This window comes from Methylibium rhizosphaerae, assembly GCF_006386545.1.
Classification (GTDB): Bacteria; Pseudomonadota; Gammaproteobacteria; order Burkholderiales; family Burkholderiaceae_C; genus Pseudorivibacter; species Pseudorivibacter rhizosphaerae.
The window spans coordinates 115344-229953 of sequence record NZ_SWAR01000001.1; the positions used below are offsets into that span (position 1 = coordinate 115344).

Here is a 114610-nt window from a genome sequence, read left to right on the forward strand (position 1 = left end):
GCACGCACCGGCGCCGGCTATCGCGAGCTGCCCAACCACACGCCCACCGCGGTGGCGAGCTTCCCTGAGGATTTCCGCTCGGTCCGCAAGTTCGCGGCCCGCTCCAACCATCGGTTGGTACAGTGGACCGAGATGCCGCGCGGCGGCCATTTCGCCAACGAAACGGAGCCCGGTCTGGTGATCGACGACCTGCGCCGCTTCTTCGGCGGCCTGCAGGGAAGCGATGGAGCAGACCAACCGGCCCGACATTCCACCGGTCGTTGAAGCACGCGAGCGCATGGCGGACTCGCTGCTGGCGACCCGCATCCGCCATGCCCGCTACCTGGGCGCGGCTCGCGAAGTGGCGCTGCCCGACGGCTCCTGGGACCTGCTCTTCGTGCGCAAGTCGGGCGGTCCCTGGACAGTGATCCAGACCGGGCAGATCGCCGCGCCGGTGGAGGTGCACAGCGATGCCGGCGACGAGATGCTCACCATCGCCTTGCGCCCCGAGGTCTACATGCCGCGCCTGCCGGGTCGGCTGACGCTGAACCAGGGCGTGCTGCGGCCGGTCGAGGGCGACCGGCGGTTCTGGATCGAGGGAGAACGCTTCGAGATCCCGGACTTCGAGAACGCCGAGCAACTGGTGGCGGCGCTCACGCGCAAGGGGCTGCTCGAGCGCGACCCGGTGGTGGCGCTGGCCCTGCGCGGCGCACGCCAGCGCCTCGACGAGCGCAGCGTGCAGCGCCACTTCGCCGACGTGACCGGACTGGGCCTCAAGGCCTTCCAGCAGATCGAACGTGCCCACGAGGCCGCCGGGCTGCTGCGCGCGGGGCAGACCCCGTCACAGGTGGCCGCCGCACTCGGCTTCACCGACCAGGCGCACCTCACTCACTCGCTCAAGCGCATCCTGGGGCAGACGCCGGGCCGGATGGCCAAGGCGGCGGGCTGAGCGGAGCGCAGGCCGCAGCGCCAGGACTCAAGTGGCCGGCAGACCGCCCTCCATGTCGCCCGGGATGAACGGGTTCTCGGCCTCGTACTCGGCCCGGGTCTTGCGCCGGTGATCGCCGGCGAGCTGGATCGAAGCCATGGCCCGGTCCACGTAGATCTCGGAGCGCAGCGGCCAGCCGCGGGCCGCGTCGAACAGGCCGGGCATCAGCTCATACCTCCGAGGCTCGCCCCCCTCCTCGACATCGTTGAACCACAGATGGGAGCCGCATCGAGGGCAGAAGGCCCGCTCGGCGAACGAAGAGGATCGGTAGCGCGCGACCTCGCCCGTCACGGTGACAGCAGAGGCTTCGGCAGTGAAGCACAGGAAGAGTCCGCCGGTCCATCGCTGGCACATGCGGCAGTGGCAGGCGCCCACGCGAGGGTCGTGGTCGCCTGCCACCGTGATGCTCACGGCGCCGCACAGGCAGCGGCCGGTGATCCCCTTGTTTCCGGACATGGCGGTTCTCGTGGATGAAGCGGTGTTTGCTCCGGCGGTCTTTGGCTGCATGTTCGAGTCTCCTGCGTTGGCCTCAGCCAAAGGGCAACCAGCGGTCCCGGCCGGGCTGCCGGGCGGCCATCGCATGCGGCACGCTATCCACACAAGCTGTGGACAAACCTGTGAAGCGTCCGTGCATCGCGTTCGGCAGCCCCCGCCGGCTATGGCATCTCGTTCGACCGCCCCAATTTGTGGCAGGCCCGACGGTTGAGGGCGATGGAGGCGCCAGCTGTCGGCCGGGCAGAGACAGACAGCCCCTCCAATGCGCTGGCTCACCATTCCGCTGCCGTTGCGAAGCGGCAAGAACCCCTGCCTGGCATGCGGGAAATTTCATGCAACTCATAATGTTGCATGAAGAAAGACAGCCGACTCTCCGACGTCTTGCACGTGCTCATGCATATGGCCGAGGGCGATGGCCCGGCCACGTCCGAATCCCTGGCCACGGCCATGCACACGAATCCGGTTGTGCTGCGCCGGCTGATGTCGGGCCTGCGCGAGTCGGGCTTCGTCGCGTCCGCCAGAGGTCACGGAGGCGGCTGGGTGCTCAGCTGCGCACTCGACCGCATCACGCTGCGTGACGTGCACGAGGCGCTTGGGGCGCCGGCCTTCGTGTCGCTCGGCTTCCGCGAGGACCGGCCCGAATGCCTGGTCGCGCAGGCCGTCAACGATGCCCTTGGCGCGGCGGTGCGCGACGCAGAGTCCTTGCTGCTCGAACGCCTGGGCGCAGTGACGCTGGCCACGTTGTCGCAGGACTTCCACCGCCGACTGGCCCGCCGACCGGGGGCCACCACACATCGACTGGAGACGCACCGCCATGCAGATGCAGATTGACTTCGCCGTCATCGGCGGCAGCTTTGCCGGCCTCTCGGCCGCGCTTCAGCTGGCGCGCGCCCGCCGCCAGGTGCTGGTGGTGGACGGCGGTCAGCGCCGCAACCGCTTCGTCGACGCCGCAGGGCTTCAGTCCCACGGCTTCCTGACGCAGGACGGCCGGGCGCCCGCGGACATCGCGGCCGACGGCCGGGCGCAGCTGCTGCGCTACCCCAACGTGCAGTGGCTGGACGGCACGGCGGATGACGCACGCATCGAGGCCAACGGGCGGCTGGCGTTCCGCGTCGGCGACCGGGCCGTCAGCGCCGGCCGGCTCATCCTCGCCACCGGCGTGCGCGACGAACTGCCCCCCGTGCCCGGCCTGGCCGAACGCTGGGGCAGCAGCATCTTCCACTGCCCCTACTGCCACGGCTACGAACTCGAGGCGGGCGACATCGGCATCATCGCCGCCACACCGATGGCGCACCATCATGCCGTCATGCTGCCGGACTGGGGCCGAGTGACGCTGTTCCTGAACGGCGTCTACGCACCAGGCGACGCGGAACTTGCCGAACTGGCCAAGCGCGGCACGCGGGTCGAGGCCACGCCGGTGGTGCGCATCGAGGGAAAGGCCGATGTCGTGCTGGCGGACGGCCGCGTGTTGCGCATGGCCGGCCTGTTCACGCAGCCGTCCACGTCACCGGCCAGCCCTGTCGCCGAGCAGCTCGGCTGCGCGATGGTGGAAGGGCCGATGGGCCCCTTCATCCAGGTCGGCCCCACGCAGGAGACCAGCGTTCCTCACGTCTTTGCCTGCGGCGACGCCGCCCGCGCGGCGGGGAACGTGGCGCTGGCGGTGGGCGACGGTGTCATGGCGGGCTTCGGCGCCCACCGATCGACGATGTTCTAGGGAAGGAGTGCCAGCCGCTGCTCGACGCTGGAAGTCAGCGCTTTGCGCGCAACTTCACCGCGGCATCCAACTCGGCCAGCACACGCGCATCGGGCCGGCGCATGTCCGCCGTCAGCCCCTGCTGATGCTGCAGCGCCATCGTGTCCGGTCGCTCCTTCAGGTCGAGGTCGAGCGTGCTGTTGACCGTCATCAGGGCCGACAGCGGCTGCGAACGAGCCTGCGGTGGCTCCTGCGTTTCGACATGGTGCGCCGCGTCCGGGTGCGGCACGGCAGCAGCGGGAGCCTGCGCCGCCCGTCGCGCCGATGACAACGCATTGAGCGGCTGACGTGGCGTGATGGCGCCGGGCCGGTGAGCGGGGGCGCGCCTGGCGGGCGGCAGCCGCTCCGCGGCCTGCGTCGCGGGAAGCTTCTGCCGCGCGTCGGTGGCTGCGTCGGCCTTTTCTTCGCGGATCGTGGCCGGCGACGTCTCATGGGCGTCGGGCAAGGCCGCTGGTTGGGTGCAGAGTTTCAGCGCTGACATCGTGGTTCTCTTTCCGCGAGCATCGGGCGCGCCCGGCAACCGGACACCGGACACCGCGAAGCAAGGCTTCACCGCGCGAAGGAGGATGGCTCATGCATTGGTTGGGACCGTCTGTGCTTCACGCGCGCGACCAACCCAGCCCGCCAGGGCGCCGCCGAACAGCAGCAGAGGCACCAGCGACCACCGCCTCCCTGAGGCAGGTATACGACAACCCTTCAACAAGACGCGACTTTGCCAGCGATTCAGCACCTCAAGGCTGTGGTCGAGACTCCGAACTGCGACGCCGTCTTGTCGGTTGGGCGAACCACTTTCCCAACCCTAGCGCTTCCCCTTCGTCATGTCGTTCAACTCTGCGGCGCCACTTGCACTTACCAGATCACGAACGAGCTGCCGAAACTGCGGTGATGCGCGCAGCGCCTCGCGCCCGGCTTGCTGCAGGCGACGCACATCCGACGGGTCGATCGTGAACGCAGTGGGCACCTGCAGCAGGCTGCGGCGCAAGCGGTGGTCCCCGACGTCGCGCAGGCTGACGCTCACGACCTGGATCTGCGCATCAGCGGCGAACGGGCTGCCCGGCGTGCCGCGCTGCTGTGCCAGCTCGCGGCTCCAGCGCTGCACGTCGTCGTTGAGGATTGCCAGCGTCACCTGCGTCTCGCGGGAGCCGGCCCCGAAGACCAGCGCGTCCAGCACCTGCCCCGTGGTGGGCACGTGGTCGCTGTGGTCGATGCGTTCGGTGATGTCGCGCTCGGAGTTCACGACGATGAGGACCAGCCTGCGAATGGATCCCGGCGCGGCATCCGGAAAGCTCTCCTTCATGGAGCCGCCGGCGATCAGGTGGTCCAGCAGCGTGCGCACGCCGAGGTTGTCGGAAAGCCCGCCGTCCACGAGGTGCACGAAGGGCCGCTCCTTCGTGTCGAGATAGCTTTGCGCATTGGCGTTGAGCAGGCGGGCGCGGAAGTTGTCCGCCATGCCGACTGCCTGCGGCGACGGCAGTGCACACTGGCCCGCAAAGTTGCGCAGCGTCATCGGCGTCAGCAGCAGCGGCACGGCCGACGACGAAGCGACCGCGAACGACAGCGGCACGCTGCCGAGATCGGAGCAGATCAGCTGAAACTGCTCGAGCGTGAACTCGAAAGGCGCACCGGTGGTCAGGTCGGTGGCCGTGACCAGCAGCTCCGGACCGCGCGGCCGTGCCAGCAGGTCGCCAAAGGTGCGGCCGCGGTAGAGCGCATCGAGCCGCTGCGCCAGCACATTGCTGCGGCCGAACCAGGGCGATGTCAGTTCGTGCATCGTCGCCGGCGCGAGTGCCTTGCCGATCAACCCGCCCTCGAAATCATCGAGCAGGAAGTCCTGTTCGAAGCGATCCAGCCCCTCGGCGCCGAACGCGGCGTAGTAGGTGGCGAGCACGCTGCCCCCTGACACGCCGCTGATCAGCCCCACTTCGTCGAGCAGCGTGGTCTCGCGGCCTTCCCAGATGAAGTTCGTGGCCTTCAGCTCCTGCAGCACGCCAAGGCCGAAAGCCGCCGCGCGCGCTCCGCCGCCAGACAGCGTCACCGCAGCCACGATGGAAGAACCGCCTGGGTTGCGCGGTTGTTGCGGGCGGGCCGCTGCCGACGTTGCGGCGTCTTCGCGCATGGGCACGTTCTGCCACGGGCGCATGGACGAGCACGCCGACAGCGCGAACGCGACCAGCACGACGGCCGTCGCGCGGAGCCAGCGGTGAACAGCGGGATCCAGCATGACGGGCCGTCCTCAGAACCGATACGCGGCTGCAAGCAGCGCGGAGCTGCGGCCCTTCTGGCTCACCAACGGGCTGTCGGCAATTGCTTCGTCCACGACCGTGTGGCGCACGTAGAGGTGCGCGTACCAGCGCTCCGTGATGCGGGTTTCGATCAACGCGCCGGCGAACAGGTTGACGGCCGAGCCAGGCCGGTAGCTGCGCCCCAGGCGCGCCGCTTCAGTCTGGGTGGGCGCGAAGTAGTAGCGTGTGTAGTCACTGGTCTGGTACTCGACGCCCACCTCGGGATAGACGGGCATGAGACGTTTCATTGGAAGGGAGGAGGAGTCCATGAGAAGAGTGAAAGAGCAGCCCGCGCTCATGCGGCGGACACGGCCACGTGTGCCCCGCGCTTGTTGGCAAGCCACCGCGCCAGCGCACCGCTGAACAGCAGCTCGTAAAGCACCGGCACCAGGCCCAGCGTGACCAAGGTGCCCAGCAGCAGGCCGCCGATGATCGTGACGGCCATGCCCGACCAGAGCGGCCCGCCGAACAGCAGCAGCGGCACCAGGCCGGCCACGCAGGTGAGCTTGGTCATCACGATGGGTCGCAGGCGTTGCACGGCAGAAGCGACCACCGCCTCCCGCGTGCTCTTGCCGGAGTGCAGCTCGGCCTCGATGCGCTCGAGCAGCAGCACGGCGTTGTTGACGATGATCCCCGCCAGCGACAGCAGCCCGAAGTTCGCCATGAAGCCCAGCGGCTCGCCGGCCAGCTTGAGCGCCGGTGCCACGCCGATGAGTGCGAAAGGGATGATCCCGAGGATCAGTGCCAGCTTGCGGAACGAGCCGAACTGCCAGACGAAGAGCACGAGCATCGCGATGCAGGCATGCGGCAGGTACTGCCCGAGCGCCTCGTTGGCTTCGGCCGCCTCCTCGATCTCGGCGCCGAGCTCGATTCGATAGCCGGGCGGCAAGTCGAGCTTCGCGACGGCAGGTGCCAGCCTGTCGACCACCTGCTGTGCCGTCTCGTTCTCGCTGCGGCCGCTGACCGTGAGCGTGCGTACCAGGTCGCGACGGCGGATCACCGACGGCTCGGAGCCGAGCGACACCGTGGCCACGGCCGACAGCGGCACCGGCGTTGCGCCGTTGGCCGGGTGGATGAGCGAGTTGCCCAGGTCTTCGGGGTGCTGGCGTTCGGACTCGGTGCCTCGCACGATCAGCGGTACGAGGGTGTCGCCGTCGTGCAGCGCCGAGACAGCAAGGCCGGTGTAGCGCGCGCCCAGCGAGGCGGCGATGTCCTCGCTGGTCACGCCAAGCCGACGCGCCTTGCGCTGGTCGACCTGCACGTCGATGCGCGGCACACGGTTGGCCCAGTCGTCGCGCACGTCCGCCACACCGCGCACCTCGTTGAGCGAGGACTTGATCTGCTCGCCGAGCTTCTTGAGCACGGCCTCATCAGGCCCGCTGATGCGGTAGGCCACTGCACCGGAGTCGCTGGAACCGAGCGAGAAGCGCTTGGCCTCCGCGCGCAGCTCGGGGTGTGCAGAAGCGAGCCATGCGCGGGTGCGCGCGATCACCGGGTCCAGGTCGTTCTTGCCTTTCACGCCGACAGTGAAGTAGCCGATGTGCGAAGCCGGCAGCGGCGGATTGAGCCCCAGGATGATGCGCGGCCCGCCGTCGGCCACGTAGCCGATGCTGGTCGTGACCTCGGGGTTGACCTGCGGGTCGCTGAGCCAGCGGCTGATCTTGCGCACCTTGTCCAAGGTCATGCGCGAGTCGCTGCCGGGCTGCAGTTCGATCGAGATCTGGTATTGCGGCCGGTCGGACTGGGGCAGGAAGCCGGCAGGCACCGAGGCAAGCATCACCATCGCGCCGGCGAACAACGCGGCCATCGCGCCCAGGAATGGCAGCTTGTGGTCGAGCACCGTGCGGATCGCACGGCGGTAGCCGCGGTAGAAGCCGCTTTCCTTGGGCGGTTCATCGTCCTGGTGTGCGGCATGAGAGGGCTTCAGGAAGTGGAAGCACAACAGCGGCGTCACCGTCAGGCAGAACAGCCACGACCCCAGCAGCGACAGCGCCAGCACGACGACCAGCGGCCGCAGGTATTCGTTGATCGAGGTGTGCCCGAAGAAGAACGGCGAGAACGCGAAGATGATGACCAGCGACGAGGTCAGCAACGGGATGGCGAGCGTCTTGCCTGCATTGATGCAGGCCTCGCGCCGGGCCTCGCCCGCGGCCAGCCGCCGCTCGACGTCTTCGGCGATCACGATGCCGTTGTCCACCAGCAGGCCCAGCGCGATGATGATCGCCGCCATCGACACGTTGTGCAGCTCGATGCCGAGCGCCTGCATCGCGATCAGCGTGCCCAGGATGGTGAGCGGCACGATGCTGCCGACGATGAGGCCGGCGCGCCAGCCGAGGAAGAGCACCACCACCGCCATCACGATGACGATGGTCTCGCCCATCACCCGGTTCATCTTGCCCATCTCCTGCTGCACGACGTCGGCCTGGAAGGTCACGTAGTCGAGCGTGAAGCCGGCGGGCAACAGCTCCTGCAGCTCGGCCATGCGGTCCTTCAGCGCGTGCCCGAACTCCTGCACGTTGCGCCCGGCGCGCATCGACACGCCCAGCACCACCGCAGGTTCGGCCTTGTAGACCGCAGCGGCCTCTGGCGGGTCGGCCGGCAGCACCCGGATGCGGGCGATGTCGCCCAGGCGCACCGCGTGATCGTTGCGGCCATCGGCGCCAGGCAGGCTGAGCACAAAATCGCGCAGGGCGTCGAGGGAGGTGATCTCGCCCGACGCCACCAGCGCACTGCTGAGGCCGCTCATCACCGCCTGGCCGCCGGAGAGCACCACATTCTGTTGCTGCAGCTGCTGCAGCACGGCGGGGGCGCCGAGCCCGAGGCCGGCCAGGCGCGCCCGGTCGAACTCGATGTAGACGCGCTCTTCCTGCAGCCCATGGAAGCTCACACCCTGCACCCCCGGCAGTTCGTAGAGCCGGTCGCGCAAGCGCTTGAGCGGCTCGCGCATCTCGCTCATCGAGAAACCGGGCGCGGTGACGGCGATCGACGCGACCGCGACGCGGCCGAAGTCGTCGTTGATCGACACGGGCAGCGTGCCGCCGGGGAACTGCGGCGACACCTCGGCCACCTTGGTGCGCACTTTCTGCCAGATGGCCGGCAGGTCGGCATAGTTCTCGTGGATCGAGACCTGCAAGATCACGTTGCCGGTGCGCACCGTGCTCACCACATGCTTGAGCTCGGGCAGCTCCCGCAAGCGCTCTTCGAGAGGGCGCGCGACGAGCTGCTCCATGCGCTCGACCGGCAGGCCGGGGTTGGCGACGAAGATCATCGCGTCGCGAATCGTCGTCGAAGGCTCCTCCTGCGACGGAAACTTCAGGAAGCTGAAGAGTCCGGCCACCAGCACCAGGGCGGCAACGAAGAAGGTCAGGCGGCTCGAGCCGAGCGCGGATTCGGTGAGCCTCACGAACGGCCCCCGTTCAGCAGCGTCTGCGCTTCGTGCTTCACGGCACGCTGGCCTTCCGTGAGGAAAGCGGTTCCGGCCACGACCACCTGATCGCCACTCGCCAGCCCCTCGGTGATCTGCACGCGGCCGTCGGGGAGCAACGCGTCGCCCAGCACGACGGTACGGCGAGAGAGCTGCTGCTTGTTCGTGTCGAGCACGAACACGCTGGCGCTGCGCCGGCCATCGCCTGCGTAAACCACGGCGGAGGCGGGTACCGAGAGGGCAATCGCGCCGCGGCGGGGCAGCGCGACCGACACCACACCACCGCTGCGCAAGCCTTCCGCAGGCCCCTCCACGCGGAAGATGGCCTGCACCAGCGAGCCGCTTTCACTGCGCGCCGACATGCGTTCCAGCTTCAGCGGCATGGGACGCTGCCCCTGGCTGGCGCTGGCGGCGTCGCCGGGCGACAGCCGGGCCGCCACCGAGTCGGGCAGCATGGCCACCACCTCCAGCGCGCGGCCCGCTTCGATCTGCAGCACGGGTTGCCCGGCGCCGATGTCGCCGTGCGGCTGGGCCGAACGCGCGACGATCTCGCCGTCGAACGGCGCCGTGATGCGAGCCAGGGACAGGTCGCGGCGGGCGAGCGCCAGTGCCGCGTCGGCAGCCTGCAGCTGGCTCATGGCCTGGCGGTGTTGCACCTGCACCGACTCGAGCGCGGTGGCCGAGACGATGCGCTCCTTCGCGAGCGCTTCGTGCTGCTGCAACTGTGTGGCGCGCTCCGCGAGCGCGGCCACGGCGGCAGCATGATCGGCCTGCGCCTTCTCCAGCCGCCATTTCGCCGGCGCTTCTTCGAGACGGGCCAGAAGTTGTCCGGCCCGCACCCGGTCACCCACCTCGACGGCAATGGCGGCGATGCGCCCGGGCGTTTCGAAGCTGAGATCGGCGCGCTGGCGGGCGCGCAGCGTACCGACGAAGGATTCGTGGGTGGCGACCGAGCCGGTCCCGACGACCTCGACCTTGACCGGGCGAGGGGCCTGGTCAGCAACAGTGGGCGGCTGTTCGCAACCGCCGAGGAGGGACAGCAGCACGACGGCGGCAGCAAGAGCTTGGATGCGTGGCATGGGAGTTCTTTCGGCGAAGGTTCAGGCCAGTTTGGCAATCAGTTCATGCAACGCATTGCGCATCGCCTCGCGCTGCCCTTTGGTGAACTGATGGAAGTCCAGCAGTTCGAGCAACGAGATGCCGTCCAGCGCGGCCGCAATGGCGAGCGCCAGGCCGGCTTCTGCGCCGCCTTCCGCAAGTTCGCCGTACGTCTCCTTGAACAGCTTGCGCACCGGCCCCAGGAGATGTGGGTGGGCAGAGGCCGCGGCCAGCAGGTTCGTCAGCAACTGCTTCTCGCTGCGTGACATGTCGAATGTCTCCTCGACGAGAGCCAACAACAGCGCGCTCTTTGCGGTGCCCCGCTTGGCTGCCTTGGCACGCTGGCGCTGGTCGAGCTGCTCGATCATCCGCTCGACCAATGCGCCCAGCAGTTCGTCCTTCGTCTTGAAGTGATAGATCAGCCCACCCTTGGTCACGCCAGCGGCCGCAGCCACGGCATCCAGCGTGAGCTCCTGAACGCCAAGCCGCGTGATCAGGTCAGCCGCGGCGTCGAGCAGCTTCTCGCGTGAACTGCCGCGCGGCGAGGGGGGGTTGGGGGTTGCAGGCATGTGACTCTCCGTGGCGTTGATACTGTACTGTACGCATAGTACAGTTCGAGGACACGATTGGTCAATCCCGGGATCACACATGCCTCATCTCGAACCCATGGTCTTCGCGCGTACCGCCGCAACGGCGGCCGCCTTGTGCGCGGTGCTTGGTTGCGCGACGCCGCCCTTGCCTTCCGTTCCGTCAGTTGTCGCTCCTCATCATTGGAGCGTCGCGGCGCCGGTCGCCGGGGCGACCGCGTCGAGGCGAACCGCCACGTGGTGGCAGGACTTCGGCAGTACCGAACTTGACACGCTGGTCGACGCTGCGCTCGAGCACAACCCTGATCTGCGCGTTGTCGCGGCCCGTGTGGCGCAAGCCCGCGCGCTGACCGACGGTGCGCACGCCGAACGCCTGCCACGACTCGATCTGGTGGCAAGTTCGCAGCGCGGTCGCGACTCGAGCCCGGACCCCAAGGCCACCAGCGCCTCCGTAGGCTTGCGTGCCGGCTGGGAACTCGATTTGTTTTCCGGCAAGGCACTCGCTGCGTCAGCGGCCGAGCGCGATGCGCAGAGTGCCGAGCTGATGCAACAGGCCGCACGGGTCGCGTTGACCGCAGAGGTGGCGACAGCCTACTTCGACATCCAGGCGCTGCTACGGCGAGAAGCGGTGGCGCTCGAGGCCGTTGCGACTCTGGAGCGGCAGATCGCGGTGGCACTCCGCCGTTTCGAAGCTGGCCATGTTGGTTCGCTCGACATCGACCGGCTTCAAAGCGAACTGAGGCAGGAAAGGAGCAGCGCGCAACAGCTGCAGGGTGCCTTGCAGGTGCGGCAGAGGCAACTCGCCGTGCTGCTGGGAATGACACAGATGCCGCCCTCCACCTCCTGGACACGCTGGGACAGTGATGACATTGCCATGCCCGCCACCCTCTTGCCCGCCGATCTGCTGGAGCGCCGGCCCGACGTGCAACGCCATGTCCGGGCGCTGGACGCTGCGGCGGCTCGCGTAGGCGTGGCTAGAAGTGATCTCTATCCCCGCATCCAGCTGGACTGGGCCGGCCGCAAGGAGCGGCTGAGCGTCAATGGAGGTAGTGCCGGCACCACGATCGTGGTCGGCTACGGCGTGTCACTGTCGCTGCCGATCTTTGACGGGGGGCGCATCCGCGCCAACATCGCCATTCACGAGGCGCGTGCGCAGGAGGCCATGGCGGAATACGAGAAGGCGATGCTTGGAGCGCTGGCCGACGTGGAGATTGCCTTCGCACAACTGAGGGCAGCGCAAATCAGTGTGAGCGAACTCGAGCAGGCAGAAAAGGCAGGTGCGGACGCAGCTCGCAAGAGTGAGCGCTTGTTCGAAGCAGGCCTCAATGACCTGAACACCGTACTCGACGTGCGGCGAAACCTGCTGCGTACGCGAGATGCGTTGCTGCAGGCGCGCAGCGCGCGCTGGACTGCGGCAGTCGCCGTACACAGGGCGTTCGCTGGGGCGGTGTGATTGCTCATCGCAAGACGGATCGCAACCACCACCACGCCCACGCTCGCCGGCATGGCCTGGGGCGATGCCCCACCGTTCAGGCCGGCGCGCCGGCGCCGGGCTCGTCCGGACGCCGGGCGCGTGCGATCACGTGCATGGCGCCGTTGTCGTCCTCGAACATCTCACCCCCGCGGCTCAGCCGGAGCCGGTCGGCCGCCTGGCGCAGGCGCTGTGCAAGGTGGTCGACCAGGGGCTGCCCGCCATCCGCACCGCGCGGGCGTTGCAGCTTGAGCTGGGCCAGTGAGTCGAACCAGTAGGCCGGCCATGGCAGCAGCACCATATTTGTTGTTCTCCCTTGAATCGCTGTCAGCCTATTGAGGCGGTGACAGCAGGCGGATGACTTCGTCGTGGCCTCTCATTGCGGCGAGGCCCAACGCTGTGTCGCCAGCCTGCGTGGTGGCGTGCCGGTCGGCGCCTGCGTCGAGCAGCCACCGCACAGCCGCTGCATTGCCGGCGCGCGCGGCCATCATCAGCGGCGTGTGGCCGGTGGATGACCTGGCGTTGACGTGGCCGCCCCAGGCCAGGAGCTTGCGGCCCAGCTCGACTGCCCGTACAGGGTCACGCTCGGTGGCCAGCAGGACCATCAACGGCGTGGCAGCGACGAGCGTGTCGCCCACGTCGGGGTCCGCGCCGTGCGCGAGCAAGGGCTCGACCAGGGCATGGCGTCCGACAGCGATGGCCGTCAGCAGCGGTGCATCGTCGTCTACGGACTTTGCCGCGACGTCAGCGCCCAGCGCGACCAAGCACAAGGCTACAGCGTCATCCACCGGTGCACCAAGCGCCAAGTTCAACGCGGTCACGTGCACAGTGGTGCCCTGCACCTCGATGGGAAGCACCAGGTTCGGGTCGAGCCCTGCGCGAATGGCCGCCGTCAGGCCGTCGACATTTCCCGTGGCTACCAACGCAGCCATCAACTCGGCACGGGCAGGCTCTTGCATGCCGGCGAACGCGGCAGGGGTCAGCCACGCTTGAAGCGCGCGGTTGTCCGCCTTCAGCGCGGCACGCTGGAGTGCGGGATGAAGAAGGCTCGCCTGGTGGCCAACGGTGTTGTCCATGCCGTGGTGGGTGGCCCCCCCTGCCTCCCGCAGATAAGCAGCGACGTCCTGCTGCCCCAGGCTCACGGCGAGGTCGAGCGGATGCTGCCCCTCGACGCGCAGGCCCGGCTTTGCCCCACCTCGGACCAGCGTCTTCACAACGGGCAGGCCGGCGCCGGTGGCGATGGCGTACAGCAGCGGGCTCGGAGCAGAACACCCGTCTGGCCCTTGCCCGCCAGGCAGCACGTGATTGGCGTCGATACCCCATTCCAGTAGCACCGCGACCGCGTCCGCCTTGCCTTCCGCAATGGCGATACGCATCAGCGCCGCACGGCCGCCGACGTTGATGTCCCGACGTGTCTTGGTCGACAGCGCCTGCCTCAGTTGCGCGGCCTGGCCGGATTTGATGAAGGCGGTGAGCTCCCGGTAGTCGGGCGGCTGCGCCTGAAGGAAGCTCGTCTGCCAGGCAAGGGCCAGAGCCAGCAAGGTCGAGCGACTGCGCCGCATCATCGCCCCTTGCCTGAGGCGAAGAACTTGACGATGGCCGAATCTCCGTTGGCCTTGGGGCCGTCCTTGTGAGGAAACTCCAGCACCAGCAGGCGGGCGTTCTGCGGCCCCGTCAGCAGGGGCTGTATCGCTGCGAGCAGCGTCGTTCAGGTTGGTCATTTGTTGTTCTCCCTGGTTGTATTGGTTCAGTGAAGCCGCTCAGACTCTCATGGCTCGGCTCCTGAAGCTTGCAGCACGGGTTCGATGCATCATCGACGGGCCCCTCCGGACTGCCCCTTGGCATCGGCCGCATTGGCGGCGGCGCCCCTTCTTGATGAGGTCCTCGGCCATGAGGACGGGGAGCGCGTCGGCATAGGGACCGAAGCGGTCACGCTTCATCAGGTCCTTCAACGTCGACGCCATCCACTTCTCGACGCTGCCGGTGAACTTGCCGGTCGCGAGGCCCACACCGGCGCCGAGCAGGTTGCTGCCGGCCTTCAGGCCGAGGGCGGTCTCGCGCAATGGGCGGAACTGCGGGTACTTCTTGGCGTCTTCGCGACGCCGAGCTTCGTCGTCAGCCCTTGTCGAGCCCGGGCGTACGGCTTCCATCTGGCCGGAGCCAGACGGCACGTCGGCGTATTCGACGCGGCCGTCTTCTCGGACGACTCTGTAGAGACCCATGGCCGCTCAGCTTGCCTTCCGACGTGCGCCGGAGAAATGACAAGCGCCCATGACGCCCCGTCGTAGCAACGGGGCCGGTGAATCTTTGCTGACCATGGAACTCCCTGTGTCCCTGCGCTCTTTGGCGCAATTTGGAGCGCGAGTTTATCGGTCGCGTGACAGAACCCGCATGGGGCCTCCCTCTCCGGAGGGAGCCGGAGTTGTTTCGCTTTGTTTGACCTGCCGGTGGCGCAAGAAGCTCGTCGTGGCTTGGTCAAAACATGCGCTTCGCCTCTTGTACTCTCCGCACAAAGGACCACTCGAGCCCGACGCAGCCCTCAAAGGGCTTCACCGAGTTCAACCACATCCATGGCGAAAGAAGAGAAGAAGGACTCCATCACCCACGACGGACTGAGGTATCGCACCAAGACCGCCGGCTCTCCGTTTGGGAGCGTCGGCCCTCACGTCAGCGCCACGAAATCCTGCTACTTCTGCGGCAAGCATCGGCCCGTTTCATCGTTGCTATTTCGGCGTTTGCTCGGCAAGAGCCAGGCCGTTTGCGCCCCGTCCTGCAAGGAGCTTGAGGCACTACTGGACGGAAGCGGCAGCACCGAGTCGGCCGACGCATAGGCGGCCACGACGCGCCGGCGCCCGGCACTGCTGCGGCTTGCCGGCCAGCAGGGCTTCGCACGCGAACGTGGTGGATCCGTAGTTGACGACCGCATCTGCTGAGCGCAGCACTTCGCCCATGGGCACCGGGCGTTCCATCACATGCACGGCGAGGCCGAGATGCCCGCTCAGTTCGTCAAGCGGGGAGGTCGAACCTCCGGCCCGCGCCGAAGATGCCCGGCGAAGAAGCGCGCCACGACGTCTCGGCCCTTGAGATCGGCGGACTCGTACGCGCTGACAAACTTCGCCACGATCGCATCCTCGGAGGGTGAGTCGCAGGCGGGAGGTGTGGCTCGCCGCTCCCGTGCAAGCGGGTCACCCCGCTTGCAATTGCGCGTCGCAGTAGCAAAATTCCGCGCAGGGATTAGTCCTGCCCGACAACAACGACCTTGGAACGGCAGTTGACCGCTTGCTGCGCTGGAGACACCGCATGACGTCAACGGCTTGCGCCGACGAGTGGCATCACCATGGTGGCAGCGCTACGCACCCGACTGAGCCGCGCCGCGGCACGCTGGCGGCGTTGCTCCTCCTCGCGGGCATGAGCACAGCGTCGTCGCGCCTTGCCAGCGCACCGCATCGCGGCCGACTCGGACGCGTCCAACTGCCGTTTCCAGGGTGATCCGGGATGGAGGTGGTGCCATGGACCTGCGTCGATGGGTGGTTATTGGCCTGCTGGTCTGGGCGGGCAGCGGCGCCGGACCGGTGCTCGCGCAGGGCAGCGAGGCACCCCCGCGGCTGAAGGGCTCGGACTCGGTCATCGTGCGGCCCGGCGAAATCCTGCCGCCTCGGGTGGCGGCTCCCTGTGCCCCCGGCGCCTGTCCCTTCGCCGGCCAGCGGGTCACGGTGCTGGTGGTCGACGACGTGGCCATCGGCTCACCCTTCCTGGAGCTAAAGGCCGAGTTCGAGGCAGCGACCGGCGGCACGCTGGACGTCGTGCGGCGGCCCTTCGGCGAGCTGTTCAGCACCCTGATGGCCGACCTGACCTCCGGCACCGGCAAGTTCGACGCTTGCGTCGCCGGCGCCTGGTGGCTGGGCGAGCTGGTGGAGAGCAACTACCTGCTGCCCTACGACGCGTTCCACAAGAACCCGCGTTTCCCTGCGTGGGACATCGGGCAGGTGCTGCCGGGCCCGCGCAGCCTGCTGCAGTACGGCGGCCACAAGTACATGGTCGCCAACGACCACGACGGCCAGGTGATGTACTACCGCCGCGACCTGCTCATCGACCCGAAGCACCGTGCCGCCTTCCAGAAGAAATACGACTACCCGCTGCGGGTGCCAGCCACCTGGGACGAGTTCCGCGACGTCGCGGCCTACTTCAACGGCCAGGACCTGAACGGTGACGGGGAACCCGACCACGGCGTGGTGCTGCCGCTGCGGGCCGACGCGCAGGCCATGTTCAACTACATGTCGCTGTCGGCCCCCTTCGTGATCGGGCCGTCCAACCCGCGGCTGTACTGGTTCGATCCGGCCACGATGAAGCCGCTGATCGACAGCCCCGGCCACGTGCGCGCGCTGACTGTGCTGACCGGACTGGTCAAGCACGGTCCGAAGGAGATGCTGCAGTGGGACCTCGGACGCAGCTGGGACCATTTCCTCGCCGGGCGCGCCGCGCTGGCAGTGACCTGGGGCGACCTCGGCGCGCTCGCGCAGCAGCCCGGCAGCCGCGTGCGCGGCAAGGTCGGCGTGGCTCAGCTGCCCGGCGTGCGCGAGTACTACGACATCGGGCAGCACCGCTGGGTGAAGACGAGCGCGCCGCACCGCGTCGGCAACACGACCGGCGGCTCCTGGGCGGGCGTGATTTCACGCTTCTCGAAGGCGCCGGAAGCCACCTACTACCTGCTCGCGCTGATGGCCTCGCAGCCCAAGTCCGAGGTCTACGCGACACGCGGCTGGGACGGCATCGACCCCGGGCGGCGCTATCACTTCCTGCCGCCCAACGGCACGGCCAAGCTCGAAAACTACGTGCGCGCCGGCTGGGATGCCGACGACGTGCGCGCCTTCCTGCAGGCCTACCACGACACCTACACCAACCCGCTGCAGCTGCCCTACCTGCGCATCCCGGGCGCCTACAGCTACTGGCTGGCGCTGGATCTGCGCCTGGCCGAGGCCACCTCGGGGCAGCTGAGCGCGGAAGCGGCGCTGAAGGCGGCCGCTGTCGACTTCGAGGACATCACGATCCGGCTGGGCCGCGAGCGCCAGCGGCGTTCCTATCGCGCGTCGCTTGGGTTCGAGTCGGCGGCAGATGGGAAAGGACCATGATGGCCCCGTCGGGCAGCCTGGCGGCAGCGCTGGCGGCGCTCGCGTTCGCCGCATCGGCTCAGCACAGTCAACCCGCCCAGGATGAGGAGTACAAGTCCTCCATCGTCACGGCGGGCGATATCGCGCCGCCGCGGGTCGTGCCGCCCTGCCCGCCCGGCAAATGCCGCTTTGCGGGGCAGACCGTGACGGTGCTGATGGCCAAGGAGGACCAGGCCGGCGCGCTGCGTGAGATCAAGGCCGAGTTCGAGGCAGCCACCGGTGCGAAGCTGAACCTCGACGAGGTGCCGCTCCAAGCGTTGTTCGCGAGCTTCATGTCGGACCTGACCAACCGGCTCGGCAAGTACGACGCGGCCTACGCCGGCGCATGGTGGCTGGGCGAACTCGTCGCCGGCGACTATCTGGTGTCGTACGACCGGTACTACAACGACCCGCGCTTCCCGAAGTGGGACATCAACCGCGTGCTGCCGGCGCCGCGCCGGCTGCTCAGCTACGCCGGCCGCAAGTACATGGTGGCCAATGACCACGACGGCCAGGTGATGTACTACCGCCGCGACCTGCTCGAGGACCCGCAGCACCGTGCCGCCTTCGCGGCGAGGTACGGCTACCCGCTCGGCGTGCCGGCGACCTGGAAGCAGTTCCGCGACGTCGCCGAGCACTTCAACGGCAAGGACCTGAACGGTGACGGCGCGCCCGACCACGGCCTGACGATGCACCTGAAGGTCGGCGGGCAGGGTATGTTCCACTTCATGTCGTTCTCGGCCCCCTTCGTCATCGGCCCCCACAACCCGAACCTGTACTGGTTCGACCCGCGCACGATGAAGCCGCTGATCGAAAGCCCGGGCCACGTGCGCGCGCTCGAGGCGCTGGTCGACCTCGTGCAGTTCGGCCCCAAGGACATGCTGAGATGGGACCTCCACCAGAGTTGGGACCTGTTCCTGTCCGGACGCGCAGCGCTCGCCTTCACCTGGGGCGACCTGGGCGGGCTCGCGCAGGACCGGGGCAGCAAGGTGCGCGGCCGCACCGGCGCCGCGCCGATGCCCGGTACCACCGCCTACTACAGCGTGCCGGAGCAGCGCTGGGTGAACACCGCAGCGCCCAATAGCGTCGGCAACACCACCGGCGGATCCTGGGCGGCGGTGATCTCGAAGTACTCGAAGGCGCCGGAGGCCACCTACTACCTGTTCGCGCTGATGGCCACGCGCGAGAAATCGGAGGTCTACGCAGTGCGCGGCTGGGACGGCATCGATCCCGGGCGGACCTTTCACTTCCTGCCGCCGGAGGGCACCGCCAACATCGACGTCTACCTCAAGGCCGGCTGGAACGAGACCGACGTGCGCGACTACCTGCGCGCCTACTTCCACAACTTCAACAACCCGCTGCAGTTCCCCTACCTGCGCATTCCCGGGGCCTACAGCTACTGGCAGGCGCTGGACGTGCACCTGGCCGAAGCCGTGGCCGGCCAGCTCAGCCCGCAGGCGGCGCTGCAGGCGGCCGCCGTCGACTTCGAGGAGATCACCATCCGCCTCGGACGCGACAACCAGCGCCGGGCCTACCAGGGCTCGCTGGGCCTGCCGCGATGACGCAGCGCGCCGCCGCCGCGTGGCGCGAGCGTCTGGCGGCGCTCGGCATCGGCGGCCGCTTGACGATCGCCTTCGGCGCGCTGGCCGGCGTGACACTGCTGGTGGTGGCGCTGAACTGGATCGGCGGGCAGCGCGTGTCCGACGACATCGGGCAGGCGGAGAACCTGCGCCGGCCCGCGCAGCAGGCCGCGGCGCAGGCGCAGGCGAGCCTGCTGCGCATGCAGCTGCACCTGCGCGGCTATCTGGTGCTGGGCGACCCGCAGGACGTGCAGCAGTACGACGCGGCGCGGCGCGCCTTCGAGGCCGAGCTGGCGTCGCTGCAGGCGCTGTCGCGCAGTTGGCCCGAAGCCACGGCGGCGCGCTCGGTGGACGAGCTGACCGAGGAGTACCGGCGCTGGGCGCGCCTGCCGCCGGAGCTGTTCGCGCTGCATGAGGACCCGATGAAGAACCGCCCGGCGCTGCGCCTGTCGCGCCTGGACGTGCAGGCGCACCGCGTGCAGGTGATGGACGCGCTCGGCCGCATCCTCGAGCGCCAACGCCCTGAGGCCACAGCCGCGCAGCGCGAGCTGCGCGCCGACCTGCTGCGCTTCCAGACCTCGTTCGATGCGATGGTCACCAACCTGATCGCCTTCGGCTCGTCGGGCGACCTGAATTTCAAGCTCGCCTACGGCCCGCAGCTGTCGACCAACGCGGCCGCGTGGACCGCGGTGACGGCACGGCGCGCACTGCTGGACGCCGAGCAGCGCGCGCTGCTCGACGAGATCGCCCGGCGACGCTCGGAGCTCGCCGGGCTGGCGCTGCAGATCATCGCCATCGTCAACGGCGAGCACGCCTACGAGGACCTCTACCTGTACCGCACGCAGGTGGCACCACAGGCCGCCGCGCTGGTCGATCGCCTGGCCCGGCTGAACGAGGCGCAGCAGCGGCAGCTCGGCAGCGCGTTGACCGGCGCCGTGGAGGGTATCAGGCGCGCGCAGCTTGCCGCCGGCGCCGGCGGGCTGCTGGCGCTGGGCGTGGCCGTCACGCTCGCCTACCGCTTCCGCCGCAGCATCGTCGGCCCGGTGCGCCAGCTCACCGGCGTCGCCGAGCGGGTGGCCGGCGGCGATCTGTCCGCGCGTGCCGCGCCCGAATCGCGCGACGAGGTCGGCGTGCTGGGCACCAGCATCAACACGATGACGCAGCGCCTGGCGGACTCGATCGCGCACCTCGAGTCGGCTTACGCCGAGGCGCAGCGCGCACGCGATGCTGCCGAGGTTGCCAACCGCGCGAAGGGCGAGTTCCTCGCCAACATGAGCCACGAGATCCGCACGCCGATGAACGCGATACTGGGCATGTCGCACCTCGCGCTGCAGAGCGGGCTGAACGCGAAGCAGCGCAACTACGTCGAGAAGGTGCACCGGGCTGCCGAATCGCTGCTGGGCATCATCAACGACATCCTCGACTTCTCGAAGATCGAGGCCGGCCACCTCGACATGGAGCGCGTGCCTTTCGAGCTCGGCACCGTGCTGGACGACCTGGCCACGCAGGTGGGCATGAAGGCGGAGGAGAAGGGCCTGGAGCTCGTGTTCTCGCTGCCGCCCGACCTGCCAGCCGCGCTCGAGGGCGACCCGATGCGCCTGGGCCAGGTGCTGCTGAACCTGGGCAACAACGCGGTCAAGTTCACCGAGCGCGGCGAGATCGTCGTCACGGTGGAGCAGGCGGCGCGCCACGAGGACGGCGTGCTGCTGCGCTTCGAGGTGCGCGACAGCGGCATCGGCATCAGCCCCGAGCAGCAGCAGCGGCTCTTCCAGCCCTTCACGCAGGCCGACACCTCGACCAGCCGGCGGTTCGGCGGCACGGGGCTCGGCCTGGCGATCTCCAGCCACCTGGTGCGCATGATGGGCGGCGAGATCGGCCTGGAGAGCGTGCCGGGCCGCGGCAGCCGCTTCCACTTCACGGCGCGCTTCGGGCTGGCGCCGCAGCCGGCCACCGCGGGACCGCCCGTGGCGCAGCTGCAGGGCCTGCGCGTGCTGATCGCCGACGACAACGAGGTCGCGCGCGAGCTGCTGCTCGAGATGACGCGCGCCTTCGGACTCGCGCCCGCCGCGGTGGCCGACGGCGCTGCGGCGCTGCAGGCCGTCGAGCAGGCCGACGCCTCGGATCGGCCGATCCAACTGCTGCTGCTGGACTGGAAGATGCCGGTGGCCGACGGCATCGAGTGCCTGGCCGCGCTGGCACGCACGCGGCTGCGCCACCCGCCGCCGGCCGTGCTGATGTTGACCGCCTTCTGCCGCGACGAGGTGGGGCGCCGCCTCGCCGGGCAGCAACTGGACGCCGCCGCGACGCTGATGAAGCCGGTAACGCCCTCCACGCTGCTCGATGCCTGTCTCGCCGCGCTGCGCCTGCCCGGGCATGCGCAGCGCGGCGAGCGGCGCGACGAGGCGCTGCAGCAGCACCGCGCCAGCCTGGCAGGCGCGCGCATCCTGCTCGTCGAGGACAACCCGATCAACCAGGAACTCGCGCACGACCTGCTGGGCCGCGCCGGCGTCGTGCTGATCACGGCCGACAACGGCGAGCAGGCGCTGGAGCGGCTCGCGCACGACGACTTCGACGCCGTGCTGATGGACTGCCAGATGCCGGTGATGGACGGCTACGCCGCCACGCGCGCGCTGCGCCAGCAGCCGCGCTGGCGCGAGCTGCCGGTGATCGCGATGACTGCCAACGCGATGGTCGGCGATCGCGAGAAGGTGCTCGCCGCCGGCATGAACGACCACGTTGCCAAGCCGATAAAGGTCGACGAGCTGTTCACGACGCTGGCGCGCTGGATCCGCCGGCCGGCCGGCACACGCGCCGCCCGCGCGGCGCTCGGTAACGACCCGCTCTACGACCGGCTCGCGCGCATGTTCGTCGAGCGCGAGACGCGCTTCCTCGAGCGCTTCGCGGCCGCACGCGCCGCCGCCGACGGCGCCGCGATGACGCGCCTCGCGCACGATCTGAAGAGCGTTGCCGCGACGCTGGGCGCGCAAGCGCTGTCCCACGCGGCTGCCGCGCTCGAGCAGGCCTGCGTGGAACACGCTTCGGCGCACACGGTCGACGGGCTGCTGGCGGTCGTCGCCGCGGAACTCGAGCCGGCCTTCAACGGCGTGCGCACACCAGCCGCGCAGGAGGCCGGCTGAACACCCGTCCACCTCGCTGCCGGCTTGGCAGCTCCTTGTCCCAGGTCGCCGTTGGGCTCCCGTCAGCGCCCGCGCGCACGTCGCCCGTCCCGCATCGCCATGGGCTTCAAGCCCGCATGTTTCTTAGGTTTGGCCGATTCCTTCGACCTTGAGAGATGGTCTGGAATCGCCTGGTGGCCTGCCCGGAGGGACTCGAACCCCCGACCTGCTGCTTAGAAGGCAGCTGCTCTATCCAGTTGAGCTACGGGCAGGCAGATCGGCCGAGTGGCCTGTGAAGAGACCGGTGGTCGGGGTGAGACGATTCGACCTCAAGCCCGGTTCTTCTAGCCGGGCGCCGCGAATTGTGGCACGTATTCTCGCGGGCGCTGCAATGGCCGTTAGACGGCTCGTTGCAGCGTACACCGCACCAAGGCCAGCTTGAGGATCGTCGAGACGGAGCGCATCAGCCCCGTACCAGCAGGCAATGTCAGTTTGCGCGGACGAAAGACTCGACTGAACGGCCGGCGATCGCAGCGTGCATTTGCCCTGCCAAGGTGAGCGCTCGATTGAAGCTCTCCTCAGTGCCGCCTCCCACGAGATAGGCTGACTTGAGGTACTTGGCAGGCTCCACCTGGCAGCCGGTGTTCGTGATGCAGGTCGCGACGATCTGCTCATTCAGGCCGCACGCCGAGCTCACTTGGCACGCCGCCAATTCAACCGCCATCATGAGCTCGGCAGACCGCGTCGGGTTCGACTGCGCGTACTCCTGACCGGCAAACCAGTACGAAGCCTCGGCACCCTTCTTTGAACCGTAGGACATCAGGCGAACCAGGAGTTGGTCTTGGGACAAGACTGCGCCGTCGCGAAGGCCGAGGACCTCAGAAGCCGCAGCCTTGACAGCTGCAACGTCAATGCCCTTCGTCGCAGCCAGCACGTGCTGCCTTGCGCCAAGCAACGGGTCTCTTCCGTCCCGCGCCTGCTCACGAACTTCCTTGTAGAGCGCGGACGCTTCGCCGGGCGAGAAGCTCGCACACCGCGCCTCGAACTTGTCCAGCAACTGCAGTCTCTTCCCCTCGGCCGTGCTCGTGCTGCTGATCTCGCGCGAGAGGTTGTCGCGGCCGATCTCTTGCAGCGCAGCCATGTCTCGACCGCACAGGTCCGCGGCACGCATCGCGTAGAAGTAGCCTCCCTCGGCCGGGCGGCTCCGCGCGGCAAAGGCAAACGCTCGCCAGTCTGTCGCCGATTCGAAGTCAGCTTGCATCTTGCTCACCCCAGACGGGAGCACACGTACCTCGTTGCCGCTCGCCGAAGTGCGGCTCGCGTCAGGTCTTGTGGGAGCGGCAACCTCGGGTGAAGAGTGATCAACCGAAGCTGTGCTCTTTGATGGCGCACTGGCGGAGTGGGGACTTGAGCGCCAAAGTTGTGCTGCGCCGAATCCAGCCGCCACCAGCGCTGCCGCGGCGATGGCGATCTTTGCTGATATCGAGTAGGCCATGATTGCGATGCTTCAGGCTGCGGGCGAAGAGGGTATGCCGCGGCCTCTCAGGAGCCCTCCTTCAAGGACCCGGAACGTTGACGTCGAGGATCAGCGCCGGAGAAACCAGTGTACTAACGACCCAGCGCTCTGGGCCACAGCCCCGACCAGCGACTACGTGAGGCAGAGGAGGACCCGCGGCACGACGGCAACCCGTTAGACAGGTGCCTCCGGGTTAGGGAAGGTCTGCATGACTCAGTGCTGATCCGCGTTGCGTGATCGGGCGAGGCCGACGACCATAGCGAGCATGAAACAACCGGACTGGGCCTTGGAAATTTGCGGTCTGTTGGGTTCTGTCGGGGTGGTACCCGGATCCGTCGAACACAACCAAGCCGAATCCGACAATTCGCTTGGGTGCGCGCATCACCTGCAGCCCGGACTACAGCGCCCCGGGGCTGTGTACGCCGACTTGCTCACAGGCGACCCAGACAACTCTCACGCTGAGCGCAACGCCAAAGCCGCTGCCCGCGGGCTACGCGGCCCCGTCTGAGCCTGAACGTTGAAGCGCGGCTGTCGACGCTGCGCTGCGACCAAGGCGCGCGTGCCCTGCTCGTACAGCGCGGCAATCTTGCTGCAGCCCACCAGCGTCGGCGAGCTGGCGATGTAGCGCGCAACAGCCGGCCCGACCAAAGGTTCGGCTCATGCCGAGAAGACACGCAAAGACGAGAAGGCGCGCGGCCGCGTGATCGCTGACGCATTCGCAGAGTTCGCACCTGGCGACATCGACACGCCCGCCTGCTCCGAATTCCTCGGCCAGTTCAGGGCCACCCCACGAACCTTCAACGCCTACCGCGCCCACTGCGCCAGTACCGCGAGCTGCGACGCATCAAGGTCGCCGCCATGAAATGGAACGCCGGGAAGGATCGCCCGAGGTCACCGCCTGCCGTTAGAAGCCTACCCGGCGTTAGAAAACGCCCCCGTGGCAGAAACGAGCTAAGTCGTTGACTTGATTGGTCGGGGTGAGACGATTCGAACGTCCGACCCACTGCTCCCAAAGCAGTTGCGCTACCAGGCTGCGCTACACCCCGACGAGGAGGCCCGGATTGTAGCCGTGCGGACTGGCTCGCAGGCATCAGATGCCCGACACCATGAACTCGATGCGGTGGTAGCGGCCGCTTTCGTCGAGCACGGTGAGGCTGTGCGCGCCGCTGCGCGCCAGCTGCAGCGCCACCGGCTCGCCCGGCCGGCTGCGCAGTTGCTGGGTGCCGTCGAGCAGCCAGTACAGGCGCTCGCCGCCGGCTTCTTGCCCTTGCGCGGTGACCACGATGTCCACGGCGCGGCGGCCGGGTACCGGTTTCAGCACGGCACCGCTCTCGAGGCCGGCGATGCGCAGTGCCGTTCCACCGGCAGCCGCGCCGCAGCGGGCCGGCGCCACCGTCTTGATCCACGGCTCCAGCGCCACCGGCCAGCGCGCGTGGCTTTGCATGGCCGCCCCCTCGGCGCAATGCGCAAGGCCGGTGACGAGCAGGCCTTCGCTGCGCGCGCGGTCGGGCAGCGTGGGCGGCGCCGCGCCCTGCAAGGCCCAACCCATGCGGCGCTGCACGCAATGCTCGGGAGCGGTGGACTCGGCGCGCAGCCCGAGCGGCCAGCAGCTGGTCAGCGGGCCGACCCCCGCAGGCGGTACACGGGCCCCCGTCGCATCCTGGCCACCCGGCAGGCCGGCCACGATGTCCTGCAGCAGCGGTGCGGCGGTGTTGGCGCCGAAGTGGCCCGGGTTGGGGGTGCCGTCGGGGCGGCCCACCCACACGCCGACGGTGTGCCGCTCGGTCACGCCCACCGCCCATGCATCACGAAAGCCGAAGCTGGTGCCGGTCTTCCAGGCGACGCGTCGCGTGCCTTCGGTGTAGGGCCGGTCCGGGTGGCCGCCACCTTCGAGGATGTCGCGCACGATGAAGGCGGCGCCTTCGCTCATGAGCCGGGCTTCCAACCGGGGCGCTTCGGGCGCGAGCCGGGGCTGCCCGGCGAGGCCGCCGCGAGCCAGCGCGCGGTATGCACCCACCAGTTCTTCGAGCGTGGTGCCGGCGCCGCCGAGGATCAGGCTCAGGTTCGGCTCGGCTCCGCGTGCCATGCGCAGCTTCAGTCCGCCGGCGCGCAGCGTAGCGGCAAAGCGTGCCGGGCCCAGGCGGTCGAGCAGGTCCACAGCGGGCACGTTGAGCGACTTCTGCAGAGCCTCGGCCACGCTCACCGGGCCGGAGAAGCTCGCCTGGAAGTTGCCCGGCTGGTAGCCCGAAAAGGACTGCGGCGCATCGATGAGCAGGCTTTCCGAATGCACCAGCCCTTCATCGAGCGCCATCGCATAGAGAAACGGCTTGAGCGTGGAGCCGGGCGAGCGCACGCCGCGCACCATGTCGACGTGGGCCGCGCGCTCGCGGTCGGCAAAGTCGGCCGAGCCTGCATAGGCCAGCACCTCGAGCGTGTCGTTGTCCATCACCAGCACGGCCATCGACACCTTGGGCGGCAGCGCGTTCACCCGGTCAAGGAGCTGCCGCTCGACCGTGGCCTGCAGTTCGACGTCGACGGTGGTGTGCACCACGGCCCCGCGCCGGCCCCGCTGCGCCGCCCTCGCCCGCTCGGCGGCCAGCGGAGCCAGCCACTGCGCACGGATGGCCTGCACCGCCACCCGCTCGATGCGTGCATCGGCGGCCGTGGCCTGCGTCCACACGCCAAACTCGGCCAGCCGCGCCAGCACCTTGTCTCGCGCGGCCTGTGCGGCCTGCGGCGCGCGGTCGGGCCGCAGCCGCGACGGAGCCTGCGGCAGGGCCGCCAGCAAGGCAGCCTCGGCCTCGCTCAGCGTGCCGGACGACTTGCCGAGGTAGCTGCGGCTGGCCATTTCCACGCCCTCGACGATGCCGCCCATCGGCGCATGGTTGAGGTACAGCGTGAGGATCTCGCGCTTGGACAGGCGCAGCTCCAGCTGCAGGGCGCGCAGCACCTGCCTGAGCTTGGCCTTCAAGGTGCGCGCTTCGCGTGCGGCAGGCGGGTCGATGATGCGCGCCACCTGCATCGTGAGCGTGGAGCCGCCCGAGACGATGCGCCCGCTGCGCTGCCACTGCCAGGCGGCGCGCGCCAGCGCCACCGGGTTGACGCCCGGGTGCCAGTAGAACCAGCGGTCTTCATAACCCAGCAGGGCCTGCAGGTACAGCGGCGATACCTGCTCGGGCGTGACCGGCTGACGCCACACACCGTCGGCACTGGTGTAGGTGCGCAGCGGCGTGCCGTCGCGCGCCACCACCACGGCACCGCGGTCGCCGGGTGGCATGGGCGGCGGGAACGCGAGGTCGAGCAGCAGCACAGTCGCCAGCAGCGCTGCAAAGGTCAGCTCGACAACGCGACGACGAGTCACGCGCACACCCGGCTCCCGTCCACCAGTCACCAGTCACAGGTCACCCGTCACTACCCCTCACCGCGTGACGCCCGATGCCGCCTCCGCCGCCACCGCCACACCGCGCGGATCGCTGATGGTGAAGGCCGCGTCCTGCACGCCGACGCCGCGCAGCTCGGGCCGGTACATGTCTTCGGCAAAAGGCGCGGGCACTACGAAGCGGCCCGGGCTCACCACCCGCGCCATGTAGAACACGGTGAGCCAGTGCGGCTCCAGCCGCGCGGCCGCCACGTAGCGGTCGTCGCGGTATTCGCGGTGCTTGATGCGCGGGTCGTTCATCGCCTCGGCCACGTTGACGTTGCCGACGTTGAACTCCTCGGCCTTCGGCCCTTGCGACAGGTTGAGGTTCTCGATCTCGAAGCCGGCGGGCACCCGGTCGATGACGAGCGCGTCCTCGATGCGGGCCTTCGAACGCGCCTGCACCCTCACGATGAGCATGTCGCCCACCTTGAGCGGCCGGCCGCTCCAGGCCCGGCCGTCAGGCTCGAACCAGTCGCGCTTGAGTTCGATCACGTCGGCCCGCGGAGCGGGCGGCTTGACGGGGTAGCCCTGCACCTCGACTTCGAGGAACAGCGAGTCCTTGTGCTGGCTGGCCAGCGACACGCCCCTTGCGAGAGCGGCAGCGTCGAAGCTGCGCTGCTCGGTGCTCTTCGAGCTGAGGGCCTGGCTGGCCTCGCCGGTCTTGAGCAGCGCGGTCCATTCGCCGCTGGCATCGCCGCCGGCTGCGCGCGCGGCAAGGAACAGCGACAGCCGCTCCTGCGTCGAGTAGTACTGCCGCCCGCCCAGCCGGTCGGCCAGGTCGAACAGCAGGTTCTCTCGACGCGGATGCTTCACCTCATGGCGCGACAGCAGCGCATAGCTCATCGCCAGGTCGCGCGCGGCCGATCCGTAGTCGCCCAGCCACTCGCCGCCCCAGCCGTAGCGCTTGCCGTGGATGCCGTAGGGCCGCTGCATGGCGTCGTCGAGCGCCACCTTGGCACGGGCATCGTCGCCCATGAGCTTGAGGGCAATGGACAGATGCACCAGCGGCAGCGGCGAGCGCGCGCGGTCGCGCACCTGGTCGTGCAGGTAGCGCAGCATCGCCAGCGGCGCCTTCTGGTCGCGCGCGAGCATGTAGCCCACATGCGCCAGCTCGGCGAAGCGCTGGTGGCTGTCGCGCACCAGGTTGTAGTCGCGCTCGCTGAAGGTGGCCACCGGCGCGCTGGCCGCGTCGGCCTTCACCGGCTTGGGCAGGCTGGGGAAGCGGTTGGGTGCCTGCTGCAGCTGCTGCAGCAGCCAGTCCTGCGCGTTCTTGTACAGCCCCTCGGGCACGGTGAAGCCCTGCGTGCGTGCGTCCTGCAGGAAGCCGACCACGTAGGCCGACAGCCACACCTCGTAGGGCCCGTCGCCCCATAGCGTGAAGCCGCCGTTGGCCTTCTGCATGCCGGCCAGCCGCCCGATGGCGCCTTCGACGAACTGCGCGCGCTCTTCGCGGCTGCGCGGCTTGAGGCCGGCCGCCTTGGCCGCCGCCTCGTCGATGAAGACGTGCGGATAGGCCGCGCTGGTGGTCTGCTCCAGGCAGCCGTACGGGTAGTCGAGCAGGCCTTGCACCAGCCGGTTCACGTTGAGCGGCGGCTTGTTGGAAACGGTGAGGCTCACCGTGGCCGAGGCCTTGAAGTACTTCTCGACCCAGGCGGGTTCCAGCTTGAAGCTGCCGCCGGGCTCGAGCTTCACCCGCCGCACGTCGCGCTCCGCCGGCACCGGCGGCTGCACCTGCAGGACGGACTCGCGCACGATCTTGAGGCCGCTGGCGCTGGTGACCTGCAGGCGCAGGCGGCCCAGGCCATAGGCGTCGGTCGCCTCGATCGGGAAGCGCAGCGTGCTGCGCTGCTGGTGCTTGAGCGCGAGGGTCTTCTCGCCGCCGCCCACCTTCACCGGGTCCGCCCCTTCGAGCAGCACCTTGACCTCCTGCGGCGAGCCGCTCAGGTTGGTGACGTCGAGCGCGATGGTGGCGGCATCGCCCGGCGAGATGAAGCGCGGGGTGGCGAGCTCGGCCACCAGCGGCGCGGCCGACACCATCTCGACCTCGGCCTTGCCGTACTTGTCGGGCGAGGCCACCACCGCCATCAGGCGCAGCGTGCCGTTGAAGTCGGGAATGTCCAGCGGGATCTCGGCCTCGCCCTTCGCGTCGAGCCGCACCGGGCCGCTGAAGAGATCGACCAGCTTCACCTTCTTGGGCAGGCTCTTGCTGTCGCGCATCTTGGCGTCGCCGCCGAACTTGAGCTTGCCCTGCGTGCCGTCCATCTTCTCGATGAGCTTGCCGTACAGGTCGAGCAGCTCGGGCGCATAGCGGTGCTTGCCGAAGAAGAAGTCGAACGCGTCGGGGCTCTTGTAGCGGGTGATGTTGAGGATGCCGACGTCCACCGCCGACAGCGTGACGAGCGAGCCGGCCGCCCCCGGCCCCTCGGCCTTGACCTTCACCACCGAGCGCTTCTCGGGCAGCACCTTGGCCGGCGCTGTGATGGCGAGCTTGAGCTGCCGGTCGCCTCGGGCCAGCGGCAGGTGGGCCAGCCCCACGGCACGCGCGGGCGTCACCCGGTCGCCCTGGCTGCCCGGGCGGAAGGCGGTCACGCCCACATAGAGGTCGTGGCGGGCCCAGGCCGCATCGAGGGGAATGCTCACCGTGGTGCCGGTGGCCTTCACGCTGATGCGGCTGCTCCACAGCAGCTTGTCGCCTTCGACGGTGACGAGCGCGGTGCCGTCGTGCGGCGGCGTGATGGTGAGCTCGGCCTTTTCGCCGGCCACCAGAGGGGCCTTGGCAAGCTTGAGCTGCACGCGGTCGGGCCGGTTGCCCACGTCCTCGGCTTCCTGTGCGCCCCAGCCGGCATAGAAGCGGTAGCGCAGCTGCTGCCCGGTCTCGGGGTCGTCGACCTCGAGGCGGTAGCGGCCCCAGCGCACCGGCAGGCTCAGCCTGGTGCGCGCGCCGGTCATGGCCACCGCGCCCGACTCGATCATCTCGTCGGTTTCGGTGTAGCCCGAATGCCAGCCCTTCTGGTCGTCGAAGCGCCAGTAGTACTGGCGGTCCTCGCGCACCAGGCGCAGCGGCACGCTCGGCAGCTGCGCGGACTTGCCGTCGATGCCCACGCGGATGAGCTCGAACTCCGCCTTGCCGTCTTCACGGGCGACGTCGCGGTCGAACAGCGGCCGCACCGCGAGCAGCTTGCCGACCGGCCACACCACCCGCTCGATGGAGCGCACCACCGGCCGGCCGCCCGACTCGAGCAGGCTGAAGCTGCCGCGCACCAGCATCGGCGAGCGCGCACCCTGCGTGGACACCGGCAGGTGCACCGTGGCTTCGCCGTCTTCGTCGAGGTTCTCGTCGCTCACCTCTTCGCGCTTCTTCCTGTCGTCGTCGGCGAAGTCGCCGAACACGAAACCCGGCCACTGCTGCGGCAGCGCGAAGCGCTGGCGTTCGGTGGCGGCGGACACCAGCAGCCGGTTGCCGGCGGCCGGAGCGCCGAAGAGGTAGTCGCCCTTCACCTTGACCTGGAAGTCGTCGCCCGCCATCAGCGCCGGCTTGGCGGTCTTGAGCTCGAGCTTCATGCGCTCGGGCAGGAACTCCTCGACCTGGAACTTCCACACCGCATCGGGCTTCTTCGCGCCCGGGTCGGCGCGCAGCTCCATCTGCCAGCTGCCGGTCTGCGCATCGGCCGGCAGCGACACGGTCTTCTGCAGGTAGCCGGGCAGCTTGTCGTCGGGTCGCCAGGTCTGCGTGCTCACCGTGCGGCCGTCGGGACGCTTGAGCGTGGCCGTCACCGGCAGCGGGGCCAGCGGCTTGCCGTCCGGGTCGCGCACCAGCACCGACAGCTCGTACTGCTCGCCCGGGCGGTAGAGGTCGCGCCCGGCGTAGGCGAACAGCTTGGTGTTGCGCGACAGGTGGCCGCCGATGTCGAACTCCGACAGGTCCAGCCCGGGCTCGCGCAGCACGATCACGCTCATTTCGGCCTTGGCGCCCTCGCCTCTGCGCGCCACCAGCAGCGATGCAGCCTCGGGCACGCTGGCGAAGCTGGCATGGCCTTCGCCGTCGCCCTGGGCCTTGGCGAGCGAGCGGGCGTCTTCGTCGAGCAGCTCGAAGGTCACGTTGCCCAGCGGGTCGCCGCTCTTGAGAGAGGTGGCAAAGGCATCGAGCGACTGGCTGTAGCGCCGCGCCTGCACGCCGATGTCGCTCACGTAGAAGTAGGTGACCTGGTAGTCGCTGGTGAAGCGGCCGGGCTGGCCCATCACCGCGATGTAGACACCGGGCTGCTGAAGCTCCTTGATGGTCTCGACCGGAATGAAGGTGACGCGCCGCTTGTTGGGTGTTTCTTCGGTGGTGTAGCGGCCGAGGTAGACGCTGCGCGAGGACTGGCGCAGCTGGTCGAGCTCCCAGCCGTTGACCACGCCCTTGAGCTGGCGGTTCTGCGAATAGCCGTATTCGCCCTCGTAGCCCTCCTCGCCTTCTTCGCCCGACTCGGCGGCCGGCTTGCGCGAGCCCGCCACCCGCTCGAGGAAGCGCGCCATCTCGGCGGGCTCGATCCTGAGGAACTGGAGGTCCACCTCCGGCACGTTGACCGTGACGATGGGCAACCCGCCGTTCTGCCCGGCCGGCAGCACCGTGCCCCGGCTGGCGAAATAGAACGACGGCGGCATCGCCTCGCTGGCCAGCTCGCAGCTGCGGGGCGCGACGAGCTTGCGGCCGTCGGACGCTCGCAGCTCGGCGGTCACGTCGATGCGGAACTTGCGCTGCGGCTGGATGTAGGGGAAGTAGACGACGCGCGGGTTGTCACCCACGACCCAGGCGCCCTGCAGCAGCTTGCCTTCGGGCGCGGAGCCGCCCGGTGCCACCTTGGGCGCCGCCTTGGTGCCGGCAGCGTGCTCGGTGGACGCTTCGGCAGCGCCGGAGACCGGGCCCAGGTCGGCCACGCGCATCACCTCGGCGAGGTTCTGCTTGCGGTCGACCGGCTGGGAGAACACGACCGCCAGCGCCGGGCGGTCGTCGAGCAGGCGGGGCTTGCACTCGAGGGCGGAGAACGGCGTGTTCGGGTCGATGGCAATGGCCCCGCCGGCATCGGCGGACGGGCGCTCCTGCTGCCACCACCACAAGCCCGCGCCTGCGGCCGCTGCGATCAGCGCACCGGCGGCGACCCCGATCCAACGCTTGCGAACGACGTTGTTGCCCTCTGCCATGCATGCCCCCCACGGTTAGGTCCGCGGGATTGTGGCAGAGGGGTATCGCAGTCTCGCCGCACGCGCGTCCCTAACTTGAGCTGCCGCCCTTCTTCACCAGCCCCACCACGAACAGCAGGATCAACGCCCCCACGACAGAGGCGATGAACCCGGCCGGCTGGCCCGGCGCATAGAAGCCGATGGCCTGGCCGAGGAAGCCTGCGATGAAGGCGCCGGCGATGCCCAGCAGGCTGGTCAGGATGAGGCCCATGCTCTGCGTGCCGGGCATGACGGCGCGGGCGATGAGGCCCACCACGAATCCGATGAGGGCCATCCACACGTAGGTCATGACGCGCGTCCTTTCGCGGCAGTTGAAGAAAGCGTCAGCGGGTCGCTTCGCCCACCACGTCGGCGGGCATGCTGGGCGCCGGCAGGGCCATCAGCACGGTGGCGACTTCCATGCATTGGCGGATGTGCTGCTCGCACACCATCTTGAGCGCCGAAAAGGTGAGCGCGGCCGACACCGCCTGGCCGGCGATGGGCACGTACTTGGCGGCCTGCTGGGTGGTGAGGCGCACGCCCACCAGCTTGAGCAGCTTCATGACCAGCTCACGCGTGACCATGCGCCCCACCACCAGCCCGCCCACCGCACTGATGGCCTTGTAGGCATAGACGCGCTTGTGGGGCGCCAGCCGCTCCACCTGCTCGGGCGTGAGCCCGAAGGCCTCGTTGATCTCGGGCAGCAGCTTGGCCAGCACGCCGATGTCGGTGAGCCAGTCGATGCCGGGCACCGGCACCGCGGCCACGCCGGCGGCCATGAGCGCGCGCCTGGTCACCAGCTTGCGGCAGTGGCGCGCCACGCGTTCGATCTCGGCCGGCGTGTCGGGCACGACGACCCAGTGGTTGACGAGCGCCTTCGCTTTGTTTGCCATGCGGCGATGCTGGCATGCATGCAAAGCGAGGTCAACCCGAGCACCGGGCCGCGTTCGATGCAGCTCAGTTCGACAGCTGCGACCAGGCCTTCTCGAGCCGCTTGACCGACACCGGCTGCGGCGTGCGCAGCTCCTGCGCGAACAGGCTCACGCGCAGCTCCTCGAGCAGCCAGCGGAACTCGTCGAGCCGCGCGTCGGCCACGCCCTTGCGGTCGGCCAGGCGGCGCAGGTAGCGCTGCTCCAGCGGGCGCAGTTCGGCCAGGCGCTGCGCGTCGCGGGCCGGGTCGGCACGCAGCTTGTCCAGGCGCGTGGTGATGGCCTTGAGATAGCGGGGGTAGTGCTGCAGCTGCGCATAGGGCACCAGCGCCACGAAGCGCTTGGGCATCAGCCGCTGCAGCTGCGCGGCCACGTCGTCGGCCACTTCCTTGGACGGCTTGCTGTCCTTGAGCTTGCGTGCCGCTGCGGCGTACTCGGCGAGCACCAGGCCGGCCAGGCGCGCCACCTCCTGCGCGATGAGGTTGAGCCGGCTGCGGCCTTCGTCGATGCGCGCCTTGAAGCCTGCATCGTCGGCGGGCAATGGATCGGCCAGGAACGCGCGTTCCAGGGCCACGTCGATGATCTGGTCGCGAAGCTCCTCCTGCGTGCCCAGGCTCATGTAGGCCACGGCCATCTTCTGCAGCTCGGGGATGTTCTTTTCCAGGTACTTGAGCGGCTCCTTGAGCTGCAGCGCGACCAGGCGGCGCAGGCCGGCGCGGTGCTTCTGCGCAGCCACGTCGGGCTCGTCGAAGACTTCGATCTCCACATGCGTGCCGCGATCGATGAGTGCGGGGAACCCGACCAGGGTCTGTGCGCCGCGCTGGACCTCCATGAGCTCGGGGAGCTCGCCGAAGGTCCAGGTGGTGTAGGCGGCCGCAACCGCCGGTGCTGCCGCGGCGGCCTGCGCCTTCGCCGCCGGCTGGCGGGCGCCGCCTGGCGGAGACGGGCTGGCCTCGGCCGCAGGCTCCTGCCGGGCCACCTGCAAGGTTGCCAGGGCCTGGAACGCGCTGCGCGCCTGGCCACCGAGCTCGGCCTTCAGTGCGGCGAGGTTGCGCCCCATGCCGAGCTGGCGACCGTGCTCGTCGACCACGCGGAAATTCATGAACAGGTGAGGCGACAGCGTCTCGAGCTTGAAGTCGTTGCGCTGCACCGCCAGCTGCGTGCGCTCGCGCACCGCCTTGAGCAGCGCGTCCATGAGGCTGCCCTGCGCGAACGGCGTGAGCTCGACGAACTCGGCCACATAGTCGGGCAGCGGCACCAGCCGCGCACGCGGCTTCTGGTGCAGGCTCTTCACCAGCGCCAGCACCTTGTCCTTCAGCATGCCGGGCACCAGCCATTCGCAGCGCTCCTCGTTCACCTGATTGAGCGCATAGATGGGCACGGTGACGGTGACGCCGTCGCGCGCATCGCCCGGCTCGTGCAGGTAGCTCGTGCTGCAGTCCACGCCGCCCAGGCGAAGCGTCTTCGGGAAGGCCGAGGTGGTGATGCCGGCGGCCTCGTGGCGCATCAGCTCCTCTTTGGTGAGCCACAGCAGCTTGGGCTGCCGCTTGCTCTCTTCGCGGTACCAGCGCTCGAAGGTGTGGCCCGAATGCACATCGGCCGGCAGCTGCTGGTTGTAGAAGGCATGGATGAGTTCGTCGTCCACCAGCACGTCCTGCCGGCGCGACTTGTGCTCGAGCTCCTCCACCTGGCGGACGAGCTTGCGGTTGTGCGCGAGGAACGGCAGCTTCGTGTCCCATTCCTCGCCCACCAGCGCCTCGCGGATGAAGATCTCGCGGGCCGCCGCCGGGTCCACCTTGCCGAAGTTCACCCGGCGGTTGCTGTAGACCACGATGCCGTAGAGCGTGGCGCGCTCCAGCGCGATCACTTCGGCGGCCTTCTTCTCCCAGTGCGGCTCCAGCAGCTGCGTCTTCAGCAGGTGGCCGGCGATCCAGGGGATCCACTGCGGCTCGATGGCGGCCAGGCCGCGGCCGTACAGCCGCGTGGTCTCCACCAGCTCGGCGGCCACCAGCCAGCGGCCCGGCTTCTTGGAAAGGTGCGCGCCCGGGTGGCGCCAGAACTTGATGCCGCGCGCGCCCAGGTACCAGTCGTCCTCGTCGCTCTTCAGGCCGATGTTGCCGAGCAGGCCGGCCAGCATGGCCAGGTGCACCTGCTCGTAGGTCGCCGGCGACGTGTTGAGCCGCCAGCCGTGTTCGGCCACCACCGTGTGCAGCTGCGAATAGATGTCGCGCCACTCGCGCACCCGCCGCGGCGACACGAAGTTGTCGCGCAGCAGCTGCTCGTGCTTGCGGCTGGAGATGCGGTGTTCGCCATGGCCGCCGCGGCTTTCTTCCAGCCACTTCCAGAGCTTGAGGTAGCCCATGAACTCCGACTTCTCGTCGTCGAACTTCCTGTGCTTCTCGTCGGCGGCCTGCTGGTGCTCGAGCGGGCGGTCCCGCACGTCCTGCACGCTCAGCGCCGAGGCGATGACCAGCACCTCGCTGAGCGCCTGGCGTTCGCGCGCCTCGAGGATCATGCGGCCCACGCGTGGATCGAGCGGCAGCTTCGACAGCTCGCGGCCGATGGCGGTGAGTTCGTTCTGGTCGTCCACCGCATTGAGCTCGCCCAGCAGCGCATAGCCGTCGGCGATGGCCTTGCGCGGCGGCGGCTCGAGGAACGGGAAGTCCTCCACCTGCCCCAGGCCCAGCGCCTTCATCCGCAGGATCACGCCGGCCAGCGACGAACGCAGGATCTCGGGGTCGGTGAATTTCGCGCGGCCCTGGTAGTCCTTCTCGTCGTACAGCCGGATGCAGATGCCGTTCGACACCCGCCCGCAGCGCCCGGCGCGCTGGTTGGCGGCCGCCTGGCTCACCGGCTCGACCTGCAACTGCTCGACCTTGTTGCGGTAGCTGTAGCGCTTGACCCGCGCGAGGCCGGAGTCGATGACGTAGCGGATGCCCGGCACGGTGAGCGAGGTCTCGGCCACGTTGGTGGCCAGCACGATGCGCCGCGCGCTGTGCGACTCGAACACCCGGTCCTGCTCCTGCTGCGACAGCCGCGCGAACAGCGGCAGGATCTCCACGCCGGGCGGGTGGTGCTTGCGCAGGTGCTCGGCGGCGTCGCGGATCTCGCGCTCGCCCGGCAGGAACACCAGCACGTCGCCGGCGCCCTCTCGCCACAGCTCGTCCACCGCGTCGGCGATGGCGTTGTCGAGGTCGTAGTCGCGGTCTTCCTCGAACGGCCGCCAGCGCTGTTCCACCGGGTAGAGCCGCCCGCTCACCATGAGCACCGGCGCGGGACCGCGGATGCTCTCGAAGTGACGCGCGAAGCGCTCGGCATCGATGGTGGCCGAGGTGACGATGATCTTGAGGTCGGGCCGCCTGGGCAGCAGCTGCTTCAGGTAGCCGAGCAGGAAGTCGATGTTGAGGCTGCGCTCGTGCGCCTCGTCGATGATCAGCGTGTCGTAGGCCTTGAGCAGCGGATCGGTCTGCGTCTCGGCCAGCAGGATGCCGTCGGTCATGAGCTTCACCGAGGCGCCCGGCTGCAGGCGGTCCTGGAACCGCACCTTGTAGCCCACCACTTCGCCCAGCGGCGTCTTCAGCTCCTCGGCAATGCGCTTGGCCACCGAGCTGGCCGCGATGCGGCGCGGCTGGGTGTGGCCGATCAGCCGGCCGGTGTTGGCCCGCCCGCGCCCCATGGCCAGCGCGATCTTGGGCAGCTGGGTGGTCTTGCCCGAGCCGGTCTCGCCGCACACGATGACCACCTGGTGCTCGGCCAGCGCACGCTCGATCTCCTCGCGCCGTGCCGACACCGGCAGCGATTCGGGAAAGGTGATGGGCGGCAGCGGATTGGCCTTCGCGGCCGCGGGGCCGCGGCTGCGCTCTTGCTCGGTCATCTGGGGTCGTCGTGCAAAATCGCGGATTATTTCAGTCTCGAGCCACCCGCGGCGCGCGCATGGACCTGATCTTTCCCCACACCTTCGTTCCCTGGTTCCGCTCGGTCGCGCCGTACATCCACGCCTACCGAGGCAAGACCTTCGTCGTGGCGCTCGTGGGCGAGGCCATCGCCGCCGGCAAGCTCAACTCCTTCGTGCAGGACGTGGCCATCCTGCATGCCATGGGCATCAAGCTGGTGCTGGTGCACGGCTTCCGCCCGCAGGTGAACGAGCAGCTCGCGGCCAAGGGCCAGAGCTCCAGGTTCAGCCACGGCATGCGCATCACCGACGCGGTGGCGCTCGACTGCGCCCAGGAAGCCGCCGGCCAGCTCCGGTTCGAGATCGAAGCCGCGTTCTCCCAGGGCCTGCCCAACACGCCGATGGCGAATGCGACCGTGCGGGTGGTGTCGGGCAACTTCCTCACCGCACGACCGGTGGGCATCATCGACGGCATCGACTTCCAACAGAGCGGGCTGGTGCGCCGGGTCGATGCCGCTGCCATCGGCCGCGCCATCGACACCGGCGCCATCGTGCTGCTGTCGCCCTTCGGCTTCTCGCCCACCGGCGAGGCCTTCAACCTCACGATGGAAGAAGTGGCCACCAGCACGGCGATCGAGCTGCAGGCCGACAAGCTGATCTTCCTGACCGAGGTGCCGGGCGTGCGCGAAGACCGCAACGACCCCGAAAGCCCGATCGACACCGAACTCGCCCTGGCCGACGCCGAGCGCCTGCTGGCCAGCCTGCCGAGCCCCACCCAGCCCACCGACGTGGCCTTCTACCTGAAGCATTGCGTCAAGGCCTGCAGCGAAGGCGTCGAGCGCTCGCACATCCTGCCCTTCGCGGTGGACGGCGCCCTGCTGATGGAGGTCTACACGCACGACGGCATCGGCACCATGGTGGTGGACGAAAAGCTCGAGAGCCTGCGCGAAGCCACTTCCGACGACATCGGCGGCATCCTGCAGCTCATCGAGCCGTTCGAGAAGGACGGCACGCTGGTCAAGCGCGACCGCACCGAGATCGAACGCGACATCGACCACTACACCGTGATCGAGCACGACGGCGTGATCTTCGGCTGCGCGGCGCTCTACCCCTACCCCGAGGCCAAGACCGGCGAGATGGCCGCGCTGACGGTGAGCAACAGCGTGCAGGGCCAGGGCGACGGCGAGCGCATCCTCAAGCGCATCGAGCAGCGCGCCCGCGCCATGGGCCTCACCAGCATCTTCGTGCTCACCACCCGCACGATGCACTGGTTCATCAAGCGCGGCTTCCAGCAGGTCGACCCCGACTGGCTGCCCGAGGCACGCAAGCGCAAGTACAACTGGGACCGGCGCTCGCAAGTGCTGGTCAAGCTGCTCAAGTAGCGACCGGTCATCATTCGAAAAGGAGTACCCCACCATGGCCCGCACCGTGAACTGCGTTCTGCTCAAGAAGGAAGCCGAAGGACTCGACTTCGCGCCCTACCCTGGCGAGCTGGGCAAGCGCATCTACAACGAGGTCAGCAAGGAAGCCTGGGCGCAGTGGATGAAGCACCAGACCATGCTGGTCAACGAGAACCGCCTGAACCTCGCCGATGCCCGCGCCCGCCAGTACCTCGCCCGGCAGATGGAGCGCTTCTTCTTCGGTGAAGGCGCCGACCAGCCGGCCGGCTACGTGCCGCCGACCGCCTGAGGCGCCGTCGCGCGCAGGCGCAGCGGAGATTGACGCGAATCATTCTCGTTAACGACTACACTCCTGCAGCTTCATTTCACCTGCTGAGGAGTGTCATGTCCCGTTCGAGCTTTGCCCGCGCCGCGCTTGCCGCCGCGGCCGTTTGCACCGCATTCGCCGCCCAGGCGCAGGAGCAGGTGCTGAACCTGTACTCCGCCCGCCACTACCAGACCGACGAGGCGCTGTACAACAACTTCACCAAGGCCACTGGCATCAAGATCAACCGCGTGGACGCCGACGACGCCGGCATCCTGGCCCGGCTGAAGAGCGAAGGCACCGCCAGCCCGGCCGACGTGATCCTGCTGGTGGATGCCGCGCGCCTCTGGCGTGCCGAGGTGGACGGCCTGTTCCAGCCGGTGAAGTCGCCAGCGCTCGAAAAGCGCATCCCGGCCAACCTGCGCGGCAAGGACGACGGCCAGGGCGCCCAGTGGTTCGGCTTCTCGACCCGCGCCCGGGTCATCGTCTACAACAAGGCAACGGTCAAGAAGGAAGACGTCGACACCTACGAGGAACTGGCCGACCCCAAGAACAAGGGCAAGGTCTGCACCCGCTCCGGCTCGCACCCCTACAACCTCTCGCTGTTCGGCTCGATCGTCGAGCACGTGGGCGCCGACAAGGCCGAGCAGTGGCTCAAGGGCGTGGTGGACAACATGGCCCGCGCCCCCAAGGGTGGTGACACCGACCAGATCAAGGCCGTGGCCAGCGGCGAGTGCGGCATCGGCCTCTCCAACACCTACTACGTCGCCCGGCTGATGCGCTCCGACAAGCCCGAGGACCGTGCGGTGATGGACAAGGTGGCGGTGGTGTTCCCCAACCAGTCGAGCTGGGGCACGCACGTCAACATCGCCGGCGGCGCCGTGGCCAGGAACGCCAAGAACCGCGAGGCGGCCGTCAAGTTCCTCGAATATCTGGCCAGCGACGAAGCCCAGGCCTATTTCGCCAACGGCAACAACGAATATCCGGCTGTGCCCAGCGTGAAACTGCCCAACCCGGCGCTGGACGCACTCGGCAAGTTCAAGGCGGAGCTGATCCCGATTTCCGTGGTCGGCATGAACACGGTGAAAGTGCAGCAGATGCTGGATCGCGTCGGCTACAAGTAAGCCGCCCCGGCATATCCCTCTGGTGAAAGCCCGGCCCCGGCCGGGCTTTTTTTCGCCTGCCCCACCCCATAGAATGCGCGGGCTCCTTTCCCACACAAGAGGATTTCCGCATGGCCACTTATCAGGATTTGCTCGCCCAGAAAGCCGCCCTCGAAAAGCAGCAGGCTGCCCTTGAAAAACAACTCGAGGAAGCCCGCAAGGCCGAACGTGCCGAAGTGATCGCACAGATCAGGAACCTCATGTCGCAGCACGGCCTCACCCTGGCCGACCTGGGCACCAAGGGGCCCGGCAAGCCCGCCAGGGCGGGCTCCGTCGAAGGCCGCAAGGTGGCGCCGAAATACCGCAACTCCGCCACCGGCGAAACCTGGACCGGCCGCGGCTTGCAACCCAAGTGGATCAAGGAGGCATTGGCCTCCGGCCGGAAACTCGAAGACCTGGCGATCTGAATACCCGAGCCAGGCCAAAGAAAAGCCGCCCGACGGGGCGGCTTTTTCGTTGGTGCAAACAGCGCGCAGCGTCAGCGCCGCAGGAACTCGTAGAACGCCCTGGAATTCGTTTCGCGTGCGAGGAACTCCCGCAGCAAATCGTCGGGGGTGCGCTGGCCGCCATTGGCCAATACCGTGTCGCGATAACGCCTGCCGATCTCGGCATCGAGTTTGTTGGCCGAAAAGGCGGTTCGAAGGTCCATCGCGATGACCAGGCTCCAGAGGTAGCCGTAGTAGCCCGCCGCATAACCGCCGGCCACGTGGCTGAAACCCGCCGGGAACCTGGTGCCGGGCACATGCCCGAGCGGCGTGGCGCCTTCCATGCGGGCCCACAAGCCCATCGGCTCGGGTGCGTCGGGCCCATGCAGCGCGATGTCGAAGCTGCCGTAGAGGTGCTGGCGCGCGTAGAAGTTGCCCTTGCCGTAGTCGCGCGCGGCCACCGCCTTGTCGATCATGTCGTCGGGCACCGGCTTGCAGCTGGCGCACACCTCGGCAAACAGCTTCAGCACCTGCTTGTCATAGACCCAGTCCTCCAGCATCTGCGACGGCGCCTCGACGAAGTCGCGGAGCACGCTGGTGCCGCCCTGCGACGAATAGCGGGTGAACGACAGGTTGTTGTGCAGCGCGTGGCCGAGCTCGTGCAGCAGCGTTTCCAGCTCCTCCAGCGTCAGGCCCTTGCGGTCGAAGTTGACCACCAGCGCCGCCTGCGGCACCCGATGCACCCGGGTGGCGCCATTGCGGAAGCTCCACACGGCGGCATGGTTGTACTTGTTGTCGCGCGGGTAGAGGTCGACGTAGAGCGTGGCGACAGGCTTGCCGGTCTTCGTGTCGGTGGCGGCATAGGCCTGCACTTCCGGGTGCCACAGCGGCTGCGGCGGCTGCACCCGGGTGTAGGTGACGCCCAGCAGCTTCTCGGCCAGCTTCAGCACGAACTGCAGACTCTCCTGCGGCGGGAAGTAGGGACGGAACGCCTCCTGGTCGACGGTGTAGCGCTCCTTGCGCACCCGTTCGGTGTAGAACGGCACGTCCCAGCGATCGAGCTTCGTGGCGTCGGCGCTCTGCCCCAGGTGCCTGGCCTTGGCCTCGCGCAGTTCGGCCAGGTCACGGGTTTCGCCGGCGGTGACGGCCTGCTTCACGTCGGCCAGGAAGGCATCGACCTTCTTCGCACTGCCGGCCATGCGACGGCGCAGCAGGAAGTCGGCATAGCTCTTGAAGCCGAACAGCTTCGCGTACTCGAGCCGCAGCTTGGCAATCTCGTCGAGCAGCTTCAGGTTGGCATCGCCGCCTTCGTTGGTCTTGGCCCGCCAGATGCGTTCGCGGGTGGCGGCGTTCTCGGCGCGCTGCAGCACCGGCAGGTAGGTGGGGTAGTCCAGTCCCAGCAGGTAGTTGCCGGCATCGTCGCGCTTGGCCTCATTCCAGACGCTCTCGGGCACGCCCTTCAGCTCGTCGGCGGAAAACGCGACGCGGGTGCCGTCTTCGCGGATGTTGCGATCGAACTGCTGGCCGAGGTCGGTGATGCGATCGACGATCTGCTTGGCACGGTCGCGCTGCACCTTGGGCAGGCCGATGCCGGCGTCTTCGAAGCCCTCTCGGATGTCTCGCAGGAACAGCCGGTCGACCGCGTCGCCGGCGCGCACCTTCTGGCTTGCGCGATAGAGCTTCTCGTTTTGCGCCAGCGTCGAGAAGAAGTCCTGCCACCGCAGGGTGCACGCCTGGGCGGCGTCGCGCACTGCCTTTTCAGGGTGCACATTCACCAGCAGATAGAACGGCCCGGCCGCGTCTTCGTTGTAGGCATTGAGGTCGTCGTAGCCGGCCAGCCAGCGCGCCTTCGGCGAGCGCCTTTCGAGCTGCGCCACGCGGCTGCGGGCGCCCTTCAGGCCGGCATCACAGGCGGCCTGCACCTGGGCTTCGTCGCTGTACTGCGGGAAGCGCGGACCGGGGAGGTCGGCGGCGCCGGCACGGGAGGCAAAGGCCAGCGGCAGCAATGCGGCCGCCATGACGCAGGCGGCCGACGAGGCACGGGGGAATCGCATGAACTCTCCAACTTGAGGGCGCCGCCCTCGTGAGGCAACGCGGTGGCGCTGGATTGTGCCCCGCGTGGCAACCACTCGAACGCGGGGCATGCCCTAGGAGGCTGCGCAGGGGCAAGGCCAACGACACCGTTTAAAGTCGCAGGCGCCGATGAACAGCCTCACCCTTGCCCGCAGCGACAACACAGGCCGCGCACCGAACATCCTGCGTTGGGCACTGCGTGTGTGCGTCGTGGTGCTGGCCTACTACCTCACCGGCCGCCTGGGCCTGGCCCTGCCCTACATCGGCTCGCACATCTCGCTGATCTGGCCGCCGGCCGGCATCGCGCTGGCCGCGCTGCTGCGCTGGGGGCCGGGCATGGCCCCCGGCGTGGCCCTGGGAGCGGCCTGCGTGGCGCTGCAGGTCGGCTCGCCGCCCGGCCTGAGCCTGGCCATCGCCGCGGGCAACACCCTGGGGCCGCTGGCGGCCGCCTTTGCCCTGCAGAGGCTGGGGTTCCATTGCGCACTCGATCGCCGCCGGGACGTGCTGCTCTACGTGCTGGCAGCCGGCGCAGGGCTCGCGCTGACCGCCACCTGCGGCGTGCTGGCGCTGGCATTGGCGGGCGTGCTGCCCTGGGACGGCGTGACGCGCGCCTGGCCCTTCTGGTGGCTGGGCGACATCGTGGGCGCCCTGACCGCCGGGGTGCCGCTGCTCACCTTCGACGGCCCGGCCCTGCGCCGCAGCGTCCGGCCCGGCAAGACGGCGGGCACCTTGTGCCTCGCCGCGGCGACGGTCGCGTGCGGCGCCGCTGCGCTGCTGGCCCCTGCCGGCCAGGGAGGCGCGGGCCTGTCGCCGCTGGTCTTCATGCCGCACCTCCTGCTGTGCTGGCTGGCGCTGCGCGCCGGCGTGTGCGCAGCCTCGTTCACCGCCCTCGCAGTGACAGCCTGTGCAGCGTGGGGCACCTCGCGCGGACTGGGGCCCTTCTATACCGGGGACGTGCACCAGAGCCTCGCGCTCGTGTGGGGCTATGTCACGACGCTGAGCGTCATCACGGTGCTGGTCACCGCGCTGGTGTCGGAGCTGGCCGCCAGCGAGGAGCGCTGGCAGCTCGCGCTGGACGGCTCCAACACCGGCGTGGGCGACTGGGACATGCGCAGCGGCCGGATGTTCTTTTCGCGCCGCCTGAAGGCCCTGCTGGGCTACCAGCCCGAAGAGATCACCGACACCTATGGCGAATGGACCTCACGCCTGCACCCGGAAGACCGCCCGCGCCTGAACGACGCGTTGCAGCGCCATGCCAGCGGCCTGGCGCCGGCGGTCCGCACCGAGTACCGCATGCGCTGCAAGGACGGCTCCTGGAAATGGTTCGAGGTGCAGGGCCACGTCGTCGAACGCGACGAGCACGGCGTGCCGCTGCGTTTCGTCGGAGCGGCCAGCGACGTGAGCGAGCGGCATGCGGCCGAAGAACGCTGGCGGCTGGCCGCCAGCCTCTTCGAGCACCTGCATGAAGGGCTGCTGATCACCGATGCCGAGCACCGCATCCTGCACGTGAACCCGGCCTACCTGCGCATGAGCGGATACGGTCGAGGCGAGCTCATCGGCACAGTCCCGGCACTGCTGCAGCCGCCGTCGGCCGAACAGGTGGCGGTGCGTGCGCCGATGTGGGCCAGCCTGAAGACCCAGGGCACCTGGCGCGGCGAGACCCTCGACCAGCGCAAGAGCGGCGAAACGTATCCGCAGCAGGTCACGATCTCGTCTGTGCGGGGCGGCGACGGCCAGATCAGCCACCACGTGCTGGTGGTGTCCGACATCACCCAGGCACGCCGCCACCGCGCGCAACTGGAGCAGCAGGCCCGCTTCGACACGCTGACCCAGCTGCCCAACCGCGGCTACCTCGCGCAGCTGCTGCGCGAAGCGCTGGCCCAGGCCGACCGCGAGGGGCACCTGCTGGCGGTGTGCTACCTGGACCTGGACCACTTCAAGCCCATCAATGACCAGCTCGGCCACCAGGCCGGCGACCGGCTGCTGCGCGAACTGGCCTCACGCCTGCTGGCTGCAGTGCGCGGCGGCGACACCGTCGCACGGCTGGGCGGCGACGAATTCGTGCTGCTGTTGCGCGCACGCTCGGCCGAAGAGGCGCGCATGGCACTCGACCGGGTGCTGGAGGTCGTGTCGCGGCCCTATGTGCTGGGGCGCGCGGCGCGGCACCTCACCGCGAGCATCGGCGCCACCGTCTACCCGACAGACCGGGCCGATGCCGACACGCTGCTGCGCCATGCCGACCATGCGATGTACATCGCCAAGCAGGCCGGCCGCGGACGGGTGCAGTTCTTCGACCCGGAAAGCGCGCGGGAAGCCACGGCCCAGCGCGAAGCAGTCGAGCGCATCGAGGCGGCGCTGGCTGCGGACGAACTGGTCCTGCACTACCAGCCCAAGGTGGACATGAAGCGCGGCCAGGTGCTGGGCGTGGAGGCGCTGCTGCGCTGGCGACACCCGCAACACGGGCTGCTGCCGCCCGGGGACTTCCTGCCGCTCGTCGAGCCGGCCGAGTTTGCGGTGAAGCTCGGCGACTGGGTGCTGCGCCAGGCCATCGACCAGCTGGCGGCCTGGCAGCGCCAGGGGTTGGAGGTTTCGGTCAGCGTCAACATCACCGGCCGGCACCTGCAGGACCCGCGTTTCGCCCAGCGTCTGGGCGAGCTGCTCGGCCGCCGGCCGCCGCCCCTGGCGCGCCGGCTGACGCTGGAGGTGCTCGAAACCACGGCGCTGGCCGACGTGGCGTTCACCTGCGGCGTGATGGAGCAATGCCGCTCGCTCGGTGTGCGCTTCGCGCTCGACGACTTCGGCACCGGCTATTCGCCGCTCACCTACCTGAAGCGCCTGCCGGTCGACGTGCTGAAGATCGACCGCTCGTTCATTCACAACATGCTGGGCGATGCAGAAGATCTCGCGATCGTGCAGGGCGTGATCGGCCTGTCGCGCACCTTCGGCTGCAGCATCGTCGCCGAAGGCGTGGAGTCAGTCGAACAGGCCCAGCGGCTGGTCGAGATCGGCTGCGAGATCGGCCAGGGCTACGGCATCGCCGCTCCCATGCCGGCGCAGGCGGTGCCTGCCTGGATCGAGAGTTACCGGCAGGAGCAGCGGGCAGCTCGAAGCTGAGCCTACCCGCCCCGGAGCGACTGCGGTTTCACCCCGCCGTGACGGCAGCGACAAGGCGCTGCGCGCAACGCTCCGCCAATGCGGCGTCCGAGGCTTCGACCATCACACGCAGCAACGGCTCGGTGCCGGACGGGCGGATCAGCACGCGGCCGCGGCCGATCAGCTCCGAAGACACGGCCTGCTGCTCGGCTGCCAGCTTCTGGTTGTTCTTCCAGTCCTGACCAGGCTGCAGCCGCACGTTGATGAGCTTCTGCGGGAACAGGCTCACGCCGTCCAGCAGCTGCGACAGCGAGCGGCCGGTGCGCTGGGCGGCCTGCAGCACCTGCAGTGCGCTCACGATGCCGTCGCCGGTGGTGTGCTTGTCGAGCACGAGCAGGTGGCCGGAACCTTCGCCGCCGAGCTCCCAGCCGCGCGCCACCAGTTCCTCGAGCACATAGCGGTCGCCCACCTTGGCCCGCACGAACTCGACGTCGCGCGCCTTCAGCGCCAGCTCCACCGCCATGTTGGTCATGAGCGTGCCGACCGCGCCGGGTACGCGCAGGCCCTGCGACAGGCGGTCGACCACCATGAGGTACAGCAGTTCGTCACCGTTGTAGAGCCGGCCGTCGCGGTCGATCAGTTGCAGTCGGTCGGCATCGCCGTCGAGCGCAACCCCGTAGTCGGCCCCCTGTGCCAGCACCTCGCGCTGCAGGGTTTCGGGGTGGGTGGCGCCCACGCCGTCATTGATGTTCAGGCCGTTGGGGCTGCAGCCGATGGCCACCACCTCGGCGCCAAGCTCGTGGAAGACGCTGGGCGCCACCTGGTAGGCGGCACCGTTGGCGCCGTCGACCACGATCTTCAGGCCCTTGAGCGACAGGTCGCCGGAGAAGGTGCTCTTGCAGAACTCGACGTAGCGGCCCTGGGCGTCGTCCAGCCGGCGGGCCTTGCCCAGGCCCATGGAGTCGACCCACTGCGGGGGCTCAGCCAGCGCCGCTTCGACGTCCTGCTCCCACTCGTCCGGCAGCTTTTCGCCCTTGGCCGAGAAGAACTTGATGCCGTTGTCATGGAAAGGGTTGTGCGAGGCGCTGATCACGACGCCGAGATTCATGCGCAGCGCCCGGGTGAGATAGGCGACGCCGGGCGTGGGCAGCGGGCCGGTCAGCGTGACCGCCACGCCTGCCGAGGCGAAACCTGCCTCGAGGGCGGACTCCAGCATGTAGCCGGAGATGCGCGGATCCTTGCCGATCAGCACGGTGGGCCGGGCCTCGGTGCGCTTGAGGACGCGCCCCACCGCATGGCCGAGGCGCAGCACGAAGTCCGGCGTGATGGGGCTTTGCCCGACGGTGCCGCGGATGCCGTCGGTGCCGAAATACTGTCTGCTCATGGGGCGCGATTTTGCCTCCGGCCCGCGGGGGCGAAGTCCCTCGTTCAGGTGGGCAGGCCGGCGGCCTCCCACACCTGGAGGGCCTCGCGGGTCGCCGCCACGTCATGCACCCGCAGGACACGAGCGCCCTGCTGTGCCGCCGCCAGCGCCGCGGCAACGCTGGCGATCAAGCGGTCGCCCACCGGCTTGCCGCTCACCGCACCCAGCGAAGACTTGCGTGACCAGCCGGCGAGCACCGGATAGCCCAGCGCCAGCAGCTCATGCTGGCGCGCCAGCAGCGCGAAGTTGTGCGCCACCGTCTTGCCGAATCCGATGCCCGGGTCGAGCGCGATGCGCGCGGCGGCCACGCCGGCCGTGCGCAACACCTGGGCCCGCTCGTGCAGGAAGCGCTTCACCTCGTCAACGACGTCTGCATAGGCCGGGTCCCCAGCTTGCATGGACTTGGGCTCGCCTCGCATGTGCATCAGGCACACGCCGCAGGCCGGATGTGCCGACACCGCTTCGGCAGCACCGGGCGCGCGCAGCGCGTTGATGTCGTTCACGATGTCCACACCCAGGTCGAGCGCCGCACGCATGACCTCGGTCTTGTAGGTGTCCACGGAAACCGGCACACCCAGCTTCGCGGCGGCCTCGAGCACGGGGAGCACCCGGCGCAGCTCCTCATCGAGCGGCACCGGGTCAGCCCCCGGGCGGCTGGATTCGCCGCCCACATCGAGGATGTCAGCCCCTTCGCGCAGCAGCAGGTCACAGTGGCGTATGGCCGCCTGCGCCTGCCCGTGGCGCCCGCCGTCGGAGAAGGAGTCGGGCGTCACGTTGACGATCCCCATGATGCGGGGCCTGCTCAGATCGATGCGAAAGCGCGTGGTCTGCCAGAACATTTCTTCCTGCACCAGAAAAGCAAAACGCGCCGGAGGCGCGTCTTGCGGGGCTGCTGGCGCCGCTCAGGCGGCGGCCGGCGCGTTGTCGGAGTTGACGGAAGGCGTTGCGCCGCCACCGCTGCTCTTCGTGTTCGAAGGCGTCCAGTCCTTCGGCGGACGCGGCGGCTTGCCGTTCATGATGTCGTCGATCTGCTCGGCGTCGATGGTTTCCCATTCGAGCAGCGCCTGCGCCATCGCATGCATCTTGTCCTTGTTGTCTTCGATCAGCTGGCGCGCGTTGGCGTACTGCTCGTCGATGATCTTGCGGATCTGCTTGTCGACCTTCTGCATCGTCTCTTCCGAGACGTTGACCTGCTTGGTGATCGACCGTCCCAGGAACACCTCGCCTTCGTTTTCGGCGTAGACCATCGGGCCCAGCTCGTCGGTCATGCCGTAGCGCGTGACCATGTCGCGGGCGATGTTGGTCGCGCGTTCGAAGTCGTTGCTGGCGCCGGTGGTCATCTGGTTCATGAACACCTCCTCGGCGATGCGCCCGCCGAACAGCACCGCGATGGTATTGAGCATGCGCTCCTTGTCCATGCTGTAGCGGTCGCCCTCGGGCAGCTGCATCGTCACGCCCAGCGCACGGCCGCGCGGGATGATGGTGACCTTGTGCACCGGGTCGGTCTTGGGCAGCAGGCGAGCCACCAGCGCATGACCGGCTTCGTGATACGCAGTGTTGCGGCGCTCTTCTTCCGGCATGACCATGGACTTGCGCTCGGGGCCCATCAGGATCTTGTCCTTGGCCTTCTCGAAGTCGGTCATCTCGACCACACGGGCATTGCGACGGGCAGCGAACAGGGCCGCCTCGTTGACCAGGTTCGCGAGGTCGGCGCCCGAGAAGCCCGGCGTGCCGCGCGCCAGGATGTCGGCACGGATGTCCTGGCCGATCGGCACCTTGCGCATGTGCACGTTCAGGATCTGCTCGCGGCCGCGCACGTCGGGCAGCGTCACATAGACCTGGCGATCGAAACGGCCGGGACGCAGCAGCGCCGGGTCCAGGATGTCTGGCCGGTTGGTCGCGGCCATCACGATGACACCCAGGTTGGTCTCGAAGCCGTCCATCTCGACCAGCATCTGGTTGAGGGTCTGCTCGCGCTCGTCGTTGCCGCCGCCCAGGCCAGCACCGCGATGGCGACCGACAGCGTCGATTTCGTCTACGAAGATGATGCAAGGCGCGTTCTTCTTGGCCTGCTCGAACATGTCGCGCACGCGGGCCGCGCCCACGCCAACGAACATTTCAACGAAGTCAGAACCGGAGATCGAGAAGAACGGGACCTTGGCCTCGCCGGCAATGGCCTTGGCCAGCAGCGTCTTGCCGGTACCCGGAGGGCCGACCATCAGCACGCCGCGGGGGATGCGGCCGCCCAGCTTCTGGAACTTCTGCGGGTCCTTCAGGAATTCGACCAGCTCCTTCACCTCTTCCTTGGCCTCGTCGCAACCAGCGACGTCGGCAAAGGTGATGGAGTTGTTGCTCTCGTCGAGCATGCGCGCCCGGCTCTTACCGAAGCTGAAGGCGCCGCCCTTGCCGCCGCCTTGCATCTGCCGCATAAAGTAGATCCACACGCCGATGAGCAGCAGCATCGGGCCCCAGCTGATGAGGATGCTCATCAGGATGGACGGCTCCTCGCGCGGCTTGACGTCGAACTTGATGCCGTTGTTGATGAGGTCGCCGACGAGACCACGGTCGAGATACGTCGCGGTGGTGCGGATGACCTTGTCGTCCGTCGTGATGGCCTTGATGTCGGTACCGCCGCCGCCTTCTTGAAGCGTGACCTGCTTGATGCGCTTGGCCCGCACTTCCTCGAGGAAGTCGGAATAGCCGATCTGGCTGCCCGCGGTCGATGTGCGATCGAACTGCTTGAACACGGTGAAAAGCACGAGTGCGATCACCAGCCAGACAGCGACCTTCGAGAACCATTGATTGTTCACCGCGGCTCCTTCATTCAATCCAATCAGCGGGCTTTCCCCTGGCGGCGAGGGTGCCCGAACCATCGCGGTAGGTGGGGCTGATTCTAGTGCAGTCAACCCCGGGCGCTTTCATCGGTTTCCACGCACTATCGCAGCCAATTGAACAGGCAGGCGTTTGGAACGTATCGACCTGATTCATGCCTTCTTGAGTCCGATCCCGACCAAAAAGGTTTCCGAAGATTTGTCTCGTGACGCCTTTGGCTTGATCGGCTTGACCACCCGGAAGGTCTTCTTGAACAGCTCCACCAGCTGGCTGTAGCCGCTGCCGTGAAATACCTTGCAGACCAGGGCTCCCTCGGACTGCAGATGGCTTTGCGAAAACTCAACCGCCAGTTCGACCAGATGCGCGATCCGGGCGGAATCTGCAGATTCGATGCCTGACAAATTAGGCGCCATGTCGGAGATGACCACGTCCACCGGCCGGCCGGCCACGGCCTCTTTCAGCTGGGCCAGAACCGCATCCTCGCGGAAATCACCCTGGATGAAGGTCACACCTTCGATCGGTTCGAAATCCAGGATGTCGAGAGCGATGATCGTGCCGTCGAGCGCACCCACCGCTGCGCCGCCGACCCCGGCCTGCTTGGGGGCGAACTTGCGCCGCACATACTGGCTCCAGGCCCCCGGTGTGGCCCCCAGGTCCACCACCAGCTGGCCGGGCCGAAGCAGCTTGAGCTCTTCGTCGATTTCCTTCAGCTTGTATGCCGCGCGCGCGCGATAGCCCTCCTTCTGGGCCAGCTTCACGTAGGGGTCGGTCATGTGGTCATGCAACCACGCCTTGTTGACCTTCTTGCTTTTTGTCTTGATTTTCATGGTGCAGCGGTGCCCGGCCGAGAAGCCTGGAAGGTTCGCGTGACGGCCGCAGAGATAATACGCAGATGCCAGCCATTCAACTGACCCCGGCCGAGCGCAAGGCGCATCGGTCTGAAGCTCACCATCTCGACCCCGTCGTGATGGTCGGCGGCGACGGCCTGACGCCGGCCGTCGTGAAGGAAACCGATGCCGCGCTCAAAGCCCACGGCCTGATCAAGGTGCGGGTTTTCGCCGATGAACGCGCGACCCGCGAGGAAATCATGGCGGCCCTGTGCGACCAGCTCGACGCCGCCCCGGTGCAGCACATCGGCAAGCTGCTTGTGCTGTGGCGGCCGCAGCCCGAGAAACCCAAGGCCGAGCCGGAAGACCGGCGCCCCGGGCCGAAGGTGGTGAAGATCCTGAAGTTCTCCAAGAGCGGCTCCCACCGGGCGCAGGTCAAGAAGCTCACCGTGCTGGGCAACCAGCGGCTCACCGCCGGCGGCACGGTCAAGCGTGCAAAGAAGCGCACCACGAGCGTCAAGAAGCGCGGCCTCCCAGGCTGACGAGCCAGCTCAACGTGCTGGCGACGCAACACGCCATGCCAGCACGAGCACCAGCACACCCTTGAGCACGAAGAAGCTGCTCGACACGGCGTGCAGCATGCCAAACGACCACGGCCCCTGCCCGGCACGCGCTGCGTCCATCATGGGCAGCACCGCAAAGTAGCCCGCGACGGTACAGAACAACGCACCCAGGGCCAGGAGCATCTCGGCACCCGGCCTCATGGCGCCTCGCAGACGCCGCTCAAGCAGCACGAACACCACAGCCAGCACCAGGCTGGCATAGGCTTCGCCCGCCAGCATGCGCCCCGCAACCCGTCCGGCTTCTTCGCGCGACAACAAGGCAAAGGGTGCTGGCGTCGCCAAGGTGCCCAGGCAGAGCAGCATGCCGGCCCACAGGCCGGGCAGCAGCACGCGGCCCCGCCGCAGCAACGCCTCAGAGATAGCGCACCTCGACGATCTCATAGCGGCGAGTGCCGCCGGGCGCCTTGAACTCGGCCACATCGCCGGCTTCCTTGCCGATCATTGCTCGGGCAATGGGCGAACTCACGGAGATGAGCCCCTGCTTCAAGTCCGCCTCGTCGTCGCCCACGATCTGGTAGGTCACGGCATCGCCGGACTCCTCCTCTTCGAGATCCACCGTCGCACCAAAGACCACCCGCCCCCCTGCGTCCAGCTCGGCCGGGTCGATGATCTGGGCCGCGGCCAGCTTGCCTTCGATTTCGAGGATGCGACCTTCGATGAAGCCCTGCTTGTCCTTGGCCGCTTCGTACTCCGCGTTTTCTGACAAGTCACCTTGGGCACGAGCCTCCGCAATGGCGGCGATGACGGCGTGTCGTTCCACGGTCTTCAGGCGGTGCAGCTCTTCCTTCAGCTTTTCTGCGCCACGTTTGGTCAGCGGAATGGTGGCCATGAGCAAAATCCTCGAGACAAAAAAAATCCAGCCGCCACCAGTGCCCCGGCGGCGGCCGTGTTGTTTGACGGCAAAAGTTTAGTGCAGTTCGGCGTGCAGTTCCTGCAGGGAATACACCACGAGATCTGCCTGGTGCTTGAGCGCCTCGGTCGCAGCCTCGCAGCCGGCCATGGTCGTGTAGTAGGTCACACGGTTGGCCAGCGCCGCGGTGCGGATGTAACGCGAATCCGCGATGGCGGTGCGCGTCTCGTCCACCGTCGTGAACACGAGCTGGATCTCACCCGCCTTCACCATGTCGGCGATGTGGGGACGCCCGTCCTTCACCTTGTTCACCACCTTGACCGGCACGCCGGCCTCGGCGATGACAGCCGCGGTGCCCTTGGTGGCGACCACGTTGAAGCCCAGGTCGTGCAGGTCAGACGCCACCTTGACGGCGCGTGCCTTGTCGCTGTTCTTGACCGTGATGACCACCGTTCCCTTGCTCGGCAGGCGCGACCCTGCGCCCAGCTGGCTCTTGAGCATGGCCTCGCCGAAGGTCTTGCCGGCGCCCATGACTTCGCCGGTGGAGCGCATCTCCGGGCCGAGGATGGGGTCGACGCCCGGGAACTTGTTGAAGGGGAACACCGCTTCCTTGATGCTGAAGTAAGGCGGAATCACCTCGGCCGGCGGCTTGCCGTTGCGGCTCTTCTGGTCTTTCAGGCGTTGGCCGGCCATGCAGCGCGCGGCGATCTTTGCCAGCGGCTGGCCGGTCGCCTTGGACACGTAGGGCACGGTGCGCGAGGCGCGCGGGTTCACTTCGAGCACGTAGACGACCGCCTCGTCGCCCTCACCCTGGATGGCGAACTGCACGTTCATGAGACCCACGACCTTGAGTGCCTTGGCCATGAGCGTGGTCTGGCGGCGCAGCTCGTCCTGCAGCGAAGCGGACAGCGAATACGGCGGGAGCGAACATGCCGAATCGCCCGAGTGGACGCCGGCCTGCTCGATGTGTTCCATGATCCCGCCGATCATCACGTCGACGCCGTCGCTGATGCAGTCGACGTCGACCTCGATGGCATCGTCGAGGAAGCGGTCCAGCAGCACCGGAGACTTCTCGCTCACCTTGACGGCCTCGCGCATGTAGCGCTCGAGGTCCTTGTCGCCGTGCACGATTTCCATGGCGCGGCCGCCCAGCACATAGCTCGGGCGAACCACCAGCGGGTAGCCGATCTCCTGCGCCAGCGCGAGCGCCTGGTCTTCGGTACGCGCGGTACGGTTGGGCGGCTGCTTGAGCCCCAGCTCGTGCAGCAGCTTCTGGAACCGCTCGCGATCCTCGGCGATGTCGATGCTGTCGGGCGTGGTGCCGATGATGGGCACGCCGTTGGCTTCGAGGTCGAGCGCGAGCTTCAGCGGCGTCTGGCCGCCGTACTGCACGATCACGCCGGCCGGCTTTTCCTTGGCCACGATCTCCAGCACGTCCTCGAGCGTCACCGGTTCGAAGTACAGGCGGTCGGAGGTGTCGTAGTCGGTGGACACCGTCTCGGGGTTGCAGTTGACCATGATGGTCTCGTAGCCGTCTTCGCGCATGGCGAGCGCGGCATGGACGCAGCAGTAGTCGAACTCGATGCCCTGGCCGATGCGGTTGGGCCCGCCGCCCAGCACCATGATCTTCTTCTTGTCGCTCGGCTCGGCCTCGCACTCCTCGTCGTACGTGGAGTACATGTAGGCGGTCTGAGTGGCGAACTCGGCGGCGCAGGTATCCACCCGCTTGTAGACGGGACGCACGCCCATCGCGTGGCGCGCCTTGCGCACCTCATGCTGGTTGGTGGCGAGCAGCTTGGCGAGGCGCTTGTCGGAGAAGCCCTTGCGCTTGAGGAAGCGCAGTTCGTCGGCACTCAGGCTCGCCAGCGGTCGGCCCGCCAGCGACTTCTCGACCTGCACGAGTTGCTCGATCTGCGCCAGGAACCACGGGTCGATGGCCGTTTCCTCGAAGACTTCCTGCAGCGTCATCCCGATGCGGAACGCGTCCGCCACGAACAGGATGCGCTCGGGCCCGGCTTCGCCGATCTCCTGGACGATCTCTTCGCGGTCGGTGCTGCGCTCGGACAGGCCGTCGATGCCGGTTTCCAGGCCGCGCAGTGCCTTCTGGAAGCTTTCCTGGAAAGTACGGCCCATCGCCATCACCTCGCCCACGGACTTCATCTGCGTGGTGAGGTGCGGATCCGCTTCACGGAACTTCTCGAACGCGAAACGCGGGATCTTGGTGACGACGTAGTCGATGCTGGGCTCGAACGACGCCGGCGTCGCACCGCCGGTGATCTCGTTGCGCAGTTCGTCGAGCGTGTAGCCCACAGCCAGCTTGGCCGCTACCTTGGCGATCGGGAAGCCGGTGGCCTTGGACGCGAGCGCAGACGAGCGCGACACACGCGGGTTCATCTCGATCACGGTCATGCGACCGTTCTGCGGGTTGATCGAGAACTGCACGTTGGACCCGCCGGTATCCACGCCGATCTCGCGCAGGATCGCGATGGAGGCGTTGCGCAGCAGCTGGTACTCCTTGTCGGTGAGCGTCTGCGACGGCGCCACGGTGATCGAGTCGCCGGTGTGGATGCCCATCGGGTCGAGGTTCTCGATGGAGCAGACGATGATGCAGTTGTCGGCGCGGTCGCGCACGACTTCCATCTCGTACTCCTTCCAGCCGATCAGCGACTCCTCGATCAGCAGCTCCTTGGTCGGCGACAGGTCGAGGCCGCGCTTGCAGATCTCTTCGAACTCCTGGGGGTTGTAGGCAATGCCGCCGCCAGTGCCGCCCAGCGTGAAGCTCGGGCGGATGACGACCGGGAACCCGTTGGTGCCGATCTCTGCCGCGATGCGCTTCTGGACACCCCAGGCCTCTTCCATCGAATGGGCAATGCCGCTCTTGGCGGAATCGAGGCCGATCTTGGTCATGGCCTCCTTGAATTTGAGGCGGTCCTCGGCCTTCTCGATGGCCTTCTCGTTGGCGCCGATCATCTCGACGCCGTACTTGGCGAGCACGCCATGCTTGTGCAGATCGAGCGCGCAGTTGAGCGCGGTCTGACCGCCCATGGTGGGAAGGATCGCGTCGGGCCGCTCCTTGGCGATGATGCGCTCGACCACCTGCCAGGTGATGGGTTCGATGTAGGTCACATCGGCCATCTCGGGGTCGGTCATGATGGTCGCCGGGTTGCTGTTGACCAGGATGACCTTGAAGCCTTCCTGCCGCAACGCCTTGCAGGCCTGTGCGCCGGAATAGTCGAACTCGCAGGCCTGGCCGATGATGATCGGGCCGGCGCCGATGATGAGGATGCTCTTGATGTCTGTCCGCTTAGGCATTGCTCGTCTCCGTCATCAACGCCACGAAGCGGTCGAAGAGGTATCCGATGTCATGGGGGCCGGGCGATGCTTCAGGGTGGCCCTGGAAGCAGAACGCGGGCTTGTCGGTGCGCGCGAGGCCCTGCAGCGTGCCGTCGAACAACGACACATGCGTGGGGCGCAGGTTCGCAGGCAGGGTCTTCTCGTCCACCGCGAAACCGTGGTTCTGGCTGGTGATGCTGACCCGGCCGTTGTCGAGGTCCTTCACCGGATGATTGGCGCCGTGATGGCCGAACTTCATCTTGAAGGTCTTCGCGCCAGAGGACAGCGCAAGGATCTGATGGCCCAGGCAGATGCCGAAAGTCGGGATGCCCGTGTCGACGAGTTCGCGCGTCGCGGCGATGGCGTAGTCGCAGGGCTCCGGGTCACCAGGACCATTGCTGAGGAAGACGCCGTCGGGCTTGTACTTCAGCACCTCGGCCGCACTGGTCTGGGCGGGCACCACCGTCACGCGGCAGCCGCGCTGCGCCAGCATGCGCAGGATGTTGTGCTTGACGCCGAAGTCGTAGGCGACGACGTGGAACTTCGGCGACGTCTGCCTGCCGTAGCCCGGCTGCCCGTCGACGTTGATGAGCTTCCACTCGGTCTGGTCCCACAGGTAGGGCTCGGTGGCGCTCACGACCTTGGCCAGGTCGAGCCCCGCCATGCTCGGCGCGGCCTTGGCCTTGGCAACGGCATCGGCCACGAGTTCGGGCGTGATGTCACGGCCGGCCGGCAGCGCGAGGATGCAGCCGTTCTGAGCGCCATTGGTGCGCAGCACCCGTGTCAGCCTGCGCGTGTCGATGTCGGCAATGGCAACGGTGTTCTCGTCGCGCAGGTACTGCGACAGGGTGCGGGTCTTGCGGAAGTTGGACTCGAGAACCGGGAGGTCCTTGATGATCAGTCCAGCGGCATGGACTTTCTTAGCCTCCACGTCCTCTTCGTTCACCCCGGTGTTGCCGATGTGCGGATACGTCAGCGTGACGATCTGCCGGCAATAGCTGGGGTCGGTGAGGATTTCCTGGTAGCCGGTGAGCGAGGTGTTGAACACCACTTCACCGACCGTATGACCGGCAGCGCCGATCGAGGTGCCTTGAAAGACCGTGCCGTCTGCGAGTGCGAGAAGAGCTTTGGGCAGTACGGGCAGCACGGGGGATCTCCGTCGAGAGTCGCGCCCAGCTCTGCTCTTCAAGCGTGAGTCCGGAGGAAACGGCTGGAGTTTCGCGTGGGCGGGATGATTGCAGGTAAACCGCGGGATTATAGCCCGACGGCGATGGCAGCCCGCGGTGGATTTGGGTATCCGCTGTTGCGTCTGCCTCTCATGCGCATCCAGAGCGGCAAAGGGTGGACATGCGCTGCAACTGGAAACCGTTTGAAGCGACTTCCATAATCGCGCGACAACAACTTAGGAGGCCCCATGAAAGGCGACCCCAAGGTCATCGACTACCTCAACGCACAACTCAAGAACGAACTCACCGCGACCAACCAGTACTTCCTGCACTACCGCATGCTGAAGCACTGGGGCTTCGACAAGCTGGCCAAGAAGGAGTACGAGGAGTCGATCGGCGAGATGAAACACGCTGATCGCCTGATGGAGCGCATCTTCATGCTTGACGGCCTGCCGAACCTGCAGGACCTCGGCAAACTGCTGATCGGCGAGGACGTGCCGGAACTGCTCAACTGCGACCTGCAGCTCGAAAGCGCCGCCCAGATCACTTTGAAGGACGCCATCGCCTATTGCGAATCGGTGCGCGACTACGTGTCACGCGATCTGCTGCAGGACATCCTTGACGACACAGAGGAGCACATCGACTTCCTGGAAACGCAGATCGACGTGCTCGGCAAGGTGGGACTGCAGAACTACCTGCAGTCCCAGATGGGCGACACCGCCTCCTGACGTCACCGCCTGGGCGGCGGCGTCAGGCTGCCGCTCCCAGCCGCGGCCATAGCCGCCCCGTGCGGGCCATGTAGGCTCGGTACTCCTGGCCGAACGAATCGAGCATCAGGCGCTCTTCCTCGTTGACACGCAGGAAGTACAGCAAGGCAAAACCCGGCACCGCCAAAGCCCCTGCCAGCCAGTTCTGAACGAGGAACGGCTGCGCGAGCGCAAACAGCCAGATCGAGCTGTACATCGGGTGCCGAACGCGCGCGTACACGCCCGTCGTCACGAGGCTGTGCTCCTGCCGTATCTCGAGCGAAGGCGACCAGTTGCGCCCGAGTTGCGCGTGGCTCAGATGAAAGAGCCACAGCGACAAGACCATGACCATCGCTGCCCCCACCGCCAGCGGCGCCGGCACGGTGTAGCCGAAGTGGTCGAACCATGGAGTGGCCAGATACACCATGGGCACGAAGCACAGAGTGAGAAAGACGACGAGCATCAGCCATTGCTCCAGACGGCCTACGCGCCGACCCACCGCCTGATTGCTCCTGTTGCGCTGCACGTGCGGCCAGCGAATCACCATCTGCAGCACGGCTGCCAAGAACCAGGCGAGATCCGGCCACTGCCAGTCCCCTCCTCGCCGCCACCAGTAGGCACCCAGCACCAGGCTGAACAGAGCAAGAGGAAACCATACGGTGACGCGCCGGCCATAGACACCGGCTGTGGCATTCGGCCGCCCGCTGGCGGCCGAGACTTCGACAACCCGGCTCATTCACCGTCCTCCGTGCTGCTACACGGCCGGTAATCGTTCGCTTGCATTTTTCCTCCCTTCGAACACCGCCCACGCTGGAAACGGCGTGACTTTAGGGAGCATCTCCCGCATGCGCGCCCCTCTCAAGAGGGGGTGCCGAGCGCCCAATGGTGTGCGGTTGCAACGTCGCTGACCCCTCCGTGGCTGCTTGTGACCAAGTCCCCGCAGATTTTGGGGTTGCACCCGTTGTATTGCGAATCATTCTTATTTATACTGACAATCAGTTCAGCGCACCTTCCCTGCCGCCATGATTGTTTGTGTCTGCCGCCGCATCTCGAATCGCGATATCGAGCGCACCGCTCAGCAAGGCTGCGCGACTTTTGACGAGTTGCAGATGGAGCTGGGCGTCTCCACCTGCTGCGGTCGATGCACCGATTGCGCGCGCGCCGTGTTCGATTCGGCGCTGGCACCGGCTCACCGGCACAACGCTCCCACTGGGCCGGCGCTGGCACTGGCGTGACTCACCATGGAATGGTTTGCAAGCCTGCTGATCGTTCTTCTGGGGACGTGGTGGGCCTTGTCAAAACACCGATGACTCAGCGTGGCTCCGGCCACACCCTGTGCACATGAAAACCATCACCTTGCCCACCCACTCGCAACCGCCTCGTGCTCATGGCCACGCGGCCGTGGAGACCCAGGTGCCCGCTGCGGAACTCACCCTCGCCAGCGACCTGCTCATGCGTGGCCGCAAGGTGATCCAGATCCAGCACAACGGCGCGCTATATCAACTGCGCGCCACCAAGCTCGGCAAACTGATCCTGACCAAATAGCATCCGATCATCGTGGGGGGACCGTACTGCAACGCAGTGAACGGTCCATTTGCGCAGCCACACATTCCGGCACCACCGGAGAGTTCAGCCACGCACTTTTTGGCCTTCAGGCCCCCACGACGGCCGCAATGCCGGCTCGAGCAATCTGCGCATCTTCGGGCGACTTCACGCCGCTCACGCCCACGGCCCCCACGCACTGGCCGGAAACCATGATCGGAACCCCACCTTCCAGCATGCCCTCGAGCGTCGGAGCGCTGAGGAAGGACGTTCTGCCCTGGTTGATGATCTCTTCGTAGACCTTGCTTTCGCGCCGGCCGAGCGCCGCGGTGCGCGCCTTGGCGGGCGCAATCAGCGAAGAAATCGGGGCGGCGCCGTCCAGGCGCTGGAACCACAGCATGTGCCCGCCGTCATCGACGATGGCAATGCTCACATTCCAGGCGTTCTTGAGGGCTTCGGCTTCGGCGGCTGCGGCAATTGCCTTCACGTCGGACAGGCTCAGGGAGGGTTTGGTGTTCATGTTGGCGTCAAATGAGTTCAGACAAGAAAAAAGCCACAGCGCCCGGCCGGAGGCGGAAGCGCTGCGAGGCCGGAGGGTATTTTCCTCGGCAATGCTGGAACTAGAATCCGCCACATCGGTCTATCGGGACCGTTCTTCTATGGAGATGCAATGAACGAGACTCTGCAAACCGTTTACGCTGGTTCGGGCGCCCTGGCCGAACAGCGCAATCGGGTGCTGCGCAACACCTACTGGCTGCTGGCGTTGTCCCTGGTGCCCACGGTGCTGGGCGCATGGGTCGGCGTGAGCACCGGCATCATGGCTGCCATGGGCAACGGCATGAGCCTGATCGTGTTCCTCGTGGGCGCGTTCGGTTTCATGTTCGCAATCGAGAAGACGAAGCACTCGTCCACCGGCGTGGTGATGCTGCTGGGCTTCACGTTCTTCATGGGCCTCATGCTCTCGCGGCTGCTGGCCGTGATCCTGGGCTTCAAGAACGGCTCCTCGCTGATCATGACTGCGTTCGGCGGCACGGCAGTGGTGTTCTTCGCCATGGCATCGCTCGCCACGGTCATCAAGCGCGACCTGAGCGGCATGGGCAAGTTCCTGTTCATCGGCGCCATCGTGCTGCTGGTGGCCGGGGTGGTGAACGTGTTCGTGCAGTCGTCGGCGCTGATGCTGACGCTGAGCGTCGTGGCGATCGGCCTGTTCTCGGCCTTCATGGTGTACGACCTGAAGCGCGTGATCGATGGCGGCGAGACCAACTACATCTCGGCCACGCTGGCGATCTACCTGGACATCTACAACGTGTTCCAGTCACTGCTTGCGTTGCTGGGCGTCTTCGGCGGCGAACGCGAATAAGCGCGCGCGTCAGGCACCCAGCATGAGAACGGGGCCCTCGGGCCCCGTTTCTCTTTGTTCGTTTCGTCTTCGTCAGTACTCGCTGCCGCCGCTGTCGTATCCGGGTGCGAGGTTGTCGAACTTGGTGAGCGGCTTGAGAAACGCCAGCTTCACCGTGCCCACCGGGCCGTTACGCTGCTTGGCAATGATGATCTCTGCCACGCCCGGTTCCTTGGTCGGGTTGGGCCCGTCCGGGCGGTTGTAGTACTCGTCCCGGTAGATGAACATGATCACGTCGGCGTCCTGCTCGATGGCGCCGGACTCCCGCAAGTCGCTCATCATCGGCCGCTTGTCGGTCCGTGTCTCGACGCTGCGGTTGAGCTGCGACAGGGCGATCACCGGGCATTGCAGTTCCTTGGCCAGCGCCTTCAGGCCGCGGGAGATCTCGCCCAGCACGGTGGCGCGGTTTTCTTCGCTGCCGCCGCCGGAGCCGGTCATCAGCTGCAGGTAGTCCACCACGATGAGCCCGAGCTTGCCGCACTGGCGGGCCTGACGCCGAGCACGGGCGCGCAGTTCGCTGGGGCTGAGGCCCGGCGTCTCGTCGATGAAGAGGCTGACGTTACGCATCTTCTCGACCGCATCGCTCAGGCGCCCCCACTCGTCGTCGTTGAGCTTGCCGGTCCGCAAGTGCTGCTGGTCGATGCGCCCCATCGAGCCGACCATACGCAACGCAAGCTGGGCCGCACCCATTTCCATGGAGAACACGACCGCAGGGAGGCCTTCGTTGGCAGCCACGTTCTCGGCAATGTTCAGCGCGAAAGCCGTCTTACCCATCGAGGGGCGAGCCGCCAGCACGATCAGGTCGCCAGGCTGCAGACCGGCGGTCATCCGATCGAGATCAAAGAACCCCGAGCGCACACCCGTGACCTCTTCGGCGCCGTTTTCGTACAACTCCGTGACGCGGTCGAGCAGGTCGACCACGAGGTTGTCCATCGACTGGAAGCCCTGCTTGCTGCGCGAGCCTTCCTCACCGATCTTGAAGATCTTGCCTTCGGCCTCGTCCAGGATCTGCGGCACCGGGCGGCCCTGCGGATTGAACGCGGCGGTGGCGATCTCGTCGCTCACCGTCACCAGCTTGCGCAGGATGGCCCGCTCACGAACGATCTCGGCATAGCGGCGCAGGTTCGCCGCGCTCGGAACGCTCTGCGCCAGCGAATTCAGGTACGCAAGCCCGCCGACTTCCTCCGCCTTGCCAAGAGATTGCAGTTGCTCGAATACCGTGATCACGTCAGCCGGCTTGCTGGCGTTGATCAGGCCGCCGATGGCCGCAAAGATGAGGCGGTGGTCGTGGCGGTAGAAGTCGCTTTCGGTGACGAGGTCGCCGGCACGGTCCCAGGCGCTGTTGTCGAGCAGCAGGCCTCCCAGCACGCTCTGCTCGGCCTCGATCGAGTGCGGCGGGATGCGCAGGCGCGCAACTTCGTCGTCACCGCCGCCGCGACGCGGCGAGCCCTGGAAATCGGCACCTGAGAGGATGGCGGACATAAGCGTCGAAGATTACGAGGCAGCCCAGTGCCCAGCAAGCCAGCAAGTCTTGGGAGATCTTGTGGATGGCCGGTGGAAAGCTCGGGAAAACTTGTGCACAAAAAATGAAAAGGCCGGTCGAAACCGGCCTTGTCGACGCAGGACGATGACTCGTCTTAGTCGGTCTCACCCACCACCGTGACAGTGATGTCCACAACCACGTCGGTGTGCAGAGCCACGGACACGGCATGGTCGCCCACAACCTTCAGCGGGCCGTTGGGCAGGCGCACCTGCGACTTCACCACCTCGAAGCCGAGCTTCTTCAGGCCTTCGGCGATGTCGAAGTTGGTGACGGAGCCGAACAGGCGGCCATCGACCCCAGCCTTCTGGGTGATGGAGACCGTCTTGCCGGCGAGCTTCTCGCCTTGGGACTGAGCGGCAGTCAGCTTGTCGGCCTGGGCCTTCTCGAGTTCGGCGCGCTTCGCTTCGAACTCCTTGATGGCGGCTTCAGTGGCACGGCGGGCGGAGCCGGTGGGGATCAGGAAGTTGCGGGCAAAGCCGTCCTTCACCTTCACCACGTCGCCCAGGTTGCCCAGGTTGGCGACTTTCTCGAGCAGGATCACTTGCATGTCGTCTTGCTCCTCTTAGACCTTGTGCTGGTCGCTGTACGGCAGCAGCGCCAGATAGCGGGCGCGCTTGATGCAGGTGGACAGCTGACGCTGGTAGATCGCGCGGGTGCCGGTCAGGCGGGCCGGGATGATCTTGCCGTTCTCGGCAATGAAGTCACGCAGCGTGTCGATGTCCTTGTAGTCGATCTCTTCGACACCGGCGACCGTGAAGCGGCAGAAGCGCTTGCGGCGGAACAGCAGCGACTGCTGGTTGCGCTTGGTCTTGCGGTCCTTGTTGAAACGACCTTTTCCACGGGGTGGGGCCATGTTGAGCTCCTGAATTCCTAGATCCGAATCAAATGGGTTCGAGTTCAGTGACGTGAAACAGCACGCCCTTGCCGTTGCGCTGCGAGCCGAGGAACCCCGCGAAACCTGCCGTCGAACCGACGGCGAGCTTCTGCAGTTGCTCGGCCACCGCCCCGATGCCGACTGCGCGGATCTCGACCGAGACCTTGCGCGGGCGCCCGGCTTCAGTGACCTCGGACTCGTGCTTCAGGCTCAAGTCCAGGGCCGGCAGGCCGGCGGGGGTGTAGCGCATGGCACGCCGCTCGACCACTTGCGCCGTCATCACCACGCGATTCATCGCAGGCTCGGGCAGCAGGCGGGCAGGCAGACGTCCGGGCGCGGCGTCATCAGGCCGCGTTGAACTCCTGCTGTGCCTTCTTGGCTTCTTCCTTCTCGACCTGGCGCATCATCACCGACGGCTGGGTCTCGGCCTTGCTCTTTTGCACCGTGAGGTGGCGCAGCACGGCGTCGTTGAAGCGGAAGCCGGTCTCCAGCTCTGCCAGGGTTTCGTTGCTGCACTCGATGTTCAAGCACAGGTAGTGAGCCTTCGCGAGCTTGGCGATCATGTAGGCCAGCTGGCGGCGGCCCCAGTCTTCGACACGGTGCACCTTGCCGCCGGCGGCGGTGACGACACCCTTGTAGCGCTCCAGCATGGCCGGAACCTGCTCGCTTTGATCCGGATGGATCAGCAACACGATTTCGTAATGACGCATGTGAACTCCTTGTGGATTCCGCCGGGAGGCCCGGCGAGGAAGCCGCCCCGTAGCGTCAACTGAACCGGGTGCGGCAAGGGAAAGCCCGCGAGTATAGCAGGGATCGGGCAGGCACCGACCCTCACCCGTTGGGGTAGCGGACCTGGTCCAGCAGCTCGCGCTGGGCCGAGGCGGGCCTGGGCGTGAGGAGGCTCACCAGCGCGACCGTGAGCAAGCCTGCGGGGACGCCAAAGACCCCGGCTGCGACCGGGTCCACGCCCCACCAGCGGCAGTCGAGCAAGGGGCGGGTCACGCCGAACAGGCTGCGCAACAGCGGGATGTTGGTGACCATGTAGTAGAGGCACACGGCCATGCCGGCCAGCATGCCGGCAGTGGCGCCCGCCCGATTGGCCCGTGGCCAGAAGATGCCCAGCACCAAGGCCGGGAAGAACGCCGCAGCAGCCAGCGAAAACGCCGCCGACACGAACTGCAGGATGTCGGCGATGCGCAGCGACGCCACATACGCGCCCAGCAGCGCCACCATGAGCACCAGCACTTTCGACAGCATGACGCGGCGGATCGCCGAAGCGGCCGGGTTGATGATGCGGTAGTACAGGTCGTGCGAGAGCGCGTTGGCGGTGGTGAGCAGCAGGCCGTCTGCCGTGGAAAGCGCTGCCGCCAGCCCGCCGGCAGCGACCAGGTAGGTCACCACGAAGGGCATGCCGCCGATCTCGGGCGCTGCCAGCACGATGACGTCGACGCCCAGGTGCAGCTCGCCCAGCTGCAGCAAGCCGTCGGCGTTGACGTCTTCGGCCGACACCAGCGAAGGGTTGAGCTTGGACCAGCGCCGCAGCCACGCCGGCAGCTCGTCGTACGGCAAGCCCACCAGGTTGGAGAACACCTCGTACTTCACCATCACTGCCAGGGCCGGGGCGGCAACGTATAGCAGCGCGATGAAGAACAGCGTCCATGCCACCGAGGTGCGCGCCTGCGAAGCGCTGGGCGTGGTGTAGTAGCGCATCAGGATGTGCGGCATGGCGGCCGTCCCCACCATGAGGCAGAACACCAGCGCCAGGAAATTGCGGCGCGAGTGCTCGAAGGCCTGCCGCTGCTCCGGGGTGCCCGACGGGTCGCCCGCCGCGTAGGGCTGGGCCTGTGGCGGCATGCCGCCCAGCGGCTGCGCGCGCCGCTGCGAATGCAGCAACGCTTGCTCATAGGCCAACCGGGCCGCCTCCTCGGTACGCGGCAGCGCCGCCAGCCTGCGCTCGGCCTGCTGAATGCGCGCAAGCGGCGCGTCGGCCGCCTTGAGTTCTGCCACCTGCTTTGCCAGCGCCCTCGCGTCCTCGGCCATGCCGGCCGGCACGTCGGCCAGCTTGCGCCGGGCGTCTTCGGCCTGCCTCGCAAAATGCTCGATGACCGCCTGCTCGCCCGCATCCACCTTGAGCGCCTGCTCGCGCTCGCTCACCTTGGCCAGCTGCTGCGCATAGGCCACCACCGCCACCGGGTTGCCGGTCTGCTGGGCCGACAGCCACACCACGGGTATGAGGTAGGCCACGATGAGAATGATGTACTGCGCGACTTGCGTCCAGGTCACGGCCCGCATGCCGCCGAGAAACGAGCACACCAGCACGCCGCCGAGGCCCACGAAGATGCCGATCTCGAAGTTGAAGCCGGTGAGGTGCGACGTGATGAGTCCCACGCCGTAGATCTGCACCACCACGTAGACGAACGACACCATCACCGCAGCCGCGGCACCCACCAGGCGCGGCATCACGCCGCCATAGCGCGCCCCCAGGAACTCGGGCACGGTGAACTGGCCGAAGCGCCTCAGGTAGGGAGCGAGCAACAGCGCCACCAGGCAGTAGCCGCCGGTCCAGCCGAGGATGTAGGCCAGGCCGCCGAACCCCTGCAGATACAGCACGCCGGCGGTCCCGATGAACGAGGCGGCCGACATCCAGTCGGCCGCGGTCGCCATGCCGTTGTACATGGCCGGCACGCGCCTCCCGGCGACGTAGTACTCGGTTTCGTCGGTGGTGCGGCTGGCCAGCCCGATGACGGCGTAAATCGCCACCGTGGCGATCAGGAAGGTGGTGCCTATCCAGCTGCGCGGCCAGCCCGTGCTTTCGAGCACCGCCAGCGCGCCGATGAAGAGCACGACACCCAGCGTGTAGAGCCCGTAGCGCCGATCGAGCCGACGCTTGAACGCATGCGGCGTCTCGGCAGGATCGCTCATGCCGGCCATCTGCCCTTCGAGACCACCCCGCTGCCGCCCATCACGCCTCCATCGCCAAGGCCACGATTGTGTGAAGGGCGGCCATCAGCCGCGACTAGAGCGAACCCTGTCACGGCCTGGGGCACAGGGCTAGCGCCTGGCCAGGCGCTGCCAGGTCTCGACCACGGTGTCGGGGTTCAGCGAGATGGACACGATGCCTTCCTGTGCCAGCCAGTCGGCGAAGTCGGGATGGTCGCTGGGCCCCTGGCCGCAGATGCCGATGTACTTGCCGACGGCGCGGCACGCGGTGATGGCGCGAGAGATCATGGCCCTGACCGCCGGGTCGCGCTCGTCGAAGTCCGCCGCCAGCAGCTCCAGGCCGGAATCGCGGTCCAGGCCCAGGGTGAGCTGGGTCAGGTCGTTCGAGCCGATCGACATGCCGTCGAAGTGCTCGAGGAACTGGTCGGCCAGGATCGCGTTGCTGGGCACTTCGCACATCATGATGACGCGCAGGCCTTCCTGGCCGCGCTTCAGCCCACGCTCGGCCAGCATCTCGGTCACGCGTGCGGCCTGCTTGATGGTGCGCACGAAGGGCACCATGATCTCGACGTTGGTGAGGCCCATGTCGTTGCGCACCCGCTTGAGGGCCTCGCACTCCATCGCGAACGCTTCGGAGAAGTCGGCGCTGACGTAGCGCGAGGCGCCGCGGAAGCCCAGCATCGGGTTCTCTTCGTCCGGCTCGTAGCGCGAGCCGCCGATCAGCTTGCGGTACTCGTTGGACTTGAAGTCCGACAGGCGCACGATCACCGGCTTGGGCCAGAACGCCGCCGCGATGGTGGCAATGCCTTCGGCCAGCTTGTCCACGTAGAACGCACGCGGCGACGCATGCCCGCGCGCCACCGATTCCACCGCCTTCTTCAGGTCGGCATCGACATTCGGATAGTCGAGGATGGCCTTCGGGTGAACGCCGATGTTGTTGTTGATGATGAACTCGAGCCGCGCAAGGCCGACACCGGAGTTGGGCATCTGCGCGAAGTCGAAGGCGAGCTGCGGGTTGCCCACGTTCATCATGATCTTCACCGGGCAGTAAGGCAGTTCGCCCCGCTGCACCTCGGTGACTTCGGTCTCGAGCAGCCCGTCGTAGATGTAGCCGGTGTCGCCCTCGGAACAGGCCACGGTGACCAGCGCACCGTCCTTCAGCACTTCGGTGGCGTCGCCGCAGCCCACCACCGCCGGGATGCCCAGCTCGCGGGCAATGATGGCCGCATGGCAGGTGCGGCCGCCGCGGTTGGTGACGATGGCCGAGGCGCGCTTCATCACCGGTTCCCAGTTCGGGTCGGTCATGTCGGTCACCAGCACGTCACCGGGCTGCACCCGCTCCATCTCGGCGATGCTGTGCACGAGGCGCACCGGGCCGGTGCCGATCTTCTGGCCAATGGCGCGGCCTTCGGCCAGCACGGTGCCCTGCCCCTTGAGCTTGTAGCGGTGTTCGGCCTTGCCCTCGGCTTGGCTCTTCACCGTCTCAGGGCGGGCCTGCAGGATGTAGAGCTGCCCGTCGCCGCCGTCCTTGCCCCATTCGATGTCCATCGGACGGCCGTAGTGCTGCTCGATGATGAGCGCGTACCGGGCCAGCTCGGTCACGTCGGCGTCGGTCAGCGAGTAGCGGTTGCGCAGCTCCGGCGCGGTGTCCACCGTCTTCACCAGCTTGCCGGTGGCGGCCTTTTCGTCGGCGCTGCTGAACTCCATCTTGATGAGCTTGGAGCCCAGGTTGCGGCGGATGATCGCCAGCTTGCCGTTCTTGAGCGCCGGCTTGTGCACGTAGAACTCGTCGGGGTTCACCGCGCCTTGCACCACGGTCTCGCCCAGCCCGTAGCTGGCGGTGATGAACACCACGTCCTTGAAGCCCGACTCGGTGTCGATGGTGAACATCACGCCGGCGGCACCGAGATCGGAGCGCACCATGCGCTGCACGCCGGCCGACAGCGCCACGTCGCTGTGCGCGAAGCCCTTGTGCACCCGGTAGCTGATGGCGCGGTCGTTGTAGAGGGAGGCGAACACCTCCTTCATCTTGTGCAGCACCTCCTCGATGCCCACCACGTTGAGGAAGGTCTCCTGCTGGCCGGCGAAGCTGGCATCGGGCAGGTCTTCGGCGGTGGCCGACGAGCGCACTGCGAACGAGGCGCTGGTGTTGCCCGCGGTGAGCTTGGCGAACTCGGCGCGGATGGCCGCCTCGAGGTCGGCCGGGAACGGCTGCGCCTCGACCCAGCCGCGGATCTCGGCACCGGCCTCGGCCAACGCGCGGACGTCGTCGGTGTTGAGCGTGGCCAGGCGCTTGTTGATGCGCTCGGTCAGGCCGCCGTGCTTCAGGAACTCGCGGAAGGCGTGGGCGGTGGTGGCAAACCCGCCGGGCACGCGCACGCCGGAAGCGGCGAGCTGCGAGATCATTTCGCCGAGGCTGGCGTTCTTGCCACCCACCGCCTCGACGTCGGTCATCCTCAGGTTTTCAAACGGTACGACCAGGGCGGTCGCCTCAAAGCGGGAAGACATGGGAAAGCTCCGTGATGATGAAAAACCGGTGCTCCCGCGTCGTCGGGGCCCTGGGAGACGGCAACCGGCCCACGACGCTTTGTCGATTCTGGTTGTGGGGTGGGCAGGTGCATCAGGGGGCTGTAATCGCGAGAAATTGAGGCGGATTCTACGGGTTGGCCGGGTACGATGGGCAGGCGCGCCACCCCTTCATGTCAACGCCATGCCCAACCGCACCGTGTTTTTTGTCTCAGACGGCACCGGCATCACGGCCGAAACCTTCGGTAACTCCATCCTCAACCAGTTCTCCGGCAAGCCGCGGCATGTGCGCCGCCCATTCATCGACACAGTCGACAAGGCGCATCAGGTGGTGCGCGAGATCAACGAAACCGCCGAGCGCGAGGGCCGCAAGCCCATCGTCTTCATCACCCTGGTCAACGACGACGTGCTGGGCATCGTCACCGAGCACTGCAGGGGCCTGGTGCTCGACATGTTCAAGACCTTCATCGAGCCGCTGGAGCTGGAACTGGGCGTGAAGTCCAACCACCGCGTCGGCCGTTTCTCGGACATCGCCAAGAGCCAGGAGTACGACAACCGCATCGAGGCCATCAACTTCTCGCTCGCCCATGACGACGGCCAGTCGGCCCGCAACCTCGAGCAGGCCGAGGTGATCCTGGTCGGCGTGAGCCGCAGCGGCAAGACGCCCACCTCGCTCTACCTGGCCATGCAGCACGGCATCAAGGCGGCCAACTATCCGCTCATTCCCGAGGACTTCGAGCGCGGTCACCTGCCCTCTTCGCTGGCGCCGCACAAGAAGAAGTGCTTCGGCCTCACCATCGACCCCGAACGGCTGAGCTCGATCCGCAACGAGCGGCGGCCGGGCAGCAAGTACGCCAGCATCGAGAACTGCCGCTACGAGGTGAACGAAGCCGAGCGCATGATGAAGCGCGACGGGATCTCGTGGCTGTCGTCCACGCACAAGTCGATCGAGGAGATCGCGACGACCATCCTGCGCGACATCCGCCCGGACCGGCTGATCTACTGAGCCGCCGGCGGTTGCGCCAGTCGCTGGCGCAGCGACTCGTACAGGCAGATCGCCGCCGCCGAACCCACGTTGAGCGACTCCTCGCCGCCCGGTTGCGGGATGCGCAGCACCAGTTGGCACTGCGCCATCAATGCCGCGTCCACGCCCTGACCTTCATGACCCAGCACCCAGGCGCAAGGGTCCGGCAGGCGGGTGGCGTGCAGCTCGGCGCTGGCATGTGAACTGGTCGCCACCAGCGGCAGCTGCAGCGCAGCAGCGAGGTCTGCCGCTTGTGCTGCCTCGACGAGCTGCAGCGCGAAATGCGCGCCCATGCCGGCGCGCAACACCTTGGGCGACCACAGCGCCGCGGTGCCCTTGAGGGCAACCACCTGCGCCACACCGAGGGCGGCCGCGCTGCGAAGGATCGTGCCGACGTTGCCGGCGTCCTGCAGCCGGTCGAGCACCACGGTGGGCACGCCCGGCGTCGGGCTGGGCGGAGTGTCCCAGGCCATCAGGAAGCCGATCGACGCCGGCGACTCCAGCCCGCTCACGGCCTTGAAGAGGTTGTCGCTCACCACGGCGACGCGCCTTGCATGCTGCGCGAGGCGGGAAAGCACCGGCTGGGCCCAGGCGGCTTCGGCAATGACCGCCTGCGCAACGGGCCGCCCGCGCGAAACGGCAGCCTCGCAGAGGTGTTCGCCTTCGAGCCACACCTCGCCGAGCTTGCGGTAGGCACCTGGGTCCTGCGCCAGCTTGCGGACCCGCTGGACCAGCGGGTTGTCGCGCGAGCTGATGAACGTGACCTTGCCGTCCATCAGGCCGTTGCCACGGTTTGCGCCACGGCGACACCCTCGAGCGCCTCGCGCACCGGTGCGAAGCTGCGCCGGTGCACGGCACAGGCACCGTGGGCGCGCAAGGCGGCCAGATGCTCCGGCGTGCTGTAGCCCTTGTGCTCGGCAAAGCCGTATTGCGGATGCAGCTCGTGCAGTTGAAGGCAGAGCCTGTCGCGATGCACCTTGGCCAGGATGGAAGCCGCCGAAATGGCGGCCACGGTCGCGTCGCCCTTCACGATGGCCTCGGCCGTCACCTTGAGCACCGGCAGCCGGTTGCCGTCGACCAGCACTTTGGCCGGCTTGAGCCGCAGGCCCTCCACCGCGCGGCGCATCGCAAGCATGGTGGCTTGCAGGATGTTGATCTGGTCGATCTCCTCGACGCTCGCTTCAGCGATGCTGCAGCACAGCGCCTTGGCGCGGATCTCGTCATAAAGGCGGTCGCGCGCCTTGGCCGTGAGCACCTTCGAGTCGGCCAGCCCCTTGACGGGCTTCAGGTCGTCGAGGATCACCGCGGCGGCCACCACCGGGCCGGCCAGCGGCCCCCGGCCGGCTTCGTCCACCCCGGCCACGAGTCCCGGCACGTCGAAGTGCAGCGCAATCTGCTCAGGCTTGTTCGATGACTTGCGCGATCGCATCGGTGGCACAGCGCGCCGTGTCGCGCTTGAGCATGTGGTGGAGTTCTACGAAACGGGCCTGAGTTTGCTCGTAACGGTTGCGGTCGTCCAGCCAGCGCAGCGTCTCGCGTGCCAGCGCTTCGGGCGAAGCGGCGCCTTGCAGCAGCTCGGGCACGACGAACTCCCGGCAAAGGATGTTGGGCAGGCCCACCCACGGCTGGTAGCCCATGCGCTTCATCAGCTGCCAGCTCAGGAAGTGCATGTTGTAGGCGATGACCATGGGACGCTTGAACAGCGCGGCTTCGAGCGTGGCCGTGCCGCTGGCGATGAGGGTCACGTCGCAGGCAGCCAGGGCTTCGTGAGAACGGCCGTCCAGCAGCTGGATCGGCACACCCGGCGCGAACTCGCGCAACATCGGCTCCACCACCGCCTTGAGCGACGGGATGGCCGGCAGGATGAACTTCACGTCCGGGCGCTGCCGATGCATGAGGGCCGCCGCCTGCACGAACCGCGGCGCGATGTAATGGATTTCGCTGCGGCGGCTGCCGGGCAGCAGGGCCACCACGGGAGACGCGGCGTCCAGGCCCAGCGCCGCCCGCGCCGCCGGCTTGTCCACCTCCATCGGGATGGCATCGGCGAGCGGGTGGCCCACGTAGGTGGCTGCGATGCCGTGCTGCGCGAGCAACTGCGGCTCGAACGGGAACAGGCACAGCACATGGTCGGCGCTGTGCCGGATCTTCTCGACCCGCTTGCCGCGCCAGGCCCAGATCGACGGGCACACGAAGTGGATGGCCTTGATGCCGCGGGCCTTGAGCTGCGCTTCGAGATCGAGGTTGAAGTCGGGCGCATCCACGCCGATGAAGGCGTCCGGAGGTTCGGCCAGCAGGCGCTGTGCGAGCTGCTTGCGGATGCCGGCGATCTCGCGGTAGTGGCGCAGCACTTCGACGTAGCCGCGAACGGCCAGCTTCTCATGCGGCCACCAGGCGTTGAAGCCCTGCTCGGCCATGCGCGGGCCGCCAATGCCGAAAAGCTGTGCGCTGCCCAGCTCAGGCCAGCGTTGGCGCATGCCGCCCAGCAGCAGGCCGGCCAGCAGATCGCCCGAGGCTTCTCCCGCCACCATCGCAAAACGAGGTGTGCTCGTCATCTGCAACAGGCGATCAGCGCGCGATGCCGCGCGTGGAAGCGGCCAGGAAACCGAGCATGAGGTCCACGTCGACCTTGGCCTCGGCATGCTCGTGCGCAATGGCAGCAATGCCGGCCTTGGCCTCCTCGAGCGTGAGACCCTTGCGGTACAGCAGGCGGTGCATCTGCTTGACCTGCGCGATGCGCTCGGCCGAAAAGCCGCGGCGACGCAGCCCCTCGATGTTGAAGCCGTGCACACCGAGCGGGTTGCCGGACACCATCATGAAAGGCGGCACGTCCTGCGACACATGACTGGCGAAGCCGATCATCGCGTGGGAGCCGATCTTGGTGAACTGGTGCACGCCGGTCAGCCCGCCCACGATGACCCAGTCGCCCACGTGCACATGGCCCGCCAGCGTGGCGTTGTTGGCGAGGATGGTGCGGTTGCCCACCTGCACGTCGTGGGCCACATGCACATAGGCCATCACCCAGTTGTCGTCACCCACGCGGGTGACCCCGGCATCCTGTGTGGTGCCGCGGTTGAACGTGCAGAACTCGCGGATCGTGTTGCGATCGCCGATGTGCAGCTCGGTCGGCTCGCCGCGGTACTTCATGTCCTGCGGTGCGGCGCCGAGCGAAGCAAACTGGTAGATGCGGTTGTCGCGCCCGATCGTGGTGGGACCCTCGACCGTGCAATGGGCGCCCACCGTGGTGCCTTCACCGATGCGCACACCGGCGCCGATGACGGCATACGGCCCGATCTCGACCGAAGCAGCCAGCTCGGCCTTCGGATCGATCATCGCTGTCGGATGGATCTTCGCCACGCCCGACCTCACGACACCTTGCGCATCGTGCACATCAGCTCGGCCTCGGCGGCCACCTCTTCACCCACCAGGGCACGGCCGCCGAACTTGAAGATGCCGGCCTTCATGCGGTCGAGCGTCACGTCGAGGATCAACTGGTCGCCCGGCTCCACAGGTCGCTTGAAGCGAGCGTTGTCGATACCGGCGAAGTAGTACACCGAGTTGTCGTCGAGTTCCATGTCGAGCGAGGCGAACGACAGCAACGCCGCAGCCTGTGCCATGGCTTCGAGCATCAGCACGCCGGGCATCACCGGCCGCTTGGGGAAGTGGCCGACGAAGAACGGCTCGTTCATGGTGACGTTCTTCAGGGCGCGCAGGCGCTTGCCCTTCTCGATCTCGATCACCCGGTCCACCAGCAAGAACGGGTAGCGGTGAGGAAGCTTCTTGAGGATCTGGTGGATGTCCATCGAGTTCATGACTGTTTCTTCTCGAGCGCTCGAAGGCGCTCACGCATGGTGTGCAACTGACGCAGCGTGGCTGCGTTCTTTTCCCAGGTCTTATTGTCGTCGAAGGGGAAGGCGCCGCTGTACACGCCCGGCTGGTGGATCGAGCGTGTGATGAGGGTGCAGGCCGACACATGCACGCCGTCGACCAGCTCGATGTGCCCGACGATGCTCGAGGCACCGCCGATCGTGCAGCGCGACCCGATGCGTGTGCTGCCCGCCACGGCCACGCAGCCGGCCATGGCCGTGTGGGCGCCGATGCGCACGTTGTGGCCGATCTGGATGAGGTTGTCGAGCTTCACGCCGTCTTCGATCACGGTGTCGTCGAGGGCGCCGCGATCGATGCAGGTGTTGGCGCCGATCTCGACGTCGTCGCCGATGCGCACCGCCCCCAGTTGCTCGATCTTTTCCCAGCCGTGGAGGGTGGGCGCAAAGCCGAAGCCGTCGGCGCCGATCACCACGCCGCCGTGCAGGATGCAGCGCGCGCCCAGCGTGCAGTCGGCCCCGAAGGTGACATTGGCGGCCAGGCGCGAACCGGCGCCGATACGGGCGCGCGCACCCACCACGGTGTGCGGGCCGATCTCCGCGCCGTCGCCGATCACGGCGCCTGCCTCGATCACGGCCAGCGGCGCGATCGACACGCCGGCCCCCAGCACCGCCGTAGCGTCGACCACTGCGCTCGGATGCACCCCGGCCGGCGAAGCGGGCCGCGTGCGGCGGGCCCACCACTGCGTGGCCCGGGCGAAATACAGGTAGGGATCGTCGGCGACGATGGCCGCCCCGCGTTGCAGGGCCTCGTCGCGCACGGAAGGCGCCACGATCACGCAGCCGGCCTGCGACGCCTGAAGCTGCGAGCGGTACCTTGGATTGGCCAGGAACGATAGCGTCGAGGGCGTGGCGCCCTCGAGCGGCCCGATGCGGGTGATGGCGAGTTCAGCCGGCCCGAGGAGTTCACCGCCCAGGTCCGCAACGATGTCACCGAGCCGGGCTTCGAACACTGACTGAGCCGGATCTGCCGGGGGTTTATTTCCCGCCCGACGCGTTGAGGGCCTTGATGACCTTGTCGGTGATGTCGACCCGCGAGCTGACATGCACTGCCTCTTCGATGATCAGGTCGTACTTTTCCTGGTCGGCGATCTGCTTGATCACCTTCTGAGCGCGCTCCACGAGGCCGGCGAGCTCCTCGTTCTTGCGCTGGTTGGCGTCTTCCTGGAATTCGCGGCGCTTGCGCTGGAATTCGCGGTCCTGCTCGACCAGATCGCGCTGACGGCGCGAACGCTCGCTCTCTGCCAGCGTGGGCGCCTCTTTCTCGAGCTTGTCGGCGGCGGCCTTGATGCGCGCCTGCATGTCGAGCAGCTCTTTCTCGCGCTTGCCGAACTCGGCCTCGAGCTTGGCCTGGGCGGCCTTGGCCGGCACCGCGTCGCGCAGCACACGCTCGCGGCTCACGAAACCGATCTTCAGTTCCTGGGCGTTCGCGGCGGGCACGAACGCGGCGAGCATTCCGGCAACCAGCACGGAGATCAACGAGAAACTTTTCATTAGAACGCGGTCCCGATCTGGAATTGGAAACGTTGGATTTTATCGCCGGAGCAAGACTTTACCGGCTCGCCATAGCTGAGTTTCAGCGGCCCCACCGGCGAGACCCAGCTAAGGCCCACGCCGGCCGACGCCCGTATCGACTCCCAATTCATGCCCGAGCAATGCTGGTTGACGACCTCTTCGCTGCCGCCCCACACGTTGCCGGCGTCGACATAGCCAAAGACGCGCAGGGTCCGGTCGTTGCCTGCGCCCGGGAAGGGGACGTAGAGCTCGCTGTTGATGTTGAGCCGCCGCGTACCGCCTATGTAGGCACCGGCGTTGTCCACAGGGCCGAGCGATCCTTGGTCGAAGCCTCGAACGGTACCGAGGCCGCCACCGTAGAAGTTCTTGAAGATCGGGTACCGGCGCCCGCCGAGCCCCTGGCCCCAGCCGAACTCGGCGTTCACCGCGAAGGTGAACTTCTTGGACAGTGGCCAGTACTGCTGGAACTGCAGGTTGCTGCGCAGGTAGCGGGTGTCTCCGCCGACCCCCCACTCCAGGTTGATGCGCTGGTAGCGGCCCGCGTTTGGAACCAGCGCGCTGTCCCGGCTGTCCCGGGCCCAACCAAGGGTCAGCGGCACGCTGGTGCTCGCTGCGCCGAATTCGTCGCGATATTCGCGGTAGTTCGTGGGCAAGGAGCTGCCCGCCTTGATTTCGGTGCGCTCCAGACCAATGCCGAAGAACACCGTGTCGCGCTCGGTGAACGGCACGCCGAAGCGCACGGAAGCCCCGGGGGTCACCAGTTCGTACTCTTCGCCCTGGCTGTTGATCGGCTTGCTGGTGCGGTAGAAGACGTCGAAGGCCCGCGAGATGCCATCGATCGTGAAGTACGGATCCACCGTGCTGACGACCAAGGTGCGGTTGTACTTGCTGGTGTTGAGTTCGATGCCGAGGTAGTTGCCGCTGCCGAACACGTTCTCCTGCCGGATCGACCCCGACAGCGACAGCTTCTCGGCGCTGGAGAAGCCAGCACCCAGTTGCAGGTTGCCCGTGGGCTTTTCCTCGACGACGATGGTCAGGTCCACCTGGTCGAGCGTGTTGGGCACTTCCTCGGTCTCGACGTTCACCGACTTGAAGTAGCCCAGCCGGTCGACCCGGTCGCGCGACAGCTTGATGCGCTGACCGTCGTACCAGGCTGACTCGAACTGACGGAACTCGCGCCGCACCACCTCGTCGCGCGTGCGGGTGTTGCCTGACACGTTGATGCGCCGCACGTACACGCGCCGCTGAGGATCTGCAATCAGCACCACCGAGACCCGGCCAGTCTCGCGGTCGATTTCGGGGCGGAAGTCCATGCGCGCGAATGCATAGCCGAAGCTGGCAAAGCGGTCGGTGAACGCGCGGTTCGTCGTGGCCACGTCTTCGGCGCGATAGGCCTCCCCCGGCTGGATGGTGACCAGCGACTTGAATTCCTCTTCCTTGCCGAAGTACTCGCCCTCCAGCTTGACGCCGGTGACCGTATATCGCTGGCCCTCGTTCACGTTCACGGTGATCGTGATGTCCTGCTTGTCGGGAGAAATAGCGACCTGCGTGGACTCGACGTTGAACTCGAGGTAGCCGCGGTTCAGGTAGTAGGCGCGCAGCGTCTCGAGGTCGGCATTGAGCTTGGCCCTGGAATAGCGGTCCGACTTGGTGTACCAACTCAGCCAGCCGCCGGTATCGAGGTCGAACTGCCCGAGCAGCGTGCTCTCCGAGAAAGCCTTGTTGCCCGTGATGCGGATTTCCTTGATCTTGGCAATGCCGCCCTCGGTCACGGTGAAGGTGACGTTGACGCGGTTGCGTTCCTGCGGGGTGATGGTCGTGACGACCTCCACGCCGTAGAGGCTGCGCGTCAGGTATTCGCGCTTGATCTCCTGCTCGGCACGGTCGGCCATCGCCTTGTCGAACGGCTTGCCCTCGCCGATGCCGACGTCCTTCAGCGCCTTGAGCAGCGCGTCCTTGTCGAACTCCTTGAGGCCGGCGAAGTCGACGCTGGCGATGATGGGTCGCTCTTCGAGCACCACCACCACCACGTCGCCATCGACTTCCAGTCGGACATCCTTGAAGAGTCCCGTGGCGAAGAGCGCGCGCAATGCGGCAGCGCCCTTGTCGTCGGAGTAGGTGTCGCCCACGCGAAAGGGCAGCGCCGCAAACACTGCGCCAGCATCTGTGCGCTGCAGGCCCTCGATGCGGATGTCCTTCAGCACGAACGGCTCGACAGCCCACGCATGGCCATGCAGTGTCATGGCGAGTGCAGAAGCGATGAGGGTCGGTTGAAGGGAGCGAGGCAGACGGGAGAGGAGGCGCATGCGTTGTCAGTGCAGGCCCAGCAGGCGGGCCACATCGTTGTAGAGGGCGAGTGACATCATGAGCAGCATGATGGCGAGTCCCCCTCGTTGCAGCCGATCCAGCCACACGTCCGAGACCGGCCGGCCCGTCACTCCTTCGAAAAGATAATACATGAGGTGTCCGCCATCGAGCATCGGCAGCGGCAGCAGGTTCAGCACCCCCAGGCCCACGCTGACGATGGCCAGAAAGGCCAGGTAGTAGGCGACGCCACGCTGCACCGACTGCCCCGCATAGTCGGCAATGGTCAGCGGACCGCTCAGGTTCTTGAGCGACGCTTGTCCGATGAGCATCTTGCCGAGCATCGTGAGGTTGAGCGCTGCGGTATCCCAGGTCCGCGTTGCCGCACGGCCCAGCCCTTCGAACACGCCACGGCGCACCAGCACCATGTCCACCGCACCGCCGAGGTAGGCCTCGACGCGCCCCACGGACCGGTCCTTGTCCTGCACGACGGCAGGTGTCACGGTGGCCTCGATCACCTCTTGGCCACGCTGCACTCGCCAGACCATCGGCCTCGGCTCGGTGCCCTGCACGGCGCCGCGGATGATCTGCAGCAGGCGCGTGGCGTCCGGCACGGCTTCGCCGTCCACCGACAGGACGCGGTCGCCCTTCTGCAGCCCGGCTTGCCCGGCGGGCCCGCCGGCCACTACGTCGCGCAGCAGCGGTTCGCTGTAGGGCTGGAGAACGCCGATGCGGCGCATCAGCTGCGCGTCCACATCCTTCGCAGCGAGCCGGCCGAGTTCGAGCACCGCGTTGCGCCGGCCGTGTCCTTGGGAGTCGGTCAGCTCGAGATGCAGGCGTTCCGAATTCAGCACCGCCTGGGTGATGTACCAGCTCAGCTCCGGCAACGAAGCCACGTCGGTCCATTCGCTGCCGTCGGTGGAGACCGCGCGCACCCAGTCGCCTGATCGCACTCCGGCCTGCTCGGCCAGGCTGGCCGGTTCAGGGGTACCCAGCACCGCCTTGGGTTCGTTCACACCCCACCAGGACGCCGCCGCGAACAGGAACCACGCAAGCACAAGATTGGCAACGGGGCCGGCGGCCACGACGGCGGCGCGCTGCCACAGGGGCTTGCGATTGAAGGCCCGGTGCAATTCGTGGGGAAGCACCTCGCCTTCGCGCTCGTCGAGCATCTTCACGTAGCCGCCCAGCGGAATGGCAGATACCGCGAACTCGGTGTCGCCCCGCTGCCGGCGCCAGATCACGCGCCCGAAGCCCACGGAAAAGCGCAGGACCTTCACACCGCAGGCCACCGCCACACGGTAGTGCCCGTATTCGTGCACCACGATGAGCACACCGAGCGTGATCAGGAAGGCGACGACAGTGGTCATGCAAGTGTGGTGTTGGCGGCCTGCGCTGCCGCCTCGCGCGCCCGCGCGTCCAGCGCCAGCAGACCTTCGAGGCTCTCGGTGCTGCCCCGTTCGATCACCAACGTCTCGAGCGTCCGTGCGTTGACGCTATGAATCTGGTCGAAGCGGATGGTTCCTGCGAGGAATGCGGCCACGGCCACCTCGTTGGCCGCATTCAGCACTGCGGTGCTTCCCGCAGGGCCGGTGAGCGTGTCCCAGGCCAGGCGAAGCCCGGGGTAGCGCGTGTCGTCGGCCGGCTCGAAGGTCAGCGCCGACAGGGCCGTGAAGTCGAGGCAGGATGCGCCCGATTCGACGCGCTCGGGCCAGGCCAGGCCATAGGCGATGGGCACCCGCATGTCGGGAGTGCCGAGCTGCGCCAGCACTGAGTTGTCGCGGCACACCACCATCGAGTGGATGATGCTCTGCGGGTGGATCACCACGCGGATCTGCTCGGGCGACAGATCGAACAGCCACCGGGCTTCGATGACTTCGAGGGCCTTGTTCATCATGGTGGCCGAATCGACCGAGATCTTGCGGCCCATGACCCAGTTCGGGTGAGCGCAGGCTTGGTCGGGGGTCACGTCACGCAGGCTGGCCGGGTCGCGCTGGCGGAACGGCCCGCCGGAAGCCGTGAGCACGATGTGGTCGATGCGCTGGCGCCAGGCGCTGCGGTCTTCGGGCAGGCACTGGAAGATGGCCGAATGCTCGCTGTCGATCGGCAGCAGCGTGGCGCCGCCTTGCTCGACGGCCCGCATGAACAGCGCCCCGCCAACCACCAGCGCTTCCTTGTTGGCCAGCAGCAGACGCTTGCCGGCGCGCGCAGCGGCCAGGCAGGGTGGCAGGCCGGCGGCGCCGACGATGGCTGCCATCACCGCGTCGACCTGCGGATGCGCGGCCATGTCGGCCAGAGCCTGCGGCCCGCAGAGCACCTCGGTGGGCAGGTCTTCCCGGCGCAGCCTGTCCTGCAGGCTTGCTGCCTGTGCCGCCTCGGGCAACACCGCAAACCGCGGCCGCCAGCGCACGCATTGTTCGAAGAGCGCGTCGACCCGGCTGTGCGCCGTCAACGCGAACACCTCGTAGCGTTCCGGGTGGCGCGACATCACGTCGAGCGTATTGGTGCCGATGGAGCCGGTCGAGCCAAGCACGCACACGCGTTGGCGGCGGGGAAACTGCATGTCCACCTCAGAGGGAAACCAGCGCCATCGCCAGCGGAAGGACCGGCAGCAAGGCGTCGATGCGGTCGAGCACCCCGCCGTGGCCCGGCAGGAGGTTGCTGCTGTCCTTGGCGCCCGCGCTGCGCTTCACAAGGGACTCGAACAGGTCGCCCACCACGCTCATCGCCGCGAGGAACAGCACCGCAACGCCCATGCCGAGCCAGCCGATCTGCTGGCTCACACGCGTGTAGAGGCTGGCACTGTCGACCAGGCCGCGCCGGTCGAGCGCCAGCCACAACACCGCCAGGACGACGACGCCGAGCATGCCGCTCCAGACGCCCTCCCAGCTCTTGCCCGGACTGATGGCCGGTGCCAGCTTGCGGCGGCCGAATGCGCGGCCGCCAAAGTAGGCGGCAATGTCAGCCGCCCAGACCAGGCAGAACACCGACAGCAGGAAGTTCACGCCCAGCGCCTTGGCCTGCACCAGTGCCAGCCAGGCCAGCCACAGCAGCAGCACGCCCAGCACGAGTCGCAGCGCAGCGGGCAGCCCGGGCCAACCGGCGACGCCCCTGCTCAGCACGAACGCCCCGCCCAGCACCCACACCAGCATCGCGGCCCACCAGGGCCATTGCGTGGCCTGCAGCGCCCAGCCGGACCACCACGTGAGCGCACCGCCCGCGAGCACCGCCACTCCAAGAAGAACAGCAGCGGCGCCGCGCAACCCGTTCAGGCGCGCCCATTCCCAGGCGCCTGCCGACGCGGCAGCCAGGCTCAGCCAGGCAAAGGGCCACAGCGGTTTGGCGAACAGCGCGGGCAGCAGCACCGCCAGCAACACGACTGCGGTGATCACACGCTGCTTGAGCATGGTCAGGATCCTGAGGTTGTCAGTGCATCGGCCGCGGCAGCCGGCTCGGCGGCCTCGACACCACCGAAGCGCCGTTCGCGGCCTGCATAGGCAACGAGGGCGGCGTCCAGCTCCGCCTCGCCGAAGTCCGGCCACAGGCAATCGGTGAAATGGAGCTCGGAGTAGGCGATCTGCCAGAGCAGGAAGTTGGACACGCGCAGCTCGCCCCCGGTGCGGATGAAGAGGTCGGGGTCGGGCGCGTGCTTCAGCGCCATGAACTGCGCAAGCCTGGCTTCATCGAGCTGGTCGGCCGCGACACCGGCCTCGATGGCCCGGCGGCACGCTTGCAGCACGTCCCAGCGGCCACCGTAGTTGAACGCGACCGTGAGGTGGATGCGCGTGTTGTGCGCGGTTGCGGCCTCTGCCTGCGCCAGCGCTGCGCGCACCTTGTCGGACACGGTCGAGAGGTCGCCGACGATGCGGATGCGCACGCCTTCGGTCGTCATCTTGGCCAGGTGATTGGCCACAGTGGCGAGCGCCAGCCCCATCAGGCCGGAGACCTCTTCCTGAGGCCGCTTCCAGTTCTCGGACGAGAAGGCAAAGACCGTGAGGTACTCGACTCCGCGGTCGGCACTGGCCTTGACCGTGCGGACCAGGGCATCGACGCCGTGCTTGTGGCCGAACACGCGCGGCATGAAGCGCTTCTTGGCCCAGCGGCCGTTGCCGTCCATCACGATGGCGATGTGGCGGGGAACGGTCGCGACGACGGGCTCCCGCTTCACGGCGGAACGCAGCTTGAACAGTGCCATGTTGCCGACGGAATCCGGCCGGTCAGACGGCCATGATCTCCGCTTCCTTGCCGTGGATCAGCTTGTCGATCTCGGCAATGGTGCGGTCGGTGAGCTTCTGCACTTCGTCTTGCGAGCGGCGCTCTTCGTCTTCGGTGATGGCCTTGTCCTTGAGCAGCTTCTTGGCATGCTCGTTGGCGTCGCGGCGCAGGTTGCGCACTGCCACCTTGGCTTCTTCGCCGGTATGCCGGACCACCTTGGTGAGTTCCTTGCGGCGCTCTTCGGTCAGGGCAGGCATCGGCACGCGCAGCAGGTCGCCCTGCGCCGCGGGGTTGAGGCCCAAGTCGGACTCGCGGATCGCCTTCTCGATCTTCGGGCCCATGCCCTTCTCCCAAGGCTGCACGCTGATGGTCCGGGCATCGAGCAGGCTCACGTTGGCCACCTGGCTCAGCGGCACCATCGAGCCGTAGTACTCCACGTGCACCTGGTCGAGCAGGCCGGTATGGGCGCGGCCGGTGCGGATCTTGGTGAGTTCGTTCTTGAACGCTTCGATCGACCGAGCCATCTTCTGCTCGGCGGTCTTCCTGATATCTGCAATCGTCATCGTCTGCTCCTCAAACGTGGCGCATCAAACGTGGACCAGCGTGCCCTCGTCCTCGCCCATCACCACGCGCTTCAGGGCCCCCGGCTTGAAGATGCTGAACACCTTGATGGGCAGCTTCTGGTCGCGGCACAGCGCGAAGGCCGTGGCATCGAGCACCTGCAGGTTCTTGACGATGGCTTCGTCGAAGCTGATCTGGCTGTAGCGCGTGGCGGTCGGGTCCTTCTTGGGATCGGCCGTATAGACGCCGTCGACCTTGGTGGCCTTGAGCACCACCTCGGCGCCGATCTCGGCGCCGCGCAGCGCCGCGGCCGTGTCGGTGGTGAAGAACGGGTTGCCCGTGCCGGCAGCGAACACGACCACCTTGCCTTCTTCGAGGTACTGCAGCGCCTTCGGGCGCACATAGGGCTCGACCACCTGCTCGATGCTGATGGCGGACATCACGCGGGCCGTCATGCCTTCCTGTCGCATCGTGTCGGCCAGCGCCAGCGAATTCATCACCGTGGCCAGCATGCCCATGTAGTCGGCGGTCGCACGGTCCATGCCGACCGAGCCGCCCGCCACGCCGCGGAAGATGTTGCCGCCGCCGATCACCACCGCCACCTCGCAGCCGAGCCTGGTCACCTCCTGCACCTCGCGCACCATTCGAACGATGGTCGCACGGTTGATGCCGTAGGCGTCGTCGCCCATCAGCGCCTCACCGGAGAGTTTGAGCAGGATGCGCTTGTACGCCGGCATTCAGGGCTCCCTTGTCGAGATGGTGGCGAAGTGTAGGTGAAACGTCGGTGGCAACCGGCCTTACTGGCCCTTGGCAGCGGCGACCTGCGCAGCCACTTCGGCGGCGAAATCGTCCTGCTTCTTCTCGATGCCTTCGCCCACCACGTAGAGGGTGAACGCCTTGACCGCAGTGTTGGCAGCCTTGAGCATCTGTTCCACCGTCTGCTTGTCGTTCTTCACGAAGGCCTGGTTGAACAGCGAGACTTCCTTGAGGTACTTCTGCACCGAGCCTTCGACCATCTTGGCGGCGATGTCGGCCGGCTTGCCGGATTCGGCAGCCTTGGCGGTCGCAACGGAACGCTCCTTCTCGATGAGGTCGGCCGGCACGTCGGCAGCCTGCAGCGCCACGGGCTTCATGGCGGCAACGTGCATCGCCACGTCCTTGGCGGCAACGTCGTCGCCGGTGTACTCGACCACCACGCCGATGCGGGTGCCGTGCAGGTAGCTGGCCAGCTTGCTGTCGCCGGCAAATCGCTTGAAGCGGCGGATCGTCATGTTCTCGCCGATCTTGCCGACCAGGCCCTTGCGCACTTCTTCCACGGTGGGACCGAAGTCGCCCAGCGTCAGCGGCAGCGCCGACAGGGCCGCCACGTCGGCCGGGTTGTGCTTGGCCACCAGCTCGGCCAGGGCCTTGCCCAGCGCCAGGAAGCTGTCGTTCTTCGACACGAAGTCGGTTTCGCAGTTGATTTCGACCAGCGCACCGGTGGTGCCGTCGATGTGGGCAGCCACGATGCCTTCGGCGGTGATGCGCGATGCGGCCTTGCTGGCCTTGTTGCCCAGCTTGACGCGCAGGATCTCCTCGGCCTTGGCCATGTCGCCGTCTGCTTCGGTCAGGGCCTTCTTGCACTCCATCATCGGAGCGTCGGTCTTGGCGCGCAGGTCAGCGACCATGCTGGCGGTGATTGCAGGCATTGGGTTCTCCGTTCGGTTCGCCGTCGGCGCTCGCACCGCCGGCACACAAAAGATTCTGTTGAAAAAAAGGGGCTGAATCAGCCCCTTCTTGTTGCGCTTGTCTGCGCGCGGGCTACCGGGCTCAGGCAGCGTCGCTGACTTCCACGAATTCGTCGCTGCTCTGGGCGGCCTGCACCACTTCGCTGACCGCGTTGGCCTTGCCTTCCAGCACGGCATCGGCGATCGCGCGGGCGTACAGCGCCACGGCCTTGGCCGAGTCATCGTTGCCGGGGATCACGTAGTCGATGCCTTCGGGCGAGTGGTTGGAGTCCACCACGCCGATCACCGGGATGCCGAGCTTCTGGGCTTCGGCCACGGCGATCTTGTGATAGCCGACGTCGATGACGAACAGCGCGTCAGGCAGCGCGTTCATGTCCTGGATGCCGCCGATGTCCTTCTCGAGCTTGGCGATCTCGCGCTGGAACATCAGCGCTTCCTTCTTGATCGCGGGCTGGGTGCCGGCCTCGACCTGGGCCTGCATGTCCTTGAGCTTCTTCAGCGAACCCTTGACGGTCTTGAAGTTGGTCAGCATGCCGCCGAGCCAGCGCTGGTCGACGTAGGGCATGCCGGCGCGCTGGGCTTCCTGGGCCACCACTTCACGGGCCTGGCGCTTGGTGCCAACCATCAGGATGGTGCCGCGCTTGGACGCGAGCTGGCGGGCGAACTTCATCGCCTCTTCGAAGAGCGGCAGCGTCTTCTCGAGGTTGATGATGTGGATCTTGTTGCGATGGCCAAAGATATAGGGGGCCATCTTGGGGTTCCAGAAGCGGGTCTGGTGTCCGAAATGGACGCCCGCTTCCAGCATTTCACGCATAGTGAAGGGCATGGATGCTCCAAAGGTTGTGTCTAAAATCCGGCCTGAATTGCAAACGGCTGCATCAAATGCAACGCCTTCTGCAACACCTTCTGGTGGCCGGGTTTGCGAGTTGTTCATCCGCTGCAAGCCCGCCTCAGGAGTCCCTGGCACAGGCCGCATCCGGATAAACCCAGAGAGTATAGCACCCAGATGGCAGACGACTTGATCGCCGCCCGCGAGCACGTGCGCAACGGCACCCGCACCGCCGGCGACCTGCTCGACGCCTGCCTCGCCGCCGCGGCATTGCCTGCTGCGCACTTCGCCTTCACCAGGCTGCGTGCGGACGACGCCGCAGCCGCGGCCCGTGCGGCCGACCATGCCCGTGCCGCCGGCCAGCCGGTCTCCCCGCTCGCCGGGCTGGCGGTGAGCGTGAAGGACCTGTTCGATGTGCGCGGTGAAGTGACGACCGCCGGATCGAAGGTGCTGCGCGACGCCGCGCCGGCCACCACCGACGCTGCAGCGGTCGCCCGCCTGCGCCGGGCCGGCGCTGCCCTGATCGGGCGCAGCAACATGACGGAGTTCGCGTTCTCGGGAGTCGGCATCAACCCGCACTACGGCACGCCGGCCAACGTGGCCACGGCCCGCCTGGGCGACGCGACGCCGCGCATCCCGGGAGGCTCGACCTCCGGCGGCGCCGTCTCGGTGGCGAGCGGGGCCGCCCTGGCCGCGCTCGGCTCCGACACTGCCGGCTCCATTCGCATCCCGGCCGCGCTGCAGGGGCTGGTGGGCTTCAAGAACACCGCTTCGCTCACGCCCACGGCCGGTGCGCTGCCGCTGTCGACCACGCTGGACACGGTGTGTGCCATCACCCGCACGGTGCGCGACGCCGTGCTGCTGCACGAGGTGCTGGCCGACCGCCAGGTCGTGCTCGAAGGGCGGCCGCTGCGCGCCAGCCGTTTCGGCGTGGCGCGCGCGGTGATGCAGGAAGGCCTAGACCCCTCGGTGGCACGCGCCTTCGATGCCAGCCTCGATACGCTGTCGAAAGCCGGCGCCTGCATCGAGGAACTGCCGCTTCCCGAGATCTCCGAACTTGCCGGCATGCAGGCCCGCGGCAGTTTTTCCGCCGCCGAGGCGTGGGCCTGGCATCGTGAACTGCTGGCCGGGCACGAGTCCGACTACGACCACCGCGTCGCCAGGCGCATCCGCATCGGCGAAACCATGTCCGCAGCCGACTATGTCGACCTGCACCGCAACCGGCGCGAGTGGATGGTGCGCATGCACGCCGCCCTCCGCGGTTTCGACGCCGTGCTGTCGCCCACGGTGCCGATCCCGGCCCCGCCGATCGCCGGGCTGGAGGGCGACGACGACGCCTTCTTCCACACCAACGCCCTGCTGTTGCGCAACACCATCGTGGTGAACCTGCTCGACGGCTGCGCCATCACCCTGCCCTGCCAGGCGCCGGGCACGCCCCCGGTCGGCCTGATGCTGTGGGCACCCGGCCACCGCGACGACCGCCTGCTCGACACGGCGCTGGCCGTCGAGGCCGCCCTGCTCGCAAGGACCAAGGCCACTACATGAGAGTTGCAGTCATCGGTGCCGGCATCATCGGCACCACCACGGCCCACGAGCTGGCGGCCGATGGGCATGAAGTGACCGTGTTCGAACGGCGCGGCGGCGTCGCGGCCGAGGCAAGCTTCGCCAACGCAGGACTCGTGGCGCCGGGATACGTCACCCCCTGGGCCGCCCCCGGCATGCCCGGCAAGATCGCCCGCTACCTGTTCAGCCGCCATGCCCCGGTGCGGTGGAAACCTTCGTTCGATGCCGCGCAATGGAACTGGATCCTGCGATGGCTCAAGGCATGCAAGCCCGAGGTCTACCAGCGCAATCGGGTCGACCTCTATGCGCTGGCCCAGTACAGCCGCGCGCGCCTGCACAGCCTCACCCAGTCGCTGCGGCTCGACTACGAGCGCTCCCAGGGCTATCTCGTGCTGTTGCGCAACGATGAAGACCGCGCGCTGGCGGAACCCGGCCTGGCGATGCTGCGCGAACTGGGCGTGAGCTTCCGCGAGCTCGACGCGCAACAGTGCCGCGCGGTGGAGCCCGCGCTCAACGCCGCGCAGGCGCTGCACGGCGGCATCCACCTGCCGCAGGACGAGGTCGGCAACTGCCGGCAGTTCGCCCACCTGTTGCGCGATGCCGCCGAGCGGCGCGGCGTGGAATTCCGGTTCGCGACCGAGGTGTCCACCATCGGCACCGAGCAGGGTCGACCCATGCTGCGGGTGGAGCAGCACGCGCTGACCACAGGCTTTGCTGCCAGCCGCGGCGCAGTGCCCACCACGGGGCCCGGCGGCCTGGACCACAAGCGCAATCGACATGAAAGCCTGAAGCGGCGCAGCCAGGCCGCAGCCCGTTACCTCGATCCGGTGAGCAACGAACGCTTCGATGCCGTGGTCATCTGCGCTGGGGTGGCGTCCGTCCGCCTGGTGCAGCAGCTCGGCCTGCACGTGCCGCTGCTGCCGGTGTACGGCTATTCGCTGACCGTGCCGCTGCGCGCGCCGGAGCGCGGTCCGCGATCGGCCCTGATGGACGAGCGCTACAAGATCGCCATCAGCCGCCTGGGCCAGAGAGTGCGCGTGGCCGGCAGCGCCGAAATCGGCGGCCATCCGGAACGCCACAGCGAGGCAGCCATCGCGACGCTCTACAAGGTGCTGGACGACTGGTTCCCCGGTGCCGGCCACCTGGCACGGCCGCAGCTGTGGAAGGGCGCGCGCCCGATGCTGCCGGACGGTCCGCCGCTGATCGGCGCCAGCGGCCAACCCGGTGTGTGGCTCAACCTCGGGCACGGCTCCAGCGGCTGGGCCCTGTCCTGCGGCAGCGCGCGGCTGCTGGCCGACCTGATGGGCAACCGCGCACCGGCCGTCGACGTGCGGGGCTTCAGCGCCGAACGCTACCGGCATCGCAGTTGAGCCGATCGGCTTGCACACCGGGCGGTGCACCGCTACCGTCGGCCCATGCATGGCCGTCCCGACACTGCGCTGCAGCGCATCCTCCCCCCTCCCGCAAGTGCCGCCGCCCCCTCGGACGGCTGGCCTCTGCATGACACGGCGGCCAGCCGCGAGATCGAGGCCGCCCTGGCGGCCGCACTGCCGCCCCACTCGCTGATGCAGCGAGCCGGCCTTGCCGTGGCCCGCCTGTCCATGGCTGTGCAACCTCACGCAAGGCGGGTATGGGCCGCCGCAGGCCCCGGCAACAACGGCGGCGATGCACTCGAGGCGGCGTTCCACCTGCATCGCGCCGGGCGCGCGGTCAGCGTGTCCCTGCTGGGCGACGCCTCGCGGCTGCCGGCCGATGCCCAGGCCTCCTTGCGGCGCGCCCGCGAGGCGGGCGTTTCGATCAGCACCACAGCGGCCCCTCCACAACGGCTCACATCCGCCGATCTGGTGCTCGACGGCCTGCTGGGCCTCGGACTGAGTCGCCCGCCCGCCGCAGAGGTGGCCGCAGCGATCGGCGCCCTCGGCAGGGGCGAGACCCCCGTGCTGGCGATCGACCTGCCGTCGGGACTGGGCGCCGACAGCGGCCAGCCGCTCGATGCCGCATGCTGCGTGCATGCCCGCTGGACGCTTTGCCTGCTGACGCTCAAGCCCGGCCTGTTCACCGGCAGCGGCCGCGACCATGTCGGCGAAGTCTGGTTCGATGGCCTGCGCGCAGACATCGACGCCGGGCCGCCGGCCGGCGCGCGGCTGCTCACCGCCTCGCCTGCGGCACGCCTGCGGCCACGGCGGCGGCATGCTCACCACAAGGGAAGCTACGGCGACCTCTGGGTGGTGGGTGGCGCGCCGTCGATGACCGGCGCGGCGCTGCTGGCCTCGCGTGCTGCCCTGCATGCCGGGGCCGGGCGCGTGTATGTGCATCTGCTCGACGACGAGTACAACCCCGGCTGCGACCCGGCGCATCCCGAGCTCATGTTTCGCCGTCGTGCTCCCGGCGGCGACACGCTGGCCGCAGCTACCGTGGTGTGCGGCTGTGGCGGCGGCGAGGTGGTGGGCGCAGCGCTGCCGGCACTGCTGCTGCGCAGCCGCAGGCTGCTGCTCGACGCGGACGCCCTCAACGCGGCGGCTGCCGATGCGCAACTGGCGCAGCGCCTGGCAGCGCGCAGGTCGCACGGCCTGCAGACGGTGCTGACGCCACACCCGCTCGAAGCTGCCCGCCTGCTGGACTGCACGACGGCGCAGGTACAGGCCGATCGTCTGCAGGCGGCCCGTCAGCTGGCAGAACGCTTCCAGGCGGTCGTGGTGCTCAAGGGGTCCGGCAGCGTCGTCGCAGCCCCGAAGCTGGCGCCCTCGGTCAATGCCAGCGGCAATGCAGCACTGGCCAGCCCGGGCACCGGGGACGTGCTGGCCGGCTGGGTCGGCGGCCTGTGGTCGCAGGGACTCGACGCGTTCGACGCCGCCCGGCTGGGCGTGTACGAGCACGGCGCCGCGGCGGATGCCTGGGTTGCCGAACACGGCGACGATGTGCGGCCGCTTCCGGCGGCGCTGCTGTTGCAAAGGCTGCTCGGCGGCGCCTGAAAGCGAAAAGCCTCGCGGCGTTGAGCCGCGAGGCCTTCCGTGCCTGGCACAGTGACGGGCGCGAGGCGCCCGCCTGCATCACGGCGTGAAAGTCACGCGCAAGGTCACGCCCGAGAAGGCGCGGTAGGCGTACAGGCCGATGTAGGTCCAGCCGGTGGCCGGCGTGGCGAAGGTGCAGGTCTCGCTGTTCGTCGAGCTTTCCTTCGCGCAGTTGTTGCTCGAGGCGGTGGGCTTCACGCCCAGTTGGGTGTACAGGTCCACGTCACCCGAGCCGCCGCTGGTGGAGATGCTCAGGTTGCGGGCCCCGGCCGGCACGTTCACCTTGTAGTAGCGCCAGCTGCCCCGCGCGCCGGACAGGCTGCTCACCACCGCACCGTTGGCCAGCACCGGGACACCGTCGTCCGACACGCTCACCGGCTTGGTGATGCTGCCGGTCTTGCCTTCGTTGTCGGTGACGGTGAGCGTCACGTTGTAGGCGCCGGCGGCCGCGTAGGTGTGCGACGGGTTGGCGGCGGCGGACGTGTTGCCGTCACCGAAGGTCCAGCTGCGCGCGGTGATGCTGCCGTTGTCGGTGCTGCGATCGGTGAAGCTCACGCTCAGCCCGCTGGCGCTGAAGTCGAAGGCCGCCACCGGCGCGGTGCCCGCATTCGGGTCGATCGTGATGTAGACCGCGCTGAATGCCCCCCAGTTGTTGCTGGCGTCGCGGCCGCGCACGAAAACGATGTGCTTGCCCGCGGACCAGCCGGTGGTGTTGATGCTGGCAGTGACCCCTTCGCTGCCGGCATTGAAGGCGCCGTCGGCCGCCGACATCGGCACCGGCGTCGCGCCGGCCACCCAGGGAGGGTTGTCCACGTAGTACTCGGCGCCCGCGATGTTCTGCGTGGGCTCGGTGCCGTTGCTGTTGTTGTAGCGGGTGTCGTTCACCGTGGCCGAAAGCGTGACGAGTGTGCCCGCAGGTACGCCGGTGGCCGCATTGCCGCTCACCGCCAGGTTGTAGGCGTCGGGCCCGGCCGGCGTGACATAGGGCGTGCGCACCACCTTGGCGGCATAGATGAGCGCGGGCATGTTGCCCGGCAGCAGCGTGTTGTTGTAGTAGCTGCACTGCTCGAAGAACGCGGTGCCCAGCTCGAAGGTGAACGCCGCCACGCCGAGCTCGCCATAACTCGGGCCGTCGCTGGTGCCGTCGGTTTCATAGAGGTCGAGCGAACGCTGCGGCGTGTGGCCGTTCCAGTAGGCGAACTTGCGACCCAGCGTGGCGAGTTGCGTGTCGTTGCCGGCCACCGAACCGGCGGTGCCCCAGGGCCACAGCAGCAGGCGGCCGTGGCTGTGGATGTCGAGGTGGATGCCGCTGGTGTCCGAAGGCGCCGGGTCGGTGCGGTTCGGGCCGCGGCGGTCGGGCCAGAGGCTGCGGATGTAGGCCTCGACGGCACGGGTTTCAGGCTCCGATGACGCGCTCGGCCCGCGGTAGGTTTCGTTGCAGGCATTGCCGCTCGAACCCGAACCGCCGGTGGAATTCCAGCCGAAGGTGAAGTTGCGGTTCAGGTCGGCGCCGCGGCTGTTGCTGTTGGCGCCGCAGTAGTTGCGGTTGGTGTTCTTGCGCCACAACAGGCCTGTCTCGGCCTTCTTGCGGCCGTCGGGGTTGGTCACCAGCAGCAGGTGCACTTCATGGTGATCGAGGATCCAGGTCAGGTCGGCATCGACGCCGTGGCCGTTGACGAGCCGGCGCGCGAACTCCAGCACCAGCGGCGTGGTCGTGTATTCACGCGCATGGATGCCGGCATTGACGAACAGCTTGGGTTTGCTGCCGCCGATGGCCGAGTTGGTGAGCTTGAGCACGCGCAGGTCATAGCCGCCCAGCCCTTGGGTCTTTTCCCAGGAGTCGCCCACGTCGATCCAGGACGCCAGCGTGGGCCGCACGGCAATCAGCGCGTCGGCCTCCGCGAAAACCTCCTCCACCAGCGGGTAGCAGGCGTAGCCGGGGATGCCGGTAAACGCCTGTGCAGTGACCGACGGCGAGGCACTCGTGGTGCCCTGCAGCCGGGCAAGCGCAGCGCGCTGCTGCTGCAGCTGCTGGCTTTCCTGGCGGGCCTGTGCGGCCTGCTGCTGCAGCCACTGGTCGTCGGGCTCCAGACGGAAACCGAGAGCGCGCAACTCCCGCATCTCGTCGGCATTGGCATTGACGATCAGATAGCCGAGCTCGTATTTCGATTCGAGCGTCTCGAACCGGCTGTGGGCAATGGCGCGGGCCTGCTGCAGGTCGCGGAAGTAGGCGCGCATCACGCTGCGCGCGCCGCTCTCGCGTCCCTGCACGGCCGCCGCATGCGCCTGCACCGGCTCGGCCATCCAGGCCGGCGGGCAGAACGCTGCGAGCGCGGCTGCCGCCATGACGAGGCGGCGCGCCAGCAGGCTGCGCAGCGGGACCCGGGAACAACTGCTGTTCAAGGACATCTTGTTCTCTCCTTGGTACTTCGTTGTGGACGGCCCTGGGTAGGGCCGGCTTCGTGCCGGCGCGGGTAAGGCCGCCGGGCACGCTCTCGCCGGAGCGCGGGAAGGATCACTCCCCCGTGTAGCTCCAGGCGACGAGTTCGAGGCGGTCGTTCCGGGGGTCGAAGCGCAGCGCCAGGCCGTCCCGGGTGCCCCGCCAGCGGTACCAGAGCCACAGCGCATCGGGCGCGGGCGTCTCGCGCAGTTCGGAAGGCAGCAGGCGAGGCGCCGGTTCGCCGGCACGCCATTGCGCGTCAGGCTCGCCCAGCAGCGAGACGACCTGTGCGCGGGTGGTGTGCGGCCGCGCTGCGAGGCCCTGCCGCAGCGACTCCATCACCTCGTGCTTGCGCCCGCCCCAGCGGTCGACGGCTTCGTTGCGCGAGGCGCCGTCGAAGTGGCCACGTTGCGTCTGGAGCTGGCGGTATTCGGCACCCAGCGCCTGCAGGCGCTGGTCGAACGCCGGCACATCGGCCGCCGACGCGGCGACCGCCATGACTGCAACGGCAACGTCAATGACTGGACGCATTGCAACTCCCTGGCTGATGTAGCGCCCCGTCTGCGGCGGGGTGCCGCAGTGTCGGAAAGGGAACCGCCATGCGCAAGTGCAAGACCCCACTGGAACGCAGGAAGCTGTGCGCCAGTGGGGTCGTGGGTGCTGACAACCAGGAGTGGGGTACGCCGATCAGCCGCGCCGCGTGCGCTTTCCCTTGCGCTCGGCGCGCACCTCCTGCGCCCGCCGGGCCGCGGCGACCTTGTCGGGCTGCACTGCGGAAGCGCGACCCTTCGGTGCGGCAGGGGTTGCCCCCTTCTTGGCCCTGGCCCCCTTCTTGACCGCGCGGTCGGCTTCCTGCAGACCCTTGAGGGTCTCGACCGCCGAGGTGGACTTGCCGTCGGCGGCGCGATGACCTCTCGGGGCGATGCCGTCGCGCACCAGGCGGAAGTCGATCTTGCGTCCGTCGAGGTCGACCCGGCTCACCTGCACGCGCACGCGCGCGCCGGTGGCATACCGCACGCCGGTGCGCTCGCCGCGCAGCTCCTGGCGCGCCTCGTCGAAGCGGAAGTATTCGCCGCCCAGTTCGGTGATGTGCACCAGGCCTTCGACATACAGCTCGTCGAGCTGCACGAACAGGCCGAAGGTGGTGACTGCGCTGACGGTGCCGCCGTATTCCTCGCCCAGGTGCTCGCGCATGTACTTGCACTTGAGCCAGGCCTCGACATCGCGCGACGCCTCGTCGGCGCGCCGCTCGTTGGCGCTGCAATGCGCGCCAGCGCCTTCCCAGGCCTCGGCCTCCTCGCGGGAAGCCTGGGCTGCCTTGCCGCCGCGCGCAGGCTTGGGCGGCTCGGCCGTCTGTGCAAGGTGCAGGTGATACCGCTTGCCGGCCAGGATGGCCTTGATGACCCGATGCACCAGCAGGTCCGGGTAGCGCCGGATCGGGCTGGTGAAGTGGGTGTAGGCCTCGTAGGCCAGCCCGAAGTGCCCGCTGTTGGCCGGCGTGTAGATCGCCTGCTGCATGGAGCGCAGCAGCATGGTGTGTATCTGCTGCGCGTCCGGGCGGTCCTTGGTGGCCGCCGCGATGGCCTGGAACTCTGCCGGCTTCGGCTCGTCGCTGATCGACAAGCCCAGGCCGAGCGAGCGCAGGTAGTTCTGCAGGATGGTCTTCTTTTCGGGCGTGGGGCCTTCGTGCACCCGGTACAGCGCCGCTTGCTTCGCATGCGCGATGAATTCCGCCGAGCAGACGTTGGCCGCCAGCATTGCTTCTTCGATCAGCCGGTGGGCGTCGTTGCGCACGTGCGGGACGATCTTCTCGATGCGGCCGTTCTCGTCGCAGACGATCTTCGTCTCGGTGGTCTCGAAGTCGACCGCGCCGCGCGCGTTGCGTGCCTTCAGCAAGGCGCGGAACACCTCGTGCAGGTGCAGCAGGTGCGGCACCAGTTCAGCCCGGCGCTGCGCCTCGGGCCCGCGCGTGTTGGCCAGGATGGCGGCCACCTCGGTGTAGGTGAAGCGCGCATGCGAGCAGATGACGGCCGGGTAGAACTGGTAGGCGTGGATCTCGCCGCCTTCGTTGATGAGCATGTCGCACACCATCGACAGGCGGTCTTCGTACGGGTTGAGCGAACACAGGCCGTTCGAGAGCTTCTCCGGCAGCATGGGGATCACGCGGCGCGGGAAGTACACCGAAGTGGCGCGCTCGTAGGCATCGTCGTCCAGCGGCTCGCCGGGCTTCACGTAGTGGCTCACGTCGGCAATCGCCACCACCAGACGCCAGCCGTTGGGTGCCTTGCCTCGTCCGCCCACCCGGGCCGGCTCGCAATACACCGCGTCGTCGAAGTCGCGCGCATCCTCGCCGTCGATGGTGACCAGCGGCACGTCGGTGAGGTCGATGCGCTGCTTGCGGTCGGCCGCCCTGATCTTGTCGGGCAGCTTGGCGGTCTGCGCCATCGTCTCCGGCGAGAAGCGATGCGGTACCTCGTACTTGCGCACCGCGATCTCGATCTCCATGCCGGGGTCGTCGATCTCGCCCAGCACTTCGGTCACGCGGCCCACCGGCTGCGAATACAGCGACGGCGGCTCGGTCAGCTCCACCGCCACCACCTGCCCCACCTCGGCATCGGCCGTGGCGTTCTTGGGAATGAGGATGTCCTGCCCGTAGCGGTTGTCCTCGGGCGCCACCAGCCACACGCCCGCCTCATGCAGCAGGCGGCCGATGATGGGCGACTTGCGGCGCTCGAGGATCTCGAGCACCCGGCCTTCGGGCCGGCCCTTGCGGTCGTAGCGAATGATGCGCACCCGCACGCGGTCGCGGTGCAGCACCGCACGCATCTCCTGCGGCGAAAGGTAGACGTCGGCTTCGGCGTCGTCGCGCTGCACGAAGCCGTGTCCGTCGCGGTGGCCTTGCACCGTGCCGTCGACTTCGCTCATCAATGCTGCCCCGATCAACGAGACAGTTGCTTTGTTTTCGTTTTTGATGCTAGAATCTCCGTCTTCAGTACCTGCCCAGGTGGCGGAATTGGTAGACGCACTAGTTTCAGGTACTAGCGGGTAACACCGTGGAGGTTCGAGTCCTCTCCTGGGCACCAAACAACACCAAAGGCCTGCACCCGCAGGCCTTTGCTTTTGATCTTAGTCTCTTGCCCTGCCCTCATGGCAAGGCTGGTTTCAAGGGCCAGTGCATCGCACTGGCCCTTTTGCTTTTGTCTTGCTGCGTCGTCGACGTTCAAACCGAGAACTTCTTCGCCAGCCCCTCGGGCCGCAGCGTGTCGTACTCTTCGAACGGCTGGTGGATCCACGGGCTCGTCGGCAGCATCTCGACGTAATAGTCCGGCGTATAGGTCGACACGCCCTTGACCCAGATGACCGCTGAGCGCAGCTCCATGATCGAGGGCATGCCGCGCAACCGATCCACCACCGCACGCAGCGTCACGCCGGAGTCCGCCAGGTCGTCGACCAGCAGCACGCGGCCGGCGAGTTCGCCCTTGGGCATGGTGATGTACTTCGCCATGTCGAGCCGGCCCTGGATGGTGCCGGCCTCGGCCCGGTAGGAGCTGGTCGACATGATGGCCAGCGGCTTGTCGAACACGCGAGACAACACGTCGCCCGGTCGCATGCCGCCGCGCGCAAGGCACAGGATCTGATCGAACTCCCAGCCGGAGTTGTGGACCTTGAGCGCCAGGCGCTCGGTGAGCATGTGGTACTCGTCCCACGACACGTAGAGGTGCTTGCCGTCATCGGTGAGCATGAAATGGTGCTCCTTGGTACTGCGTTCGTTCGGTAGGTGATGGTGGCGAATGCGCCGGCCGCCAGGCTCAGGCCTTGTACGGATGGCGCAACAGAATGGTGTGGTCGCGGTCGGGCCCGGTCGACACCATGTCGATCGGCGCACCGATATAGGCCTGCACCCGCTCGAGGTAGCGCCGCGCGTTCTGCGGCAGCTGGTCCCATTGGGTGATGCCGGCGGTCGACTCGCTCCAACCGGGGAAGCTTTCGTAGATCGGGTCGCAGGCCACGATGTCGTCGGCATCCAGCGGCAGGATGTCGACCCGCTGGCCGTTGAGCATGTAGCCCACGCCGACCTTGATCTCCTCGAGGCCGTCGAGCACGTCGAGCTTGGTGATGCACAGCCCCGACACTCCATTGATGAGGATGGCGCGCTTGAGCGCGGCGGCATCGAGCCAGCCGCAGCGCCGCGCACGGCCGGTGACCGTGCCGCGCTCCTGCCCCACCGTCGACAGGTGATGGCCAACGGTGCCCGGCTCCTCGATGCCGAGTTCGGTCGGGAACGGACCGCCGCCCACGCGCGTGGTGTAGGCCTTGGTGATGCCGAGGATGTAGTGCAGGCGGTCCGGCCCCACGCCCGAGCCGGCCGCGGCGTTTCCGGCCACGCAGTTGCTCGAGGTCACGTACGGATAGGTGCCATGGTCGATGTCGAGCAGCGTGCCCTGCGCGCCCTCGAACAGCACGTTGCCGCCACGCGCGTTGATCGCGGCGATCTGCACACCCACGTCGGCCATCATCGGCTTCAAGTGCTCGGCCACCTTCATCGCGTGGTCGAAGATCGGCTGGAACTCGAGCCGCTGCGCCTTCAGATACCCCTCGAGGGCAAAGTTGTGCAGGTCGAGCAGTTCGCGCAGCTTCTTCTCGAAACGCTCGGGATGCTTCAGGTCCTGCACACGCAGTGCTCGACGGGCCACCTTGTCTTCATAGGCGGGCCCGATGCCCTTGCCGGTGGTGCCGATCTTGCCGGCGCCGCTGGTTTCGCGGACCGCCTCACGCGCCTTGTCGACCTCGACGTGGAAGGGCAGGATCAGCGGGCACGATTCGCTCAGGAACAGCCGGTCACGCACCGACAGGCCGATGGCCTCGAGCCGCTCGATCTCGGACAGCAGGTGCGATGGATCGACCACCACGCCGTTGCCGATGAAGCAGGCCACGCCGTCGCGCATGATGCCGGAGGGGATGAGCTGCAGTGCGGTCTTGCGGCCCTTGATCACCAGCGTGTGGCCGGCGTTGTGGCCACCTTGGAAGCGCACCACACCTTCGGCGTGATCGGTCAGCCAGTCCACCACCTTGCCCTTGCCTTCGTCGCCCCATTGCGTACCGACGACGACCACATTGCGCCCGACGGACGAGCGCGCTGCAACATTGCTTGCTTGCATTTGAAGATCCTGATTCGGAAGAACTATGGAGGCCGAGGTCCGGCTCAGAGCGGCTTGACGACCCACTGGCCGCCTTCGGCCCGCAGTTCGCGGTCGCAGTCGAACTCCTGCACCTCGTGGTCATGGCCGGGCAGCGCGCAGACGACGGTTTCGCCCTGCTCACGCAGGCGGCGAACGGCGGCGCGCAGCTCGGGCGCTTCGCCCCAGGGCGCGCGGATGGCCGCATGCCGCCCATTCGGGCGCACCTGCTCGACGATCGCCTTGAGGTCGAGGCTGAAGCCCACTGCCGGCCGGTTGCGGCCAAACACGGCACCCACTTCGTCGTAGCGGCCGCCACGCACGAGCGAGTCGCTCGAGCCGGCTGCGTAGATGGCAAAACGCGCACCGCTGTAGTACGCATAGCCGCTCAGGTCGGCCAGGTCGAAGCCCACCCGCACCTCCGGGTGCGCATGCCGCAGATGCGAAGCCAGCCACGCAAGGTCGTCCAGTGCCGCCGTCACCACGGGATGCGCAGGCAACTGTGTGCGCGCCGCGGCCAGCACCTCCACACCGCCGTAGAGCGAGAGCAAGGCCCGCAGGCCCTGCGTCACCTCGCCCTGGAGACCATGGGACAGGTCGGTCAGCGCAGCAACGTCCTTCGCAGCCAGCGCGGCATAGACCTGTGCCAGGCGCAAGGCATCGAGCGGCACATCGGCCAGCAGGCCGCGCACGATGCGCGCATCGGCCAGATCGACCATCAGGCCGCTCAGTCCGGCGTGCTGCAGGCAATCGAGTGCGAGGTCCTGGGCCTCGAGGTCGGCCTCCAGGCCGCCGTGGCCGTATATCTCGGCGCCGAACTGCAGCGGCTCGCGCGAACCCAGGGCGCCTGCGGGGCGGGTGTGCAACACCGGGCCGCAATAGCAAAGCCGCGTGACGCCGGCACGGTTGAGCAGGTGCGCATCAATGCGGGCCACCTGCGGCGTGGTGTCCGCACGCACGCCCAGCATGCGGCCGCTCAACTGGTCGACCAGTTTGAAGGTGCGCAGATCCAGCTCGCGCCCGGTGCCCGACAGCAGAGACTCGAGATGTTCGAGCAGCGGCGGCATGACCAGCTCGTAGCCGTAGCCACGGGCGGTATCGAGCAGAACGCGACGCAGCTCCTCGATGCGCCGCGCCTGAGCGGGCAAGACATCGGCAATGTGCTCGGGCAGCAGCCAAGCAGACGACATAAAAAGCACCGGGGATTAAAGCCGGAATTGTACCGGCGGGGGCGCCGGCATCGACCGCGCGTTACGCGGGATGCGTCACGCGCTGAACCAGGCCAGCAGCACCAGTCCGACGACCATGCTGCTGAGCCCCAGGAAGCGGATCTGGCCGTCGGTCATGCGTGTGGCCTGCTCGAACACCCGACGCCAGCCGCGCGGACTGAGGAAGGGCAGGATCCCCTCGATCACCAGCATCAGCGCCAGTGCGCTGAACAGCACATCCCACATCGCAGGCCGGACCCGACAGACCTACTTCTTGGCCGAGCCCGGGTTGCCGGCCCCGCGCATCGCCTTGAAGAAGTCGCTACCCGGGTCCACCACCATCACGTCGCTCTTGTTGCGGAAGCTCGCGCGGTATGCCTCCAGGCTGCGATAGAACTCCGCGAACTGCGGGTCGCGGCCGAAGGCGTCGGCGTACAGCGCGGAGGCCTTGGCATCGCCCTCGCCCTTGATCTTCTGCGCGTCACGGTAAGCCTCGGCGATGATCACTTCGCGCTGCTTGTCGGCATCAGCCCGGATCTTTTCACCTTCGGCATTGCCGGTGGAGCGCAGTTCGTTGGCCACCCGCTTGCGCTCGGATTCCATGCGACGGTAGACGGCATCGGTGATGTTGACCGAGAAGTCGACCCGCTTGATGCGCACGTCGACCACCTCGATGCCGAAGGACTTGGCGTCGTCGGCCAGCCGGCGCATCACGCCCTGCATCACCTTGTCGCGTTCGGTGGAGAGCACCGCGCGAACATCGCGCTTGGTGACCTCTTCGTTGAGCGCTGCCTGCACGATCGGGCTCAGGCGGTTTTCGGCGTTGCGCACGTCCACGCCGTTGTTGCGGATGAACTGCTTCGGGTCGGTGATGCGCCACTTCACCAGCCAGTCGATCACCAGGCTCTTCTTCTCGGCCGTGAACATGGGCCGGGTCTCCGGGCTGTCGAGGCTTTGCACGCGGCGGTCCAGGAACACGACGTTCTGGAAAGGCGGCGGCAGCTTGAACTTGAGCCCCGGCGTCGTGATGACCTCCTTGATCTCGCCGAGCGCGTACACGACGGCGAAGTCCTTCTGATTCACCACGAACAGGGTGGAGGCGGCGAGCATCAGCGCCAGCAGCGCACCCGCGACGATCATGCCGATCTTGTTCATCTTGTTGTCCTCGCTCAGCGGCCTTCACGATCGCGGCCGCGCAGGCCGTCACGCGAGCGCACGTCCGAGGTGCTGCTCGTCGAGTTTTCCGTACTGGATGCAGGCGCACTGGGGGTTACCGTCACGGTGCCGGCTGCGCCGGCCTGCTGAACAAGCTTGTCGAGCGGCAGATACAGCAGGTTGGAGCCGTTGCGTGAGTCGACCAGCACCTTGCTGACGTTGGAGTAAACCTGCTGCATGGCGTCGATGTAGAGCCGGTCGCGGGTCACGGCAGGTGCCTTCTGGTACTCGGCAAGCACCGAGCGGAAACGTTGCGCATCGCCTTCCGCCGTGGCAGCCACGCGAGCGCGGTAGCCCTCGGCTTCCTCGCGCAGGCGCGACGCAGCGCCCTGTGCCTTGGGAATCACGTCGTTGGCATAGGCCTGGCCGTCGTTCTTGAAGCGCTCGCGGTCGGCGCCGGCCTTCACCGCATCGTCGAAGGCGGCCTGCACCTGCTCGGGCGGCTGCACGCTCTGCACGTTGACATTGGAGATCAGGATGCCGGTCTTGAGGCGGTCGATCTGGGTCTGGATCGACTTGACCAGGTCGACCGCGATCGCGTCGCGCTGCTCGTACAACACCGAGTCCATGTTGCTGCGGCCGACGATCTCGCGGACCGCCGATTCGGCCGCCAGGACCACTGCCTCGTCGGGGCTGCGGTTCTCGAACACGTAGTCCTTCACATCCTTCAGGCGGTACTGCACCGTGAAACGGATGTCGACGATGTTTTCGTCCTGGGTGAGCATCGAGGAGTCGCGCAGGCCGGTGGCCTGCACCACCGAATTGCGCCCCACCTCCACCGACCGCAGCTGGGTCACGTTGACCACCTCGTGCGCCTGGAAGGGATACGGCATGCGCCACTGGAAGCCGGCCTCGGCGACGTGGCTGAAGCGGCCGAACGACGTGACGACCGCCTGTTGGCCTTCCTGCACGATGAAGAAGCCGCTGCCCAGCCAGATCAGCACCACCACCCCGCCGATCAGGCTCACGCCGATGCCCGCGCTCTTCATGTCGGGAGGGAAGTTGGGGCCGCCGTCTCCACCGTCGCCCGGGCGCTGCGAACCCCGGCCGCCGAACAGGCCGCTCAGCTTGCGGTTGAAGTCGCGCCACAGCTCATCGAGGTCGGGCGGGCCGTCCTTGCGACCGTTGTTCAGATGCAGCCCGGGGAGCGCCGCGTTCGCATCGGCCGCGGTGAATTCATGGCGATGGGACGGCCGCAGGCGACGAAGGCGCCAGGCGGCGCGCGCAGCACCTCCGGCGATCAGCTCAGCGGCCGCAGCTGCCACCGTTTGCCAGCGGCCAGTCGGAAAGGCGTTTGTCTGGAAGGCGCTCTTGTTCATGTTTTCGATTGAAAAGTACCGGTCGCAGGCCACACCGGCGTGATCATCTCATCGGCGTCGGACAACACGCGATCTTGAGATGGATCGGGCGAATTCAAGCCGCCGGCCCCCTGCGCGGCCCGCGCAATGAGCTGGCGCAGCTGCGGCAGGCCGATGCCGTCGCGCGCACTGATGAACACGCGCGGCACACGGCGGCCGGGTTCGATCTCGAGTTCGTCGGTGAGTTCACGCGGCTGCTGGTGCCCACCCAGGCGGTCGAGCTTGTTGTAGACGAGCAGTTGCGGGATGTCGCCGGCGCCGATCTCGTGAAGGACCTTCTGCACTTCGGCCATCTGCTGCTGGAGCACCGGGCTGGCCGCATCGACGACGTGCAGCAGCAGGTCGGCCTCGGCGGCCTCCTGCAAAGTGGCTTCGAAGGCTTCGACCAGCGTGTGCGGCAGGTCGCGGATGAAGCCCACCGTGTCGGACAGGGACACTGAGCGGCCCGCCTCCTCGAGGTAGAGCTGGCGCGTGGTCGTGTCGAGCGTGGCGAAGAGCTGGTCGGCCGCATAGGCACGCGCCTTCACCAGCGCGTTGAACAGCGTCGACTTGCCGGCATTGGTGTAGCCCACCAGCGAGACCCGGAACGTGCCGCTGCGCTCGCGTGAGCGCCGCTGCGTCCCGCGCTGGCGCTTGACCCGCTCGAGCCGGGCCTTCAGCGACTTGATGCGCTCGCCGATCATGCGGCGGTCGAGTTCGATCTGCGTTTCGCCCGGACCACCGCGGTGGCCCACGCCGCCGCGCTGGCGCTCCAGGTGGCTCCAGCGGCGCACGAGGCGGGTGGACAGGTATTGCAGCCGCGCCAGCTCGACCTGCAGCTTGCCCTCGTGGCTCTGCGCCCGCGCACCGAAGATCTCGAGGATCAGCATGGTGCGATCGAGCACCTCGACACCAATGTGGCGCTCGAGGTTGCGCTGCTGCGCAGGCGACAAGGCCTGATCGAAGATCACGCAATGGCCGCCGTGCTCGGTGACGAGCGCCTTGATTTCATCGGCCTTGCCTTCGCCGACGAACAACGCGGCATCAGGCGCACGGCGCTTGGCCGTGATGCGAGCGACCGGCGTGTCGCCGGCCGATTCGGCCAGCAGCGCCAGTTCGTCGAGAGTGGGATCGAAGGGCGAGCCTGGGCCGAGGTCCACACCCACCAGGACCGCCCTTGCTTCGGTTTGAGGAGGGTTGACGACTGTCAAGTTCGTGCCAGCGGCCGGAAGACGAGAGGAGGAGGCCGCGCACATGGCGCGGCCTGCTTCAGTTGGACTCGGAGGACTCGTTGGCGTGGAAGTTCACCGCGCGGCCCGGCACGACCGTCGAGATGGCGTGCTTGTAGACCATTTGGGTGACCGTGTTGCGCAGCAGGACGACGTATTGGTCGAAAGACTCGATGTGGCCTTGCAGCTTGATGCCGTTGACCAGGTAGATCGAGACCGGCACGTGCTCCTTGCGCAGGAGGTTCAGGAAGGGGTCTTGTAGGAGTTGCCCTTTGTTGCTCACGATATGCTCCGTGTTGAAAGTTCTTGGAAGCAGCACGTTAACACAGGGTGTGCTGCATTGCGCAAACTTCACGAATCCTTGTCCGTGAAGGGGTTGCGCGACGATTTCATCTCGATGCGCAAGGGCGTGCCGCTGAGCTTGAAGTGCTCGCGGAAGCGCCCTTCGAGGAAGCGCTTGTACGCATCGGTTACGTGCTCCAGCGAGTTGCCGTGGATCACGATCACCGGCGGGTTCATGCCGCCCTGGTGCGCGTAGCGCAGCTTCGGACGGAACGCGCCCGCCCGCTTGGGCTGCTGGAACTGCACTGCCTCGAGCAGCACCCGGGTGAGCTGGGGCGTGGGCATCTTGCGGGTGGCCGAAGCCCATGCGTCGCCGATCGCCTTCCAGACGGGCCCCAGGCCCTGGCGCTTGATGGCCGAGATGTGGAGCACCGGCGCGAACTTCAGGAAGGCCAGGCGCTGCTCGATGGAACGCTGCAGCATCTCGCGCTGGTAGCTGTCGACCGCATCCCACTTGTTGACCGCCAGCACCACGGCGCGGCCGGCATCGAGGATGTAGCCGGCGATGTGAGCGTCCTGGTCGGTCACGCCCTGCGTGGCGTCGAGCAGCAGCAGCACCACGTTGGCGTCGGCGATCGCCTGCAGCGTCTTGACCACCGAGAACTTCTCGATCGCCTCGAAGACCTTGCCCTTGCGGCGCAGGCCGGCGGTGTCGATGAGCTCGAACCGCTGCCCGTTGCGCTCGAACGGCACGGTGATGGCGTCTCGCGTGGTGCCCGGCAGGTCGAACGCCACCAGGCGCTCCTCGCCCAGCCAGGTGTTGATGAGGGTGGACTTGCCCACGTTGGGCCGGCCCGCCACCGCCAGGCGGATCGGGCGGTCGGGGTCCTCGATCGAGGCTTCGTCGGCCTGCCCGTAGTCGAAGCCGTCGAGGGCTTCGTCAAGCAGGCTGCGGATACCCTGCCCGTGTGCACCCGACACCGGGTGCGGCTCGCCCATGCCGAGCTCGTAGAACTCGGCCAGCTGAGGGCCGGCCTGCATGCCTTCGGCCTTGTTGGCCGCCAGCAAGACCTTCTTGTTGGTCTGGCGCAGGTAGCGGGCGATGTCGTGGTCCTGCGCCGACAGGCCGGCGCGTGCATCCACCACGAACACCACCGCGTCGGCCTCGGCGACGGCCTGGCGCGTCTGCTTGGCCATCTCCTTGTAGATGCCCGCGCCGGCCTCCGGCTCGAAGCCGCCGGTGTCGATGACGATGAATTCGCGGTCGCCCAGCCGGCCGTCGCCATAGTGGCGGTCGCGGGTGAGACCGGCGAAGTCGGCCACGATGGCGTCGCGGCTCTTGGTCAGCCGATTGAAAAGGGTCGACTTGCCGACGTTGGGACGGCCGACGAGGGCCAGCACCGGTTTCATGATCGGCTTTCCTGCGAACTGCGCCGGCTCACTCTGGCCGGAAGGCGAACACCGAGCCGCCAGCGGTCAGCACGATGATGGTGCTGCCGGAGCGCACCGGGGCGCCGATGATGGGCTCGCCGTCGGTCTGGATGCGCAGGAGCGGCTGCCCGTCCTCGCGCGACAGGAAGTGCACATAGCCTTCTGCGTCACCGAACACGACGGTACGGCCGGCCGACAGCGGTGCACTCAGCCCGCGATGCATGAACCTTTCCGACGACCATGCAACGTCGCCGTTGACCATGCGCCACGCGGTGATGCGATCGCTCGCGTCGCCCGCAAAGACGTATTGGTCGTCCGCGGCCACGCCCTGGAAGCCGCCGATGGTCTTGCTCCAGACCAGGCTGCCGCGTTCGGCGTTCACGCAGCCCACGGCCGCCTGGAAGGCGCGCACGCAGACCACGTCGCCCGCACGTCCGCCGGGCCCCACGAGGTCGGCCAGGCGCTCGACTTCGTTGGTGCCCCGCGGCGATGCCACGGTCACCTCGAAGCGAACCGTCCCGAGCAACGGGTCCAGCCCCGCCAGCTTGGCGCCCTGCCCGCTCAGCAGCGTGTCCTTGAATGGCATCAGGACACTCGGCTGCGCCAGCGTGAGCGGGTCGCCCTGTGGCTGCTGCACCCACAGCTTGCGGCCGTCGAGTGCGTCGAATGCCACCGCTGCGCGGTCGACCCCCTGGACGAAGACGCGCTCTCCCGCCACCAGCGGCGGCGTGACGACCTTCGAGCCGAGTCGGGCGCGCCAGATCTGCTTGCCCTGGTCGAAGGTGACGACTTCGTTGTTCTCGGTGACGACGGCGGCAAAACGCCCGTCGCTGCCAGCCGCGGCCGACAGGCGAGCCCCGGCATCTGCACGCCAAAGTTCGCGGCCGGTTTCGGACTCGAGCGCGACGACGCTGCCGTCCTTCAGGCCGATGGTCACGACGTCGCCACTGACCGCCAGCAGCGTCGTCGGGTTCACGCTGCCCACGCGCTGGTTCCACACCACCTTGCCGGCGATCTTGGGCGCCAGCTCCTCCAGCGGCGTGGGCTTGGGTTTCTCGGGGCCGCTCGAACAGCCCAGCAGCACGGCCGAACACGCCAGCGCGGCAATGCGCTGCACGGTCAGCCAGCGTCGCAAGGGCTTGCCTTGCCGATGCGTCATTTGGCAGCTCCGACAGCGGCCTCGACCGGGGCGGCACCCAGCGCGGTGAGCTTGGCCTCGACGAGGCGGCGGTACTCGGCCGCCGGGTCCATGGCCTTCCAGGCCTGCTGGTAGGCCGCCTTGGCTTCGTCCTTCTTGCCTTGCGCCTGCAGGATGTCGCCGCGACGATCGGCCACCAGGCCCTCGAAGGCCTTCCCCGCGTCGGCAGGCAGCTGCCCCAATGCGTCGTCGTATTTCTTCTGGTCGAGCAGCATGCCGGCCAGGCGCAGCTTGGCGACCACGCGATATTCGTCTTCCACCGCATTGGCGGCCACCCATTCGAGCGCGGCGCGGGCGTCATCGGCCTTGCCCTTGTCTGCCTGCAGCTTGGCAGCCAGCAGGCCGGCCTGCTCGGCGAACGCAGTGCGGCCGTAGTGCTCCTTCATGTCGCTGAAGACACGCGCGGCCTTTTCCACGTCGCCGGCCTGGGCGGCCCTGTCGAGTTCGTCGAACAACACGCTCGCCTTGGCCGCCTGACTGCGTTGGTACATGTTCCAGCCGTTGTAGGCGGCAAACGCGCCGAGCACGATCACCAGCGTCCAGACAATGAAGTTGCCCCACTGGCGCCAGAAGTGCTTGAGTTGGTCGAGTTGTTCTTGTTCTTCGAGATCGAGATGGGTAGCCATACGAATCCGTATCAGGTGATCGGTGGGCGAAAAGCGCCGATTATGCGCGGAGCAACTCCGCAGCCCAGCCGGTGGGAGCTGCGAGCGGCCGAAGCACCTGCTCGCCTTCGCCGCGCAGGGGCTTGACCGCCACCATGCCCTGGGCCAGCTCGGTTTCGCCGAACACGAGTGCGTAGCGGGCGCCGCTCGCGTCGGCACGCTTGAACTGCGACTTCATGCTGCCCGGGCCGTCCTTGCCGCCCGCATGCTGCAGCACGCTCACGCCGGCCGCACGCAGGGCTTCGAGCGCCGCCACCACTTGCGGCAGCGGCGTGCCCGGCGGCACGACGGCGTAGGCGTGGGGCGCCGCGCCCGGCACCGGCAGCCCGAGTTCCTGGATGAGCAGCAGCAGGCGCTCGATGCCGAGGCCGAAACCCACGGCCGGGGCCGGCTTGCCGCCCAGCTGCTCGATCAGGCCGTCGTAGCGACCGCCGCCGCACACGGTGCCCTGCGAGCCGAGCTGGTCGGTCACCCACTCGAACACGGTGAGGTTGTAGTAGTCCATGCCGCGCACGAGCCGGGGGTTCACCCGGTACTCGAGGCCCACCGCATCGAGCATGGCGCGCACGGCGTCGAAGTGGGCGAGCGAGTCGGCCCCGAGGAAATCCATCAGCTTCGGCGCCGCCTCGATGAGCGCCTGCATCGCTTCATTCTTGCTGTCGAGAATGCGCAAGGGGTTGCTGTGCAGGCGGCGCTTCGAATCGGCATCGAGCGCGTCGGCATGCTGTTCGAAGTAGCGCACCAGCGCCTCGCGATGTGCGCGGCGCTCTTCAGGCTGGCCCAGGCTGTTGAGCTCGAGCCGCACATGCCGGCCTTCGACCAGCCCCAGCTCGCGCCACAGCGCGCGCGCCATCAGGATCATCTCGGCATCGACGTCGGGCCCGGCAAATCCGAGCGCCTCGACGTCGAGCTGGTGGAACTGGCGATAGCGACCCTTCTGCGGCCGCTCATGCCGGAACATCGGCCCCAGTGTCCAGATGCGCAGCGGCCCGTTGTAGAGCGCGTTGTGCTCGATCATGGCCCGCACGATGCCGGCGGTGGCCTCCGGCCGCAGCGTGAGCTTGTCGCCGTTCATGGAGTCGACGAAGGAGTACATCTCCTTCTCGACGATGTCCGTCACCTCGCCCAGGCCCCGCACGAACAGCGCCGTCGGCTCGACGATGGGCGTGAGCAGGTACTGGTAGCCGTAGCGGCCGAGCACCGAACGCACGGTGGTCTCGAACCACTGCCACAGGGCCGAATCCGGCAGCCGGTCCGTGCGCGGCACGGAAGGCGGCAGGATGTCGTTCATGCCCTTCACGGCCGCCAGCACGGCGGCCTTTGCTTTTTGTTCTGCCATGGGTGTTGTCCAGAGTTCGTGGCGCCACTGCCAGGCGGGCCGCCGCATCCGGTGCGGCGACGGCGCAGCCAACCCGCCGAGCGTCAATGGGCCGCGGTGGCCGCGCCGAAACGGCGTTCGATGTAGTCCTCGACGATCTTCTGGAAGTCGCGCGCAATGCCCTCGCCGCGCAGCGTCATGGCCTTTTCGCCGTCGATGAAGACCGGCGCGGCCGGCGCCTCGCCGGTGCCCGGCAGGCTGATGCCGATGTCGGCATGCTTGCTTTCGCCGGGGCCGTTCACGATGCAGCCCATCACGGCGAGCTTCATGTTCTCGACCCCCGGGTACCTGGCGCGCCAGACCGGCATCTGCGCCCGCAGGAAGTCGTCGATCTGTTTGGCCAGCTCCTGGAAGGTGGTGCTGGTGGTCCGGCCACACCCGGGGCAGGCCGTCACGCTGGGGTTGAAGGCGCGCAGGCCCAGCGCCTGCAGGATCTCGAGCGCCACCACCACTTCCTGGGTGCGCGATTCGCCGGGCTGCGGCGTGAGCGACACGCGGATGGTGTCGCCGATGCCTTCCTGCAGCAGCAGCGACAAGGCGGCCGTCGAGGCCACGGTGCCCTTGGTGCCCATGCCCGCTTCGGTGAGGCCCAGGTGCAGCGGATAGTCGCAGCGCCGCGCCAGCTCGCGGTACACGCTCACCAGGTCCTGCACGCCGCTCACCTTGCAGCTGATGAGGACCTGATTCGGGTCCATGCCAAGTTCGCGCGCGTATTCAGCCGACTGGATGGCCGAAGACACCAGCGCCTGGTACATCACCTGCTTCGCGTCCCAGGGCGTGGCGCGCCGCGCGTTCTCGTCCATCAGCGCGGCGAGCAGTTCCTGGTCGAGGCTGCCCCAGTTCACGCCGATTCGCACCGGCTTGCCGTGCCGCATGGCCGCTTCGATCATCTGGGCGAACTGGCGGTCGCGTTTGTCGCCCTTGCCCACGTTGCCGGGGTTGATGCGGTACTTCGACAGCGCCGCAGCACAGTCGGGAAACTCGGTCAGGAGACGGTGGCCGTTGTAATGGAAGTCGCCGATCAGCGGCACGTCGATGCCCATGCGGTCGAGCTGCTCGCGGATGGCGGGCACGGCCTGCGCCGCCTCGGGCGTGTTGACCGTGATGCGCACCAGCTCGGAGCCGGCAATCGCCAGCTCCTTCACCTGGATGGCGGTCTCGATCACGTCGACGGTGTCGGTGTTGGTCATCGACTGCACGCGCACCGGCGCATCGCCGCCGATCGTGACCACCCGGGAACCCCAGCTCACGCGGGCCTGGCGGCTGCAGCGCGCGGCGGGTTGGGCCGCCTCGATGAGGCCGGCGGTGTCGGTTTGCGGGTCTTGCTTTTCAGGCGCCATCACATCATCACTTCACTTCGAGGCGGGCGACGTTGTCGCGCACGAACGGTGTCAGCTCGACCGGCTTGCCGCGAAAGCTGACTTCGGTGCCCTCCGCGTTGCCGATCTTCAGGCGCAGCGGCATCGCGCCATCGAGCCCGACGCTCTCGCCAGCCAGCAGCGACCGCGAGAGAAGCACCTGGCCGGCTGCGTCGCGCACTTCGACCCAGGACTCGCTGCTCGCGCGCAGAACCAGCGGCCCCTTGGGTGCTGCTGTCGCGGCGGCCGCTTGTGGAGCGGCTGGCGCCGACGCATCCTCGCCCGGCGGCGGCGCGGAATGCACCGTCTCGACGACTGCGGAGCCCGCCGACGCGGCGCCTTCGAGCACTGCGTCCGGCGCGGACGCTGCGGCTTCGGATGCCGGCGGCGCCGCGGCCGGCACGGTCGTCGTCACCACTTCAGTGGCGGCTGGAGCGCTGGCGGAGCCGCCCGCGGGCAGCAGGTTGGGCAGCCGCCAGGTGCCGGGCGGGATGAAGTAGACCACGATCGTGGCGATGAGCAGCAGCGCCGGCCCCCACACGACGGGTCGCAGCACGACGCTGCGATCGAACCCCTCGACGCTGCCCATCCGGTCGCGGAACGGCTCGTTCAGGCCGCGGGTCACGTGCTCGAGCCGGTTCATCTGCGGCGGCAGCGGCAGCTTGGCCAGCACCGGCTCGGCGTCGATCTTGAGGGTGCGGCACACCGTCTGGGCCAGCGCCCGGGCGAAGGTGGCATCGGGCAGTTCGTCGAAACGGTCGGCCTCGAGCATTTCGAGCTTGCGAGGCGTGACCTTGATCGCAGCGGCCAGTGCGGCGATGTGCAGGCCCTGGGCCTGGCGCGCCTGGCGCAACATGCCGCCCGCGGTGGGTTCACCCGACGGGTTGCCGGATTCGGATCCTTCGGTCAGGGTCTCACTCATTGAAGCGCCCCTGCTCGAACGCCGCCGCCTCCCTGGAGCGCGGATACCTGGACCTCAGCTGCGAGCCGAGGTCGTTCGCGCCCTGGCGGTTGCCCAGGCGGTTCTCGATGCGCGCCGCCAGCCAGAGGGTTTCGGCATTCGAGAGTTCCGGGTTGTTGTTGACGCGACGCACATAGAAGCGGGCGCGCTCGTATTCGCCCTTCCTGTAGAACAGGTCGGCCAGGTTCACCGCGGTGGCGGGGTTGCCGGGATCGAGCTCATACGAACGCAACAAGGTCTTCTCGGCTTCGGCAGGGCGACCCGCGCGCGACTGGCACACCCCCTGGGCCAGCAGCGTGACGGTCACCCCGCGATATTGCGGCTGCCCCACCGCCTGCTCGAACATGCGGTCGGCTTCCGGGAAACGGCGCCGCTGGCAGAGAAACCATGCGTAGTTGTGCATCGCGCTGCCATCGCGTGCGTTCAGCTGCAGCGCCCGGCGGAAGCTTTCCTCGGCCAGCGCATCGTCGTTCAACGTGGTGTAGATCAGCCCCCGCAGGTTGTAGGCCTCGGCGGAGTTGGGGTCGGCTGCCAGCGCCTGCTTCAGCTCGTCGAGAGCCGTGTTCGTCTGGCCCTGGCTGTAGTAGGCAGAGGCCAGCTCGAGTCGGATGCGGGCGCGCTTTTGCGCATCCGTCTGATCGGAAGCGGTGGACAGGTCCGGCGAGCTGCCGGTGGGCGTGCGGGTCGTTTCGGCATCCGCATTGCTCGGGATGCTGGTCGTCGTGGTCGTTGTCGACACGCAACCCGCGAGGACCGTCACCGCGGCCGCACCTGCAAGGATCCAACGGCCCCTCGCCCATCGTCCCAACGTCATGTTCTCGTCTCCTGCCGTTGCTTGCCGGCCTCTGCTTGCGGTTTCTTCACGACCTTGATCGGCGCACGCGTCATGCGATTGCGGGCGTTGGTACGGTCTTGCACTTCGCCGGCGAGCTGGCCGCAGGCGGCATCGATGTCGTCACCGCGCGTCTTGCGCACGGTGGTCACGATACCTGCTTCGATCAGCACCTGGGCAAAGGCCTGCACGCGCGCGTTGGACGAGCGCTTCAAGCCGGATTGCGGGAAGGGGTTGAACGGGATGAGGTTGAGCTTGCACGACACGCGCCCGGAGACCAGCTTCACGAGTTCGCGCGCGTGTTCGGGCGTGTCGTTCACGCCATCGAGCATGCAGTACTCGAAGGTGATGAAGTCGCGCGGCGCCGCGTCGAGGTAGCGCACGCAGGCATCGAGCAGTTCGTCGATCGGGTACTTGCGATTGAGCGGCACCAGCTCGTCGCGCAGCGGATCGTTGGGAGCGTGCAGCGACACGGCCAGCGCCACCGCGCAGTCCTCGCGCAGGCGGTCGATCATCGGCACCACGCCCGAGGTGGACACCGTGACCCGGCGGCGCGACAGGCCGTAACCGTGATCGTCGAGCATCACGCGCAGCGCAGGCACCAGGGCGGCGTAGTTCTGCAGCGGCTCGCCCATGCCCATCATCACCACGTTGGTGATGGCACGGTCGCCCGGCTTGAGGCCGAGGCGCGCCCGCAGGGCATGCTCGGCATGCCACAGCTGCGCGAGTATTTCGCCGGTGGCGAGGTTGCGGCTGAAGCCCTGATGGCCGGTGGAACAGAAGCGACAACCGACCGCGCAACCCGCCTGCGATGAAACGCACAGGGTGCCGCGATCGTCTTCGGGAATGAACACCGTCTCGACGGCGTTGCCGCCGCCCACGTCGAACAGCCATTTGACGGTGCCGTCGGCCGAGACGTGTTCGCTGATCACTGCCAGCGGCCGCACCTCAGCGGCACCGGCCAGCTTGCTGCGCAGCGACTTGGCGAGGTCGGACATCTGCTCGAAGTCCGAGGCGCCCTTCTGGTGGATCCAGCGGAACAGTTGAACGGCGCGGAAGCGCTTTTCGCCGAGCCGTTCGCAAAACGCGGCCAAGCCGTCGAGGTCGAAATCGAGCAGGTTGGCCACGGTCATGGTCGTGTTCGGCAGGTCTCCTGGTTCGGGTTGGAGCGCCTGCCGATGTTGGGGTTCAGCGGCTGTAGACGTTCATGCCCGGGAAGAAGAACGCCACTTCCACGGCGGCCGTCTCGGGGGCATCGGAGCCGTGCACCGCGTTGGCATCGATGCTGTCGGCGAAGTCGGCGCGGATGGTGCCCTTTTCAGCCTTCTTCGGGTCGGTGGCGCCCATCAGTTCGCGGTTCTTGGCGATGGCGCCTTCACCCTCGAGCACCTGGATCATCACCGGGCCGGAGATCATGAAGTTCACCAGGTCGTTGAAGAACGGGCGGGCCTTGTGCACGGCGTAGAAGGCCTCGGCTTCGCCGCGCGACAGGTGAGCCATCTTGGCGGCCACGACCTTGAGGCCGGCGTTTTCAAAGCGGGTGTAGATCTGGCCGATGACATTCTTGGCCACGGCGTCCGGCTTGATGATCGAAAGAGTGCGTTCCACGCCCATGTTTCTTCTCCAGAATCAATGATTTAGCAAAGTTTTCGATTGTACTGCGCGAAGCGGTCTTGCCGATGACCGCTTTGACTGCCCGAAGCCTGTCAGCGGCCGCGCCTTCCACCACCGCCACCACCACCGCCACCACCGCCGCCTCCACCACCCCCCCGACGGCCACCGCCGCCCACCTTGCGGAAGAACGCGTCGGCGCCGATGTAGCCAATGGACGTCTGCATCGGGTCGGGCTGGCGCGGGCCGCCCTTCTTGTTGCCGCCGCCTTGCGGCCCGCCGTCCTGGCTCGGACGGCCGAAGCCGGCGTTGATGCGCTTCGAACCGGTGGCAAACCGCCGGTCGAAAGTCTGCTCGAGGGGGTTGGGAATGAACATCGGATCCTGCGGTTCACCGGCATCGCCCATCGGTTGCTGGTTCCCGCGACCCTGGCCTGCGCCACGGCGCTGGTTCTGCTGCTGGCCGCCCTTCTTGCCGCCCGGCCCGTTGCCCGGCCCCTTGGCCTGCTGGCCGCCACCCTTGCCCTGCTTGTTGCGGCGCCCGCGATTGCCGCCGCCGCGCTCGCCCTCGGCCTGGCCTTCCGCGTTGCGGGGCTCGCCGCCGGCCAGGCGCCGGATGGCGCGCACGTCGTCGTCGTCGAGTTCGACCCACACGCCGCGCTTGAGGCCGCGAGGGAGGACCACGGTGCCGTATCGGATGCGGATCAGGCGGCTCACCGCCAACCCCACGGAATCGAACAGCTTGCGCACTTCGCGATTGCGGCCTTCGGAAATGACCACGCGATACCAGCGGTTGGCACCATCGCCGCCGCCTTCCTCGATGGAGCGGAACGCAGCCTGCTGCCCGTCGATTTCGACGCCGTCCAGCAGCTTCTGGCGTGATTCGGCGTCCAGCGCACCCAGCACGCGCACCGCGTACTCGCGTTCCACGCCGAAGCGCGGGTGCATCAGCTGGTTTGCCAGCTCGCCGGAGTTGGTGAACAGCAGCAAGCCTTCGGTGTTGATGTCGAGCCGGCCGACTGACTGCCATTTGCCCTGCTGGAGCTTGGGCAGGCGACGGAATACCGTCGGGCGGTTCTCGGGGTCGTTGTGTGTGACCACCTCACCCACCGGCTTGTGATAGGCCAGCACGCGTGCCGGTGGCGGCGCGATGCGCAGCTTGATGGTCTTGCCGCTCACCTTGACCTGGTCGCCGAACGAAATGCGCTGGCCGATATGTGCCGGCTCGCCGTTGACCGAGATGCGCCCCTCCAGGATGAGCTGCTCCATGTCGCGACGCGAGCCGATGCCGGCCTGTGCCAGCACCTTGTGCAGCTTCGGCGCCTCAGGCTCCGGGCGCAGCACCCGCTTGGTCGGCTCGGCGTCCGCCTCTTCGAGAGGCTCCATGTCGTTGTCGTATTCGTCGGACTGCACCTCGGCGAAACGCTCGACGGCCAGCGCCTGCAACTGGGCGCCACGTCCGGCGCCACGCTGCTGTTGCGGCTGCTGTTGCGGTGGCTGCTGTTGTTGCGGCTGCTGGTCGCCGGCAGCGCGTTCGCCACGGCTGCGGTCGCGGCGACGGTTGCGGCCGCGGCGGCCCCGGCCTTCGCCTTCGGCGGCCGCATCCAACGCACCTTCCCCTTCGCCCTCACTGGAGTCCTCGGCCTCTGCCCGGCTTTCGCCAGCGTCGGTCGCCGCCACGACTGCTGCCACAACCGGCTCCTGCGTCAGCTCGGCACGCGCCGGTTCGGTCACCGGGGCGGGCTCGCTGCGCTGCGGCGCTGGCTCGGTTTGCCCGGTCACCACTGCGCTTTCGCTGGCCGCCACGGCTTCCTCGGCAGCCGCCTTGCGCCGGCGCGGGCGCTTCGCGGGCGCCGCCGCAGCCTCGGTCGTCGCAGCCGCGTCGGCGGCCTCAGCCGGTGGTGGCGAGTCCGCCGCGGCCGAGCCCTCCTGCACCGGCTTGTCAGCCGCCTTGCGGGTGGTTCGCCGGCGTCGCACCGGCGCGTCCTGCGCAGCAGGCTCCTGTGCTTCGTTGCTGGCGTTCGCCTCGCCGTCGTTGACTTCGGTGGGCGCAGGCAAGCTGTCGTCGGGTGCGTTCATGCGTGTGGGCGTCAAGCCTGGTGTTGTGACGATGGTTCATCGTCGATAGCTGAAGCTGCATCGTCGGCGGAAGGTTCCGCCACCTCGGGCGGCTTGTCCGCCGCAGCTGCATTGATCTCGTGGGCGCCGACCGTTTCGTCGGTGAAGGCGGCGGAATCCGCTGCCTCGGGAATTGCCTGTGGGGCGGCGTCGGGGCCGGCTTCGGAGGCAGCCGGCTCTACGGCCACTTCATCGCCCCCGTCTCGCGAGCTCATCGCATCGAGCAGCGAGGCTTGCTCGGGCAACGCCTCCTGCAGAGCCGCGGCCGCCGGCGCCATGCCATCGAGGGCCGGCAGTTGCTCGAGCGAGGCAAGGCCCAGGTCGTCGAGAAACTGGCGGGTCGTCGCATACAGCGCCGGCCGGCCGGGAGCCTCCCTGTAGCCGATCGCATCGATCCAGCCGCGGTCTTCGAGCTGCTTGATGATCTGGCTGCTGACGGTCACGCCACGGATGTCTTCGATGTCCCCGCGGGTGACCGGCTGGCGGTAGGCAATGATCGCCAGCGTCTCCATCGTGGCGCGCGAATACTTCGGCGGCTTTTCCGGATGCAGGCGGTCGAGGTACTCGCGCATCTCCGGACGGCTCTGGAAGCGCCAGCCGGTCGCCAGCGCCACCAGTTCGACGCCGCGCCCCTCCCAGTCGCGCACCAGTTCGTCGAGCAGGCTGCGCAAGGTGTCGGGATTGATCTGGTCGTCGAACAGCGTACGCATGTCGCGCAGCGGCATGGGCTGCTGCGCGCAGATGAGCGCGGTCTCTAGGACGCGCTTTGCATCCTCAGTGTTCATGGAATCCGTTTCACTCTTGGCGGCCGATCAGGCGGCCACGGGGCTGGAGCCTGGCGGGCATCGCACCTGTCGTACTGCCCCGTCTTCGAGGGTTCGGGGCGCGGCGTGGTGCGGATGCCGGGGACCGTTGCGGCTGGTGCCTGTACAGCAGGAGGGGCTCCGAACACCGCTTGGGTTCTTGAGGCAGAGGCCGGTTCGTGAGCCGGAACATCCATCTGCGCCAGGAAAGCTGGGCGCCATTGTACCGAAGCCTCAGGGCGTCTGGCAGATCTGTTGCCACGCCGCCATCAGGTCGGGGGGCAGCGGGGCTTCGAACGCAAGGGATTCTCCGTTCACCGGGTGAGCGAAGCCGAGCCTCGCTGCATGCAGCGCCTGGCGCCCGAGCCCCAGCAGCGGTCTGCCGCCATAGGTGGCGTCCGCCACGAGCGGGTGCCCGCGGGAGGCCAGGTGCACGCGGATCTGGTGGGTGCGGCCGGTGTGCAGCGCGCAACGGACCGCGCTGATGACATGCCCGCCCGCATCGGTCGCCACCGCCAGCCGCTCGACGTCGGTGCGCGCCGGCTTGCCCCCTCCCACGACAGCCATGCGAACCCGGGAAACCGGGTCACGGCCGATGGGCGCATCGACGGAAAACGGCCCCGCGGGGACCGCACCGTGGGCCAGCGCGAGGTATTGCCGCCGGACCTCGCGGGCGGCAATGGCGCGCACGAGCGCGGTGACCGCGGTGAGGGTCTTTCCCACCACCATCAGGCCACTGGTGTCCTTGTCGAGGCGGTGCACGATGCCCGCCCGCG

The 114610-nt window shown here is 67.7% G+C and carries 95 protein-coding genes and 3 tRNA genes (2 of these 98 only partly in view); 23 read left to right on the forward strand and 75 right to left on the reverse strand.

All coding sequences use genetic code 11. The features are described 5' to 3' along the window. On the forward strand, window positions 1-264 hold the final stretch of the coding sequence (locus E8D38_RS00475; protein ID WP_140625757.1) for an epoxide hydrolase family protein. The gene continues 915 nt to the left of window position 1, outside the view; the window shows 264 of its 1179 coding nt (coding positions 916-1179); its start codon lies beyond the left edge, outside the window; the stop codon is at window positions 262-264. 13 nt (window positions 265-277) lie between these two features. Beyond that, on the forward strand, window positions 278-928 hold the full coding sequence (locus E8D38_RS00480; protein WP_181178871.1) for a helix-turn-helix transcriptional regulator: 651 nt from the start codon (window positions 278-280) through the stop codon (window positions 926-928). Window positions 929-955: 27 nt separating this feature from the next. Here E8D38_RS00480 and E8D38_RS00485 read toward each other — a convergent pair whose 3' ends face one another. After that, window positions 956-1423, reverse strand: coding sequence for a GFA family protein (locus tag E8D38_RS00485; RefSeq protein ID WP_140625759.1), 468 nt, complete (start codon window positions 1421-1423; stop codon window positions 956-958). A 390-nt stretch (window positions 1424-1813) separates the two neighbouring features. Between E8D38_RS00485 and E8D38_RS00490 the strand changes: the two genes are divergently transcribed. Then, complete coding sequence (locus E8D38_RS00490; protein WP_140625760.1) at window positions 1814-2293, forward strand: Rrf2 family transcriptional regulator; 480 nt, start codon at window positions 1814-1816, stop codon at window positions 2291-2293. Then, complete coding sequence (locus E8D38_RS00495) at window positions 2283-3176, forward strand: NAD(P)/FAD-dependent oxidoreductase (protein ID WP_140625905.1); 894 nt, start codon at window positions 2283-2285, stop codon at window positions 3174-3176. Before E8D38_RS00490 ends, E8D38_RS00495 begins: the two co-directional genes overlap by 11 nt. Before the next feature lie 34 nt (window positions 3177-3210). Here the strand turns inward: E8D38_RS00495 and E8D38_RS00500 are convergent, their stop codons facing one another. The 6 genes from E8D38_RS00500 to E8D38_RS00525 all read right to left on the reverse strand — a co-directional run bounded on the left by E8D38_RS00500 (window position 3211) and on the right by E8D38_RS00525 (window position 10588). Beyond that, entirely contained in the window at window positions 3211-3696 is a 486-nt protein-coding gene (locus tag E8D38_RS00500) for a hypothetical protein (protein WP_140625761.1), read from the reverse strand. 318 nt (window positions 3697-4014) lie between these two features. Continuing rightward, window positions 4015-5436 carry a patatin-like phospholipase family protein gene (locus E8D38_RS00505; RefSeq protein ID WP_181178872.1) on the reverse strand — a complete coding sequence of 474 codons (1422 nt, stop codon included), beginning with the start codon at window positions 5434-5436 and terminating at the stop codon, window positions 4015-4017. 12 nt (window positions 5437-5448) lie between these two features. Further along, window positions 5449-5796 carry a MipA/OmpV family protein gene (locus E8D38_RS00510; RefSeq protein ID WP_140625762.1) on the reverse strand — a complete coding sequence of 116 codons (348 nt, stop codon included), beginning with the start codon at window positions 5794-5796 and terminating at the stop codon, window positions 5449-5451. Beyond that, window positions 5793-8900 (reverse strand): efflux RND transporter permease subunit, encoded by a 3108-nt coding sequence (locus E8D38_RS00515; RefSeq protein ID WP_140625763.1) that lies wholly within the window; start codon window positions 8898-8900, stop codon window positions 5793-5795. Before E8D38_RS00515 ends, E8D38_RS00510 begins: the two co-directional genes overlap by 4 nt. Then, entirely contained in the window at window positions 8897-10000 is a 1104-nt protein-coding gene (locus tag E8D38_RS00520; protein WP_140625764.1) for an efflux RND transporter periplasmic adaptor subunit, read from the reverse strand. The genes E8D38_RS00515 and E8D38_RS00520 overlap by 4 nt, the downstream gene beginning before the upstream one ends. A gap of 21 nt (window positions 10001-10021) precedes the next feature. Next, window positions 10022-10588: a TetR/AcrR family transcriptional regulator gene (locus E8D38_RS00525; RefSeq protein ID WP_140625765.1), complete on the reverse strand. Its 567-nt coding sequence runs from the start codon at window positions 10586-10588 to the stop codon at window positions 10022-10024. A 79-nt stretch (window positions 10589-10667) separates the two neighbouring features. Here E8D38_RS00525 and E8D38_RS00530 point away from each other — a divergent pair, with 79 nt between their 5' ends. Then, window positions 10668-12059, forward strand: coding sequence for an efflux transporter outer membrane subunit (locus tag E8D38_RS00530; protein WP_246099285.1), 1392 nt, complete (start codon window positions 10668-10670; stop codon window positions 12057-12059). Window positions 12060-12135: 76 nt separating this feature from the next. Here E8D38_RS00530 and E8D38_RS00535 read toward each other — a convergent pair whose 3' ends face one another. The 3 genes from E8D38_RS00535 to E8D38_RS00545 all read right to left on the reverse strand — a co-directional run bounded on the left by E8D38_RS00535 (window position 12136) and on the right by E8D38_RS00545 (window position 14299). After that, window positions 12136-12378 carry a hypothetical protein gene (locus E8D38_RS00535; protein WP_140625766.1) on the reverse strand — a complete coding sequence of 81 codons (243 nt, stop codon included), beginning with the start codon at window positions 12376-12378 and terminating at the stop codon, window positions 12136-12138. A gap of 31 nt (window positions 12379-12409) precedes the next feature. Continuing rightward, complete coding sequence (locus E8D38_RS00540) at window positions 12410-13642, reverse strand: ankyrin repeat domain-containing protein (RefSeq protein WP_181178874.1); 1233 nt, start codon at window positions 13640-13642, stop codon at window positions 12410-12412. Between the two features lie 195 nt (window positions 13643-13837). After that, entirely contained in the window at window positions 13838-14299 is a 462-nt protein-coding gene (locus tag E8D38_RS00545) for a hypothetical protein (protein ID WP_140625768.1), read from the reverse strand. A gap of 1287 nt (window positions 14300-15586) precedes the next feature. Between E8D38_RS00545 and E8D38_RS00555 the strand changes: the two genes are divergently transcribed. From E8D38_RS00555 to E8D38_RS00565, 3 genes are read left to right on the forward strand one after another with little or no spacing between them, the layout of a single operon-like run. Continuing rightward, the gene (locus E8D38_RS00555; RefSeq protein ID WP_140625770.1) at window positions 15587-17206 is read left to right on the forward strand and encodes an ABC transporter substrate-binding protein; all 1620 of its coding nucleotides are present in this window, start codon (window positions 15587-15589) and stop codon (window positions 17204-17206) included. Beyond that, a complete protein-coding gene (locus E8D38_RS00560; RefSeq protein WP_219851598.1) occupies window positions 17203-18786 on the forward strand; it encodes an ABC transporter substrate-binding protein in 1584 nt (527 codons plus the stop codon). Before E8D38_RS00555 ends, E8D38_RS00560 begins: the two co-directional genes overlap by 4 nt. Beyond that, complete coding sequence (locus tag E8D38_RS00565) at window positions 18783-21941, forward strand: response regulator (RefSeq protein WP_140625771.1); 3159 nt, start codon at window positions 18783-18785, stop codon at window positions 21939-21941. The genes E8D38_RS00560 and E8D38_RS00565 overlap by 4 nt, the downstream gene beginning before the upstream one ends. A gap of 174 nt (window positions 21942-22115) precedes the next feature. Here the strand turns inward: E8D38_RS00565 and E8D38_RS00570 are convergent. The 8 genes from E8D38_RS00570 to hrpA form a co-directional block, all read right to left on the reverse strand. Beyond that, window positions 22116-22192 (reverse strand) — tRNA-Arg (locus tag E8D38_RS00570). 215 nt (window positions 22193-22407) lie between these two features. Then, on the reverse strand, window positions 22408-23415 hold the full coding sequence (locus E8D38_RS00575) for a hypothetical protein (RefSeq protein ID WP_140625772.1): 1008 nt from the start codon (window positions 23413-23415) through the stop codon (window positions 22408-22410). 990 nt (window positions 23416-24405) lie between these two features. Then, a tRNA-Pro gene (locus E8D38_RS00580) sits at window positions 24406-24482 on the reverse strand. Between the two features lie 44 nt (window positions 24483-24526). Then, complete coding sequence (pbpC, locus tag E8D38_RS00585; RefSeq protein ID WP_425462734.1) at window positions 24527-26797, reverse strand: penicillin-binding protein 1C; 2271 nt, start codon at window positions 26795-26797, stop codon at window positions 24527-24529. A 57-nt stretch (window positions 26798-26854) separates the two neighbouring features. Next, on the reverse strand, window positions 26855-32041 hold the full coding sequence (locus E8D38_RS00590; RefSeq protein ID WP_140625773.1) for an alpha-2-macroglobulin family protein: 5187 nt from the start codon (window positions 32039-32041) through the stop codon (window positions 26855-26857). Between the two features lie 70 nt (window positions 32042-32111). Further along, window positions 32112-32369 carry a GlsB/YeaQ/YmgE family stress response membrane protein gene (locus E8D38_RS00595; protein ID WP_140625774.1) on the reverse strand — a complete coding sequence of 86 codons (258 nt, stop codon included), beginning with the start codon at window positions 32367-32369 and terminating at the stop codon, window positions 32112-32114. Between the two features lie 34 nt (window positions 32370-32403). Beyond that, window positions 32404-32952, reverse strand: coding sequence for a hypothetical protein (locus tag E8D38_RS00600; RefSeq protein ID WP_140625775.1), 549 nt, complete (start codon window positions 32950-32952; stop codon window positions 32404-32406). Between the two features lie 64 nt (window positions 32953-33016). Beyond that, entirely contained in the window at window positions 33017-36862 is a 3846-nt protein-coding gene (gene hrpA, locus E8D38_RS00605) for an ATP-dependent RNA helicase HrpA (RefSeq protein WP_140625776.1), read from the reverse strand. Between the two features lie 59 nt (window positions 36863-36921). Between hrpA and argA the strand changes: the two genes are divergently transcribed. From argA to E8D38_RS00625, 4 genes are all read left to right on the forward strand, one after another. Continuing rightward, entirely contained in the window at window positions 36922-38262 is a 1341-nt protein-coding gene (gene argA, locus E8D38_RS00610) for an amino-acid N-acetyltransferase (protein ID WP_140625777.1), read from the forward strand. 34 nt (window positions 38263-38296) lie between these two features. Beyond that, window positions 38297-38569, forward strand: a complete 273-nt coding sequence (locus E8D38_RS00615) for an oxidative damage protection protein (RefSeq protein WP_140625778.1) — start codon at window positions 38297-38299, stop codon at window positions 38567-38569. Window positions 38570-38664: 95 nt separating this feature from the next. Beyond that, a complete protein-coding gene (locus E8D38_RS00620; RefSeq protein ID WP_140625779.1) occupies window positions 38665-39708 on the forward strand; it encodes an extracellular solute-binding protein in 1044 nt (347 codons plus the stop codon). A gap of 110 nt (window positions 39709-39818) precedes the next feature. Next, the gene (locus tag E8D38_RS00625) at window positions 39819-40154 is read left to right on the forward strand and encodes an H-NS histone family protein (RefSeq protein WP_140625780.1); all 336 of its coding nucleotides are present in this window, start codon (window positions 39819-39821) and stop codon (window positions 40152-40154) included. A 71-nt stretch (window positions 40155-40225) separates the two neighbouring features. Here the strand turns inward: E8D38_RS00625 and E8D38_RS00630 are convergent, their stop codons facing one another. After that, a complete protein-coding gene (locus E8D38_RS00630) occupies window positions 40226-42226 on the reverse strand; it encodes a M3 family metallopeptidase (RefSeq protein ID WP_246099287.1) in 2001 nt (666 codons plus the stop codon). A 148-nt stretch (window positions 42227-42374) separates the two neighbouring features. Between E8D38_RS00630 and E8D38_RS00635 the strand changes: the two genes are divergently transcribed. Beyond that, window positions 42375-45359 carry a bifunctional diguanylate cyclase/phosphodiesterase gene (locus E8D38_RS00635; RefSeq protein WP_140625781.1) on the forward strand — a complete coding sequence of 995 codons (2985 nt, stop codon included), beginning with the start codon at window positions 42375-42377 and terminating at the stop codon, window positions 45357-45359. Window positions 45360-45387: 28 nt separating this feature from the next. On the opposite strand, the gene glmM is transcribed toward E8D38_RS00635, so the two are convergent. From glmM to E8D38_RS00655, 4 genes are all read right to left on the reverse strand, one after another. Then, on the reverse strand, window positions 45388-46722 hold the full coding sequence (glmM, locus tag E8D38_RS00640) for a phosphoglucosamine mutase (protein ID WP_140625782.1): 1335 nt from the start codon (window positions 46720-46722) through the stop codon (window positions 45388-45390). Window positions 46723-46766: 44 nt separating this feature from the next. Beyond that, window positions 46767-47600 (reverse strand): dihydropteroate synthase, encoded by an 834-nt coding sequence (gene folP, locus E8D38_RS00645; RefSeq protein ID WP_140625783.1) that lies wholly within the window; start codon window positions 47598-47600, stop codon window positions 46767-46769. Between the two features lie 63 nt (window positions 47601-47663). Beyond that, window positions 47664-49571, reverse strand: coding sequence for an ATP-dependent zinc metalloprotease FtsH (ftsH, locus tag E8D38_RS00650; RefSeq protein WP_140625784.1), 1908 nt, complete (start codon window positions 49569-49571; stop codon window positions 47664-47666). 174 nt (window positions 49572-49745) lie between these two features. Continuing rightward, entirely contained in the window at window positions 49746-50420 is a 675-nt protein-coding gene (locus E8D38_RS00655; RefSeq protein ID WP_140625785.1) for an RlmE family RNA methyltransferase, read from the reverse strand. A gap of 65 nt (window positions 50421-50485) precedes the next feature. Between E8D38_RS00655 and E8D38_RS00660 the strand changes: the two genes are divergently transcribed. Continuing rightward, window positions 50486-50962 (forward strand): YhbY family RNA-binding protein, encoded by a 477-nt coding sequence (locus E8D38_RS00660; RefSeq protein WP_140625786.1) that lies wholly within the window; start codon window positions 50486-50488, stop codon window positions 50960-50962. A gap of 9 nt (window positions 50963-50971) precedes the next feature. Here E8D38_RS00660 and E8D38_RS00665 read toward each other — a convergent pair whose 3' ends face one another. The 4 genes from E8D38_RS00665 to carA form a co-directional block, all read right to left on the reverse strand. Then, complete coding sequence (locus E8D38_RS00665; RefSeq protein ID WP_342779504.1) at window positions 50972-51373, reverse strand: DUF4149 domain-containing protein; 402 nt, start codon at window positions 51371-51373, stop codon at window positions 50972-50974. Between the two features lie 22 nt (window positions 51374-51395). Then, entirely contained in the window at window positions 51396-51872 is a 477-nt protein-coding gene (greA, locus tag E8D38_RS00670) for a transcription elongation factor GreA (RefSeq protein WP_140625788.1), read from the reverse strand. Between the two features lie 78 nt (window positions 51873-51950). Beyond that, entirely contained in the window at window positions 51951-55205 is a 3255-nt protein-coding gene (carB, locus tag E8D38_RS00675; protein WP_140625789.1) for a carbamoyl-phosphate synthase large subunit, read from the reverse strand. Continuing rightward, window positions 55198-56373: a glutamine-hydrolyzing carbamoyl-phosphate synthase small subunit gene (carA, locus tag E8D38_RS00680; protein WP_140625790.1), complete on the reverse strand. Its 1176-nt coding sequence runs from the start codon at window positions 56371-56373 to the stop codon at window positions 55198-55200. Before carA ends, carB begins: the two co-directional genes overlap by 8 nt. Before the next feature lie 267 nt (window positions 56374-56640). Here carA and bfr point away from each other — a divergent pair, with 267 nt between their 5' ends. Further along, window positions 56641-57120, forward strand: a complete 480-nt coding sequence (bfr, locus tag E8D38_RS00685) for a bacterioferritin (RefSeq protein WP_140625791.1) — start codon at window positions 56641-56643, stop codon at window positions 57118-57120. A gap of 22 nt (window positions 57121-57142) precedes the next feature. Here bfr and E8D38_RS00690 read toward each other — a convergent pair whose 3' ends face one another. Then, window positions 57143-57874 (reverse strand): protein-S-isoprenylcysteine O-methyltransferase, encoded by a 732-nt coding sequence (locus E8D38_RS00690; RefSeq protein ID WP_219851600.1) that lies wholly within the window; start codon window positions 57872-57874, stop codon window positions 57143-57145. 286 nt (window positions 57875-58160) lie between these two features. Here E8D38_RS00690 and E8D38_RS00695 point away from each other — a divergent pair, with 286 nt between their 5' ends. Continuing rightward, window positions 58161-58373 (forward strand): (2Fe-2S)-binding protein, encoded by a 213-nt coding sequence (locus tag E8D38_RS00695; RefSeq protein WP_140625792.1) that lies wholly within the window; start codon window positions 58161-58163, stop codon window positions 58371-58373. A gap of 106 nt (window positions 58374-58479) precedes the next feature. Further along, window positions 58480-58683, forward strand: a complete 204-nt coding sequence (hemP, locus tag E8D38_RS00700) for a hemin uptake protein HemP (protein ID WP_140625793.1) — start codon at window positions 58480-58482, stop codon at window positions 58681-58683. Between the two features lie 106 nt (window positions 58684-58789). On the opposite strand, the gene E8D38_RS00705 is transcribed toward hemP, so the two are convergent. Further along, on the reverse strand, window positions 58790-59200 hold the full coding sequence (locus E8D38_RS00705) for a GlcG/HbpS family heme-binding protein (protein WP_140625912.1): 411 nt from the start codon (window positions 59198-59200) through the stop codon (window positions 58790-58792). A 150-nt stretch (window positions 59201-59350) separates the two neighbouring features. Here E8D38_RS00705 and E8D38_RS00710 point away from each other — a divergent pair, with 150 nt between their 5' ends. Continuing rightward, window positions 59351-60040, forward strand: a complete 690-nt coding sequence (locus E8D38_RS00710; RefSeq protein WP_140625794.1) for a Bax inhibitor-1/YccA family protein — start codon at window positions 59351-59353, stop codon at window positions 60038-60040. Window positions 60041-60112: 72 nt separating this feature from the next. On the opposite strand, the gene dnaB is transcribed toward E8D38_RS00710, so the two are convergent. From dnaB to ppsA, 7 genes are all read right to left on the reverse strand, one after another. Then, window positions 60113-61561, reverse strand: coding sequence for a replicative DNA helicase (gene dnaB / locus E8D38_RS00715; protein ID WP_140625795.1), 1449 nt, complete (start codon window positions 61559-61561; stop codon window positions 60113-60115). A gap of 155 nt (window positions 61562-61716) precedes the next feature. Further along, the gene (rplI, locus tag E8D38_RS00720; RefSeq protein WP_140625796.1) at window positions 61717-62169 is read right to left on the reverse strand and encodes a 50S ribosomal protein L9; all 453 of its coding nucleotides are present in this window, start codon (window positions 62167-62169) and stop codon (window positions 61717-61719) included. 15 nt (window positions 62170-62184) lie between these two features. Beyond that, window positions 62185-62475, reverse strand: a complete 291-nt coding sequence (gene rpsR, locus E8D38_RS00725) for a 30S ribosomal protein S18 (RefSeq protein ID WP_140625797.1) — start codon at window positions 62473-62475, stop codon at window positions 62185-62187. A 28-nt stretch (window positions 62476-62503) separates the two neighbouring features. Continuing rightward, window positions 62504-62791, reverse strand: a complete 288-nt coding sequence (priB, locus tag E8D38_RS00730; protein WP_140625798.1) for a primosomal replication protein N — start codon at window positions 62789-62791, stop codon at window positions 62504-62506. Window positions 62792-62840: 49 nt separating this feature from the next. Beyond that, a complete protein-coding gene (rpsF, locus tag E8D38_RS00735; protein WP_140625799.1) occupies window positions 62841-63206 on the reverse strand; it encodes a 30S ribosomal protein S6 in 366 nt (121 codons plus the stop codon). A gap of 121 nt (window positions 63207-63327) precedes the next feature. Continuing rightward, window positions 63328-65427: a sodium:solute symporter family protein gene (locus tag E8D38_RS00740; protein WP_425462735.1), complete on the reverse strand. Its 2100-nt coding sequence runs from the start codon at window positions 65425-65427 to the stop codon at window positions 63328-63330. Between the two features lie 120 nt (window positions 65428-65547). Next, window positions 65548-67944: a phosphoenolpyruvate synthase gene (gene ppsA / locus E8D38_RS00745; protein ID WP_140625801.1), complete on the reverse strand. Its 2397-nt coding sequence runs from the start codon at window positions 67942-67944 to the stop codon at window positions 65548-65550. Between the two features lie 202 nt (window positions 67945-68146). Between ppsA and ppsR the strand changes: the two genes are divergently transcribed. After that, window positions 68147-68968, forward strand: coding sequence for a posphoenolpyruvate synthetase regulatory kinase/phosphorylase PpsR (gene ppsR / locus E8D38_RS00750; RefSeq protein ID WP_140625802.1), 822 nt, complete (start codon window positions 68147-68149; stop codon window positions 68966-68968). Here ppsR and E8D38_RS00755 read toward each other — a convergent pair. From E8D38_RS00755 to rpsB, 16 genes are all read right to left on the reverse strand, one after another. Further along, window positions 68962-69762: a TrmH family RNA methyltransferase gene (locus E8D38_RS00755; RefSeq protein WP_140625803.1), complete on the reverse strand. Its 801-nt coding sequence runs from the start codon at window positions 69760-69762 to the stop codon at window positions 68962-68964. The two genes, ppsR and E8D38_RS00755, sit on opposite strands and share 7 nt — an antisense overlap. Beyond that, window positions 69762-70415: a ribonuclease HII gene (rnhB, locus tag E8D38_RS00760; RefSeq protein ID WP_140625804.1), complete on the reverse strand. Its 654-nt coding sequence runs from the start codon at window positions 70413-70415 to the stop codon at window positions 69762-69764. The genes E8D38_RS00755 and rnhB overlap by 1 nt, the downstream gene beginning before the upstream one ends. After that, on the reverse strand, window positions 70384-71538 hold the full coding sequence (gene lpxB, locus E8D38_RS00765; protein ID WP_246099288.1) for a lipid-A-disaccharide synthase: 1155 nt from the start codon (window positions 71536-71538) through the stop codon (window positions 70384-70386). The genes rnhB and lpxB overlap by 32 nt, the downstream gene beginning before the upstream one ends. A 13-nt stretch (window positions 71539-71551) precedes the next feature. Further along, window positions 71552-72340, reverse strand: a complete 789-nt coding sequence (gene lpxA / locus E8D38_RS00770) for an acyl-ACP--UDP-N-acetylglucosamine O-acyltransferase (RefSeq protein ID WP_140625805.1) — start codon at window positions 72338-72340, stop codon at window positions 71552-71554. Window positions 72341-72348: 8 nt separating this feature from the next. Further along, window positions 72349-72795, reverse strand: a complete 447-nt coding sequence (gene fabZ / locus E8D38_RS00775) for a 3-hydroxyacyl-ACP dehydratase FabZ (RefSeq protein ID WP_181178875.1) — start codon at window positions 72793-72795, stop codon at window positions 72349-72351. Continuing rightward, complete coding sequence (lpxD, locus tag E8D38_RS00780; protein WP_246099289.1) at window positions 72792-73820, reverse strand: UDP-3-O-(3-hydroxymyristoyl)glucosamine N-acyltransferase; 1029 nt, start codon at window positions 73818-73820, stop codon at window positions 72792-72794. The genes fabZ and lpxD overlap by 4 nt, the downstream gene beginning before the upstream one ends. Before the next feature lie 25 nt (window positions 73821-73845). Then, on the reverse strand, window positions 73846-74361 hold the full coding sequence (locus E8D38_RS00785) for an OmpH/Skp family outer membrane protein (protein ID WP_140625807.1): 516 nt from the start codon (window positions 74359-74361) through the stop codon (window positions 73846-73848). Further along, a complete protein-coding gene (gene bamA, locus E8D38_RS00790; protein ID WP_140625808.1) occupies window positions 74361-76625 on the reverse strand; it encodes an outer membrane protein assembly factor BamA in 2265 nt (754 codons plus the stop codon). Before bamA ends, E8D38_RS00785 begins: the two co-directional genes overlap by 1 nt. A 69-nt stretch (window positions 76626-76694) precedes the next feature. Next, complete coding sequence (rseP, locus tag E8D38_RS00795) at window positions 76695-78056, reverse strand: RIP metalloprotease RseP (protein ID WP_140625809.1); 1362 nt, start codon at window positions 78054-78056, stop codon at window positions 76695-76697. Continuing rightward, complete coding sequence (ispC, locus tag E8D38_RS00800) at window positions 78053-79249, reverse strand: 1-deoxy-D-xylulose-5-phosphate reductoisomerase (protein ID WP_140625810.1); 1197 nt, start codon at window positions 79247-79249, stop codon at window positions 78053-78055. Before ispC ends, rseP begins: the two co-directional genes overlap by 4 nt. Window positions 79250-79256: 7 nt before the next feature. Further along, the gene (locus tag E8D38_RS00805; RefSeq protein ID WP_140625811.1) at window positions 79257-80093 is read right to left on the reverse strand and encodes a phosphatidate cytidylyltransferase; all 837 of its coding nucleotides are present in this window, start codon (window positions 80091-80093) and stop codon (window positions 79257-79259) included. A 2-nt stretch (window positions 80094-80095) separates the two neighbouring features. Beyond that, entirely contained in the window at window positions 80096-80881 is a 786-nt protein-coding gene (gene uppS, locus E8D38_RS00810) for a polyprenyl diphosphate synthase (RefSeq protein WP_140625812.1), read from the reverse strand. 22 nt (window positions 80882-80903) lie between these two features. Continuing rightward, the gene (gene frr, locus E8D38_RS00815) at window positions 80904-81464 is read right to left on the reverse strand and encodes a ribosome recycling factor (RefSeq protein WP_140625813.1); all 561 of its coding nucleotides are present in this window, start codon (window positions 81462-81464) and stop codon (window positions 80904-80906) included. A 24-nt stretch (window positions 81465-81488) separates the two neighbouring features. After that, window positions 81489-82199, reverse strand: coding sequence for a UMP kinase (gene pyrH / locus E8D38_RS00820; protein WP_140625814.1), 711 nt, complete (start codon window positions 82197-82199; stop codon window positions 81489-81491). A gap of 60 nt (window positions 82200-82259) precedes the next feature. After that, on the reverse strand, window positions 82260-83150 hold the full coding sequence (tsf, locus tag E8D38_RS00825; RefSeq protein WP_140625815.1) for a translation elongation factor Ts: 891 nt from the start codon (window positions 83148-83150) through the stop codon (window positions 82260-82262). Between the two features lie 121 nt (window positions 83151-83271). Beyond that, complete coding sequence (gene rpsB, locus E8D38_RS00830; RefSeq protein WP_140625816.1) at window positions 83272-84015, reverse strand: 30S ribosomal protein S2; 744 nt, start codon at window positions 84013-84015, stop codon at window positions 83272-83274. A gap of 180 nt (window positions 84016-84195) precedes the next feature. Here rpsB and E8D38_RS00835 point away from each other — a divergent pair, with 180 nt between their 5' ends. The 3 genes from E8D38_RS00835 to E8D38_RS00845 are packed head-to-tail and all read left to right on the forward strand — an operon-like array spanning window position 84196 to window position 88553. Beyond that, window positions 84196-85563, forward strand: a complete 1368-nt coding sequence (locus tag E8D38_RS00835; protein ID WP_140625817.1) for an amidase — start codon at window positions 84196-84198, stop codon at window positions 85561-85563. Continuing rightward, entirely contained in the window at window positions 85560-86951 is a 1392-nt protein-coding gene (locus tag E8D38_RS00840; RefSeq protein ID WP_140625818.1) for an FAD-dependent oxidoreductase, read from the forward strand. The genes E8D38_RS00835 and E8D38_RS00840 overlap by 4 nt, the downstream gene beginning before the upstream one ends. A 45-nt stretch (window positions 86952-86996) precedes the next feature. Further along, a complete protein-coding gene (locus E8D38_RS00845) occupies window positions 86997-88553 on the forward strand; it encodes an NAD(P)H-hydrate dehydratase (protein ID WP_140625819.1) in 1557 nt (518 codons plus the stop codon). Window positions 88554-88631: 78 nt separating this feature from the next. Here E8D38_RS00845 and E8D38_RS00850 read toward each other — a convergent pair whose 3' ends face one another. The 3 genes from E8D38_RS00850 to rnr form a co-directional block, all read right to left on the reverse strand. Continuing rightward, window positions 88632-91001, reverse strand: coding sequence for a M14 family zinc carboxypeptidase (locus E8D38_RS00850; RefSeq protein ID WP_140625820.1), 2370 nt, complete (start codon window positions 90999-91001; stop codon window positions 88632-88634). 106 nt (window positions 91002-91107) lie between these two features. After that, complete coding sequence (locus tag E8D38_RS00855) at window positions 91108-91563, reverse strand: hypothetical protein (protein WP_140625821.1); 456 nt, start codon at window positions 91561-91563, stop codon at window positions 91108-91110. Window positions 91564-91719: 156 nt separating this feature from the next. Next, a complete protein-coding gene (rnr, locus tag E8D38_RS00860) occupies window positions 91720-93957 on the reverse strand; it encodes a ribonuclease R (protein ID WP_140625822.1) in 2238 nt (745 codons plus the stop codon). A 73-nt stretch (window positions 93958-94030) separates the two neighbouring features. Here rnr and E8D38_RS00865 point away from each other — a divergent pair. After that, a tRNA-Leu gene (locus E8D38_RS00865) sits at window positions 94031-94115 on the forward strand. A 137-nt stretch (window positions 94116-94252) separates the two neighbouring features. Here E8D38_RS00865 and E8D38_RS00870 read toward each other — a convergent pair. The 20 genes from E8D38_RS00870 to E8D38_RS00965 form a co-directional block, all read right to left on the reverse strand. Further along, window positions 94253-94774: a phosphoribosyltransferase gene (locus E8D38_RS00870; RefSeq protein WP_140625823.1), complete on the reverse strand. Its 522-nt coding sequence runs from the start codon at window positions 94772-94774 to the stop codon at window positions 94253-94255. Window positions 94775-94841: 67 nt separating this feature from the next. After that, window positions 94842-96191: an adenylosuccinate synthase gene (locus E8D38_RS00875; RefSeq protein WP_140625824.1), complete on the reverse strand. Its 1350-nt coding sequence runs from the start codon at window positions 96189-96191 to the stop codon at window positions 94842-94844. 44 nt (window positions 96192-96235) lie between these two features. Continuing rightward, window positions 96236-97399: an ATP phosphoribosyltransferase regulatory subunit gene (locus E8D38_RS00880; protein WP_140625825.1), complete on the reverse strand. Its 1164-nt coding sequence runs from the start codon at window positions 97397-97399 to the stop codon at window positions 96236-96238. 75 nt (window positions 97400-97474) lie between these two features. Continuing rightward, complete coding sequence (locus E8D38_RS00885; protein ID WP_140625826.1) at window positions 97475-97663, reverse strand: DUF2065 domain-containing protein; 189 nt, start codon at window positions 97661-97663, stop codon at window positions 97475-97477. Window positions 97664-97684: 21 nt separating this feature from the next. Further along, the gene (gene hflC / locus E8D38_RS00890) at window positions 97685-98572 is read right to left on the reverse strand and encodes a protease modulator HflC (protein WP_140625827.1); all 888 of its coding nucleotides are present in this window, start codon (window positions 98570-98572) and stop codon (window positions 97685-97687) included. A 14-nt stretch (window positions 98573-98586) separates the two neighbouring features. Beyond that, the gene (gene hflK, locus E8D38_RS00895; RefSeq protein WP_246099290.1) at window positions 98587-99951 is read right to left on the reverse strand and encodes an FtsH protease activity modulator HflK; all 1365 of its coding nucleotides are present in this window, start codon (window positions 99949-99951) and stop codon (window positions 98587-98589) included. Further along, entirely contained in the window at window positions 99948-101135 is a 1188-nt protein-coding gene (gene hflX / locus E8D38_RS00900; RefSeq protein ID WP_425462736.1) for a GTPase HflX, read from the reverse strand. Before hflX ends, hflK begins: the two co-directional genes overlap by 4 nt. 103 nt (window positions 101136-101238) lie before the next feature. After that, complete coding sequence (hfq, locus tag E8D38_RS00905) at window positions 101239-101481, reverse strand: RNA chaperone Hfq (RefSeq protein WP_140625829.1); 243 nt, start codon at window positions 101479-101481, stop codon at window positions 101239-101241. Window positions 101482-101549: 68 nt separating this feature from the next. Further along, window positions 101550-102890: a ribosome biogenesis GTPase Der gene (gene der, locus E8D38_RS00910; protein WP_140625830.1), complete on the reverse strand. Its 1341-nt coding sequence runs from the start codon at window positions 102888-102890 to the stop codon at window positions 101550-101552. Window positions 102891-102918: 28 nt separating this feature from the next. Next, window positions 102919-104070: an outer membrane protein assembly factor BamB gene (bamB, locus tag E8D38_RS00915; RefSeq protein ID WP_246099292.1), complete on the reverse strand. Its 1152-nt coding sequence runs from the start codon at window positions 104068-104070 to the stop codon at window positions 102919-102921. Continuing rightward, on the reverse strand, window positions 104067-104735 hold the full coding sequence (locus tag E8D38_RS00920; RefSeq protein WP_140625831.1) for a YfgM family protein: 669 nt from the start codon (window positions 104733-104735) through the stop codon (window positions 104067-104069). Before E8D38_RS00920 ends, bamB begins: the two co-directional genes overlap by 4 nt. Before the next feature lie 40 nt (window positions 104736-104775). Then, a complete protein-coding gene (hisS, locus tag E8D38_RS00925) occupies window positions 104776-106113 on the reverse strand; it encodes a histidine--tRNA ligase (protein ID WP_140625832.1) in 1338 nt (445 codons plus the stop codon). 83 nt (window positions 106114-106196) lie between these two features. Next, window positions 106197-107492 (reverse strand): flavodoxin-dependent (E)-4-hydroxy-3-methylbut-2-enyl-diphosphate synthase, encoded by a 1296-nt coding sequence (ispG, locus tag E8D38_RS00930; RefSeq protein ID WP_181178876.1) that lies wholly within the window; start codon window positions 107490-107492, stop codon window positions 106197-106199. A gap of 7 nt (window positions 107493-107499) precedes the next feature. Then, window positions 107500-108432, reverse strand: a complete 933-nt coding sequence (locus E8D38_RS00935) for a helix-turn-helix domain-containing protein (RefSeq protein WP_140625833.1) — start codon at window positions 108430-108432, stop codon at window positions 107500-107502. Beyond that, window positions 108425-109285 carry a type IV pilus biogenesis/stability protein PilW gene (gene pilW, locus E8D38_RS00940; protein ID WP_140625834.1) on the reverse strand — a complete coding sequence of 287 codons (861 nt, stop codon included), beginning with the start codon at window positions 109283-109285 and terminating at the stop codon, window positions 108425-108427. The genes E8D38_RS00935 and pilW overlap by 8 nt, the downstream gene beginning before the upstream one ends. Next, window positions 109282-110436: a dual-specificity RNA methyltransferase RlmN gene (rlmN, locus tag E8D38_RS00945; protein ID WP_140625835.1), complete on the reverse strand. Its 1155-nt coding sequence runs from the start codon at window positions 110434-110436 to the stop codon at window positions 109282-109284. The genes pilW and rlmN overlap by 4 nt, the downstream gene beginning before the upstream one ends. A 55-nt stretch (window positions 110437-110491) precedes the next feature. Further along, window positions 110492-110917 (reverse strand): nucleoside-diphosphate kinase, encoded by a 426-nt coding sequence (gene ndk, locus E8D38_RS00950; protein WP_140625836.1) that lies wholly within the window; start codon window positions 110915-110917, stop codon window positions 110492-110494. Between the two features lie 92 nt (window positions 110918-111009). Beyond that, window positions 111010-112992, reverse strand: coding sequence for a pseudouridine synthase (locus tag E8D38_RS00955; RefSeq protein ID WP_140625837.1), 1983 nt, complete (start codon window positions 112990-112992; stop codon window positions 111010-111012). Window positions 112993-113003: 11 nt separating this feature from the next. Then, entirely contained in the window at window positions 113004-113816 is an 813-nt protein-coding gene (gene scpB / locus E8D38_RS00960; protein WP_140625838.1) for an SMC-Scp complex subunit ScpB, read from the reverse strand. Between the two features lie 252 nt (window positions 113817-114068). Then, window positions 114069-114610, reverse strand: partial view of an RluA family pseudouridine synthase gene (locus E8D38_RS00965; RefSeq protein WP_140625839.1) — the 3' portion only. It continues 457 nt past the right edge of the window; only the last 542 of its 999 coding nucleotides appear in the window; its start codon lies off the right edge, out of view; the stop codon is at window positions 114069-114071.

Bases quoted from the DNA above. Each gene is read 5' to 3' on its own strand.
- E8D38_RS00785 (WP_140625807.1), bottom strand. From the start codon at position 74,361: ATGAAAAGTTTCTCGTTGATCTCCGTGCTGGTTGCCGGAATGCTCGCC.
- rnr (WP_140625822.1), bottom strand. From the start codon at position 93,957: ATGAGCGAAGTCGACGGCACGGTGCAAGGCCACCGCGACGGACACGGC.
- pyrH (WP_140625814.1), bottom strand. From the start codon at position 82,199: ATGCCGGCGTACAAGCGCATCCTGCTCAAACTCTCCGGTGAGGCGCTG.
- rpsB (WP_140625816.1), bottom strand. From the start codon at position 84,015: ATGCCCTTCACTATGCGTGAAATGCTGGAAGCGGGCGTCCATTTCGGA.
- fabZ (WP_181178875.1), bottom strand. From the start codon at position 72,795: ATGAACTCGATGGACATCCACCAGATCCTCAAGAAGCTTCCTCACCGC.
- bfr (WP_140625791.1), top strand. From the start codon at position 56,641: ATGAAAGGCGACCCCAAGGTCATCGACTACCTCAACGCACAACTCAAG.
- rlmN (WP_140625835.1), bottom strand. From the start codon at position 110,436: ATGACCGTGGCCAACCTGCTCGATTTCGACCTCGACGGCTTGGCCGCG.
- ndk (WP_140625836.1), bottom strand. From the start codon at position 110,917: ATGGGCGTGGAACGCACTCTTTCGATCATCAAGCCGGACGCCGTGGCC.
- E8D38_RS00535 (WP_140625766.1), bottom strand. From the start codon at position 12,378: ATGGTGCTGCTGCCATGGCCGGCCTACTGGTTCGACTCACTGGCCCAG.
- E8D38_RS00575 (WP_140625772.1), bottom strand. From the start codon at position 23,415: ATGGCCTACTCGATATCAGCAAAGATCGCCATCGCCGCGGCAGCGCTG.
- E8D38_RS00880 (WP_140625825.1), bottom strand. From the start codon at position 97,399: ATGTCGTCTGCTTGGCTGCTGCCCGAGCACATTGCCGATGTCTTGCCC.
- E8D38_RS00695 (WP_140625792.1), top strand. From the start codon at position 58,161: ATGATTGTTTGTGTCTGCCGCCGCATCTCGAATCGCGATATCGAGCGC.
- E8D38_RS00525 (WP_140625765.1), bottom strand. From the start codon at position 10,588: ATGCCTGCAACCCCCAACCCCCCCTCGCCGCGCGGCAGTTCACGCGAG.
- E8D38_RS00620 (WP_140625779.1), top strand. From the start codon at position 38,665: ATGTCCCGTTCGAGCTTTGCCCGCGCCGCGCTTGCCGCCGCGGCCGTT.
- pilW (WP_140625834.1), bottom strand. From the start codon at position 109,285: ATGACGTTGGGACGATGGGCGAGGGGCCGTTGGATCCTTGCAGGTGCG.
- bamA (WP_140625808.1), bottom strand. From the start codon at position 76,625: ATGACACTGCATGGCCATGCGTGGGCTGTCGAGCCGTTCGTGCTGAAG.
- E8D38_RS00705 (WP_140625912.1), bottom strand. From the start codon at position 59,200: ATGAACACCAAACCCTCCCTGAGCCTGTCCGACGTGAAGGCAATTGCC.
- E8D38_RS00510 (WP_140625762.1), bottom strand. From the start codon at position 5,796: ATGAGCGCGGGCTGCTCTTTCACTCTTCTCATGGACTCCTCCTCCCTT.
- E8D38_RS00755 (WP_140625803.1), bottom strand. From the start codon at position 69,762: ATGGACGGCAAGGTCACGTTCATCAGCTCGCGCGACAACCCGCTGGTC.
- ispG (WP_181178876.1), bottom strand. From the start codon at position 107,492: ATGGCGCCTGAAAAGCAAGACCCGCAAACCGACACCGCCGGCCTCATC.
- E8D38_RS00920 (WP_140625831.1), bottom strand. From the start codon at position 104,735: ATGGCTACCCATCTCGATCTCGAAGAACAAGAACAACTCGACCAACTC.
- E8D38_RS00655 (WP_140625785.1), bottom strand. From the start codon at position 50,420: ATGAAAATCAAGACAAAAAGCAAGAAGGTCAACAAGGCGTGGTTGCAT.
- dnaB (WP_140625795.1), bottom strand. From the start codon at position 61,561: ATGTCCGCCATCCTCTCAGGTGCCGATTTCCAGGGCTCGCCGCGTCGC.
- E8D38_RS00630 (WP_246099287.1), bottom strand. From the start codon at position 42,226: ATGCGATTCCCCCGTGCCTCGTCGGCCGCCTGCGTCATGGCGGCCGCA.
- E8D38_RS00805 (WP_140625811.1), bottom strand. From the start codon at position 80,093: ATGCTCAAGCAGCGTGTGATCACCGCAGTCGTGTTGCTGGCGGTGCTG.
- E8D38_RS00840 (WP_140625818.1), top strand. From the start codon at position 85,560: ATGAGAGTTGCAGTCATCGGTGCCGGCATCATCGGCACCACCACGGCC.
- hemP (WP_140625793.1), top strand. From the start codon at position 58,480: ATGAAAACCATCACCTTGCCCACCCACTCGCAACCGCCTCGTGCTCAT.
- E8D38_RS00505 (WP_181178872.1), bottom strand. From the start codon at position 5,436: ATGCTGGATCCCGCTGTTCACCGCTGGCTCCGCGCGACGGCCGTCGTG.
- E8D38_RS00635 (WP_140625781.1), top strand. From the start codon at position 42,375: ATGAACAGCCTCACCCTTGCCCGCAGCGACAACACAGGCCGCGCACCG.
- greA (WP_140625788.1), bottom strand. From the start codon at position 51,872: ATGGCCACCATTCCGCTGACCAAACGTGGCGCAGAAAAGCTGAAGGAA.
- E8D38_RS00955 (WP_140625837.1), bottom strand. From the start codon at position 112,992: ATGAACGCACCCGACGACAGCTTGCCTGCGCCCACCGAAGTCAACGAC.
- uppS (WP_140625812.1), bottom strand. From the start codon at position 80,881: ATGGCACTGTTCAAGCTGCGTTCCGCCGTGAAGCGGGAGCCCGTCGTC.
- rseP (WP_140625809.1), bottom strand. From the start codon at position 78,056: ATGACCACTGTCGTCGCCTTCCTGATCACGCTCGGTGTGCTCATCGTG.
- glmM (WP_140625782.1), bottom strand. From the start codon at position 46,722: ATGAGCAGACAGTATTTCGGCACCGACGGCATCCGCGGCACCGTCGGG.
- E8D38_RS00555 (WP_140625770.1), top strand. From the start codon at position 15,587: ATGGACCTGCGTCGATGGGTGGTTATTGGCCTGCTGGTCTGGGCGGGC.
- E8D38_RS00835 (WP_140625817.1), top strand. From the start codon at position 84,196: ATGGCAGACGACTTGATCGCCGCCCGCGAGCACGTGCGCAACGGCACC.
- E8D38_RS00540 (WP_181178874.1), bottom strand. From the start codon at position 13,642: ATGATGCGGCGCAGTCGCTCGACCTTGCTGGCTCTGGCCCTTGCCTGG.
- E8D38_RS00590 (WP_140625773.1), bottom strand. From the start codon at position 32,041: ATGGCAGAGGGCAACAACGTCGTTCGCAAGCGTTGGATCGGGGTCGCC.
- rnhB (WP_140625804.1), bottom strand. From the start codon at position 70,415: ATGCGATCGCGCAAGTCATCGAACAAGCCTGAGCAGATTGCGCTGCAC.
- E8D38_RS00480 (WP_181178871.1), top strand. From the start codon at position 278: ATGGCGGACTCGCTGCTGGCGACCCGCATCCGCCATGCCCGCTACCTG.
- rpsF (WP_140625799.1), bottom strand. From the start codon at position 63,206: ATGCGTCATTACGAAATCGTGTTGCTGATCCATCCGGATCAAAGCGAG.
- E8D38_RS00560 (WP_219851598.1), top strand. From the start codon at position 17,203: ATGATGGCCCCGTCGGGCAGCCTGGCGGCAGCGCTGGCGGCGCTCGCG.
- E8D38_RS00595 (WP_140625774.1), bottom strand. From the start codon at position 32,369: ATGACCTACGTGTGGATGGCCCTCATCGGATTCGTGGTGGGCCTCATC.
- tsf (WP_140625815.1), bottom strand. From the start codon at position 83,150: ATGCCTGCAATCACCGCCAGCATGGTCGCTGACCTGCGCGCCAAGACC.
- E8D38_RS00710 (WP_140625794.1), top strand. From the start codon at position 59,351: ATGAACGAGACTCTGCAAACCGTTTACGCTGGTTCGGGCGCCCTGGCC.
- scpB (WP_140625838.1), bottom strand. From the start codon at position 113,816: ATGAACACTGAGGATGCAAAGCGCGTCCTAGAGACCGCGCTCATCTGC.
- ispC (WP_140625810.1), bottom strand. From the start codon at position 79,249: ATGCAGTTTCCCCGCCGCCAACGCGTGTGCGTGCTTGGCTCGACCGGC.
- E8D38_RS00625 (WP_140625780.1), top strand. From the start codon at position 39,819: ATGGCCACTTATCAGGATTTGCTCGCCCAGAAAGCCGCCCTCGAAAAG.
- E8D38_RS00690 (WP_219851600.1), bottom strand. From the start codon at position 57,874: ATGAGCCGGGTTGTCGAAGTCTCGGCCGCCAGCGGGCGGCCGAATGCC.
- E8D38_RS00520 (WP_140625764.1), bottom strand. From the start codon at position 10,000: ATGCCACGCATCCAAGCTCTTGCTGCCGCCGTCGTGCTGCTGTCCCTC.
- argA (WP_140625777.1), top strand. From the start codon at position 36,922: ATGGACCTGATCTTTCCCCACACCTTCGTTCCCTGGTTCCGCTCGGTC.
- der (WP_140625830.1), bottom strand. From the start codon at position 102,890: ATGAAACCGGTGCTGGCCCTCGTCGGCCGTCCCAACGTCGGCAAGTCG.
- bamB (WP_246099292.1), bottom strand. From the start codon at position 104,070: ATGACGCATCGGCAAGGCAAGCCCTTGCGACGCTGGCTGACCGTGCAG.
- rplI (WP_140625796.1), bottom strand. From the start codon at position 62,169: ATGCAAGTGATCCTGCTCGAGAAAGTCGCCAACCTGGGCAACCTGGGC.
- priB (WP_140625798.1), bottom strand. From the start codon at position 62,791: ATGAATCGCGTGGTGATGACGGCGCAAGTGGTCGAGCGGCGTGCCATG.
- E8D38_RS00485 (WP_140625759.1), bottom strand. From the start codon at position 1,423: ATGTCCGGAAACAAGGGGATCACCGGCCGCTGCCTGTGCGGCGCCGTG.
- E8D38_RS00600 (WP_140625775.1), bottom strand. From the start codon at position 32,952: ATGGCAAACAAAGCGAAGGCGCTCGTCAACCACTGGGTCGTCGTGCCC.
- ppsR (WP_140625802.1), top strand. From the start codon at position 68,147: ATGCCCAACCGCACCGTGTTTTTTGTCTCAGACGGCACCGGCATCACG.
- rpsR (WP_140625797.1), bottom strand. From the start codon at position 62,475: ATGGCCCCACCCCGTGGAAAAGGTCGTTTCAACAAGGACCGCAAGACC.
- E8D38_RS00885 (WP_140625826.1), bottom strand. From the start codon at position 97,663: ATGTGGGATGTGCTGTTCAGCGCACTGGCGCTGATGCTGGTGATCGAG.
- E8D38_RS00845 (WP_140625819.1), top strand. From the start codon at position 86,997: ATGCATGGCCGTCCCGACACTGCGCTGCAGCGCATCCTCCCCCCTCCC.
- E8D38_RS00935 (WP_140625833.1), bottom strand. From the start codon at position 108,432: ATGAGTGAGACCCTGACCGAAGGATCCGAATCCGGCAACCCGTCGGGT.
- folP (WP_140625783.1), bottom strand. From the start codon at position 47,600: ATGTTCTGGCAGACCACGCGCTTTCGCATCGATCTGAGCAGGCCCCGC.
- frr (WP_140625813.1), bottom strand. From the start codon at position 81,464: ATGACGATTGCAGATATCAGGAAGACCGCCGAGCAGAAGATGGCTCGG.
- carB (WP_140625789.1), bottom strand. From the start codon at position 55,205: ATGCCTAAGCGGACAGACATCAAGAGCATCCTCATCATCGGCGCCGGC.
- hflC (WP_140625827.1), bottom strand. From the start codon at position 98,572: ATGAACAAGATCGGCATGATCGTCGCGGGTGCGCTGCTGGCGCTGATG.
- E8D38_RS00530 (WP_246099285.1), top strand. From the start codon at position 10,668: ATGCCTCATCTCGAACCCATGGTCTTCGCGCGTACCGCCGCAACGGCG.
- ppsA (WP_140625801.1), bottom strand. From the start codon at position 67,944: ATGTCTTCCCGCTTTGAGGCGACCGCCCTGGTCGTACCGTTTGAAAAC.
- E8D38_RS00870 (WP_140625823.1), bottom strand. From the start codon at position 94,774: ATGCTCACCGATGACGGCAAGCACCTCTACGTGTCGTGGGACGAGTAC.
- E8D38_RS00490 (WP_140625760.1), top strand. From the start codon at position 1,814: ATGAAGAAAGACAGCCGACTCTCCGACGTCTTGCACGTGCTCATGCAT.
- E8D38_RS00855 (WP_140625821.1), bottom strand. From the start codon at position 91,563: ATGCGTCCAGTCATTGACGTTGCCGTTGCAGTCATGGCGGTCGCCGCG.
- E8D38_RS00545 (WP_140625768.1), bottom strand. From the start codon at position 14,299: ATGGGTCTCTACAGAGTCGTCCGAGAAGACGGCCGCGTCGAATACGCC.
- hrpA (WP_140625776.1), bottom strand. From the start codon at position 36,862: ATGACCGAGCAAGAGCGCAGCCGCGGCCCCGCGGCCGCGAAGGCCAAT.
- E8D38_RS00740 (WP_425462735.1), bottom strand. From the start codon at position 65,427: ATGGCCGGCATGAGCGATCCTGCCGAGACGCCGCATGCGTTCAAGCGT.
- E8D38_RS00875 (WP_140625824.1), bottom strand. From the start codon at position 96,191: ATGCAAGCAAGCAATGTTGCAGCGCGCTCGTCCGTCGGGCGCAATGTG.
- lpxB (WP_246099288.1), bottom strand. From the start codon at position 71,538: ATGACGAGCACACCTCGTTTTGCGATGGTGGCGGGAGAAGCCTCGGGC.
- E8D38_RS00615 (WP_140625778.1), top strand. From the start codon at position 38,297: ATGGCCCGCACCGTGAACTGCGTTCTGCTCAAGAAGGAAGCCGAAGGA.
- E8D38_RS00850 (WP_140625820.1), bottom strand. From the start codon at position 91,001: ATGTCCTTGAACAGCAGTTGTTCCCGGGTCCCGCTGCGCAGCCTGCTG.
- hflK (WP_246099290.1), bottom strand. From the start codon at position 99,951: ATGAACAAGAGCGCCTTCCAGACAAACGCCTTTCCGACTGGCCGCTGG.
- E8D38_RS00495 (WP_140625905.1), top strand. From the start codon at position 2,283: ATGCAGATTGACTTCGCCGTCATCGGCGGCAGCTTTGCCGGCCTCTCG.
- E8D38_RS00660 (WP_140625786.1), top strand. From the start codon at position 50,486: ATGCCAGCCATTCAACTGACCCCGGCCGAGCGCAAGGCGCATCGGTCT.
- E8D38_RS00500 (WP_140625761.1), bottom strand. From the start codon at position 3,696: ATGTCAGCGCTGAAACTCTGCACCCAACCAGCGGCCTTGCCCGACGCC.
- E8D38_RS00565 (WP_140625771.1), top strand. From the start codon at position 18,783: ATGACGCAGCGCGCCGCCGCCGCGTGGCGCGAGCGTCTGGCGGCGCTC.
- hisS (WP_140625832.1), bottom strand. From the start codon at position 106,113: ATGGCAGAACAAAAAGCAAAGGCCGCCGTGCTGGCGGCCGTGAAGGGC.